Source organism: Roseateles sp. So40a, assembly GCF_048081605.1.
In the GTDB taxonomy this organism is placed as follows: domain Bacteria; phylum Pseudomonadota; class Gammaproteobacteria; order Burkholderiales; family Burkholderiaceae_C; genus Roseateles.
Genome location: NZ_CP182288.1, coordinates 4,854,572 through 4,967,733 on the forward strand (window position 1 = coordinate 4,854,572; position 113,162 = coordinate 4,967,733).

Sequence of the window (113,162 nt, forward strand, 5' to 3'; positions counted from 1 at the left end):
GCTGCACGGCGAGCAGCTGATCGAATGGGGCGGCGCGCAGCGCTGGGTGGTGACGCCGATGGCGGCGGCGCAGCTGCGCGAGCTGGTGACGGCGGCCGGCGGCCATGCGACGCAGTTCTATGCGGGCGACAAGTCGGCGGGCGTGTTCTCGCCGCTCGGGCCGCAGCTGACGAAGATCCACAAGGAACTCAAGCAGCAGTTCGATCCGCGGGGGATCTTCAATCCGGGGCGCTTGTATCCGGACCTTTGATCCGGATGCCTGACCCGTCCCCTTCGCAAGCCGAGCGCCAGCCGATCCGATGCAAACCCACCTCGCCCCCGAGTTCCAAGGCACGCCCGAGGGCGAGACCGCCGAGGCCATCCTGCGCCGCTGCGTGCATTGCGGGTTCTGCACCGCGACCTGCCCCACCTATCAGCTGCTGGGCGACGAGCTCGACGGCCCGCGCGGACGCATCTACCTGATCAAGCAGGTGCTCGAGGGCGAGACCCCCACCGCCACCACCCAGCAGCACCTGGACCGCTGCCTCACCTGCCGCAACTGCGAGAGCACCTGCCCGTCCGGCGTGCAGTACGGCCAGCTCGTGGAGATCGGCCGTCAGATCGTCGATGCCAAGGTCGAACGCCCGCGCGAGGAACGCGTCAAGCGCTGGCTGCTCAAGGAAGGCCTGACCTCGCCGCTGTTCAAGCCCGCGCTGCGCCTGGGCCAGGCGCTCCGCCCGCTGGTCCCCGCCGCGCTCCGCGACAAGGTGCCGCCGGCGCCCGACGCGCGCTCGCAGCAATGGCCGCAACGCACCCACCCGCGACAGGTCCTCATGCTGCTGGGCTGCGTGCAGCCGGCCATGATGCCCAACATCAACGCGGCCACCGCCCGCGTGCTCGACGCCGCCGGCGTGCAGACCCTGGTGGCCGACGAGGCCGGCTGCTGCGGCGCGATCCGCACCCACATGAACGACCACCACGGCGGCCTGGACGATGCCCGCCGCAACATCGACGCCTGGTGGCCGATGGTCGACGGGCACAGCGCCCAGGTCGAGGCCATCGTCATGAACGCGTCCGGCTGCGGCGTCCAGGTCAAGGACTACGGTCGGCTCCTCGCCCACGACCCCGACTACGCCGAGAAGGCCGCGCGCGTCTCGGCGATGACCCGGGACCTCAGCGAGTTCCTGCCCGCGCTCGCCCCGGCCCTGCGCTCACGCCTCGGCGCCCAGCGCCCGGCCGGACCCCGGCTCGCCTACCACCCGCCCTGCACGCTGCAGCACGGCCAGCAACTGCGCGGCGGTGTCGAGGGCCTGATGCGCGAGCTCGGCTTCGACATCGCCACCGCCCCCAGCGAGAGCCACCTGTGCTGCGGCTCTGCCGGCACCTACTCGGTGCTGCAGCCCGTGCTGTCCAAGCAGCTGCGCGAGCGCAAGCTCGCCGCGCTCGCGCCGCTCGAGGCCGGCGCGATCGTGTCGGCCAACATCGGCTGCATCCAGCACCTGCAAGCCGGCAGCGACGTCCCGGTCCGCCACTGGATCGAGGTGCTGGACGACGCGCTCGGCACCTGAGATCACCGACCCGCCTCAATGGGTGGAACACGCCCGCGCTTGATCTTGAGCGTCGCGCGGACGCATCACTCGACGCGCAAACCCTTCCCACTTGAGGAGGAGTTCTCACATCAATCGCCCCACTGCGGGCAAACCCGGGCATGCCCATTGCCTGCGGCCCGCAGAATCGCCTCCCATAACAGGAGGGGAGCGCGTCAAGCGATCCAACCAGAAAGCGAAAGAGGCCGGTACCCGCGTGGGCACCGGCCTTTTTTCCATGGCTCAGGGTTTCCCCGTCACGCAGGACGAGCACATCGGTCGTCATCCGCCCCGCGCGCCGGGTCGGACGCGGATACTCCGCTGTCATATTTGTTGCAGCCGGCGTCGCCCGACGCCCGATCCGCCATGACCCTGACCCGTCGCACCTGGCTCCTCGTGCCCGTCCTGGCCGCGCTGGCCGCCTGCGCCAATTCGCCAAGCAGCCCGCCGAGCAGCACGCCGACCAGCACGCCCGCGGCCTCGACGTCCGCCGCCCCGGCAACACCTGGCCCCTCGGCGTTCGCGGCGAAGAAGCCGCCCAAGCTCGTGGTGTTCATGGTCGTGGACGGCCTGCCCATCCGCCAGGTGCTCGGTTATCGCGACCAGCTGCAGCCCGACGGCTTCCTCCGCTTCCTGGACCGCGGCGCCTGGTTCGCCAACGCGTATTACGGCCACGGCTACACGGTCACGGCGGCGGGGCACTCGATCATGCTCAGCGGCGCCTATCCGCAACGCAGCGGCATCATCGGCAACGAATGGCGCGACCCGATGACCGGCACGCCGCAGTACAACACCGCCGATCCGCGTTACCAGTACATCGGCAACAAGACCGAGCCGCTGGCCGGCACCAGCCCGGAGAACTACAAGGTCGAGACCGTCGGCGACGTGCTGCGCACGCTGCAGCCCGGCTCCAAGGTGATCGGCATCTCGGGCAAGGACCGCGGCGCCATCCTGCCCGCCGGCCACAAGGGCACGGCCTACATGTACATGGGCGGCACCGGTCAATTCGCGTCGTCGACCTATTACATGGCCAGCCACCCGGCCTGGGTCGACGCGTTCAACGCCGCCAAGCCCGCCGACAAGTTCTTCGGCAAGACCTGGGCGCCGATGCTGCCCGAGTCCGCCTATGCCCGCAGCGTGCCCGACGGCCAACCCTGGCAGGCCACCAGCGGCAACGGCAACAAGCTGCCCGCGGTGCTCGGCGCCGGCATGGACGGCCCCGGCCCGCGCTTCTACGGCAACATCCTGCCCTCCCCCTTCGGCGACGAGCTGACGCTGGCCTTCGCCCGCGCCGCCGTCGAGGGCGAGCGCCTGGGCAGCGACGACCAGACCGACATCCTGTCGGTGAGCTTGTCCAGCCACGACTACATCAACCACGCGTTCGGCCCGGAGTCGCGCCTGTCGCACGACCATTTCCTGCACCTGGACGCCTACCTGCAGTCGTGGTTCCAGTACCTGGACGCCAAGGTCGGCCGCGACAACTACATCGCCGTGCTGACCGCCGACCACGGCTTCACCGACACCCCGGAATGGGCGAAGTCGCAGGGCCGCGACGCTGGACGCATCAACCCCGCGCAGGCGGTGGGCTTCGTCAACGCGGGACTGGCCAGACAGTTCGGCGAGGGCCGCTGGGTGATCGGCATGTCGGGCACCGGCTTCATCTTCGATGAGCCCGCCATCAAGGCCAAGGGACTGGACGCCGACGCCGTCTACGCCGCCGCCAAGCAGCTCGTGGAGCAGGTCGACGGCGTGCAGGTCGCGTTCACCCGCGCCCAGCTGGCCGGCACCGACACGACGACACCCTACCTCGCGCAGATGCGCAAGTCCTGGTACCCGGGCATCGCCGCGCCGCTGCAAGTGGTGCCGAAGGCGGGCTGGATGTTCGGATCGCGGCTCGTGGGCACGACCCACGGCAGCCCGTACGAGAACGACACCCACGTGCCGCTGCTGACCTGGGGCCCGAACTGGGTCAGCCAGGGCCGCATCGAGCAGCGCGTGGAGATCGCGGACTTCGCGCCCACGCTGTCGGCCATCCTGCACATCCCGTCGCCGCGCCAAGCCCAGGGCCAGGTGCTGCCCCTGCCGGCGAAGTAAGCCAGCGGGCGGGCAACGCCCCCCATCCGAACGCCCAATCCCCCCATTCACCGCACCCACCCGCCACCGAAGCGGGGGTGGGGTGCGCGGGTCACGTGGGTCCTGTAGGCTCGTCGGTCTCGCAGAAGTAAACAGGGAGACCGCCGTGTTTGGCTGGTTCGAAAAACTCGTCGATCCGTTTCCGCAGAGCCCGGCGCCTCAGCCGCCCAAGGGCTTCTTCGCCTTCGTCTGGGCCGGCTCGCACGGGATGCGCAAGCTGGTGGTGGTGCTCATCGTCCTGACGGCCGCCATCGGCGCGTTCGAGGCGCTGCTGTTCTCGATGCTCGGCTCCGTGGTGGACTGGCTCAGCCAGGTGCCGCCCTCGCAGTGGTGGGCCACGCAGAAGGACAAGCTGCTGATGCTCGCCGGCATCCTGCTGGCCAGCCCGCTGCTGATCGCGCTGCAGTCGCTGAGCAAGTACCAGGGCCTGTCCAGCAACTTCCCGATGCGGCTGCGCTGGAACTACCACCGCCACCTGCTCGCGCAGAGCATGAGCTTCTACCAGGACGAGTTCGCCGGACGCGTCTCGGCCAAGCTGATGCAGACGGCGCTGGCCGTGCGCGAATGCTGGCTGATCGTCACCGACATCCTGGTCTTCATCACGATCTACTTCGTGACGATGCTGGGCGTGGTCGGCAGCTTCGACCTGACGCTGCTGATCCCCTTCCTGGGCTGGCTGGCCTGCTACATCGTCGCGCTGACCTATTTCGTGCCGCGCCTGGGCAAGGCCGCGTCCGCGCAGGCCGACGCGCGCAGCCTGATGACGGGCCGCATCACCGACGCCTACACCAACATCAGCACCGTCAAGCTGTTTTCGCACTCGAACCGCGAGGCCGGTTTCGCGCGCGGCGCGATGCAGGACTTCCTGGCGACGGCCTACCGCCAGATGCGGCTGATCAGCGGCTTCGAGATCGTCAACCACGCGCTGTCGATGGGCCTGATCGCCTCGACGGCCGGCATGACGGTGTGGCTGTGGACGCAGGGCCAGGTGGGCATCGGCGCGGTGGCCGCGGCCACGGCGATGGCGCTGCGGCTGAACGGGATCTCGCACTGGATCATGTGGGAGATGGCCTGCCTGTTCGAGAACATCGGCACCGTGCAGGACGGCATCACGACGCTGTCGCGGCCGATCGCCATCCAGGACGCCGGGGAAGCGAAGGCGCTGGACGTGACGCGCGGCGAGGTCCGTTTCGATCATGTGGACTTCAGCTACGGCGGCCGCAAGACGGTGCTGCACGACCTGACGCTGACGATCCGTCCGGGCGAGAAGATCGGTGTGGTGGGACGCTCCGGCGCGGGCAAGTCCACGCTGGTCAACCTGCTGCTGCGCTTCTACGACGTGGACAAGGGCCGGGTGCTGATCGATGGTCAGGACATCGCCGGCGTCACGCAGGACAGCCTCAGACGCCAGGTCGGCATGGTCACGCAGGACACCAGCCTGCTGCACCGCTCGGTGCGCGACAACCTGATGTATGGCCGGCCCGACGCCACCGAGGACGAGATGCGCACCGCCGCCGAACGGGCGGAAGCGACCGACTTCATCGACGGGCTGACCGACCCCAAGGGTCGGCAGGGCTATGACGCGCATGTCGGCGAGCGCGGCGTGAAGCTGTCCGGCGGCCAGCGCCAGCGGATCGCGATCGCCCGGGTGATGCTCAAGGACGCGCCGATCCTGCTGCTGGACGAGGCGACGAGCGCGTTGGACTCCGAGGTGGAATCCGCGATCCAGCGCAGCCTGTACCGGCTGATGGAGGGCAAGACGGTGGTGGCGATCGCGCACCGGCTCTCGACCATCGCCGCGATGGACCGGCTGATCGTCATGGACCAGGGCCGCATCGTCGAGCAGGGCGACCACGCCTCGCTGCTGGCCCAGGGTGGGCTGTACGCCAAGCTGTGGGCGCACCAAAGCGGGGGCTTCCTGGTCGAGGACGAGTCCCCCGAACAGGGCGTCGATGTGGCCCGTCCGCCTCATGGCAGCGCATCGGCGGCGAGTCATGTGATGAACGTGTCAACAACGGCAGAGGATTCCGCGTAAGCCGGCGCTGACTTATCCGCAGTGTGACGGACGCCGCACGCCACCCGTTCAAGGGGTTCGGCGGGGTTTGCCGGGCGGTGCTTGTATGGAACACTGCGCTGGCAGGTCGGACGGGAGCGCCGATCGGCTTGAGCGTCCGCCCCTGAAGGGCACGGCCCCCATGAAAGCTGAGCATATGGACAACAGCAGCGACAACACCCCGCAGTCTTCGGCCACCCCGACCCCGGTCAAGGGTTCCGTCGTCTCGCAGCGCCGCCGCCGTTTCATCCAGGCCGGCGCGGTGCCGATCGGCCTGACGCTCGCCAGCCGGCCCGCGATGGCCTGGCATTGCAATTCGACGTCGGCCTGGGGCTCGGCCATCCTGCGTGATGGCGGCGCCAGCGTGAAGGCTCGCGCGGCCGCCAAGATCGTCCAGGACAACGAGTGCTGGTACGTGACCGACTGGAAGAACAACACGGGCCGGTCGATCGTCTGCGGCGGCACGCTGCCGTGGCGCTTCGTGAATCCGAAGTTCTTCACGTCCAAGTCGGCGACCGATTACCAGTACGCCAAGGACAACCTGAAGGTCAACCAGCTGTACCCGGGCGGCCTGAATGGGGTTGTCGGCACGACGAAGGTGTTCACGCTGATCAGCGGCAGCCCGAACTCGTACGGCGCGGCGATGTGCGTCGCTCGCCTGAACACGTTGTTCGCTGGTGATGGCGCCGACAAGATCAAGCAGTGCACCTTCACCACCAGCGGCGACATGCTGGACAAGATGTCCAAGCCGAACTTCAAGCCGGCGAACTCCTCGGGCGCGGCCTGGACCACGGCCGAGATCCAGCAGTACCTGAGCGACAACTGGATCGCACGGGTCAGCTGATGCCCGGGCCGGTCTGGCATTGCCGGCAACCGATCCAAGACGTGCTGCTCACCTGGGAGGGTGAGCAGCACGCTGTCTTTTTCGACCTCGAAACCGGGGACACCCACCTGATCGCCGCGCTTGGCGCGCAACTGGCGGAGTGGCTGGCCGTCGAGCCGATGGACCGCGACCAGCTGCTGCACCGCCTGACCCACGACGTGGACTGGGACGAAATGCCCTCGCCCGAGGCCCTGGCCGAGTTGCTGAACTCGCACCTGCATCGGCTGGCCGACATTCACCTGCTCGCTGAATCGCCCGCCACGACGCCGGTGGAGGCCCTGGCGGAGGAGCCGTCCGCTTGAGGCTGCAGGACATCGACACCCCCAGGCTGCGCGCCCGGATGCGCGACGGCGGCGTGACGCTGCGCCTGTCGCCGTTCACCGTGCGCGTGCGCTCGGACATCCCGCACCTGGCCGACGACATCGCCACGATGTACCGCGACTTCGAGCTGGTCGACGAGCGCGAGTTCGTCGACTTCCATGTCGCCGTGCTGCGCAGCCCCCATTGGCTGAGCCGGCTGCAGGGCCGCGCGGAATTCTGGTTCGACGGCCAGCGCTCGTTCACGCCGCTGCCCGCGGCGCAGGCGCTGGCGATGCTCGAGTGGGGCATCAACTGGTGCATCGCCGCGCACGCCCATCAATACCTGCTGATCCATTCGGCAGTGCTGGAGCGCGGCGGCCGCGCGCTGGTGATGCCGGCCCCGCCCGGGTCGGGCAAGAGCACCTTGTGCGCAGCGCTGGCGCATCGCGGCTGGCGGCTGCTGTCGGATGAGCTCGGTCTGCTGGACCTGCGCACCGGGCTGATCCATGGCATGGCGCGGCCGATCAACCTCAAGAACGCGTCCATCCCCGTCATCAAGTCCTTCGCGCCGGAAGCGGTCTTCAGCGCGTCCATGCCCAACACCGCCAAGGGCACGGTCGCGCTGGTGCGCGCGCCGCAGGACGCGATCGATGCGCGGCTCACGCCGGCACTCCCGGCCTGGGTCGTGCTGCCGAGCTGGCGCGCCGACGCCCCCGCCCGCCTGACCCCGATCGAGCGGGCCCGCGCCTTCATGGACCTGGCCGAGCAGTCCTTCAACTACGACATCCACGGCCAGGCCGGCTTCCAGGCGCTGGGAAGGATGATCGACGGCTGCGAGTGCCTGCACTTCGAATACAGCCGGCTGGACGAGGCCGTCGCGCTGTTCGACGCGTTCACGGAGACGGCCTCGTGAGCGTCGATCGCCGCCGTCCGCTGCTGGTGCGGGTGCTGCTGCAGCCCGCCGTGGCGGCCGGGCTCAGCCTGAACGACTGGGACCTGCTGCTGCGCCAGGCGCGACGCGCCAACCTCGCGGGCAAGCTGGCCGAGCAGATGGACGCGGGCGGCTGGCTGGACACGCTGCCCGAGCCCGTGCAGCCGCATCTGCGATCCGCGCTGCTGCTGTCGCGCCGGCAGGTGCAGATGCTGCGTCGCGAGGTGGACCTGCTGCGCCAGACGCTCGCCGAGCTGCCCGGGCCGCTGATCCTGCTCAAGGGCGCGGCCTATGCGCTGGGCGGGCAGGCGGCGGCGCTGGGGCGTCTGTTCAGCGACATCGATCTGCTGATCCCCTCCGAGCAGCTGCCCCGCTGCGAGACGACGCTGCTGGTGCACGGATGGGCTTTCGACGACGAGCTCGACGCCTACGACCAGCGTTATTACCGCGAGTGGATGCACGAGCTGCCGCCGCTGCATCACGAGCGGCGCGGGACCTCGCTGGACGTGCATCACACGCTGCTGCCGCCGACCGCGCGCACGCCGCTGGACACGCGGGCGTTGTTCGAGTCGCCAAGGCCGCTGCCGGGTCTGCCGGGCGTGTTCGTGCTGCCGCCCGAGGACATGCTGCTGCACAGCGCCGCGCATCTGTTCCACGAGGGCGAGTTGCACAACGGCCTGCGCGACCTGTTCGACCTGGACGCCCTGCTGCGGGAGTTCGGCGCGATCGAGGGCTTCTGGCCGCGACTGGCGGCACGGGCTCGCCGCATCGGACTGACGAGACCGCTGTGGCTGGCGTTGCGCTACACCCGGTCCTTCCTGGACACGCCGTATCCGGATTCGCTGCCTGACGAGCTCGGCCCGCCGCCGGGCGCGCTGGCGCTCCGGCTGCTGGACTTCAGCTACGCGCGTGCGTTGCGGCCCGACCACGACAGTTGCCGGCTGCCGGGCCACGACCTGGCCGAGGGCGCGTTGTATGTGCGCTCGCACTGGTTGCGCATGCCGTTCGGGCTGCTGGCTCTGCATCTGGCGCGCAAGAGCTGGTCGCGCATGACCGCCGCGCCGAAGGCGCCTCAGGTGGATGCGCCGGGCAAACCCGCTGGCGATCGCTGACTGCCCACGCCGCTGGCCCTCACCCTTCCCTCTCCCACAAGCGGGAGAGGGCGCCATCGAGACCCGGGTCCGGGCTTTGCCGGGACGGTGGGGGCCTTCGCTTATGCTCCCACCCCATGAACCGACCCAAGCCTTTTTCCATGATCCGCGAGTTCCATCTGGCGGACTGGTTCACCCTGGGCAATGCCTTCTGCGGCGTAGGCGCGCTGTTCTCGGTGATGACCTACCTGCAGACCGGGCTCGCGCTGCACCTGTTCTACGCCTGCGCGCTGATCCCCGCCGCGCTCGTCTTCGACGTGCTCGACGGACGCATCGCCCGCTGGCGCCAGAAAAGCTCCGCGATGGGCCGTGAGCTCGACTCGCTGGCCGACGTGATCTCCTTCGGCGTCGCCCCGGCCGTCATCGCCTACGGCTGCGGCATGCAGGGCCTGTGGGACCGCGTCATCCTGGGCTTCTTCGTCGCCTGCGGCGTCTCGCGCCTGGCCCGCTACAACATCACCGCCGAATCGCTGTCCGCGGGCAGCGACAAGGTCGCGTACTTCGAAGGCACACCCATCCCGACCTCGCTGCTGCTGGTGATCGTGCTCTGGGTCGCCGCCTGGCAAGGCGCGATCGGCGAGGCGCTCTGGTTCGGCTCGGTCAAGCTGGGCGGCTTCACGCTGCATCCGCTGGTGCTGCTGTTCGCGATCTCCGGCTCGCTGATGATCAGCCGGATCCGGATTCCGAAGCTCTGACGAGCTCAGGTCCGGACCTCGCCCCAGCCCCTCAGCGCGGCCCGGTGAGGATCGCGGCCTCCTCGATCGGCGGCTTGCCGCTGCTGACGCGCGCGCGGCCCGCGGCAGCCCCCATCCCTGCGACCAACCCTCGCCCTGCGCTGCGCCTGCTCGGCGGGCACTGGCCGTCAACGCGATACCCCAGCGCGGCGGCCAGCAGGCGCTCCTGGCCATGACCCAGCTCATGGGCGAAGTCCTCCTCCACCTGACAGCCCGTCACGCCATTCGCCGCCGTGCCGCCCGGGACCAAGCCATCGGCATAGTCTGAGACGCCGCGATCGTTGGCGATCTGTCCATCGACCGCGAAATAGTCGTAGCCGCAATTGCTGCGGCCGGAGAAGACGTAGGGCTTGCCGCAGGTGGCCCCCCCGATCAGCACCACCTCGACGCCGATCCCGCGCAAGGCGTTGATCAAGGCCTCGCTGGCCGAGCAGGTCGAGCCCGTCGTGAGCATGAACACTCGCCTCAGGCCCAGCGTCGGCAACGGCCGCGCCGTGGTGCAGGCCGTGTTCTGAAAGTCGCAGCTCGTGGCCAGGAATGGCATGCGCTCGGCCGGATCGGCGCGGTGGGTGCGGAGTTTGGCGAACAGGCGGCCGGCGGTCTGCGTGGGGCCCGCCACCATGTAGGCGAGCTGGTTGGCGAGGTAGATCAGGCCGCCGCTGTTGTAGCGCAGGTCGATGACCAGGTCCCGCACGGATCGATCCCGGAATGTCTTCACCGCCTGGATCAGCGTGGATTCGGCTTTCGGGACATGGCTGTTGAACAGCAGATAACCGACCGCGGCGCCATCCGTGCCCGTCAGCACGGTGTGGGCAGGGACCGGATCCTTGGCCACGAGGGCACTCGTGAGCGTCACCTCGCGCGACACGCCCTCCTGCGAGGTCAGGGTGAATCGGCGACTGTGCCCCGCTTGGGCCGGGAACAAGGCCGCCTGCAGCACTGCCCGCGCGACCAGGTCGATCGCCACGCCGTCCACCTCGGTCACGCGATCGCCGCGCCTCACGCCGGCCAGGACGCCCGGGCCGGCCGACTCGACGAACGCTGCGTGGATGCGCCGCGGTGCGTCCCAGGACGACACGGACCAATCGATGCCGTCCCCTGGCCGGCCCAGGCCATCGACGAACGCTTTCGCCGTTGCCGAGCGCACCATGAAGCTGTAGGCATCCCGCGCCTTGTTGCTGGCGGTGCTCGCCGGCGTCAGCAGGGAACGGAAGTAGCGCACAAGCGCCGGTTCCACCGCGCCATCGCTGAACTCGGGCAGCGCGGGGTCGATCACCGGCACCTCGGTGCGCCAGAGGTAGGCCTCATCGAGGTGGGACCGGATCCAGCGCTTCTCAATCGTGAGGCTGCCCGTGCGCTGCGCGGAATCGGCCTGCGTGTTGACCGGACTGCATTGGCCGGCAAAGGCGCTGCTGGGCGGCAGCGCCTCAGCGCCGGTGGGCGATGCGGTGCCGCCGCTGTTCCCGTCCCCGCCATCGCGACCATCGCGACCATCGCGGCCGTCACGCCCATCCCGCCCGTCGCGGCCGTCCCGTCCATCGCGGCCGTCCCGGCCGTCCCGGCCGTCCCGGCCCCGCGCACCCTCTGGCGGCTTCGACTCCTTCAGCAACGCCCCGCGGACCGATGCCAGGTCCTCGCGCAGTTGCTGCGCCACGAGCGCCGCCGCCTCGGAACTCGGTTTCAGCGCGAACTCCTCGCAGCCCGAGAGCGCCATCGCGCCCACCGCACCCAGGAGCGTCATCGCGACCGCCACAGGGCGGCGCCGCTCGCCGCCGATTCGAACTTCTTGCATGACATCCCGTCGACCGCTCGACGCTTGTGAAAGAGGTTGCGTTGGTCAACATGTCTCATGGGCGGTTCATCCGTCCCTCCACGAAAAAGCCGCCCGAAGGCGGCTTGCTGTCTGTCGCGAGACCGGGGCCGGAACCCCGGGGCAGGTCAGCGCGGGACACCGACGATGCGGTTGCTGCGCGCGGCGAGCTTGCGCAGTCGCAGTTCCACCGCATCCGCGCCGATGGCCCTCGCCGTCGCTCGCGCCATGCCCGAGTCGGACGCGCGCGCCGCCGGGCAGGTGCCGTTGACGCGGAACTGCAGCGCGGCGGCGAGCATCGCCTCGTTGGGATCGCCCAGCGCGTGTTCGAAGTCATCCGAGACCGCGCAACCCTTGACACCGGTCGCGCCCGATCCCGCCGGCACGAAGCCGTCGGCGTAATCACCGAAGCCCTTGTTGTTGGTGCCGACGAACTCGATCGGGAAGTAGCTGTAGCCGCAGTTGTCCTTGGCGGTGAAGCCATACGGCTTGCCGCAGGTCGTGCCGCCGACCAGCACCACGTCGATGTCCACGCCGCGCAGGCCGTTGATCAGCGCCTCGCTGGCCGAGCAGGTGCCCGACTGCGCCAGCACGTACACGCGGCGCAGGTTCAGCGCCGGCAGCGGTTGCTGCGAGCTGCAGTTGTTGCCCACCATCAGGCAGGACGCGCTGTAGAACGGGGTCTTGGCGTCCTCGCTGTTGGTCTCGGCGCTGCGCTTGCTGTTGTAGCGCAGCTGCTCGAAGGTCTTGCCCGAGGTCGCCGTGCTGCCCGCGATCATGTAGGCCAGCTCGCTGGCGATGAACAGGTAGCCGCCGCCGTTGTAGCGCAGGTCGACGACGAGGTCGCTGACGTTGGCCGAGCGGAAGGTCTGCATCGCGCTGATCAGCTGGGCCTCGGCGGTCAGGATGTGGTCGTTGAAGACCATGTAGCCGACCTTGCCGCCATCGGACGCGGTGAGCACCTGGCTGGTGGGCACCGGCGTCTTGGTGACATTGCCCGCCACCAGCGTGACGTCGCGCGACAGCCCGCCGATGGACGTCAGCGCGAAGCGATGGCTCGCGCCGGACGTGCTGGGGAACAGCGCCGCGTTGAGCGTGTCCACGCCGGCCGCGTCGGACGCATCCGCGCTCGCGCCGTCCGCGGTCACCAGCGTGTCGCCGCGGCGTACGCCAGCGCGGTCCGCCGCGCTGCCGGGTTCCACGAAGGCCACGCGCAGGCTGCGCGGCGGCGTGGGGGACTTCATCGTCCATTCGATCCCGTAGCCGACCTCGACGCCGCCTTGCGACAGCGCGTTCCACTCGCGGGTGCTCATCGTGAAGCTGAACTGGTCCTTGCGCTTGCCGCTGCTGGTGATCGCGGGCGACAGCAACGCATCGAAGTAGTTGCTCAGCGAGCGCTCGACATCGCTGCTGCTGTAGGCCGCGGCCGAGGCGTCCACCGCCGGGACGTCCTCGCGCCAGAGATAGGCCTCATCGAAGTAGGCGCGGATCCAGTTCTTCTCGGTGGTCAGCGAACCGCTGCGGGAGCTCGCCTCCGGGTTGCCCGGCGCGCATTGCTGGGCGTAGCTGGCGCTGGGGCCGAGCGCGCCGCCGACACCGCCGCCGCTGCCGCCACCGGAATTGCCGCCGCCCGAGTTGCCGCCGCCGCTGCCGACCACCGGTGTGCCCGCCGAGCCGCCGCCGCCGCCGCAGGCGCTCAGCAGCAGGGCCCCGATCGCGCCGGCCACCGCCAGGCGCGCCACCCGCAAGATCGCGGTTCGCTTCATCTCAACTCCCTCGAAGGACTGCCGTCCATGCTTTTGTGTCTGCGGTGACACCCCCTGGGGGACACCAGCAACCTACCGAAGGGCCGATTTATAGCGGTATTTGTGGAAGAGACGACTGGCCTAAATCAGCAGTTCCGCCTTCAGGGTGACCAGTGATGCGCCTTCGCCACTGGCGACGATCCGCCATCCGAACCAATGGGGCGGGGCCGGCAGGTCCAGGGTCTGACCGGGTTCGAGCCAATGGTCCTCGGGTCGGCCGACGCGGGTGATCCACACGCGCCCTCCGAAAACCCGCAGCCGGACGGCGCGTCGCAGGCGCAACGACACCGGGCGGCCGTCGGTCGGCAGCACGACGGCGTCGGCGCCGGGCCCGGGCGGAACAAAGGTCGGCGCCGGCCAGAGCCGGAGCCGGAACGGCGGGGGGAGCAGGCGGAGCGGTTGCATGCCGTCACGATAAAAAAACGCGGTGTGGCGCTCCATCCACAGCCGTGAGCCGAGGCGAGGCATACAGCCCGCGCACAGCCGAGACCTGTGCTGGCCGGCTTCCCGCTGATCTGTATTGGTCAGCGCCGGGGCGAAACACACAGAATCGACGCATGGACGCGCCGTTGTTACCGCTGTATATGCAACTCGCTGACCGGATGGCCCGGTCGATCCGGGCGGGCACGCTCAAGCGCGGCGAGCGGCTGCCCTCGGTGCGGGAGTTGTCGGGCCAGCATGGCGTGTCGCTGTCCACGGCGGTACAGGCCTACCGATGGCTGGAGGACGCCCGGCTGATCGAGGCCCGGCCGCGATCGGGGTATTTCGTCGCGGCGCGGCCGCCGCGTCTGCCCGAGCCCCGCGTCTCGCGGCCCGACAACGCCTCGCGGATGGTGGAGCTCGACCAGCTCGGCGCCCAGGTGATGGCGCTGTCGCAGGACCCGGCCTTCGTGTCGTTCGGCGCGGCATGTCCGGGGCCGGAGCTGTTCGACCAGGACCGCGTGCGGCGCGCGATGGCGCGCGCGGTGATGCGGCACCGGGACCTGCTGTGCACCTATCCGATCGGCCCCGGCATGGAGGAGACGCGGCGCGCCGTCGCGCGCCATGCGCTGGGCCTGGGCTGCGTGCTCGATCCCGATGAGGTCGTCCTCACCAACAGCTGCCTGGAGGCGATCAGCCTGTGCCTGCGCGCCGTGTGCAAGCCCGGCGACGTGGTGGCGCTGGAGTCGCCGACGTATTACGGCTTCCTGGAGATCCTCCAGAGCCTGCACCTGCGCGCGCTGGAGATCCCCACGCATCCGCGGCACGGCATGTCGCTGGACGCGCTGCAGCTGGCCTTCGACACGCAGCAGGTGAAGGCCGTGCTGATGGTGCCCACGCTGTCCAATCCGCTGGGAGCGAGCATGCCGGTGGCCGAGCGCCGGCGCCTCGCGGGCATGCTCGCGCGGCACGACGTCGCGCTGATCGAGGACGTGCTCTACAACGACCTGTCCGAGCAGGAGGACAAGCGCCGCGCGGTGAAGTCCTTCGACACCACGGGGCACGTGATGATCTGCGGGTCCTTCTCCAAGACGATCGCGCCGGGGCTGCGGATGGGCTGGGTCGAGGCGGGACGCTGGGGCCGGGTGTTGCGTCAGACCAAGGCGGTGCAGTCGGGCGCGCAGACCAGCGTGCTCGAGCTGGCGCTGGCGGACCTGCTCACGCAGGCCGGCGGCGGCGCGGCGCTGCGGCAGTTGCGCGCGTCGATCGCCGCGCGCGTGGACGAGGCGCGGCAGCTGATCGCCGACAGCTTCCCCAAGGGCACGCGGGTGTCGGATCCGGCCGGGGGATTCATCCTGTGGGTGGAGCTGCCCGAGGCGCTGGACGCGGCGCAGCTCTACGAGGCCTGCCTGGCCGAGCACATCGTGATCGCGCCCGGGATGATGTTCTCGGCGAGCCCGCGCGTGCGCAACTGCGTGCGGCTGGGCGTCGGCGGCAAGTGGGGCCCGGAGCATCCGAAGGCGTTGAGCCGCATCGGGGCGATTGCGAGGCAGCTTCTGATGAACCCACCTGAAGAGCTCGCCGCCTGACGCGTCAACGCCTCAAACGCGTCATCCTTGCAGCCATTCGTCGTCGCTGTTGAGCCCCTTGGGCGATTTCAGGCGCGTCATCGCGGCCTCGTCCTCCAGCAGGCGCCAGCGCCACCAGTCCGTCGTGATGGACTTGATGACGGCCTCGTGGTGCGCGGCGAGCTTCTCCGGCACGCCGTCGCGCTGACGGCCCAGCAGCCGCTGGCCGAGACCCGCGCCGCGCTCACCGCCGCCGCCAAAGCTCATGTGATCGGCGCCCTCCAGCCACAGCTGCGCCTTCGCGCCGGCGGGCAGCGTGTCGTAGACCGCGCGGCGATAACGCCCGTCGCGCTCCTGACCGAGCGGATTGCCGTCCAGGCTCCCGGTCAGGCACAGCATCGGCCGCGTGATGCCCTTGATGCCGCCGGCGAAGTGCCCCGCCGACGGGCTGAACGCCGCGAAGGCCTTGAAGTGCCGCTCGTTGAGATCGGGCGCGTTGCGCGCCTGGAAATCGCGTCCGGCCACGGCCAGCGTGGTCTGGGCGCCGAAGGAATGCCCCGACATCCCCAGCGCCTCGGGCCGCACCCGGGCCCATGGTCCCTGCCCGTCCTTCTGCAGCTTGAGCAGCTGCTCGACGGCGAACTGCACGTCGTGGCCGCGTTCGATGAGCTGCTCGGCGCTCGCCGCGGCCTTCACGCCCTGCAGCCCGCCGCGCCAGATCGCGCGGTCACTGCCGGCGTGCTGCAGATGCAGCGTGCCGATGCCGGCCTCGGCCCAGGCCTGCGCCCATTCGGTGCCGCCATCCAGGCTGCCGCCCAGCCCATGCGAGAACACCACCAGCGGCACCGGCCCATTGCCCTCGGGCAAGCGTAGCCGCCAGGGGATGTCGCGCAGCCGGGATTGATCCCGGAAGCTGCCTTGCGTGATGCCAGCCGTGCCCGCCGTGCCAGGCTCCGCGGCGAAGGCCGCGCGCCACGGCGAGAGCGCAAGCGCCGCACCGCCCAGCCCGATCGCCGAGGCACGCAGCAGCGCGCGCCGGGTCGGGGAGAGGTCATTCGCGTCGTTCAGGAAAAGGAGATCCATTCGTCGATTCTGCACAAGCGTCATGCCGCCGGGCGGGGCAGATCCCGTTCCCGCGTCGGGGGCACCGGCTTCAGGCGCAGCGCCCAGCTCACGCCGCCCACGAGCAGCACCACGCCCGCCGCGCCCAGCAGCGGCGGCCACTCGCCGCGATGCAACTGTGCGTAAGCCAGCGCCGCGAGCGTCTCGAAGACGATCAGCTGACCCACCAGTGTCGTGGGCAGACGCTGGCTGGCCTCGTTCCAGCACAGCGTGCCGAGCCAGGAGGCGAAGAGGCCCACGACCACCATGAGCCCAACGTAGGGCCACAGGCGGGGGCCCGTGGGGAAGTCGAAACCGGCCGGCAGCAGCGGCAAGCCCGCGCCGTCGGCGATCCACAGCACCGCGAACGACAGCGCGGCCATCGGCAGCGTCACCAGTCCCTGCGCGGTCGCCCAGGCCCGCGGGCTGCGATCGCCGTGCGCGCGCAACCAGTCGGCATTGCGGATCGGATACCAGGTCCAGCAGGCCAGCGCGATCAGCGCCAGCCCCGCGCCCTGGAGGTAGCGGCTCAGGTCCTGCGGCGCGAGCGCGGCCTGCTCGACCTGGTTCACACAGCCGATGCCCAGCGCGATCAGCACCAGCGCGGGCGCCAGGTCGCGCCAGCGGTAATGCCCGTCGCGCGCCGCGTTGCGGTGGTTGGCGCACAGCGCGATGACCACCGGCAGCGTGCCGATGATCATCGTCGGCAGCGGCCCGCCGGCGCGCTGGATCGCCGCGGCGAGGGTCAGGTAGTAGAGGAAGTTGCCGATCGCGCTGAGCTGGATCGCATCGCGCCAGTCCGCGCGCGTGAGCCGGCGCAGCTCGCGCCAGTCGAACAGCGCCAGCGGCACCGCGAGCAGCCCGAAGGCCAGGTAGCGGCCGGCCATCAGCATGGCGGCGGGGTAGTCCGGCAGCAGCAGCGGCGTGACGAACACCAGGCCCCACATCAGGCCGGCGGCGAGCGCGAAGAGAAATCCGGACAGCATCCGCGCAGTGTCGCGCGCGCTCAGCCCCGGCGTCTTGTACCGAGTTGCTGCTGGTAGCGGGCCGGCGTCACGCCGTAGCGCCGCGAGAAGCTCCGCGTGAGGTGCGCCTGGTCGGTCAGCCCGACCGCGGCGGCCACCTGCGCCGGGGCGTGTCCGGCGGCGAGCTGCCGCTTGGCCTCGTTGAGCCGCAGCGCCATCAGCGCCTGCTGGGGCGTCGCATGGTGCTGCGCCTTGAAGCTGCGCAGGAAGTGGAAGGGGCTGAGGCCCGCGACAGCGGCCAGCCGGCCCGTGTCCAGCGATTCGTCCAGGTGCGCGCGCATGTGGTCGATGACCGCCTCGAAACGCGGCGCCGCGCCGTCCGGACGCACCGATGCGCGATGCGCGTGCCGGCTCAGGCCCTGCACCAGATCGAGCAACGCGCTGTCGAAGGCCAGCGGCTCGCGCGCCTGCCAGAGCGTGGCGATCAGCTCGGCGGCACGCGTGGCCGCCACCGCGTCGTGCGCGACGGCCGCATCGAAACGCCAGGCCGGGCCGCCGTAGAGCTCGGACAGCAGCCCCTCGTCGAGGTAGACCATGCGATAGCCCCAGGCGTCCTCGGTGGCGGCCTCGCCGGTGTGGATGTCCTCGGGGTTCATCAGCATCAGCGTGGCGCGCGGCGCCAGATGCTCGCCGCCGCGCCAGCGGAAGCGACCGACGCCGCCGGTGATCGCGCCCAGGCCGTAGGCCTCGTGCGTGTGCGGCTCGAAGCTGTGGCGCAGGATCCGGGCGTGATAGAGCTCGACGCCCTCGCGATGCGCGGGGCGGCGGTACTGGGCCTGATCCTCGGGATGCTCGAACACCTTGGGCATGGGCGCGAGTCTATGCCCGCGCCCTGGCGAGACCGCATGGCCAGCCTTCGTTGCTGGGGAATGCCGGCTGCGCCCGCGCTCAGAGCAGCCCCGGCGTCATCCCCGTCCAGCGCTTGAACGAGCGCCGGAAGTTGCTCTTGTCGTTGAAGCCCAGCGAGCGCGCCACCGCCTCGCCACGCTGGCCGCGCAGCGTCATCAGGTAGAGCGCCGCGTGCACGCGGACCTGATCGAGCTGCGCCTGGTGATGGGTGCCGAGCTGCGCCAGCTGCCGCTTCAGCGTCGCCGGGCTGACGCCGAAGCGACGCGCGCTGCGCTCCAGCGAGGGATCCCCGCCGATCTCGGCGAGCAGGTGGTCGTACAGCGCCGCGAGCAGGCCGCGGCGGCCCGCGTCCGGGTCGGCGCCCTGCGTGAGCGCGCCCGCGGCCAGCGCGGGCCGTCCGGGCGCGGCGCCGGGCCAGGGCGTCGTCGCGGCCGCGAGCGGCAGGCGCATCGCGTCGACCTGGCAGCCGAAATGCAGCGTGGGTCCCAGGTAGGCCGCGTGCTGCGACAACTCCCGGGGCCGCGTGCGGTTGAAGCTGAAGGTCCATGGCAAGGTCCGTCCGCCGCCCAGCCACTGCGCCATCGCGACGACGGCGCTCATCTGCATGTCCACGAGCAGCGGCTGCAGACTGGCCGGCGCGCCGTTGGCCTCGGTCCACACGAGCACCAGTTCATCGGCGGTCTCGATCAGGCGCGGCGTCAGGAGCGGCGACAGCCGCGCCGGCCACTCGCACAGCACGCGCAGCGCCTGGCGCAGATCCCCGGCCTGCTGCAGCGCCTGGCTGGCCAGCCCGTAATGCCCGGGCAGGCTCAACGGCCCGACGACGAAGCCCACATCGCGGGCCAGCGGCTGCAAGGCCGCCAGCATCGACAGCAGCTGCCGCGGCGACAGCATCTGACCGGGCGTGACGCCGCAGCGGTCCAGCCATTCCGACGGCGCCAGGCCCCGGCTGCGCGCGAACTCCGCGAGCAGCGCGCCCTGGTAGGCCCAGGGCAGCACGGCGTGATCGGCGCCGTAATGCGGCGCGGCGCGCGAGGGCAGTGCGTGACGCAAGGCCGTCAGGGCGTCGCTCGAATCGTGGGGATCCCCGATGTCCAGGCCAGGCGCGCTCATCGCAGCCGCTCCAGCAGCCGCAGCAGCTGCCGCTCGGGATCCTCGACCGGATCCAGCATCGCGCTGGCCATGCGCGCGCCGAGTCGCGCTCGCGTGCGGCCATCGGCGCATGGATGCACATGCGCGCTCAAGGCCGCGAGGAGGTCGCCCGGCAGCGCCGAATCGGCGTCGGGCAGCAGGGCCACGAAACGATCGGCGGCGTAGCGGCACAGCAGGTCGCCGTCGCGCAACTGCAGCAGCAGCAGCGGACCCGTGGCCTGCAGCAGCCGGTCGGCCTCCGCGAGGCCATGCTGGCGCGCCAACGCGGGCAGGTCCTGCCAGCCGAGCATCACGAGGGTCGCGCCCGATGAGCTCGACGATCCCGGAGCGCCCGGACTCCTCGCCTGCTCGGCACGGATCTGATCCAGCAGATACGCCGCATCGCCCAGCTGCGTCAGGCCATCGATCTGCGTGTGCTCGCGATAGCCGCGCTCGCGGCCGGCGCGCAGCGCGTTCAGCGCGAGCTGCTCCTGGCGCCACAGGTGCAGCCCGAAGGTCAGCGCGCCCATGCCGACGACGTGGAAGCCCGATTCCATGCCCATCAGCAGCGTGAACGCGCGCGGCAGCTTCCAGAATTCGTCCATCAGATCGGCCCAGCCGCCGAGCAGCATGCCCGCCAGGCCCAGGCACAACCAGGTGGTGACGCGGCCCGCGGGCCGGCTCGCGCGCAGCTGCACCAGCCACAGCGCCAGCATCGCCACGATCAGCGACTCGCCCAGGATGTCGATCCAGCGCCAGATCGCCAGCGGCTTGGCCACGGCCCAGTAACCGAAGGCCCAGGTCATGGCGGCCATCGCCAGCAGCAGCACGTGGCCGAAATGGCGCGATCCCGCCACCGGCGCGAGCACCAGCGCCGGTCGGGGCAGCACGAGTTTCATGGCGCGCGATGCTAGGTGGCTTGTGTGACGGTGCTGTCACACGCGGCCGCCCGGGGTCGGATCGGCTCACGAACGCCCCGCGCCCCCCACTCATTGCGCCCCGTGGCTCGCCACACTCCCCGGAGCGCCTCATGCGTCGACCTTCCTTCCGACCCCGCCTGTTGCCTGCCCTCTCCGTCCTGCTGGTGCCGCTGTGCGCAACGGCGACGAGCGACCCCTTCGTCAACCGCACCGCCCCCCCCATCGCCCCTCCCACGCCGACGATGTGCGGCAACGAGCCGATGCCCGCCATCGAGCCCATCTACACGCTGGTATGCGCGCTGGACAAGGGCGTGTCGCCCGACACGGGACGGGACCAGGGCGACGCGATCCGCGCGGCGCTCGAGTCGCTGATCAGCAGCGAATCCGGCCTGTATTTCCCGCAAGGCCAGTACGTCGTGCGCGGGAGCCTTGAGCTGCGCACGGGCAACGTGCTGGTGGGCAGCCGTTCGGGCGTGGCCCACTTCATCAATGACCAGCCGGCCACGACCGCCATCACGCACACGCTTCACAGCGCCAAGACGATCCTCGTGGAGGGCCTGGTGCTGGACAACATCGCGATCCAGTTCCTGCATGCAGGCACCAGCGTGGCCCGCTACAACGGCCTGCTCGGCACGCGCTCCGCGAATCCGCAGATCTCCACCATCGGCGCGGATCAGATCCTGGGCAACGTGCTGTGGCGCGAAGCCGCGTTTCCCGGCGAGGGCATCAGCGCCCCGCTCGGGACCGGCGCACGGATCGAGGGCAACCTGCTGGGCATCGACGACCCCCGTGCGACGCTCAGCGGGCCGATCGGCGGCCTCAAGAAGGACGTCCAGGCCCGCACGCGGCGGCTCATCAAGCAGATGTCCCTGCTGACCGCGCCGATCGGTGCGGGCGCCGTGGCCTCGCAGGGCCGCGGTCATTTCACCGAGGCGTTGCGGGTTGGGCGGACCACCGACACGAGGATCCTTAGCAACGACATCGCGGTGAACAGCGTCAGCACGTCCCTCAGCGGCCCCCAATGGGCGGCCCGGGTGCGAGACAGCCAGGGTCTCACGCTGGCGGCTAACCGCTTCACGACCGTGGGCGCGGCCGGCACGGCGGATGCGGTCCTCGAGCTCGTGGCGCCTCAGAACAGCCGCGTCGCCTGGAACCGGATGGATCGCGTGCCCTTGCTGCTGAGTCCCGACTCGAGCAGTCAGCGGCCGACCAAGCAGACGGTCGTCAACAAGAACGAGCTGACCAACGCCGTGATCCACGTCACCCAGCCCGTCACCGGCGACGATGCGGCCAGCACGACGATCAACGACCTTCGTTTCGTCTACAACGACTTCAACACCGCGGACCCGACCCAGTGCCTGATCGACGCGCCAATCCCCAGTCAGCCCGGCAGGACCTTCGGTGAGGCGGGCAACACGCGCAACCCGGGCGGTGAACCGGCCAAGACCTGCAACCTGCGCCCGTGGGTACCACCCAGCGACAGTGTCCGGCCCCTGCCGATCGACCCGCCGCCGGCCCCTCCCCCGCTCGTCCCGGGTGGGGAGGTCTCGCCGGATCTTTCCAACCGCACCGGCGTGGAGGAACCGGAGCGCATCAGCCACCGCGATCCGCCAGCGACCACGCCGGACGAGCCCCGCAAGCCCTGGCACAAGCGCATGGGTGAGCGCCTGAAGAAGGCGTGGAAGAAGGTGTTCTGACTCGCGCGCTGACGCGCCGGTGAGCCGGTGCCGAGGGGGTCATATCGGCTCATGGGACCCCGGGGCGCGGAGCCGTCCGCGCCCGGGTGTGTCGACAGTGCCGCACTGTCACGGACCCGCCATGCGCGGTTCCTAACGTGCGCCGCATTCCTGACTCACCGGCCCTCACCATGCGCACGCCGCCCCGCCCCCCCCTGCTCGCCCTGTGCCTGTCCGCCCTCTTCACCGCCGCGCCGGCGCTGGCCCAGCAGGCCGCCGAGGCGAAGCGCGACGACAAATCCGACGCGAAAGCCGACGCCAGATCCGACTCCAAGACCAAGCCCGATGACAAGGACGCCGCGGCCACCCGCAAGCTCGACACCGTCGTCACCGTGGGCCAGGCCGCGGCGCTGCGCTCGGCGCTGGACAAGCAGACGGCCGCGACCGGCGTGGTCAACGTCGTGCATGCCGACGGCATCGGCCAGCTCCCCGACAACAACGCCGCCGAGGCGCTCGCGCGCATGCCGGGCGTCTCCGTCGAGCGCGATCAGGGCGAAGGCCGCTTCATCCGCGTGCGCGGCCTGGGTCCGGACTACAACGCCGTCAACATCAACGGCGCGCTGACACCGGCCTCCGAATCCGATCGCCGCGCGCCCGGGCTGGACCTGGTGCCCGCGGGCCTGATCCGCTCGCTGGAAGTCCAGAAGACGCTGACCCCGGATCAGGACGCCAACTCGCTGGGCGGCACGGTGACGGTGCGCACGCTCAGCGCCTTCGACCAACCGGGGCGGCTGTTCACGCTGGAAGTCGGCGCCAATCACGACGTCAACGCGGGCAAGACCCGCCCGCGCGGCTCGGTGGCCTTCGCCGACCGCTTCGCCGGTGGCACGCTGGGCGTGGCGCTGGCGGTCTCGAGCGACCAGCGCCGCTTCGCCAGCGACAACGTCGAGACCGGCGGCGACTGGGACGGCGCCAAGCTCAACAGCCTCGAGCTGCGCCGCTACACGATCACCCGCGAGCGCACCGGCGCCGCGCTCAACCTCGACTTCAAGCCCGACGAGAGCTCGCTGGTCTACCTGCGCAGCTTCACCAGCCGCTTCACGGACCAGGAGGTGCGCCAGTCGCTGGCCATCGAGTTCGACGAGGCACAGGCGCCCGGCGAGACCGGCGACGGCACCGTCAGCCGCGGCTTGAAGGCGCGCAAGGAGATCAACACCTCCAGCGCCGCGGTGCTCGGCACCGAGCTCACGCGCGGCGACTGGAAGCTCTGGGCCGAGGCCGGCGCCGGACGCGCCGGCGAGCGCAAGCCCGACACTCTCGCGTCGTCCTCGTTCACCGCGGACTTCTCCGGGCTGGGCTACACCGACACCGTCAAGCCGATGCCGCTGGCCACGACGGGATTGGGCGACGCCGCGCTCTACAGCTTCAACAAGGCCAAGATCGAACGCAGCGAGGCCTCGGACCGCGTGCGTCACCTCAAGGCCGACGTGCAGCGCAGCTTCGACATCTCGGGGTGGGATGTCGACGTGAAGACGGGTCTCAAGGCCACGCGCCGCGACAAGGACAACGAGCAGGAGACCTACGCGCCCAGCGCCAAGGTGCTCAAGAAGGCGCCCTACAACGTGCCGTCCTCGCAGCTGGGTCTGGGCAACTACCTGGGCGGCGGCTCGGTGGACTACCCGTGGACCTCGTTCGGCCCCGGCATCGATGCGGGCAAGCTGAACGGCCTGTACGGCGCCTACGACCTGACCGCGTTCCGCGACGCGGTCGATTCGGCGGTCAACGACACGACGATGCGCGAGCGCACCGAGGCCGGCTACCTGCAGGCGACGCTGGAAAGCGGCGGCACGCAATGGCTGCTGGGCGTGCGCCACGAGCGCGTGCGCTTCACCGCCGACGGCACGGCGTGGAAGGACGGCACGCTGAGCCCGACCCACGCGCAGACGAGCTCTCGCCACTGGCTCCCGGCGGTGCTGCTGCGCCAATCGCTGAGCGAGGGACTGGTGCTGCGCGCGGCGCTGACGAACTCGGTGGTGCGGCCGGCCTTCGGCCAGCTGAGCCCCGGCGTGACCGTCGACGGCGACGAGGCCACCGTCGGCAACCCGCTGCTCAAGCCGCTGCGCGCGCGCAACCTGGATCTCGGCCTGGAGCAGCGCCTGGGTCGCGATGGCGCCGTGTCGGCCTACGTGTTCCACAAGAAGATCCGCGACTTCGCCTTCCAGACAGACCTGGCGGGATCGCCGGGCTGGCAGGACTTCAGCCACGTGGAGGCGTTCGCCAACGGCGGCGGGGCGACGGTGCGCGGGCTGGAGCTGTCCTGGAGCCAGGCGCTGAGCACGCTGCCGGCGCCCTGGAACGGGCTGGTGATCGGGGCCAACGGCAGCTTCGTGAAGTCGAGGGCCACGATCGGCGGCTACGACGAGGGTCGATTCGTCAGCCGCCGCATCGCGCTGCCCAGCCAGTCCGATCGCAGCGTCAACCTGAGCGTGGGCTGGGAGTCGCCCGCCTTCGGCGCGCGCGTCGCGTTGAACCACAAGTCGCCGTATCTGCTGGAGGTCGGCAACGTGCTGGACGCGGCCCAGGACCGCAAGGTCGACACCCAGAACCAGATCGACGCATCGATGCGCGTCCAGCTGACGAAGCAGCTGCAGCTGCAGTTCGAGGCGCTGAACCTCGGCAACGAGCGCTACTACGTCTATCAAGGCAGCAAGGCCTTCAACACGCAGTACGAGCAGTACGGCCGCGCCTACAAGCTCAGCCTGAAGCTGGCGATGTTCTGAGGCGGACGCGATGCGCAAGACGATGCAGACGATGACGATGACGATGAAGACGGCCGCGCTCTGCGTGGCCGTGATGCTGGCGCTCGGCCTGGGCGGCCCGGCGCGGGCGGCGGAGGACGCCGCGTCACCTGCCACCGTCCTCGAGCTCGGCAAGAGCGGCTTGCGGCTGCTCGACGGCGCCGGCAGGCCGCTGGACGACTTCGCCGTGCGCGCCAAGCGCTGGGATCGCCGGGTGCTGGCCGATGGCCGCGCGGTGGCGTTGCTGCAGGACGCCGACAGCGGCGCGCTGCGCCTGATCGAGGTCCGCGGCCAGCAGCTGCGCGAGCGCGCGCGGTGGACCGGCCCGGCATTCGACGTGGAGGCGCTGTGCCTGCACCTGGAGCCGCGCCAGCAGACCCTGCAGGTCTTCCTGCTGGGCAGCGACGGCCTGGCCGAGCAATGGCTGCTGGAGGGGGCGTCGGGCGTGGTGGCGTCGAAGGCCGGAGCGGGAGCCAAGGTCTCTTCCCCTGTGGAGCGGCCGGGTCAGGTGTTGCGTCAACTCGCGACGGTGCCCGACGCCAAGGGCTGCGTCGTGCGTGACGACGAGGCCACGCTCTACGTCGCGGAGTCCGGCGTGGGGCTGTGGGCCTTCAACGCTGATCCCGAACGCGCGAGTCGCGCGCTGGTCGCGCCGGGCCTGGCGCCGCAGGACATGGCCCTGTGGCTGTCCGCCAGCGCGGCGAAGTCGCCGGCGGTGATTCCGGTGGCGACACCGTCGGCCCAGACCGAGCCGGTGCATGGCGGCGGAGACGCGGCGGACGATCCGGCGATCTGGGTCCACCCTACGCAGCCGGCGCGCAGCCGCATCCTGGGCACCGACAAGAAGCGCGGGCTGGCGGTGTATGACCTGCAGGGACGCGAGACGCAGTTCCTGCCGGTGGGACGCGTGAACAACGTGGACCTGCGCCAGCGTGTACGCGTGGACAGCGCAGGCCGCGCCTGGGATCTGGCCGTGGCGACGCAGCGCGATCGCCGCAGCGTGGTGCTGTTCGGCATCGACGGTCAGGGCCGCGTGTCGACGCTCGCGGAGCTCCCCACCGGGCTGGACGAGGTCTACGGCATCTGCAGCGCGCGCGCGCCGACGGGCGGGCTGGATGTGTTCGTCAATGACAAGGATGGGCGGCTCGTGCAGTTGCGCGTGTCGCGCCGCGGTGGCGCGTGGATCGGCCAGACGGTCGCGTCGATGAAGCTGGACTCTCAGCCCGAGGGCTGTGTCGCGGACGAAGCCGGCAAGCAGCTCTTTGTCGGCGAGGAGAAGCGCGGCCTGTGGCGCGTGGCGCTGGACGCGGAGGGCCGGCTCGGCGAGTCGACGCTGATCCTGCCGGTGGGCGAGCTGCTGCACGCGGACGTCGAGGGCATGGCGGTGCATCGCGGGCCGCGCGGCGCGTGGCTGGTGGTGTCCGCGCAGGGCAATGACAGCTACGTCGTGCTGGACGCCGATGCGCCGCATGCGGTGAAGGGTCGATTCCGGGTCGGGCTGAATGCGGCGCGCGGCATCGACGCGGCATCGGAGACGGACGGGCTGGACGTGACGTCGGCGTCGCTGGGCGGCGAGTACGGCGAGGGACTGCTCGTGGTGCAGGACGGCCACAAGCGCTGGCCCATGGGCCGCCAGAACTTCAAGCTCGTGCCGTGGAGCGAGGTGGTGCGGGTGATGGAGCGGCCCTGAGCGTACCGGGCGTGATCAACATCTTGAGCATTTGCGGCAAAAAGCTAAAGATGTTGAGCTTTTGACCTTCAAGGCTCAACCACCGAATGTCTGCTGAGATCCTCGTCCGCCCCATCGCCCCGTCCGACCTCGCCGCCTGGCGCCCGCTCTGGGACGGCTACAACGCGTTCTACGGACGCGAGGGCGAGACCGCCCTGCCCGAGGCGGTCACCGCCTCGACCTGGTCACGGTTCTTCGATGAGCGCGAACCGGTGCACGCCTTCGTCGCGGAACTCGACGGACGACTGGTCGGCCTGACGCATTACCTCTTCCACCGCAGCACGACACGCATCGAGGACACCTGCTACCTGCAGGACCTCTTCACCGCGCCGGACGTGCGGGGCCGCGGCGTCGGACGCGCGCTGATCGCCGCGGTCACCGCCGCCGTGCAGGCGCGCGGCGGGCATCGCCTCTATTGGCAGACCCACACGACCAATGCCGCGGGCCGGGCCCTCTACGACCGCGTCGCGGAACACAAGGGATTCCTGATCTACGGTCAGGACTTCTGATCAACCCACGCGTCGACGCAGGTCCTGCCGGGCGCTCTCGGCGAGATCGGCGCCACGCACGCCGCCTTCCGGAAACGCGGCCACGCCCATCTGCAGGCGCGCGTGCAGCATGCGCGACGCCACCCCGTAGGGTCCGTTCAGCGCCACCGACAGGCGGTGCTGGACCAGCAGCGCCTCCGGATGGCCCGCGTCCAGCAGCAGCACCGCGAAGCTGGTCTCGCCGACCTGCAGGACCATGTCGGTCCCGCGCACGCGGCTGCGCAGCCGGCGGGCCAGCGCGAGCATCAGCTCCGACCGGGTCTCCGCCGCGGACAGCGCGGTGGCATCGGGGGAGGTGTCGTGGTCGGCGAACGCGGTGGCATCGGCGCGGACGGCGCTGGCTTCCAGGTCGGCCTCGATCCACAGCACCGACAGATGACCGCCATAGCGGCGGCATTGCGTGAGCTGGCGCGAGATCATCAGGCCGAACTCGGCCAGCGAGTCCACGCGAGGCACCCACAGGGCTGGCGTCTGGCGCGGCGGCTTGCCGCGCTCGGCGCGCATCTCCTCCACGGCGGCAGTCGCAACGGTGGCGGTGGATGGGCTCATGCGCGACTGCTCCTGACTGGGACGTGCTCACGCCCGCGCGCCGCCTTGGGCCGCCCGCGAGGGTGCGAATGATGGGGTGAGGACACGACTTGCTGAAGCAGCCCGATCCATGCCGGCCTCCCTTGCCACATTGACCAGCCGTGTCCTCATCTATCTAAAACGGATTCCCGACGTGGCTCCCGACATCCGCTAACAAAAATCTTCTAGGTGCAAACCCTTGGATTGACGTCCGGACGACGTCGTACGGGTCATCGCTCGCCCCGTCCCCTGTAACAAGGTCATACGACGCCGCTAGAGTCCGAGCCATGAAGGACATCACCCAATTGCTGCACGACGCGGGTCAGGGAGACCGCGCGGCCGCCGATCAGGTGGTGGCGCAGCTGTATGGCGACCTTCAGCGCCTGGCCCGCCAACGCATCCGGCAAGCGGGTGAGCTGACGCTGCTCGACACCACCGCCCTCGTGCACGAGGCCTGGCTGCGCCTGGCCGGCGCGCAGGGCCAGAACTTCCCGGACCGCCGCCATTTCCTGGCCTACGCGGCGCGCACGATGCGTCACGTCGTCATCGACCTGGTGCGCGCGCGCCAGGCCGAGCGCCGCGGCGGCGACACGCCAGACCTGACCCTCAACACCGCGGTGGTGGAAGGCACGCCGCAGTCGGACGAGCAGATCCTGCGCGTGCACGAGGCGCTGCAGGAGCTGGCCGTGATCGATGCCCGGCTGGCGCAGGTCGTGGAGATGCGCTACTTCGGCGGGCTGCTTGAGCAGGAAATCGCGGAAGCCCTCGGCGTCACCGAGCGCACTGTCCAACGGGACTGGCAGAAGGCGAGAATCCTGCTTTCGATGAGCCTCAAGGACTGACCCCGCGGGTGCGCCCGCGCGTGGCGCGTCCTCGAGGCCGCCCCAAGACGCCTGGACGCACAAGACGCAGAAGCCGCCCCACGATGGACGCACTCGACAAACAGCGCTGGATCGCGCTGAGCCCGCTGCTCGACGAGCTGCTGGACCTGGCGGTCCCCGATCGCGCACGCCGCCTCGCGGAGATCCGTGCCGACGACCAGGCCATGGCCGAGCACCTGGAAGCGCTGCTCGCGCGCGACGCGGCGCTGGACGAGGACAAGTTCCTCGAGCAGCCCGCGGCGGTGGCGTTGCAGGGGCCGGTGCCGGCGGCCTCGCCGATGTTCGATCTCCAGGGCGAGTCGCTCGGTCCGTACGAACTTGAGCGCGAGCTCGGTCAGGGCGGCATGGGCGCGGTGTGGCTGGCGCATCGCGCCGACGGCCGCTTCGAGGGGTCGGTGGCGGTCAAGTTCCTGAAGTCCGGGCTGTTCGGCAAGGGAGACAGCGGCCGCTTCGAGCGCGAGGGGCAGATCCTGGCGCGGCTCTCGCATCCGCACATCGCGCGGCTGCTGGACGCGGGCGTGCACAACGGGCATCAGCCCTATCTGGTGCTGGAGTACGTCGACGGCTTGCCGATCGACCGGTACTGCCAGATCAACGCGCTGGACGTGGAGGCGCGGATCGCGCTGTTCCTGGACGTGCTGGCGGCGGTGGCGCACGCGCATTCGCGGCTGATCCTGCATCGGGACCTGAAGCCCAGCAACATCCTGGTGACGCATGACGGGCAGGTGAAGCTGCTGGACTTCGGCATCGCCAAGCTGCTGGACGACGCGACGCACGCGGGCGTGGCGACGGAGCTGACGCAGCGCGCGGGCAGCGCGTTCACGCCGCAGTACGCGGCGCCGGAGCAGGTGCAGCAGGCCGACGTGACGACGGCCACGGACGTGTATGCGCTGGGCGTGCTGCTGTTCCAGCTGCTGGGCGGCCGGCATCCGACGGCGGACGACACGCAGACGCATCTGGATCGCTTGCGCGCGGTGGTGGAGCTGGTGCCGAAGCGGCTGTCGGACGTGGCCAAGGATCAGCTGGATCCGGTGATCGCGAGGCAGGCGAAGTTGCTGAGAGGCGACCTGGACACGATCGTGGCCAAGGCGCTGAAGAAGAAGCCGTCGGAGCGGTATGCGAATGCCGAGTCGATGGCGGTGGACCTGCGGCATTGGCTGGCGCATGAGCCGATCACGGCACGGCCGGACACGCGCTTGTATGTGCTGAGCCGCTTCGTGCGGCGGCACCGTTGGAGCGTGGCGGCCAGCAGCGCGGCGGTGCTGGCGCTGGTCGGGCTGACGGGGGTCAGCGTGCTGCAGGCGCATCGGGCGGAACGGGCGGAGCAGCAGGCGGAACAGCGTCGCCAGCGCGCGGACGACCTGCTGGGCTACATGCTGGGCGAGTTCGCTGACAAGCTGCGGCCCATCGGGCGGCTGGAGTTGCTCGACAGCGTGGGCAGCAAGGCCCTGAGCTACCTGGCCGAGGAAGAGCGCGCCACACCCGCGGAGCGGATCAAGCGCGCCAAGGCGCTGATCGTCATCGGCGAGGTGCGCGTCTTCAAGCGCGACGTGGCCGATGCGCTGGCGCCGCTGGAAGCGGCGCGCAAGCTGGTGGCGGGACCACCGCCCGATCCGGCGTTGACGGGGGAATGGCTCAAGACACAAGGCGCGGCTGCGTTCTGGGTCGGGCATGCGCATTACAACCTGCGTCAGATGGATCAGGCGACGGTGGCCTGGCTCGCCTATCGCGACAGCGAGCAGGCCTGGGTCGACGCCGAGCCCCAGAACCGTGAGGCGCGACTCGAGCTGGCCTACGCGTACAACAACCTGGGCACCGCGCGGCTGCTGGGCATCGACCTGCCGGGCGCGGCGGGCTACTTCGAGCGCTCGATCGAGCTCAAGCGCGAGAACATCGCCAGCGACCCCAAGGCGGACGTCAACGCGCGCATGGATCTGGCCGACAGCCTGAGCTGGCTGGGGTCGACGTACCTCGGCCAAGGCCTGGATGTCGCGGCGGCGCGCATGTTCACCGACGGCGCGCAGATGATTGCGGCCGTGCGCCGCGACGCGCCGTCCGACAACAAGTGGGCGTATCGGGAGGCGGTAATGCATCGCTGGCAGGCCGACGCCTTGTTGCGCCAAGGAAAGGTCTCGGAAGCCGCGCGGGAGTCACGCGTTTCCGTGGACATGCTGCGCACTCTCCAGGCCTCCGATCCCGCCAACAATCAATGGCACTTCAACCTGATGGTGCATGAACTCCTGGACCTGGATATCCGTTCCCGCCTCGGCATGCCGCCGGAGCAGTTGATCGCCGAGGGCCGCGAGCTGGCGCAGCGGGTCGACCAGTTCCTGTCGACGGCGAAGAACAGCCCCAAGGTCGACAACTGGGCTCGACTGGCCTGGATGCGAGCCCGCGCGCTGGCGGAACTCAAGCGATATGACGAGGCCTTGGCCCTGCTGCAGGAGATGCGCGACAAGCAGACCGCGGCTCGCGAGGGCCGGACCTCAGACCTCGGCTACGTGACCGCCTACGTCGAGCTGCGTCGGCAAACCCTGACCCTGATCCCCGCATCGCGGCTGCCGCAGCGCACCGCGTTGTGCGAGGAGATCCGTGACATCCTGGTGAAGATGGCGCCCGCGATCGGGGTTCATCAGCAGATCACCGAGGGCTGGGTTGAGGCCCAATCCTGCCTGGGGCAGGGAGAAAGAGAAGATGTCCAGCGCGCGGCCAAGTGGCTGCGGCGCGATCGAGGCGCGGATGTTCCTTCCTGACCCGACTTCCAATCAGTCCACAGTCAAGTCAAGGAGAGGAACATCATGGGAATCCCGACCACCATCTACGTCGAAGCGCAGATCAGCGAGGACGGCAACTTCGCCGCCTGCAGGTACTTCAAGAACCAGGACGGTACCGACGAGTACCCGACGTCCGACATCAGCATCTGGAGCGGCTCCAACGAGTGCATCTTTGCCCAGGCTGACACGACGCAGCTGATGCTCATCGGCGCGACGTTCAAGACGATCGGCTCGCCCGCCGGCATGAACGCGAGCAACTTCGCTCCGGCGGACGACGAGAACACCATCAGCTTCTCGATGCCGTTGACGCAGACCATCACCAAGGGCGTCGTGCTGCTCTTCTCGAACGCGGGCATCGTGGAGAACCTCTACCCGAGCACCGATCCGCAGGTCACCAACGACGCCACGCAACCGCCGAGCTGCGAGAACTGAGGCGAGGCGCCCAGGCCGCTAACCTTCACGGGCGCGCGGTCGGCGGAGCGAGCGCCCCCAACGCCTCCTCCGCCATCCCCCGTCCCAGCCGGGACGGGTTGACCCGATCCATCACACGCGCGTCGAGCGCGAATTCCTTCTGCTGCGTGTAGGCGATCGCGCCGATGCGCGGCTGATTCCCGGTCATCTGCGGCCCGAGCAGCCCCAGCACCGGATACACCCGCAGCCGCGCCACCAGCAGGCCCTGCGCGGTATCGGCGAACACCGCCGTTTCCAGCACCCGCGTGCATCCGCGTCGTTGCACCTCCGCGAGCAGCCCCTGCAGGTTGCGCGGCAGGTCCGTCGCCGACACCGGCAACACCACGTTCACCACCGGCAGCCCCGCGGCCACGAGCGGCTCGCGCGCGGCCAGGTTGAAGGCGCCGTTGATCTCGTCCCAGCGGCGGTTGGCCGCGGGCTGCTCCGGGTCGAAGTTGCGGCCCTGGCCGAAGATCAGCACGCAGGGCGCGCCCGTGGGCGCAGGCGCTGAGGCCACCGCCGATGGGGCCGTCGCCGATTGCGCCATCGCGCTTGGGCTGACCGCGGCCAACGACGCGATGGCGGCGCAGGCCGCGAGAGCGGCGATCGGAAGTACCTGTCGGTTGTGCGGTCTCGGCATGGGGCGGATTGTGCGCTGGCGGGCTCGCCGCACAATGGCCGTTCCGACTGGCTGGAGACAACGATGCGCGAGTGGACGACCCTGGGTCCGGCGATGACGGCGATCGTGGCGGTGGTGACGACGGTGGGACTGGCGGGCTGCGCCACGCCGCTCAAGGACGAGCGGATGAAGCCCGGCGTGACCTCGGGCGCCGAGGTGCAGCAGTACTACGGCGCGCCCACGCGCGAGTGGCCCGAGGCCGACGGCGGCCGCACGCTGGAGTACGCGACGCAGCCCTTCGGGCGCACCTGCTACATGGTGCGGCTCGATGCGCAGGACCGCTACGTGGGCACGGTGGACGGTCTGTCCGCGGCGAGCCGCGCGCGGATCGTGCCGGGGCTGACGACGGAGCAGGTCAATCGGATCCTCGGGCGCGAGCGCACGCGGGTCTTCTTCAAGCTCAGCGGCGAGGACGTCTGGGACTGGAACATCGAGCCCGAGATGAACGGCTACCTGCTGCGATTCAACGTCCACTTCAAGAAGGGCATCGTGGTCCGGACCTCGCAGAGCGTGGTCTACCCGGATCGGCGATTCCTGTGGGACGACTGATCGCGCATCCAGGGCTCCTCCCAAAGGGGGATCCCCACCCGCTGTGCTGTGACGGATTCAATACAGGTCAGCAACCTGCACTTCACATCGCGATGCATTGACGTACACGCTCCTTACACTCCCCGCCCGAGAGGGAGAGAAGAGGATGTCGAATCAATCCGTCGGCCTGGCGCCCCGCGCCATGGCCATGGCCATCGACGGCGTGCTGATGATCGCCGCGAGTGCCTTGCTGATGTGGGCCGTCTACGGCAGCCCCGTGTCCAAATGGGACGACCTGCGCCCCGCCACGCTCGCCATCAACTGGCTGCTGCCGCTCGTCGTGTGCGTCGTGTTCTGGTCCTGGCAAGGCGCCACCCCCGGCAAGCTCGTCGCCGGCATCAAGGTCGTCGACGCCCAGAGCGGTAAACGCCCGTCACCCGTCCAGTCGCTGCTGCGCTGGCTCGGCTACTTCATCTCGGCCGTCCCGCTCTTCGCCGGCTTCTGGTGGGCCCGCCTCGATGCCGAAGGCCGCGCCTGGCATGACCGCCTCTCGCGCACCGCCGTCGAGCGCAGCCGCCCGGCCCCCGCCAATGGCGAAGGCCTGCTGATCGGCTACATCGCCAGCCACTGGCGCGGCGAGCAGAGCCTCGCGCAAAGCTTCTGGATCAACCACGTCCTGCTGACCTGGCCCGTCGCCGCCGGCGTGCAAGGCCTCGTCGCCTGGCTCGCCACGAAGAGCGACGGCCTGCAAGGCGTCGCGATCGCCCTGCTGATCGCCTGGCCGCTGCTGATCCTCGTGGAAATCTGGAGCGCCGTCGGCACCTGGCGCGCCGTGCGCGGCTACGTCGAGGCCGGCGGTTCCCATCTGATCTCGGGCCTCGCTCGCCTGTCGCTGCTGCTCTCGTTCCTGCAGATCGCGTTCTCGCTCTTCCTGGGCGTCTTCAGCGAGTTCCCCGAGCTGTGGAAGCTCGCCCGCGGCATCGACCCGATCGGCAACGTCAAGCTCAGCGTCAGCGCCGACGGCCGCACGCTGCAGTTCAACGGCCCCATCGGTGCCGGCGATGCGCGCCGCCTCGGAACGCTGCTGGAATCGTCTCCGGCCGTGAAGCTGATGGAAGTCGCCTCGCCCGGTGGCCGCGTCACCGAGGCCGAACGCATGGTCGAGCTGATCCGCAAGCGCGGCGTCGGCATGCGCGCGGTCGGCAACTGCGAAAGCGCCTGCACGCTGGTGTTCCTGGCCGGCAGCAAGCGCCAGCTGATGCCGGGCGCGCAGCTCGGTTTCCATCGCGCCAGCAGCGGCACGATGAACCCGGCCTTCGACGAGATCGCCAATCAGGAGCTCGCCCGGACCTACCGCCGCATGCAGCTGCCCGAGGACTTCATCGAGAAGACGCTCAGCACGCCGGCCCGCCGCATGTGGTACCCGTCGCCCGAGGACCTGGTACGGCACTCGCTGATCCAGCCAGCGCCGCGCACGCTGGACGTCGCGCTGCCTGAAGGCGACAAGCCCGGCCAGTACGCACCGCAGAGCGAATATGTGAACTCGCTGCGCGCGAGTGACGCCTGGTTCAAGCTGGACCAGCGCTTCCCCGGCCTGATCGAGGAAGCCGCGGGCCGCATGCGCGCCGCGCACATGGCGCTGGGCGACTCCGAGCACGCCGCCGCCGGCGCGCAGATCGCCGCGCAGAGCGTGCTGTCGCCGTATGTGCGCGACATGCTGTTGAGCGGCTCCGCGCATCTGCGCCGCCGTTACCTGCAGGTGCTGCGCGGCCAGTTGACCGCCGCGCAGGCGCTGGGCACGGACACCTGCCAGTCGTGGCTGTCGGGGTCGCCGGTGCCGCGTCGCCTGCTGCCCGAGGAAGCCATGGCGTGGGAAGCGCAATGGCTGATCGACGCCGCCGACGAGCCGCCGCCGTCGCGCACGCGCGCGCCGGAACCGACTGCGCTGGAACTCGAGGTCGTGACACGCACCGTGGGCGCGGTCACCGTGGGTGCGTTCTCGAAGATGTGGACCGACGGCAAGGCCGGCAACGCGCCGATCAGCTGCGAGCGCGCCGGTCAGGTGCTGGACCAGATCCAGCGCACCGTGGCGATCCGTCCGCGCGAGCTGGCGGAACGGGTGGTGTTCCAGAACCCGCGCTGAAGACACAGGGCGGGGTCAGGGTCGGCGGGAGGCGCCTCAGTCCTCGTCGCCTAGGCCGGCCGCCGCCTTCGCGCGCAGCCGCGTGTGCACATACGCGCCCTGCGGGATGTGCAGCAGATCGGCGATGCGCCACATCGTGTGGCGCTCGATGTCGCCGAGCTTGCCGTCGGCGTAGGCCACGCTCCACATCAGCTCGACCAGGCGCAGCTTCTCGGGCATCGCCCAGCGCTCGTCGATCGGGGAGGTGAAGGCGAACAGGTCCGAGGCCGTGCGGGCAGTGCACTCCGCCTGCGCGGTGAGCGCGTCGGCTTCGTCGTCGGACAAGGCGAAGAGCGCGGTCAGCGCGCGACGCACCGCGCCGCGCTCGAGGTCGGAGAAATCCGTGTCCGCGCGCATCACCTCGACCAGCAGCACCGCCGCCGACAAGGGCAGTGACGGCGTGCCGCCCCGCGAGCGCCCGAACGCGTCGTCCGGCGCCAGCGTGTCGAAAAGGTCCATCAGCGACTTGAACATGCCCGCATGGTGGCATGCGGCAGGGCCCGGGGCTTATGTCCTGCTTAAGCCGCTGGCCCTCACCCCGGCCCTCTCCCGCAAGCGGGAGAGGGAGTTCAAGCTCAACGCACCTTGCCTTCCTTCCATGCGCCCAGCAGCTTCTCGTATGCGATAGTCTCGCCCTTGGGCTTCTCGTTGGCCAGCTTGGCCCACGGCGCGCCCTTGTCGCTCAGCCACTTCTTCGGGTCTTCCTTCTTGTTGAGCTTGGGCGCGCACTTGGCCATCCCCGCACGCTCCAGACGCGCCATCACCGCGTCCATCTCGTCCGCCAGCGTGTCCATCGCGGCCTGCGGCGTCTTCTCGCCCGTCACCGCCTGCGCCACGTTCTTCCACCACAGCTGCGCCAGCTTCGGATAGTCCGGCACGTTCGTGCCCGTGGGCGTCCACGCCACCCGCGCCGGCGACCGGTAGAACTCGACCAGCCCGCCGTACTTGTTGGCGTTCTTGGTGAAGTACTCGCTGCGGATGTCGCTGTCGCGGATGAAGGTCAGCCCCTGGATGCTCTTCTTCAGGCTCACCGTCTTGGCCGTCACGAACTGCGCGTACAGCCACGCCGCCGCCGTCCGGTTCGCGTCATGCCCGCTGAAGAAGGTCCAGCTGCCCACGTCCTGGTAGCCGTTCTGCATGCCCGCCTTCCAGTACGGACCATTCGGTCCCGGCGCCATCCGCCACTTCGGCGTGCCGTCGGCATTCACCACCGGCAGGCCCGGCTTGGTCATGTCCGCCGTGAACGCCGTGTACCAGAAGATCTGCTGCGCGATCTGCCCCTGCGCGGGCACCGGACCGGCCTCGCCGAACGTCATCCCGGTCGCCTCCTTGGGCGCGTACTTCTTCATCCAGTCGACGTACTTCGTCAGCGCGTAGACCGCCGCCGGCGAGTTCGTCGCGCCGCCGCGCGCCACCGACGCGCCCACCGGCGTGCACTTGTCGTCGGCCACGCGGATGCCCCACTCGTCCACCGGCATGCCGTTGGGGATGCCCTTGTCCGCCGCGCCCGCCATCGACAGCCACGCGTCGGTGAAACGCCAGCCCAGCGACGGGTCCTTCTTGCCGTAGTCCATGTGACCGTAGATCGGCTTGCCGTCGATGGTCTTCACGTCATTGGAGAAGAACTCGGCGATGTCCTCGTACGCGCTCCAGTTCAGCGGCACGCCCAGGTCATAGCCGTACTTGGCCTTGAACTTGTCCTGCAGGTCCTTGCGCGCGAAGAGATCGGCCCGGAACCAGTACAGGTTGGCGAACTGCTGGTCCGGCAGCTGATACAGCTTGCCGTCTGGCGCCGTCGTGAAGCTGGTGCCGATGAAGTCCTTCAGGTCCAGACCCGGATTGGTCCACTCCTTGCCCGCACCGCCCATGTAGTCGGTGAGGTTCATGATCTTCCCGTAGCGGAAGTGCGTGCCGATCAGGTCCGAATCGGAGATCCAGCCGTCATAGATGCTCTTGCCCGACTGCATCGAGGTCTGCAGCTTCTCGACGACGTCACCCTCCTGGATCAGGTCGTGCTTGACCGTGATGCCGGTGATCTCGGTGAAGGCCTTGGCCAGCACCTTGGACTCGTACTCGTGCGTCGTGATCGTCTCCGACACCACCGAGATCTCCTTCACCCCCTTGGCCTGGAGCTTCTTGGCCGCCTCGATGAACCACTTCATCTCCGCCGTCTGCTTGTCCTTGGACAGCGTCGAGGGCTGGAATTCACTGTCGATCCACTTCTTGGCCTCGGCCTCGCCGGCCCAGGCGCCGGTCGCTCCCAGCGCCAGCAGTGCGGCCACGGCCAGCGCGGAATACTTGCTCTTGTTCACGCTTGTCTCCTGTGTCTGTCGAATCTCCCCCTGCATGAGGACGAATCGCGGCTCCGGGGGAACGGGAAGCCGAATTCCTTGAAGCTTCAATGACCTGCCCGGCGGCCTCATCCCTTGCGCAGGATCAGGCCCAGCACCAGCATCGATGCGACGAAGCTGATCCACACGCTGGGTTCGGCCTCGAGCTTGAACCACTCGGCCATCCTCGCGCCCAGCCCGACGAAGGCCAGGTTGATGTACGCGGCCGTCAGGAGGCCGATGAACAGGCGGTCGCCGCGCGTCGTGCGCATCGGCAGCCAGCCCTTGCGCAGCGTCGTCGGCGACTTGATCTCCCAGACCGTCATCCCGATCAGCATCAGCACCACGCAGGTGAAGAAGACCGCCACGGGCGTGGTCCACACCATCCAATCGAACATCGTCGACTCCTTGAACCCGTTGAACGCTCAGACGCGGCCCATCGCGAAACCCTTCGCGATGTAGTGCCGGACGAACCAGATCACGATGGCGCCCGGCACGATGGTCAGCGTGCCGGCCGCGGCCAGCGTGGACCAGTCCATGCCGGAGGCGCTCACCGTGCGCGTCATCGTCGCGACGATGGGCTTGGCGTTGACGCTGGTGAGCGTGCGCGCCAGCAGCAGCTCCACCCACGAGAACATGAAGCAGAAGAACGCCGCCACGCCCACGCCCGCCTTGATCAGCGGCAGGAACACCGTGAGGAAGAAACGCGGGAAGCTGTAGCCGTCGATGTACGCGGTCTCGTCGATCTCGCGCGGGATGCCGCTCATGAAGCCCTCGAGGATCCACACCGCCAGCGGCACGTTGAACAGCAGGTGCGCCAGCGCCACCGCGATGTGCGTGTCCATCAGGCCCAGCGTCGTGTAGAGCTGGAAGAACGGCAGCAGGAACACCGCCGGCGGCGTCATGCGGTTGGTCAGCAGCCAGAAGAAGACGTGCTTGTCGCCGAGGAACGAGTAGCGGCTGAACGCGTACGCCGCCGGCAGCGCCACGGTGATCGAGATCACCGTGTTGATCGCCACGTAGATCAGGCTGTTGATGTAGCCGCTGTACCAGGACGGGTCGGTGAAGATGGTCTGGTAGCTGGCCAGCGAGAAGTGCTTCGGCCACAGGCTGAAGCTGGACAGGATCTCGTCGTTGGTCTTGAAGCTCATGTTGACCATCCAGTAGATGGGCAACAGCGCGAAGAGCAGATACGCGATCAGGAAGATCGTGCGCTTGCGGAAACGGCGTTCATCCATGAGCGCTCTCCGTCTTGTCTTGGGTGCCCAGCGCCTGCATCCAGTTGTAGAGGATGAAGCACAGCAGCAGGATGATCAGGAAGTAGATCAGCGAGAACGCCGCCGCCGGGCCGAGGTCGAACTGGCCGACCGCCTTCTGCGTCAGGTACTGGCTGAGGAAGGTCGTCGCGTTGCCCGGCCCGCCACCGGTCAGCACGAAGGGCTCGGTGTAGATCATGAAGCTGTCCATGAAGCGCAGCAGCACCGCGATCATCAGCACGCCGCGCATCTTGGGCAGCTGGATGTAGCGGAAGACGGCGAACTTGCTCGCGCCGTCGATGCGCGCGGCCTGGTAGTAGGCATCGGGGATGGAGCGCAGGCCGGCGAAGCACAGCAGCGCCACCAGCGGCGTCCAGTGCCACACGTCCATCACCAGCACGGTGAGCCACGCATCGGTGGCGTCGCCGGTGTAGTTGTAGTCCACACCCAGCGCCTGCAGCGTGGCGCCCAGCAACCCGATGTCGGCACGGCCGTAGATCTGCCAGATCGTGCCGACGACGTTCCAGGGAATCAGCAGCGACAGCGCGACGATGACCAGCACCGCCGACGCCTTCCAGCCCGTCGCGGGCATGGACAGCGCCAGGCAGATGCCCAGCGGGATCTCCACCAGCAGCACCGCCAGCGAGAAGCCCAGCTGGCGCAGCAGCGCGCCGTGCAGTTCCTCGTCGCGCATGACCGCGGCGAACCACTCCACGCCGACGAAGACGCGCCGCTCGGGCGAGATGATGTCCTGCACCGAGTAGTTCACCACCGTCATCAGCGGCAGGATGGCCGAGAAGGCCACGCAGATGAACACGGGCAGGACGAGGAACCAGGCCTTCTGGTTGATCGGTTTCATGCGCGGCCCTCCGGGGCACCGAGGGCCGCGTCGGCCATCGTCGGCGCGGCGGCGGCGATCAGCCGCTCATCAGCGCCATAGAAGCAGGTGTGGGCGCTCATCACGCGCAGCGCCACGGTGGCGCCGGCCGCGGGCGGTCGCGCGTTGGCGTGGAGCCGCGCCTTGATCGTGTACGGGCCGATGCGCGCGGTCAGCAGCCAGTAGGTGCCGATGTCCTGCACCTGGCTGACCACGCCGGTCACCGTGCCGGGCAGCGCCGGCACGCCGTCGCCGACATCGTCCACGTCGACGTACTCCGGCCGGATGCCCAGCATGAAGGGCTCCGCGCGCGACAGCGCCGCGCCCGACGCGGGATCGACCCGCCCGGCCACCGGCTGTCCGGCCACGCTCAGGCCGCCGCCGTCCTCCAGCGCCGCGGGCAGGAAGTTCATGCCCGGCGAGCCGATGAAGTGGCCCACGAAACGGTGACTGGGCCGCTCGAACAGCTCGCCCGCGGTGCCGACCTGCACCGCGCGGCCGCGCGTCATGACGACGATGCGGTCGGCGAAGGTCAGCGCCTCGACCTGGTCGTGCGTGACGTAGATCAGCGTGAGCTTGAGCTCGTTGTGGATCTGCTTGAGCTTGCGCCGCAGCTGCCATTTCAGATGCGGGTCGATGACGGTCAGCGGCTCGTCGAAGAGCACGGCCGACACGTCCTCGCGGACCAGGCCGCGACCCAGCGAGATCTTCTGCTTGGCGTCCGCCGACAGGCCCGAGGCCCGCTGGTTCAACTGCCCGTTGAGCTCCAGCATCTCGGCGATCTTCCCCACGCGCGCCTTGATGCGGTCGGCCGGCACGCCGCGGTTGCGCAGCGGGAACGCGAGGTTCTCGGCCACCGTCATCGTGTCGTAGATGACGGGGAACTGGAACACCTGCGCGATGTTGCGCTGCTGCGGCGTGAGCGCGGTCACGTCGCGGCCGTCGAACTTCACCGTGCCGTGCGAGGGCTTGAGCAGGCCCGACACGATATTCAGCATCGTCGTCTTGCCGCAGCCCGAGGGCCCGAGCAGCGCGTACGCGCCGCCGTCCTCGAAGGTCATCGTCAGCGGCAGCAGCGCGTAGTCGTTGTCGTCCTTCGGGTCGGGCCGATAGGCGTGGGCGAGGTCCAGGTCGATGCGGGCCATCAGCGGGCTCCCAGGCGCTCGGGCGCGCGCGTCAGCAGGCCGGCCGCGTCGAAGACGTGCACATGCGCCGCGTTGAGATGAAGCGTCAGCGGCGCGCCGAGCTCGAAGTCGTGCACGCCGGTCAGCTGCGCGACCAGCTCGCCGATCTCGGTGCGCGCGTGGACGAAGGTGTCGGAGCCGGAGATCTCCGCGAGCTCGACCTCGCCGCGGATCGCGATGTCGCCAGGCCGCGCCGACACGCGCAGCGCGCTGGCGCGCACGCCGACGGTGACGCCGCCCTGCCCCGGCAGCGCGAGTTCCAGGCCCGGGCGCAGCTGCAGCCGGTCGCCCACGCCCTGCGCGATGACGAGGTTCATCGGCGGATCGCTGAATGCGCGCGCCACGCGCAGCGACGCGGGACGATGGAAGACCTCGGCGGTGGGCCCGTACTGCAGCAGCTCGCCGGCATCCATGACCGCGGTGTAGCCGCCGAGTTGCAGCGCCTCGGCCGGCTCGGTGGTCGCATAGACGACGGTGGACTCGCCGGCGGCGAAGAGCGCGCCGAGTTCCTCGCGCAGTTCCTCGCGCAGCTTGTAGTCGAGGTTCACCAGCGGCTCGTCGAGCAGCATCAGCGGCGCCTGCTTGGCCAGCGCGCGCGCGAGCGCCACGCGCTGCTGCTGACCGCCGGAGAGCTGCGCGGGCAGCTTGTCCAGGTGCATCTCGATGTGCAGCTTGGCGGCGAGCTCATCGACCCGCGCGCGGATCGCGGCGCGGTCCAGCTTGCCGCGCAGCTTCAGCGGCGAGGCGATGTTGTCGCGCACCGTCATCGACGGGTAGTTGATGAACTGCTGATAGACCATGGCCACGTCGCGCTTGCGCACGGGCCAGCCGGTCACATCGGTGCCGTCGACCAGCACCTGGCCGTCGGTGGGCCGGTCCAGGCCCGCCATCAGGCGCATCAGCGTGGTCTTGCCGGCCTGCGTCGCGCCCAGCAGCACGGTGACCGCGTTGGGCGCCAGGCGCAGGTCCATGGGATACAGGTGCTGCTGCGCGCCGACCTTGTGGCTCACGCCGCGCAAGCTCAGTTCCATGAGGTCGGCTCCATCGCGGGGTCGCATCGCCGGCCTGGTCGCATGCCTTGCATGTCTTGCATGGCTCGGATGTCTCGGATGTCTCGCATGTCCCTTCGATCCTTCTTGTCGGTCACTTCGGTCGTTCTTCTTCTCGGGGGGCTCAGGCCGCGGCGGGCCGGCTCCAGAGGTGTTCGCGCTCGGCGAACCACTGGACCACCGCCATGCGTTGCACCTCGGTGTAATGCAGTCCCAGCTTGGAGCGACGCCACAGCACGTCGTCCGCGGCGCGCGCCCATTCCTCGCGCACCAGGTATTCGAGTTCCGCCTGGTGCAGGCCGGGGGCAATCTCCGGGCCAAGGTCCTCGAGCCGTTCCGCGCCGCCGAGCACCCGGCCGATGCGCGCGCCGTAGGCCCGCGCCATCCGGCGTGCCAGCGAGGGCGGCAACCAGGGATGGCGCTGGCCGATGGTCGCGAGCAGCCGCTGGAAATCGGTGTCGGGCCGTTGCGGCGCGCCGATCCAGTCGCGCAGGTCGCCGCCGGGCAGGTGCGAATGTTCGGTCCAGGCGCGGCGCCGGTCGCCCAGCAGGGTGCCGACGAGATCGGCCGCATCCTCGGCCAGCTTGCGGAAGGTGGTGATCTTGCCGCCCCACACGCTGAGCAGCGGCGCGCCGTCCGTGGCGTGGGTCTCCAGCAGGTAGTCGCGCGTGACCGCCGACGGATCGCCCGAGGCGTCATCCAGCAGCGGCCGCACGCCGGCGTAGGTCCACACCACGTCCTCGGGCCGCACCGGCTCGCGGAAGTAGCGGCTGGCCTGCTCGCACAGGTAGGCGATCTCGCGCTCGTCGATGCGCGCCTTGCCGAAACCGGCCAGCGATTCCTGGGGCAGCTCCACGTCGGTCGTGCCGATCAGGGTGAAGTCGTCCTCGTAGGGGATCGCGAAGATGATCCGCTTGTCGGGGTTCTGGAAGATGTAGGCGTGGTCGTGCTGGAAGCGCTTGCGCACGATGATGTGGCTGCCCTTGACCAGCCGCAGGCTCTTGGTCGCCAGCGCCTCGCCGCGCGCGGGCGACGCCACCTCGCGCAGGAAGCCCTCCGCCCACGGGCCCGCCGCGTTGACCAGCGCGCGGGCACGCAGGGTGCGCTCGCCGTCGGCGCAGCGCAGCGTGGCGGTCCAGTGGTCGGCATGGCGGCGCGCGCCGGTGACCGTGGTGCGCGTGTGCAGCGCCGCGCCGCGATCACGCGCGTCCAGCGCGTTGAGCACCACCAGCCGCGCGTCGTCCACCCAGCCGTCGGAGTAGACGAAGCCGCGCGTGTAGTCCGACTTCAGCGGCTCGCCATAGGGCGAGCGGCGCAGGTCCACGCCCTCCGAGCCGGGCAGCACCTCGCGCCGGGCGAGATGGTCGTAGAGGAACAGGCCGATGCGGATCATCCAGGCCGGGCGCATGGCCGCGTCGTGCGGCATCACGAAGCGCAGCGGCCACATGATGTGCGGCGCGCTGCGCAGCAGCACCTCGCGTTCCTGCAGCGCCTTGCGCACGAGCGAGAACTCGTAGTACTCCAGGTAGCGCAGCCCGCCGTGGATCAGCTTGGTCGAGGACGAGGAGGTGTGGGCCGCGAAGTCCGAGGCTTCCGCCAGCACCACCTTCCACCCCCGCCCGGCGAGGTCACGGGCGATGCCGGCCCCATTGATGCCGCCGCCCACGACGAGCACGTCGCAGTCGCCGTGAGGCGCAGCGGCGGCAGCGTTGTCGGCAGTGGCATCGGCGCTGGCGCCGGCGAGAGGGGTGGACGGGACGGAATTCAAGGTCGAGTCTCCTTGGGCGCGAATCGGCGCGGCACCGCCTCGGCGGGACCGCGAAGTTCGCAATTCTGTTCTTCTTTTTTCTTTTTAGCGCGAATGCGCGCGTTTCACCCGAGGGTTAACCCGATCAGATGTTCGTTTTGGTTCCTTTAGCCTGCGCGCCATGAATCCCAATCCCCGCCAGAACGATCTGCTGCAGGAGGTGCGCGCGCGTGGATCGGTCAGCGTCGAGGCGCTGGCCGAGCAGTTCGGCGTGACGCTGCAGACGGTGCGCCGGGACGTGCAGCGCCTGGCCGAGGCCGGCCTGGTGCAGCGCTTCCACGGCGGCGTGCGAGTGCCCTCCTCCACCACCGAGAACATCGCCTACCGCCAGCGCCAGGCCATGCAGGCCGACGGCAAGGCGCGCATCGCCCGCGCGATCGCGGCGCGCATTCCCGCGGGCTGCTCGCTGATCCTGAACCTGGGCACGACCACCGAGGCCGTCGCCCATGCGCTGCTGCATCACAAGGGCCTGCGCGTGATCACGAACAACCTCAACGTCGCGATGATCCTGAGCGACAACCCCGATTGCGAGCTGGTGATGGTGGGCGGGTCGGTGCGTCATCGCGACCGCGGCATCGTCGGCGAGGCGGCCGTGGACTTCATCCGCCAGTTCAAGGTGGACATTGGGCTGATCGGCATCTCGGGCATCGAGTCCGACGGCAGCCTGCGCGACTTCGATTACCGCGAGGTGATGGTGGCGCGGGCCATCGTCGAGCACTCGCGCGAGGTGTGGGTGGCCGCGGACGCGACCAAATTCAACCGGCCGGCGATGGCCGAGGTCGCTCGCTTGCCCCAGATCGACGCGCTGTTCACCGACGAGGCGCCGCCCGCGCCCTTCCCCGCGCTGATGGCCGACGCGGGCGTGGAACTCGTCGTCGCGCCGTAGCATGGGCGAGGCGCCCGGCCTTCCAGAACAACTCCATCGAGACAAGTCGAGACAAGCCATGACCTATCTGCTGGCCCTGGACCAGGGCACCTCCAGTTCACGCGCGATCGTGTTCGACGCGCAGGGGCGCATCGTCGCGATGGCGCAGCGCGAGTTCCGCCAGATCTACCCGCAGCCGGGCTGGGTCGAGCATGACGGCGACGAGATCTGGGACACGCAACTGGCCGTCGCGCGCGAGGTGCTGGCCAAGGCCGCGCTGAAGGCCGACGACGTGAAGGCCGTGGGCATCACGAACCAGCGCGAGACGACGCTGGTATGGAACCGCAGGACCGGGCGGCCGATCCATCACGCGATCGTGTGGCAGGACCGTCGCGCCGAGCCGCGCTGCGCGGAGCTGCGCGAGCAGGGGCACGGCGCCACCATCCTGCGCAAGACCGGGCTGGTGGTCGATGCGTACTTCTCAGGCACGAAGCTGCAGTGGATCCTCGATCACGTCGCGGGCGCGCGCGATCAGGCCGAGCGCGGCGAGCTCGCCTTCGGCACGATCGACAGCTGGCTGATCTGGAAGCTCACCAACGGCGAGGTGCATGTCACCGACGTGAGCAACGCGTCGCGCACGATGCTGTTCAACGTGCGCGAGAACCGGTGGGACGAGGAGCTGCTCGCGCTGCTGCGCATCCCGGCGGCGATGCTGCCCGAGGTGAAGCCGTCGGCGAGCGAGTTCGGCCGCGCGGCGCCGGAGCATCTCGGCGCGGCGCTGACGATCGGCGGCATCGGCGGCGATCAGCAGAGCGCGCTGTTCGGCCAGGCCTGCTTCGAGGCGGGCATGGCCAAGAACACCTACGGCACGGGCTGTTTCATGCTGATGCACACGGGGCCGCGCTTCCAGACCAGCGACAACGGGCTGATCACGACGAGCGCGGCGCAGATCGACGCGACGCCGCAGTACGCGCTGGAGGGCAGCGTCTTCATCGGCGGCGCGGTGGTGCAGTGGCTGCGTGACGGGCTCAATGCGATCAAGGCCAGCGGCGAGGTGCAGGGCCTGGCGGAGAGCGTGCCCGACGCGGGCGGAGTGATGTTCGTGCCGGCCTTCACGGGGCTGGGCGCGCCGTACTGGGACGCCGAGGCGCGCGGTGCGATCGTGGGGCTGACGCGGGGGTCGACGGTGGCGCACATCGCGCGCGCGGCGCTGGAGAGCATCGCGTTCCAGAGCGCGGCGCTGCTGCAGGCGATGAGCCGTGACGCGGTGGCCGCGGGGGGCGCGCCGGTGAGCGAGCTGCGCGTGGACGGTGGGGCATGCGTGAACGACCTGCTGATGCAGTTCCAGGCGGACCTGCTGGGCATTCCTGTGGTGCGGCCGAAGGTGATCGAGACGACGGCGCTGGGCGCGGCGTACCTGGCGGGCCTGACGGCGGGGGTGTACGGCAACCTCGAGGACATCGGGCGCAACTGGCAGGCGGAACGGGTGTTCCGCCCGACGATGTCGCGCGATCGCGCCGAGGCGCTGATGGCGCAGTGGGAGCGCGCGGTGAGGCAGGCGTCGGCGCGTTGAGGTCGTTGACGTCCCTCGTCGGAGGTCCCTCATCGGAGGGTGGGCTCATCCCCCATCGATGACTGATTTGAGGAAGTGCGGGACGAGATCGGTGTGCCTAGAGTTGCGGGCTTCTTCTTTTCAGAACCAGGCCCCCAATGCCAGATTTCGACTTCCGTGAGATCGGTCCATTTGCCACCATCGACGAATGCAACCGCGTCACGATCCCTGACTCGGTGCTCAAGGAGTTTCACCTCGAGCCCGGAGACCAGGTGGAGTTCTCGTCGCTCAGCGACGACGAGTTCCTCTTCCATATCAGACGCAAGTCCGCACCCATCGACGGCCCGCTTGTCAGTCCATTGGGGCGCCCGCTGACCATCAAGGAGATGAACGACGGAATCGGCGAGGCTGTGGTCGAGAGTTATCTCCGATCTGTCGGCGAGCTCCCTCGGGTGCGTGCGCGATACCGCTGACGCCCGGTCTTCAGAACCCGAAGGATTCCCCGGCACCGACCAGCGTCAAGATGCCCAGCACCGCGAAGATCACCGCGGCGATGCCGTGAACCAGCCGCACCGGGAGCTTGTGGGCGAGCTTGTCGCCCACCAGCACCGCCGGCACATTGGCGATCATCATCCCGAAGGTCGTGCCCGCCACCACCGGCCACAGGTCGTTGAACCGCGCCGCCAGCGCCACCGTCGCGATCTGCGTCTTGTCGCCCATCTCGGCCAGGAAGAACGCCACGATCGTCGTGCCCAGCACGCCCATGCGGAACTTGCCGCCCGTCTCCTCTTCCTCGATCTTGTCGGGGATCAGCGTCCACACCGCCATCGCGATGAAGCCCACCCCCAGCACCCAGCGCAGGATCTGCGGCGACACCTGCGTCGTGATCCAGCTGCCCACCGCGCCCGCGCAGGCGTGATTGACCAGCGTCGCGATCAGGATGCCCAGCACGATGGGCCCCGGCTTGCGGAAACGCGCCGCCAGGATGAAGGCCAGCAATTGGGTCTTGTCGCCGATTTCGGCGAGGGCCACGAGGCCGGTGGAGATGAGGAAGGCTTCCATGAAAGACTCAGCGGCCGAGACGAACCATTGACCATGCCGCCGCCGGCCGCAATACCGGGGGCATGGTCAAAGGTCTCGCCAGGCTGGGAACCCGCAGGTTCCTGGCTACCTCACGCCATGAGCCGAGGCTCAAGTCTGTTGACGCGGGTCTGCTGAATGGGCCCGTCGGGCGACGGGCGGGGTGCAGCGGCTACTCCCCAATGACAGCGCGCATTGTAGCCACGGCCAATCCCGGCCAGGCGCGCTGCACGGTTTCCACCGGTCCCACATCGCCCAGCAGCAGCAGATGCGTGCGGTTGTCACGCCAGCTGGCCGCCATCAGCAACTGCAGCACCGGCGCGCTGACCGCGCGCACCCGCTGCGGCCACGCGGCCAGATCATCCAGTTCCGCGCTCGACACGGCCTGGGCCACGGCCACATCCGGCGCCTCGGCCAGCCGCGCCATTCCCTCGCCCACCGCCAGCGCCTGCGCCATCGCGAGGTCCTCCGGCGTCACGAGCTCCGCAGCGATCTGCGGAAGCTGCTCGCGCAACGCGGTCAGCAGCTCCGGCACCGCCGACACCGGCAAGGTCGTGCCCAGGCGCCAGCTGAACGCGCCGCCCAGCGACTCCAGTTCGGCATCCCACGCCCACGGCCAGCGCGCGGACAGGCGTTGTTGCATCAGCACCCGGGCGAGCTCGCGCACCGCCGGCGGCGTGCCGCGCGGCACCGGCGTCTGCAGCACCAGCCGGCAGCCCTGCCCTTGCGGCAACGGCAGGATCTGCGCCACCACCGCGGCGGGCGCGGTGGTCGACAGCGTCAGGGCCGGCGTCGGCGGGGCCGCGGGACCCTTGGCCACCCGCCAGTCACCGAGCACGTCCTCGGCCAGCGCTCTTGCCGCCGACAGCGTCAGGTCACCGGCGAACACCAGCACCGCGCGTTCCGGCCGCCAGTACTGGCGATGGAACCCGAGCACGTCCTCGCGGCGCAGCCGCTTGAGGCTGCCCGAGGTCGACACCGGCGCGGCGCGACCCCAGAACTGCCGGCGCGCCGCCCACGGCGCGAGCTGCAGCGCGTCGGCTCGACGAAGGACCACCGCATCCAGCGCCCGGCTGCGGATGTGCTCCAACGCCTCGAAGGCCAGCGCCGGCCGCTGCGTCAGATCAGCGATGAGGTTGAGCGCGTCGTCGCATTGATCGGGCACGGCTTCCAGCGCGATCTCGGCCGTGCTCGGCGTGAGCTCCAGGCGCAGCGGCAGGCCCAGCAGGTCGGCGGCATAGGCGATGTCGGCCGATTCCATCTCCTCGCCGGCACGTCTGGCGCCTTGCGCGAGCATCGCCAGCGCGACCTCCGACAAACCTTCCTTGCCGGCCGGATCCCGCAGCCATCCGCCCTCGCTGATCAACCGGATCGCGGTGCGCGGCGCGCCAGGACGCGGCAGCACGATCACACGCAGCCCGTTGGCGAGCCTGGCCTGCTCGATGGCCAACGGCCCGAACGACGGCGCGGGCGGCGCCTCCGGCGGGCGGTCGAAACCATCCTGTGCCAGTGCCGGCCAGGCCGCCGCGCCCGAGGCCACCGCCGCGCCGAGCATCAGGCCGCGGCGTCGGTGATCGACGATCACGTGGCCATCCAAGTTGCCATTCGCGTGGCCATTCGAGTGGCCATTCCAGAGGCGATTCAAGCGGGCGTTCATGCGGCCACTCCCGCCGCGGCGCCGATGTCCGCCAGCAAGGTGAGCACCGGTGCCTGCACGATCTGCTTGCGCCAGAACTGCTGGACGTCCGCGCCGCTGAGCTTGCTCCAGGCGGCCATGTCCTTGGCCGGGGCGCCCGCGTCGCCGCGCACCGCCCAGGCCGTGCCGAGCGCGGTGGCGAGCCGATCGGCCGTCCATTCGGCGGCGAGCGTCTGGCGCCGCAGCAGCGCCTTGGCCTTGTCGAGCTCCTCATCCGTCACCGGTTCATCGGCCAGCCGCAGCGTTTCCTGCAGCAGTGCCTGCGCCAGCGGGGCGGCGGTCTGACCGTGCGCGGCCAGCGCCTGCGCGACCAGCAGGCCAGCGTCGCGATGCTGGTCCAGGCTCAGGCTGAGCTGATGCGCCAGCGCCTTCTCGTCGACCAGCGTGTCGATCAGCCGACCCGAGCGACCCAATCCCAGCAGCGCATGCGCGAGCAGCCAGGTCGGCGTCGACGGGTCGTCGGCGCGCGGCACCTGCCAGACCAGCGCGGCCGCGGGCAGCGGCGCCCGGACCAGGGACAGCTTCAAGGTCTGGCTCTGCGGGCGGCGCGACTCGCGCAGCTCGCTCACGGCGTCCGCTGGCGCCGTGGATACGTTGGCCGAAGTCGACGCCGGCGTCGAGGGCGCTGACGACGTCATCATCGGCATCGGCGTACGGATCGACCCGAAGTAGTGCTGCACCCAGCGCGCCAGCGCGCCCTCGTCGAAGGCGCCCGTCACCACGAGCAGCGCGCGGTCGCAGCCGAAACGCGCCGCGTGGAAAGCACGGACGGTGTCGACGTCCACGTCCTTGAGCTGGTCCGGGTCGCCCAGCGCGCCGCGCTGATACGGATGCGTGAGGTAGCCGTGGCGCTGGACCGCGAGGTCCAGCCGCGCATACGGATGCAGCAGCGGCTCCTGGACCGCCTGGCGCAGCTGCTGTCGCGCGAAGGTCAGGGCCGTCGCATCGAAGCGCGGATTGCTCATGCGCTCGGCCTCGGCCCACAACACGCGTTCGAGCTGGTGCGCCGGCACCACCGTCTGCAGGGCGGCGAAGTCCTCATCGATCTCGACTCGGCTGCGGCCACCGGCACTCGCGATGAGGCGCTGGAACTGTCCGGGCTCGAGGTTGCGGCTGGCCGCGGCGAGCGTGCGCAGCGTCAGGTGGGACAGGCCGCTCAGGCCCGTCGGATCGTCGCGGCCACCGCAGCGATAGACGATCCGCACCGCGGCCTGCGTGCCCGGCACGGGGCGGGCCAGCCACAGCAGGCCGTTGGGCAGACGCTGTGGCTCAAGGGTCGGGGCGGGCGTGGACGCGCTCATGGCCGGCATCCTAGCTGCCAATCCGCTGTCAGCAGCGGGTCCGCATCATCGGCGCGACATCGTCCTACAGGCCGACCCGCCGTTCCGCCCATTCAGGGGGGACGGCCTGTCCCCTCTTCGGCTGTCCCTCTTCATCACCCATCGGAAGGAATGTCATGAGCGCCCTGCACTTCGCCTACACGATCGTCTACGTCGAGGACGTCGGCGCGTCCCTGGACTTCTTCGAGCGCGCCTTCGGTCTCACGCGGCGTTTCCTGCACGAGTCCGGCGCCTATGGCGAGCTCGAGACCGGCGCCACCACCCTGTCCTTCGCGCGGCACGACATCGCCCGCGGCAACCTGGGCCAGGACTACCGCAAGGCCGGCGACGGCGCGCCGCTGGGCATGGAGATCGGGCTGTCGACCCAGGACGTGCCCGCCGCCTACGCGCGGGCGCTGGCGGCCGGCGCGCAGGGCCTCACGCCCCCGATCACCAAGCCCTGGGGCCAGGTCGTGGCCTACGTGCGTTGCCCGGATGGCGCGCTGGTGGAGCTGTGCACGCCGATCTGATCGCGCGGCGGCCGGGTCTCGATCGGGCCCCGGTCAGGCCTCCATCAGGCCTCGTCTCGCCCGCCGGCCTGCGGCTCCACGACGATGCGCGCGTGGCGCTGGAAGGTGAAGTAGGCCCAGGCCCAGTCCGCGAAGACGCGCACCCGGTTGCGGAACCCGATGAGGAAGTAGACGTGCACGAACAGCCAGAACAGCCAGGCGGCGAAGCCGCTGAACTGGATCGAGCCCAGGTCCGCGACCGCCGCCTTGCGGCCGATCGTGGCGAGATTGCCGTAGTCGCGGTATCGGAACGGCGGCTCCGAGCGCCCCTGCAGCCGCGCCAGGATCTGGCGCGCCGCGTGACGGCCGGCCTGCTTGGCACCGGGGCTGACGCCGGGCACCGGCTTGCGCGTGCCGTCCTTCTCGAGGCTGGTCGCCGCGGCCATGTCGCCGACGACGAAGACCTCGGGATGGCCGGGAATGTTCATGTGCTCGTCGACGACGACGCGTCCGGCGCGGTCCAGCGGCACGTCCAGCGTGCGCGCCAGCGGCGACGCCGCCACGCCCGCCGCCCAGACTTTCGTGCGCGAGGCCAGGCGCTCGGTGCGACCGTCGGCGGTCAGCACGTCCACGCCCGCTTCGTCGATGCCCACGACGCGGCAGCCCGTGCGCACCTGCACGCCGATGCGCTCCAGCTGCGCCTTCGCCTGCGCCGACTGCTCGGGCTTGAACGCCGCGAGCACCCGGTCCGAGCCCTCCACCAGCAGCACCTGGGCGCGACTGGGATCGATGCGGCGGAACTCGTCGCGCAGCGTGTGGCGCGCGATCTCCGCGAGCGTGCCGGCCATCTCCACGCCGGTCGGCCCGCCGCCGATCACGACGAAGTTGAGCCACGGCGCGCGGCTCGCGTCGTCGGGCAGGGTCTCGGCGCGCTCGAAGGCGCTCAGCAGGCGGGCGCGCAGCTGGAAGGCGTCGGCCAGCGTCTTCAGGCCGGGCGCGTGCGCCTGCCACTGGTCGTTGCCGAAGTAGCTGTGCGTGGCGCCGGCGGCGACGATCAGGTGGTCGTAGCGCAGATGCTGGCCGTCGGCCAGGACGACCTCGCGGACGGTCTTGTCGATGGCGGTGACGTCGGCCATCAGCACGGTGAGATTGCGCTGGTGACGCCGCATGTGGCGGATCGGCGAGGCGATCGACGGCGCGGAGAGCCCCGCCGTGGCGACCTGGTACAGCAGCGGCTGGAACAGGTGGTGGTTGCTGCGGTCGATCAGCGTGACGCGGACCGGGGCACCGTCGAGGACCTTGGTGGCTTCGAGGCCACCGAATCCGCATCCGACGATCACGACATGGGGAAGCGCATGAGGGTCATCCATGCGGGACATCGTAGCGGGGATGACGACCTGGATAGGCTGCCCGCTTGGCTGACAATCGCCCGATGCGCCGCGCCGACCGCCTGTTCCAGATCGTCCAACTCATCCGGGGACGACGTCTCACGACCGCCGAGTTCCTGTCCCAGCGGCTGGAGGTCTCGATCCGCACCGTCTATCGCGATGTCGCGGCGCTGCAGCAGCAGGGCGTGCCCATCGACGGCGAGGCCGGCGTCGGATACCGCATGCGGGTGGGTTTCGAGTTGCCGCCGCTGATGTTCAGCGCGGAGGAAGCGCAGTCGCTGGTGGCCGCGGTGCGGCTCGCGCAGCCGCAACTCGACGCGGTGCTCGGCCAGCGCGCCGAGGAGGCGCTGGGCAAGATCTTCGCGGTGTTGCCCGGCACGGCGCGCGCCGCGGCGGAAAGCCTCACCGTCTACGCGCCGCAGCGCGGCCTGGACGACGCCACCCGCGAGCGGCTCTCGCAGCTGCGCCAGGCCACCGAGTCGAGAACGAAGCTGCGGCTGCATTACCTGGACCTGAGCGATCAGACCAGTTCCCGGGTGGTGCGTCCGCTGGCGTGTTTCTTCTGGGGTCCGGTGTGGACCTTCTCGGCGTGGTGCGAGCTGCGTGGGGACTTCCGCAGCTTCCGCGTGGACCGCATGCAGCAGCTGGAGGTGCTCGAGGAGCGCTTCCGCGACGAGCCCGGCAAGACGCTCGCGGACCTGCAGCGACGCGAGAACGCGCGCGAGAACTGGGCCTGAGGCCGCGCCTCAGCGCACCGCGACGCCTTGCGGCAGCGCCGTGGCGCGCGGGCGCCAGCGCAGCAGCGGCGCCTCGATCCAGCGGTGGAAGGGCACGGCCGCCACGTTGCTCAGCACCCAGGCCGCGACCAGCGCGAGCGGCGCCAGCGCGTCCAGCATCGGCGCGGGGCTCTCGGCGCGGTGCTCGTAGATCGCGTTGACCAGCAGGCACACCGGGAAGTGGACGAGGAACAGCGCGTAGGCGTGACGCGCCAGCGTCTGTACCGGCGCCTGCCCGTGCCGCTGGAACCACGCCGGCAGCGTGCCGCGGCGCCACAGCACGATGACAACGGCGGTCAGGGCGGCGACGACGAGGCGCTCGCGGAACTGCAGCGCGAGCGCCGCCAGCATCAGCGCACCGAGCGCCAGCAGTCCGGCACGGCGCGCGGCCGGGGCCCAGCCCTGGCACCAGCACAGCAGCACGCCCAGGCCGTAGGCGCCGAAGAAGTAGATCGCGTAGGCGTCCAGGTCGGCCATGCGGTTGAACTTGAGCAGCGAGGCCGCGCAGAGCGCGCCCACCACCACCGGCGCGAGCCATTGGCGCGCGGCACGGCGCACGGGCAGGCAGCTCAGGCCCCACATCACGAGCAGCAGCAGCGCGAAGAGCTGGAAGTCGATCGCCACGTACCAGGCGCCGACGGTCAGCGATTCGACGGCCATCAGGTCGTGCAGCAGCAGCGCATGCGCCAGGACCTGCGTCAGGTGGACCTGCTGGGGCACGAGTTCCGGCAGCAGCGGCGCCACCAGCCACGACGCGGCGAGCGTCAGGCCGACCGCGGCCATGAACGGGGGCACCAGGCGCCAGTAGCGCTGCGCGAGCAGCGCGGGGGCGGATCGGTGCAGCTGGCTCTCTTGCGCTGACAGCGCGCGCGCGCTGAGGTAACCGCCCAGCACGAGGAACACCTGCACGGCCATGCGGCCGTAGTCGTACAGCCAACCGGTGAGCAGCGGGAACAACGCATGCATCGCCTCGGCGATCGGTCCGTAGACGGACAGGTGATGCAGCACGATCAATTGCGCGGCGGCCGCGCGCAGCGCGTCCAGCGGGAAGAGGCGAGAAGCCATCGGAAATCGGCGGAAATCCGCGAAGAGCAGCGGTCGCCGAGGGCGGATTCGAAGGGATCCCGCGTTCGGCGAAAAGCGAAGCGGCCACCGCGAGGTGGCCGTTGAATGCGCCGATTCTATAAGTAAATCAACAAGTTACATCTTCGAACACATTTGAGGAGCCCGCTTTTCGCCCGGCAAGTGGACCGATCGATCCGGAATTGACTGGGGATTGATCAAATTTCTATCAATTGATATCCATGTATATTGACTTGCGCTTATACGGGCTTATACATTGCTACAAGTCCCTAGCATCGGAGCTTTCATGGATCCAGTCCGCAACCCATTCGCCCCTGGCGCCGGCAGCCGGCCGCCGGAACTCGCGGGTCGCGAGTCCATCCTGGAGGATGCCCGTGTGGCCATCCAACGCGCCTTGCTGGGCAAGCAAAGTCGATCCCAGATGCTGCTGGGCCTGCGTGGTGTCGGCAAGACGGTGCTGCTCAGCAAGATCGAGGAGATGGCGGAGCAGGAAGGGCATCTGACGTCGTTCATCGAGGCCCCGGAAGGCCGGCCTTTGGGCGAGCTGCTGATCCCGAGGCTCAACCAGGTGTTGCGCAAGCTCTCCCTGGCCGAGACCGCCAGGACGCAGGCTCATGCGGCGATGCGCGCGCTTCGCTCCTTCGCGTCAGCCTTCAAGTTTTCCTACGGCGATGCCAGCGTGTCGGTGGATCCCGAGGTTGGCGTGGCGGACAGCGGCGATCTGGAAAACGACTTGCCCGAACTCTTCGTCCGAGTCGGCGAGGCCGCCAAGGCGGCGGGCAAGGCATGGACGCTGTTGATCGACGAGGTGCAATACCTGCGCGAGGCCGACCTGTCGGCGCTGATCGTTGCCCTGCACAAGATCCGCCAGAAGGAGTTGCCAGTCCTGTTCTTCGGCGCAGGACTGCCACAGGTGGCGGCGCTGTCAGGAGATGCGAAGTCCTACGCCGAGCGACTGTTCCATTACCCCGCGGTGGGGCCTTTGAATGAGGCCGACGCCAGGACAGCGATCCGGCAGCCCGTCGAAGGCGAAGGGCAAGGCATCACCGACGAGGCCTTGAGCGAGATCCTCAAGACGACGAAGGGCTACCCCTACTTTCTCCAGGAATGGGGTTACCAGTGCTGGAACATCGCGCTGGGCGACACCATCGAGGCCGCTGATGCCAACCAGGCGGCACGCGACGCGACGCGCCGTCTCGACCAGGGCTTCTTCAAGGTGCGTTTTGATCGCCTGACGCCCAAGGAGCGCGAGTACGTGATCGCCATGGCCAGGCTGGGGCCCGGCCCCTATCGTTCATCGGACATCGCCGTGGCGCTCGGGGAGAAGGTGCAGAGCTTGGGACCGCGCCGCTCGCAGATCATCAGCAAGGGAATGATCTACAGCCCGTCGCATGGCGATATCGCCTTCACGGTGCCGATGTTCGATGAGTACCTCATGCGGAACTTCGCCGACAAGGCAGTCTCCTGACGCCCAGACCTTCAGGGTTTCCGCCGGGGCCCGCGCTGACGCGGTTTCGGCGGGGGGAACAAGGTGCCGTTGAAGATCGCCGCGAACCAGCCGAGGTACCAGTCCACGAGGCGTTGGAACCACGGCTTGGGCGGCGGCTTGACCGGCAGCGGGCGCGTGGACGGGTGTCGGCGCTCGACTGCCGCGGCGAAGGCGGCGAGGCGCTCGCGCAGCAGCATCAGGCCGGCGACCTTCGACGGCGTCGCGCCCTCGGCCTGGATGACCAGCGCGACGTGCAGCAGCACGCGGTCGTCGCCCAGCGTCTCCAGGCGGAGTTGCGCCTGACCGCTGACGGCGCCGGTGCGCGGACCGCGGCCTTCGAAGCTCAGCCGCAGGCGGCTGGGCGCTTCGATGTCGAGCTGCAGCAGCTGACCCTCGAAGCCGGTGAGGGCCAGCGCGAAGGAGCGCGGCGCGGGTCCGGCCTGCAGCCGGGCGTCGGCGGGCAGGCTGTCGGCGAGCAGGGCCAGATCGTGCAGCGTCTGCCAGGCCAGCGACTGGGGCACGGGCAGGACGAGGTCGTCGTTGAGGGCGAGCGTGGGCATGGGCGGGATTGTGGGGCCCGGCGCGTTCGGACGAATTTCGCTATGGTGCGCGCATGGACAACATGGACCTGCAGGTGCTGCGTCAGGTGCAGCAATGGATGGCGGCGGATCAGCGCGCCGTGCTGGGCACGATCACGCGGACCTGGGGCTCGGCGCCGCGGCCGGTCGGGTCCATCGTCGCGGTGCGATCGGACGGGCTGATCGCCGGGTCGGTGTCGGGCGGCTGCATCGAGGATGACCTGGTGGCCAAGATCCGCGAGGGCGCGCTGACGCTGCGAGTGCCGGAGCTGATCCGTTATGGCGTGGGGGCCGAGGCTGCCCAGCAGTTCGGACTGCCGTGCGGCGGCACGCTCGAGCTGATGCTGGAGCCGTTGGGCTCGCAGTCGGCGATCGAGCCTTTGCTGGAGCGGCTCTCGCGCGGCGAGCGGGTGCTGCGCACGCTGGAGCTGGCGACGGGCGAGGTGACGCTGTCGGAGCCGCCGGCGCATTCGCGTGACGGGGCGGATCGGCTGGTGTTGAGCGCGGACCGGCTGGTGACGCACCACGGGCCGCAGTGGCGGCTGCTGATCATCGGGGCCGGACAGATGAGCCAGTACCTGGCGCAGATGGCCTTGGCGCTGGATTACCAGGTGCAGGTCTGCGATCCGCGGGACGACTATCCGTGGACCTTGATCGCCGCGCCGCTGACGCGGGAGATGCCCGACGACGTGGTGATGCGGCTCAAGCCCGACGGACACACGGCGATCGTGGCGCTGACGCACGACCCGAAGCTGGACGATCTGGCGCTGATGGAGGCGTTGCGCAGTCCGGCGTTCTACGTCGGCGCGATCGGCTCACGCGTGAACCAGGCCAAGCGGCGGGCGCGGTTGAAGGAGCACTTCGATCTGACGGATGCGCAGCTGGACCGGCTGCATGGACCGGTCGGGCTGCACATCGGCGCGCGTACGCCGCCGGAGATCGCGCTGGCCATCCTCGCGCACATGACCGCGGAGCGTTACGGGGTGCAGCTCACCAGCAGCGCCGCGCCGGGGGATGGGAGCGAGGCGGGCTGCGTGGTGTAGCGACAGGACGTTCAGGACGCCCTGACCGCCATCGGGCCGCGCGAGGGGTCGCGCCGGCGCAGATCCGCGCACACGCCCCAGCACACGAAGGCCCAACCGCCGGCGACGTACAGCAGCAGCGCGGGCGGCAGTTGCTGCAGCATCCACGTGCGCTCGAGCAGGCGCAGGAATCGATCGTCGGCGATGCGGGATTCCAGCGTGATGCGGGGTTCGCGTGTCAGGCGCAGCTCGCAATGCAGCTGCCACCAGCCGTCGCGCCAGAAGGAGGCGTCATGGCGCAGGTAGGGATGGCAGTCCGGCAGGCGCTGCGCGAAATCACGCAACTCGTGCTGGCCAGCGAGCGACAGGCGATCAAGCTTGCACGATCAACTCGCTGTATTGGGGAAGCTGTCCATCTGCAGTGACCAGATGCGCGGTCTCGCTGATCGCCTGAGCGATCAGCATGCGATCGAACGGATCTCGGTGATGAAGCGCAAGCACCATCACGATAGCCGCGTGATCAGCGCTGATCGGCAACTCCACGAAGCCGCATTCCCCGATGGCTTGAACCAAGCGATCGGGGTCGACGTCGATTCGTCCGAGGCTCGCCTTGATCGCCACCTCCCAGATCGATACCGCTGAGACGAAGACCGCATCGGCGTTGTCGATGAGCTGACGAGTCGATGACTTCAGGCGATCCGAGTCCTCGACCACCCACAGAAAGATGTGCGTGTCGAGGAGCAGGGTCATTGCGTGCCTTCGAATCCCGCGAGCACCGCGGCGGGCAGCGGCGCATCGAAGTCCTCGGCCACGCGGATGTGGCCCTTCAGGACGCCATAACGCACACGCCGCTTCGGCGGCGGCGCGTGGTCACCGGGCGGCATCTGCGCACCGAGCGGTGGACATGAGGAAACGGGAAACGGAAAGCCCGGCTGCGCGGGCATGGGCATCGGGTTCATGAGGGCTTCAAGGAGAGAAGGTGGACGGGCCAGTCTAGGCCTGGCCCCTCCTTGTCATCCTTGCCCCGCAGCCCAATCCGAATCCAGCTTGTCCTGCGTCATGAATCGATGGCGTCGCTCGCGCGGAGCGTGGCATTCCTGCCCGCCATCGGCTGATTTCGGATTCACGCGATCGGATCTGTGGCAAGCACGCTCACCGCATGCTGTACCCCCGCCCGTCCATGCAGGCTTCCACCGCGCGGTTGAAGATGCCCGCGTCGTTCATCGCGGACGGCTGCGTCGTCGCCCAGCGGTTGCAGTCCTGGCGGTCCGCTTCCGTCTGCGACGCCGATTGGCCGTTGCGCGGATAGATGATCGGATCGGGCCGAGGCGGCGCCACCGGTGCCGGTGTCGCGGCATCGGCGCCCGGAGGCGGTGCCACCACCACGTACCCCGGCCCCGGCGCGGCCACCGCGTAATACGCGCCATTGGCGTAGTAGTACGGCAGGCCGCCGATGCGCAGCGTCACATACGCGCTCGGCAGGATCGGCACCACGAAGCCGATCGGCGGCGCGATCACCCGGAAGCTCGGACCCCACGGCTGGTACCAGACCCCGCCGTGATACCAGTACCGGTTGCCCACGAACACCGCCCCGCCCGGCAGGCCGCGCGAGACATAGCCCGGCGCCGGGTAGTAATGGTCATGGTGATAACGGCTGTCGAAACGCAGGCCGATGTCGACCCGCGTGTTGCCGTGGTGCTGCGCGGACGCCAGCCCCGCGGTCAGGGCCAGCGCGACGGGAATCAACCAACGAAGCTTGCTCATGATCGGCTCGCGCCGCGGACGCGGCGCCCAGGAAGTCCAGATGGACCTATTCAACGCCGCCTCCCGCGACCCCGTCTACGGAGGGGCGTTTCGCCGGGGTAAAGTTCCTTTGCTTCCCCCTCCCCCGCCATGATCGAGCTCTACTACTACCCCAGCAACGCCAGCTTCGCCCCCCACGTGCTCCTGCATGAACTGGGCGTTCCGTTCCAGCTCCGCCTCGTGGACCGCGACAAGGACGAGCACAAGTCGCCCGAGTTCCTCCGCATCAATCCCAACGGCCTGCTGCCCGCGCTGCGCGACACGCGCCACGGCGAGCTCGTCATGTTCGAGACCGCCGCGATCCTGCTGCACCTCGCCGACACGCACCCCGACGCCAAACTCCTCCCGCCGCTGGGCACACCCGAGCGCGCCCAGGCCTACAAGTGGCTGATGTGGCTGACCAACACCCTGCAGCCCACCGTCATCACCTACTACTACCCCGACCGTTTCGTCGCGCCGGGCAACACCGCCGGCAGCGCCGAGGTCAAGGCCCAGGCGCAGATCCGCGCCGCGGCGCAGCTGGACCTGCTCGCCGCCGAGTTCGAGCGCCACGGCGGCCCCTTCCTGCTCGGCGAGCAGTTCTCCGCGCTCGATCCCTTCGCGTTCATGCTCTGCCGCTGGACCCGCAACTTCAGCGATCCGGCCCGCAGCCGCCCGGCGCTGGCCGCCTTCCTCGAGCGCATGGCGCAGCGTCCCGCGCTGCTGCGCGCCATCGAGACGGAAAAGCTGCCGCAGCCCTGGTATTGACCAGCTTCAGGGCTTGAGCACGAGCAGGCCTCGCGAGTGCGCCTGCACGTCGGCTTCGTTGAGCCACTCGCGCCGGTACTGGCCCTTGGCCAGCAGCGGGGCCTGATCGCCGTAATGCGCGTCGGGCCAGACGCCGCTCTGGCCGACCGGATTCACGCCCAGCGCTTCCTGCGGCTTGGCGAAATCGATCAGCCGCCGCGTCGACGGTCCGTAGACCACGGGCCAGGGCCCGCTGCCGTTGCGCTGCGCGAAGTTGTTGGGCACCTCATGCCCGCCCGCCACTGGGAACGGGCCGACGTTGAACAGCTTGTCCAGCGGCTTCTGCTTGCCCAGCGGATGCTCATGCGTCAGCGTGTGCACCGCGTCCCAGCGCCACTTCGCGCTGTCGGCGCCGAGCGTCGCCTGCAGATGCGCGATCGTCGCCTTCCAGGCGCGGCGCACCATGTCCGCCTGCGTCTCGCGCTGCGGCGTGCTGCGGTCGTCCCACCACGGCGAATCGCTGTCCGCGATCAGGCGCGGCAACGCGTGATCGAGCGCCCGCGTGCGGCGCAGGTTCTCGAACTGCGCCTCGCCGAGCTCGTCCTTCATCGTCGCGCGCAGCAGCTCCGCGACGAACTGCTGGAACAGCACCGGCGCCACCGCGTCCGCCTTGTACGCGCCGTTCCAGCGCACCAGCGCCTCCACCAGCGGCTGCTCCTCGGCCGAGGCCGCGCCGCGCAGCAGCGGGATGATCGGTTGCAGCACGCGCGGGCCGTAGTCGGTCTGCACGTCCAGCTGCAGCGCCTGGCTGTTCTGGATGTCCCAGCGTTTGCCCTGATTCAGCAGGCCGTCCAGGCGGCGTCCGCGCTCGGCCAGGTTGTAGTAGCCCGGCACCGGCACCTCGCCCGGCGGCTGGAAGTTGGCCGACACGATGTAGCCCCGCGCCGGGTTCTCCTCGTGCGGATTGGCCGAGAACGGCAGGAAACCGAGCTTGTCGGCCTCGCCCGTTGAGCCGTCCAGCACGAAGCTCGGATTGACGCCCTCGGGGCGCTGCGGCAGGCGGGCCGCGGCCCACCAGGCAATGTCGCCCGACGCATTGGCCCAGACCACGTTCAGGCCCGGCGCGTGGATCTTGCTGGCGGCGTCTCGGGCCTGGTCCAGCGTGCTCGCGCGACCCAGCTGGTAGAAGCCGTCCATCACCGGGTTCTCGGTCTCCAGGAAGGCCCACCACATCGCGACCGGCCGCTCGCCGCGATCGCCCGGCACCGCGTCGTTGACGATGGGCCCGTGCGGCGAGCGCCGCAAGGTCAGCACCTGATCGGGCTCGCCCTTGACCTTGAGGACCTCCTGGCGCGCGGTCATCGGCACCCAGCGGTCCTTGATCCAGACCTCGTTCGGATTGGCCGGATTCACCTTCTCGGCGATCAGGTCCACGTCGTCGTTCTGGAACATCGTCAGGCTCCATCCGGCGCGCTGGTTGTGTCCCAGCAGCGCCATCGGATTGAGCGCGAGGTGATGTCCGTAGAGCTCGAACTGCGGCGTGCGCAGATGCGCTTCCCACCACACGGCCGGCGCCGAGTAGGCGATGTGCGGATCGCCAGCGAGCAGCGGCTTGCCGCTGGCGGTGCGGCTGCCCGACACGACCCACGCATTGCTGCCCTCGAATTGCGGCACACCCGCCAGCGACGCGGCGCGCTCGCTGAGCGCGGCCACGCGTGCCAGCACGGGCGCCACGTCGGCGAAGCGGTTCGCGCCCGCCGACCGGGCCGGCGATCCCCGCGGTGACGGGTCCGATGACGCATTCATCGCCTGCATGGACAGCGCGCCCGAGGGGCGCCAGTCGAGGTCGAAGATGCGCAGGTACTCGGGGCCGAGCTGGTCGCGCACGGCGGTCAGCGCGGGCTCGGTGCGGAAGGCCGCGGCGAAGCTGTAGGCCAGGTAGCCGGCGATGCTGTACGTGTCCGTGGCGGTGAACGGCCGCTTGGGGATGCCGAGGATCTCGAACTCGAGCGGCGCGGGCCGCGTGGCCTGGTACTGGTTCACGCCGTCGAGGTAGGCGTACAGCGCGCGGACCGCGCCGGGCTGGGCCGTGATGGCGGCGGAGGCTTGCGCCAGTTCGTCGGCGCGCTGGCGGATGCCCAGCGTGCGGAACAGCCGGTCGGTGTCCACGAGCTTGGGGCCGAGCACTTCCGCGAGCTCACCGCGCGCGAGCCGGCGCAGCATTTCCATCTGGAACAGGCGGTCCTGGGCGTGGAGGTAGCCCAGGGCGCGATAGAGGTCATCCTCGTTGCGCGCGTCGATGTGGGGCACGCCCCACTCGTCGTAGCGCACCGTCACGGGAGCGACGAGGCCGGACAACCGGATCTCGCCGTCGCGCTGCGGGAGTTTCTGGTGGAGGTGCCAGGCCGCGGCGGCGCCGCCCAGCACCGCCAGCACGGCGACCGTGAGGGCGCCGCGCTTGAGCCATCGACCGGCGCTCATGGGCGGACGGCTGGCTGGCGCAGGTGGGACAGCGCCTCGACGCGCTTGAGCAGCTCGCGGTCGTTCCACGGCTTGTGGAACATGCCATACAGGCCTTGGATCTGATGCAGCCGGGCGTGGAGTTCCTCGTGGCCGCTGATGGCGATGATAGGCAGATCCTCGGTGGCGAGGGCGCCCTGCACGGCGCGGATCAGCTCGAAGCCGTCCATGTTGGGCATCTCGAGGTCGGTCACCAGGACGCCGAAGCGGGTCTGGCCGAGGAGCTCGAGGGCTTCGACGCCGTCGCGGGCGGCGACGACTTCATGGCCGGCTTCGCTGAAGAGCTTGAGCAGCTTGGCGCGCACCACGGCGGAGTCGTCGACGACCAGCAGCGGCAGGCGTTCGGCGGGTGTGGCCGGGCCGGCGGCGGGCACGGCGGGCGGGGTGACCGGGGTGGTCTGGCGGGGTGCCGGGCCGGGCGGGAGGGGGCGGGGAGAGGGCGGGGGTGCGCCGACGTCGTGGTAGTCGCCACGGCGGACGGTGATGATGATGATCAGGATCGCGAGCGGGACGACGATCAGCAATGGCAGCAGGAATGGCTGCAGGGTTTCTGGCAAATCAAACGGCATGCGGCTCTCCGACTCCTCCCCAAACCGTTCACGGTACACCGGCTGGGCGGGAGACTGTAGAGGAAAAGCCCTCTTGGTCCGTGACGGCTGGATGGCCGGTCACGGCGAGCCGACGGGCCGTGCGGCCGTCCCAGTAAAGAGGGTCATGGCGAGTGCGCTACGCGCCTCTGAACCGCCGCATGCAACTTCCCTTGGCCCTCACCCCTGCCCTCTCCCGCAAGCGGGAGAGGGTGTGACGGGAGAGTCCCGGACCGGGTGCCCCCTGGAGCGACCTGCGGGCATCGGGCGCGGAGGGGGGCACCCGGTCCGGGACTCGGGCGCTCGGTAGGTGGGGGATCAGTTCCAGCTCAACGCGGAGAGATCGTTGGCGAAGAGTGGGGTGCGGGTCCAGAGCCCTTGGAGGCCGGCGCGGGCGACGGTGATCCATTGGGGTTGGTAGAGGAAGGCGGCGACGGCGTCGTTGGCGACGAGTTGCTGGGCTTCCCCGAAGAGTTTGAGGCGCTGCGCCGGATCCGCGGCGTTCTGCATGCGTTCGTAGAGCGCGTTGAAGGTGGGGTTGCGATAGCCCCAGTAGTAGTCGGCGCGGGCGAAGTTGCCGAAGTCGTGGGGTTCGACGTGGGAGATGACGGTGAGGTCGAAGGCTTTGGAGCCGTAGACGCTGGAGAGCCACTGGGCCCATTCGATCTGTTCGATGCGGGCGTTGATGCCGATGGCGGCGAGCTGGGCGGCGATGAGTTCGCCGCCTTGCCGGGCGTAGGGCACGGGCGGGAGCTTGAGGGACAGGGAGAGCCCGGTGGCCTTGGCCTCGGTGAGGAGGGCCTTGGCGGCGGCCGGGTTGTAGGCGTTGATCGCGGTGCAGTCGACGTAGCCGGGGGTGTCGGGGGTGACGAAGCTGCCGATGGGCACGCCGTAGCCGTCGGCGCTGGCCTGGATGAGGGCTTTGCGGTCGATGGCCATGGCGATGGCGCGCCGCACGCGGACGTCGCCCAGCGGGGCGCGTTGGTGGTTGATGGCGAGGATGGTCTTGGCGCGCGAGGAGGCCGAGATCACCTGGAAGCGTTTGGATTGCGCCTTGAACTGGGACAGCGCGCGGGCGGCGGCGACGCGGGGGAACAGGTCGACGTCGCCGGCGAGCAGCGCGGCGACCTGCGCGGCGGGTTCACCGATGAATCGGAACTGGACGCGCGGGATGCGGATCGAGGCGGCGTCGCGGTAGCCGGGCCAGGCCACGACGGTCAGGCTGGCGCCGCGCTGCCATTGCGCCACGCGGTAGGGCCCGGTGCCCACCGGGGTCTGCGCGTTGGTCGCAGCGCTCTTGGGTTCGACGATCACCGCGGTGGACTGGGCCAGCATGGCGGGCAGGTCGGGTTCGGGGTGCTTGAGCGTCAGCACGACCGTCAGCGGATCGGGGGTGGCGACGGCGGCGATGTTCTCGAAGATGCGCCGGTCCTTGTTCAGGCTGCCGGCCGCGGCGGCGCGCTCGAAGCTGAACTTCACGGCCTTCGCGTCGAAGGCTTCGCCGTTGTGGAAACGCACGTTGGGGCGCAGCGCGAAGGTCCAGGTCTTCTGGTCGGCCGACACGTTCCAGCGCAGCGCCAGCAGCGGCGTGGCCGAGCCGTCCTGGGCGACCTTGGTCAGCGGCTCCAGCACGTTGTAGAGCACGATCTCCCCGATCGCCGCGGCCGCGCCGGCGGTCGGGTCCAGGCCCGGCGGCTCGAGCGTCATGCCCAGCACCAGCGGGCGCGAGGCGTTGCCCTGGGCCCACGCGGGCAGCGTGGCCCCGAGGGTCGCACCCGCGGCGCCCAGCGAGAGCAGGTGGAAACGGCGGCGGTCCAGGGAGGTGTCCATGGCCGCGGATCATGCCAAAGCGGCCAGCAGGTCCCGCGTGTAGGGGTGCCGAGGTTCGCCCAGCACGCGCTCGACCGCGCCCTGCTCCACCACCTCGCCGCCGCGCAGCACCAGCGCCTCGTCGCACAGGACCTCCACCGCCGCGAGGTCGTGGCTGACGATGACGAGACTGATGCCCTCGCGATGTTGCAGCTCGCGCAGCAGTGCCAGGATCTGCGCCTGCACCGACACGTCCAGCGCGGACAGCGGCTCATCCGCGACGATCAGACGAGGGCGCGTCGCCAGCGCTCGCGCGATCGCCAGGCGCTGGCGCTGTCCGCCCGAGAACTGGTGCGGGAAGCGCGTGGCCGCATCGGCCTCCAGGCCCACCGCCTCGAGCACCTCGGCCAGCCGCGCCAGGCGTTGCGACTCCGTCATCGGCAACGCCGACAGCGGCTCCACGATGCTGCGCCCGACGCGCCAGCGCGGATCCAGCGATCCGTAGGGGTCCTGGAAGACCATCTGCACGTGCGGACGCAGCGCGCGCCGCTCGCGCGCCGGCATCGCGTTCACGTCCCGGCCCGACCATCGGACCTGGCCGTGGCTGGGGCGCTCCAGCGCCATCACCAGCCGCGCCAGCGTGCTCTTGCCCGCGCCCGACTCGCCGATGACGCCCAGCGAGCGCCCCGCCGGCAGGCGGAAGTGGACGTCGCGCAGCACGGTGCGTCCGCCGTATCGCTGCCCCAACCCGCTGACCTCGAGCAGCGGCGGGGTGGCGGTCGATGCATCGCTCATGGCGACACCTCCCAGCAGGCGATCCGTCCGTCGAATAGCGGCGGCTGATCGACGCAGCGCGCCGTCGCCAGCGGGCAGCGCGGCGCGAACGGGCAGCCCTCGCCCAGTTGCGTCAGCGCCGGCACATTGCCCTTGAGCGGATGCAGCGGCTGATCACGGCCCGCGCCCAGCCGCGGACGCGCGGCCCACAGCGCCTGCGTGTACGGATGACGCGGCTGCGCCAGCAGCGTCGGGGCGTCGCCCTGCTCCATCACGCGGCCGCCGTACAGGATCTGCAGCCGATCGACGCGACGCGCCGTCAGCGCCAGGTCGTGCGAGATCAGCAGCAGCCCCATGCCGCGCTCTGCCACCAGTTCCCCCAGCAGATCCAGCACCTGTACACGCAGCCGCGCATCGAGCGCGGTGGTGGGTTCGTCGGCGATCAGCAGGTCGGGCTCGCCGGCCAGCGCCATCGCGATCAGGGCCCGCTGCCGCTGACCGCCGGACAGCTGATGCGGATATGCCCGCGCCTGACGGTCGTCGAGCCCCACGCGGGCCAGCAGCGCCATCGCGCGGTCGCGGGCCTGCGACCGGTCGGCCGCCAGCCGATGCAGCCGGATCGGCTCCATCACTTGCGCCAGCACGCGCTGCAAGGGATTGAGCGCCGTCAGCGGCTCCTGGAACACCATCGCCACCCGCCGGCCGCGCAGACCGCACCAGGCGTCCTCGTCCAGCGTGAGGAGATCGCGTCCATCGAGCGCCACATGACCGGTGGTCGTCGCGCCGTCCGGCAACAGCCCCATGATCGCCAGCGCGGTCAGCGTCTTGCCGCTGCCCGACTCGCCGATCAGGGCCAGCCGCTCGCCCCGCGCCACGCTCAGATCGATGCCGCGCAGCGCGTGCAGCCGCGCGCCGCCGACACCGGGCAAGTGCACATGCAGGTCGCGGACTTCCAGCAGCGGGGCGCTCATCGCGGCAGCTCCTTCGGATCGAGACGATCACGCAGCCCGTCGCCCAGGAGATTCAGGCCGAGCACCGCCAGCGTGATCGCCACGCCGGGCGCGACGGCCAGCTGGGGCGCCTCGAACATCAGCGTCTGCGCCTCGGCCAGCAACCGGCCCCAGCTCGCTTGCGGCGGCTGGGTGCCCAGCCCGAGGTAGGACAGTCCCGCCTCGGCCAGGATCGCCAGCGCGAAGCTCGTGGTGCCCTGCACGATCAGCAGCGGCATCAGTTGCGGCAGGACATGGCGCAGCGTGATCGACACCGGCCCCTGCCCCGCGACGCGCGCGGCCAGCACGAAGTCGCGCGCCCACCAGCTCTTGGCGCTGCCGTTGACCAGCCGCGCGAAAGACGGCACCGCGTGCAGCCCGATGGCCGCCATCGCCACCGTCATTCCGGGCCCGAGCGCGGCCGCCAGCAGGATCGCCAGCAGCAGCGCGGGGAAGGCATAGCCGAGGTCGGACGCGCGCAGGATGAGCGCCTCGACCCAGCCCCGTCGCGCCGCGGCGATCAGCCCCAGCGCGGTGCCGGCGATCAGGCCGATGCCCACGGCCACCACGCCCACCAGCCAGGCGCTGCGCGCGCCGGCCATCAGGCGGCTGAGGACGTCCCGGCCCAGCTGGTCGCAGCCCAGCCAGTGCGCGGCGCCTGGCGCGGCGAGCCGGCGCGCCATGTCGATCTGGTCCGGCGGCCACGGCGTCCAGACCAGCGACACCAGCGCCGCCAGCAGCATCAGCGCGGTCAGGATCGCGCCAGCGAGGAATCCGGCGCGTCTCATGCGGCGTCTTTCATGCGGCGTCCATCTCGGCATCCATGTCCGCCACCGCGCGCGTGCGCAGACGGGGATCGATCCAGCCATGCAGCAGGTCGATCGCGAAATTCAGCACCAGCACCAGCGCCGCGAGTCCCATCACGCCGTTGCGCACGACGATCAGGTCGCGATTGGCGATCGCCTGCGCCATCAGCCGGCCCAGGCCGGGCAGCGTGAAGACGTTCTCGATGACGATGGTGCCGGCCAGCAGATTGGCGAATTGCAAGCCGCCCAGCGTCAGCAAGGGAATGGCCGCGTGGCGCAGGCCGTGGCGCCACAGGGCGGCGCGGCGCGACAGCCCCTTGGCCCGGGCGCTGCGCATGAAGTCTTCCCGGGCGATGTCCAGCAGGGCGGAGCGCGCGATGCGCGCCAGGATGGCCGCCTGGACCAGCGCCAGCGACAGCGCCGGCAGCAGCAGCGCGCGCAGTCCGGGCCAGGCGCCACCGCCGAGATCCTCGCGCCAGCCGGGGAACCCGCCCGCGTCGACCCACTGCAGCTTCACCGCGAAGAACAGCACCAGCAGCATGCCCAGCCAGAAGCTCGGCACCGCCAGGCCCAGCTGCGTGAGGCCCATGACCAGGTGGTCGCCCGCGCGGCCCTGCTGGCTCGCGGCCCACCAGCCCGCGGCGAGCGCCAGCACGACGGTGAACACCATCGCCAGCAGCGCCAGCGGCACGGTCACGGCCAGCCGCTCCACGATCAGGTCGGCCACCGGCGCGCCATACGCGTAAGACAAGCCCAGATCGCCGCGGACCAGTCCGGCGAGCCAGTCGACGTAGCGGTGCCAGGCGGGCTGGTCCAGGCCGAGCTGGCGGGTCAGCGCCGCCACGGCCTCGGGCGGCGCCTCGGGGCCCATGATCAGTTGGGCGGCGTTGCCGGGCAGCCATTCCAGCGCGCCGAAGATCAGCGCCGAGGCCGCCAGCAGCGTCAGGGCCAGCACGGCCAGCCGCTTGAGCAGGTAGTTCATCGCGGGCGGGATCATAGGGGCCGGATCCGGTGTCAGCGGGGATGTGGCGGGGATCAAGCGGGGATCAGGCGGGTGTCGACGTTTTTTACAGATTGACGATCAGTTTTATCGTCTTTCTGAAAACTGATCGGCGAATCAGGCACTTGCCGCGTTGGCCCGCGTTATGCATGGCATCAGGCGCAGGGATGAACAACAAGCCACGTGCATCGCACCCGGAAAGGGGACGGTCATGAAGCCAACCAAGATTCGTTGGGCCGCCGCGGCTGCGGTGATGGTGCTCTGCGGCCAGGCCCACGGCGCCGCGGTGACCTTCGACTCGCTGAGCGACTCGGAGACCCTCCTGTTCAGCACGGTGCAGGACGGGGCCACCCTGAACGTCACGGTGAAGTTCACCTTGAGTTCCTGGACGGCCACGAGCGCCACCTTCGCGATGGTCCTGACCAACAACTCGTTCGGTCCGGGCCAGAACCGGTTCACGGCGTTCGGCATCACCGCGGTGTCGCCCACGCTGACCGGCGCGAGCACCAGCGCCAACTCGGGCTGGGGTGCCACCATCGACACCAACCTGCCGTCGTTCCAGAACATCGACCTGTGCATCTGGGGCGGCAACAACTGCGCGGGCGGTGCCAACGGCGGCCTGGGCGAGAACGAGATCTCGAACTTCAACCTGACGCTGACCACCGGCGCGGGCAACAACTTCATGACCTCGGGCATCACGTTCACCAGCCCGTACGGCTCGAAGTTCCAGAGCGTGGGCACGCGCGGCCAGTCCTATGAGTTTGAAGGCTGCATCCAGGGCACGTCCGGATGCGGTGGTGGGGGGGGCGGGGGTGCCGGCGGTGGCGGCAACGTGCCGGAGCCCGATGCGCTCGCGCTGATCGCGATCGCCTCGCTGGCCGCGGGCCTGTCGCGCCGCGTGCTGCCGCGGTTCACGCGCGCCGCGCGCTGAGACGTCCAGATCCCGCAAGACCCAAGCCCGCTTCGGCGGGCTTTTCCCGTTGCATGAAAGAAGGCTGGGAATCGAGCGGCGCGGGGCGGGGCGACGGACCGTCGCCAGGTCCGCGCCGCCCCTCGTTCGATCACTTCGTGACGCTGGTGGTGGCCTGCGAGGTGTTGCCCGCCGCGTCGCGCGCGACGACCTGGAAGGTGTGCGCGCCGTCGGACGCCTTCTTGAAGTTCCACGTGTAGCTCAGCGTCGCGCCAGTGGTCGTGGCGACCTGGGCGCCGTCGATGTAGAGCGTCTGACGGATGCCTGCCGTGCCGGCGTTGTCGCTCGCGCTGGTGGTGATGCTCACCGTGTTGCCGCTGAGCCGCGTGTTGTTCGCCGGCTTGGAGAAGGCGACGACCGGGGCCTGCGTGTCGGACGCGGCCACGTTGGACACCGACAGCGTCACCGACGCGCTGCTGCCGACATTGCCGGCGGCATCGACCGCGGTGGCCGAGATCGTCACCGGCCCGTTGGCCACGCGTGTGGAATCCCAGCTGAAGCCGTAGGGCGCCGAGGTGTCGGAAGCCACGACGGTGCCGTTGACGCGCAGGTCCACGCGCGCCACGCCCTGGTTGTCGCTGGCGCCGACGTCGATCGCCACCAGGCCGCTGATCAGCGCCCCGCCCAGCGGCGCGCTGACCGTCACGCTGGGCGATTGCGTGTCGGGCGCCGGCGCGGCGAGCACCGACTGGACGGCGGCCGCGGCGTTGATGCGGCCCCAGCCGTAATACGGATCGCGTCCGGCGGCGCCGAGGTCCACGGCCGTGCTGAACAGCGCGTTCTGGATCGTCGTGTTGCTGAGCGTGGGCCGGGCGGACATCAGCAGCGCGACGGTGCCGGCGACGACGGGGCTCGCGAGCGACGTGCCCCACCACGCGCCGTAGCTGCCGCCGCGCTGCGTGGTCCAGATGTTCTGACCGGGCGCGGCCACCGCGACGAAGCTGCCGTAGCTGGACCAGCTGGTGCGGTTGTCGGTCTCATCGGTGGCGGACACCGGGATCATGCTGGCGGTCGGGGTGATGCCCTCGTCGATGCCGTTGTTGCCGGCGGAGACGACGACCAGCCCGCCCTTGCTCCGCATGTAGTCCGCGGCGCTCTGCACGGCCGAGCTGCCGGCCACGCCGCCGTAGCTGATGTTGGCCACGCGCGCGCCCTGGTCGGCGGCCCAGGTCAGGCCCTGCGCGACGGTGCTCCAGTAGGCATACGCGTTGGGATCGGCGATGCGCACGGGCATCAGCTGCGCCTGCCCGGCCACCGAGGCGACGCCGACGTTGTTGTTCATCGCCGCGGCGGCCGCGCCCGCGACCGCGGTGCCGTGGCCGTGGACGTCGCTCGCATCGGCGTTGCCGTCATAGAAATTCCATCCGGCGATGACGCGGCCCGCCAGGTCGGGATGGGTGGCGTCGATGCCGGTGTCGAGGATGGCGATCTTGATCCCGGCGCCTTGGGCCGTGTCCCAGGCCTGCGGCGCGTTGATGCGGGCGAGGTGCCACTCGCTGCCCATGTAGGGATCGTTGGGCGTCATGGCCGGGGCGATGCGCATGTCGAGCTCCGCCGACTTCAGCTGCGGGTGACGCGCCAGCAGCATCGCGATGGCGGTCTCCGACGCGTTGGGCGGCAGGTCCACGATGCTGAGCTGCGATCGGCCGATGCGCCGGCCCTTGCCACCGTGCGGCGCGAGGATCTTCGCGAGCTCCTTGTCATCGAGTCCCGCGCGGGCCTGCACGATGAGCCGTTGCCGCGCCCAGCCATTGGCGGTGCCCGCGGCGGGCGGCGGGAGATCGAGCTCCGCCTGCGGTCCACCGGGCCGCACGCGCAGCGCCTGCGCGAGCGCGTCGAAGGCATCGGGCTTGCGGCGGATGAGTCGCGCGAGCATGCGGCCCTCGACGGTCATCGCAACGCAGGTGTCGCCCTCGCAGAACACGAGGGCGCTGGCCTCCTCGGTGGGCTTCCAGGCGGAGAGATCGAGCCGGTCGCAGAGCTGACCGCCGACGAGCGCATGGCGGATCTCGTCGTCGTAGCGGAACTGGCCGCGCACGCCGGTGCGGCTGAGCATCACGAGGTCGTCCACGCGCAGCTGGGCGATGCGTCGGGCCAGTGCGTCGCGCACGGCGGGGCTGAGGTCGGTGTAGCGCTCCAGGCCTTGCGCGGGCGCGAGGTCCGCGCGCAGCAGCGACGGGCGCGCTGGAGCGCAAGGGGGCTTGGCGATGGGGGTGGGCGAAGCCGCGGCGGCGGCCAGGACGAACGAGGCAAGCACGGACATGGCGATCCCCTTGCCGCGCGCGACGACGCGGCACGACAGGCCGCGTTCGCGGGCGGATGGTCACCCCCCTGCGAGCTGACGGCATGTGCTTCGCACGCCGCTCATGAACACGCAGCAAGGCCCGGGCCAACACGGCAAGTGGCGATGGCGATTGAGCTTTTTCGCGGGGCTCGCGAGACGCTGTTCAGGAGTGTCAATTTCGTCGACATCGCGGGAGGTCGAGTCAAGCGTCGGTGGCGGCGATGCCACGCAAGAGGAGCACCTTGAAGAGCCTTGCGATCGATCAACGCGCACCATGAAACGAGCCTCGATGCTGCCGCCTCGCTCGAGCTCGGACCGTCGTTGGCGGTCGCGATCGATGCGCCCGATGTCTACTGATTTGTGCGATTCCGAAGTCCTGGAGGCTCGCTATGATTCATGCCAATAGTTCCCCCACCTCTGTGCCCGGCGAAAGCGCGGGATCTCAAGTGGGGGACTTCTCTTTCCACTCGCCGCGCAAGACGCCGCGTCCCCCCAAACCATTCACCAGCGTGAGCCAGCAAATCGCTCTGCTCAAAGCTCGTGGGTTGACCGTTCAGGACGAAGCCGAAGCTCACAACGTCCTTCGGCTCATCGGCTACTTCCGCTTCTCGGGATACGCGCATTCCCTGAAAGCAATTCGCCGATCCGTTCCTTCTTTCGATTCGGGGTATCGCGCCAACGCGTCGTTCAAGCAGATCGTTCACCTCGGAGACTTCGACCGGTCCTTGCGGGCGCTCATGCTCGATGGCTTGGAGACGATAGAGATCGCGGTCCGCGCCGCGGTCGTGAGGCGCCTCGGGCCACTGGACGTCGAGGCTCACCGTCGTCCCGACCTCTTCGATCGACGCTTCACCAACCGACTGCCTGGTGAGTCCTGTTCCCTGCATGACGAATGGCTGCGTCGCTTCGACGATCTGGTGTCCAAGTCCAAGGAGGAATTCGTCGAGCACCATCGCCGTCGTTACGCAGGCCGATTGCCGATCTGGGCAGCCATGGAAGTGCTCGAGTTCGGACTTCTCTCAAAGCTCATTCGCGGCTTGCAGTTCCGCGACGCGAAGGCGTTGTCAGAGGGCTTCGGCCTCGACCATCCGGTGGTGCTTCAATCATGGATGCACATGTTCAACATCGCTCGCAACCGTGCTGCTCACCACGTGCGCGTCTGGAATAGGACAACGACCAAGATCCCGCTGCTTCCACCCGGGAGCGTGTGCCCTGATCTCGCCTTCCTCCATCGAGACGAACATGCCAAGACGCGACTGTTCGGCACCCTGAGCTGCATGCGCTGGATGATCCGGACCATTGCCCCGGACTGTCATTGGCATAGGGAGATCCGACGGCTGGCAGCGACCTTCCCTCAGGCGTCGGGACTGTCGCTGCGCGCCGCCGGCTTCCCTGACGATTGGTCGTCCCTGCCGCTCTGGCGCGACTGAAAGCGCCGCGGGCGGCGCCCTAGCCCTGCGGCGCCACCCTCAACTTCCGATGCACCGCCCTCGCCTGCGGCACCCAGCCCAGGCGGGCCCAGCGGCGCCACATCAGCAGACCGCGGATCCACTCGTCGGCGGCATACGCGATCCACAGCCCCACCAGCCCCAACCCGCACACCTCCCCCAGCAGCCAGCTCCCGCCGGCGAGCACCACCAGCATCGACCCCGCGCCCACCATCACCGGGTACTTCGCGTCCCCCGCCGCGCGCAGCGCGTTGATCACCACCAAGTTGAAGGTCCGCCCCGGCTCCAACACCACCGTGATCCACATCAGCACCACGGCGCTCGCCAGGATCGCCTCGTCGTGCGTGAACATCCGCAGCAGCCACGGCGACGCCGCCGCCGCCGCGCCCGCCACCACCACGCTGATCGCCAGCCCGCGCGCCAGCGCGCGTCGCACCAGCCGGTGCGCCTGATGCAACTGCCCCGCGCCGATCAGGTGACCCACGACGATCTCCGCCGCGAAGCCCGTCGCCAGCCCCGGCAGCAGCACGAAATACATCAGCTGCGACGTGTAGCTGTGCGCCGCCAGTGCCGACGCCCCCAGGTGCCCCGCCACCGCGATGCTCACCATGTAGGCCAGCCGATAGGCGATGTTCTCCGCCGCGCCAGGCAGCCCGATGTGCAGCACCGCCGCCAGCTCGACACGCGGCAGCCGCCACCAGTCCGACGCCTTCGGGCGCAGCCTCAGCCGCTCGCGCCACAGCCACACATGCAATCCGAGCCCGAATGCCCGGCTCACCGCCAGCGCCAGCGCGAACCCCGGCAGGCCCAGGTGCGGCATCAGCCAGATCGCCAGCAGCAGCTGCGCCACCTGCATCGCCACCAGCACCATCAGCGTGTCGCGGCTGCGCAGATGCGCGCGCATCACGCCGGCCATCGAGGCATTCCAGGCGTCGATCATCATCGCGGGCGCCAGCGCCATCAGGAACGGCAGGGACAGCGGCAGCACCTCCGCCGGCGCATTCATCAGGCGCAGCAGGGGACCTGCGAACACCAGCGCCATCAGCGCCGTGACGCCGCCCAGCCAGGTGCTCGCGCCGAGCGCCGCGCGGGCCGTCGCGTCCGCCACGGCCCGCCGGCCGCCGCCCAGCGCCTGCGTGATGACCACGCTGATGCCGGCACCGATGATGCGGAACAGAATGAACAGGGTCGCCGCGATCTGATTGGCCAGCGCGAACGCCGCGCCGGCCGGATCCGAGATCCGGGCCGCCAGCATCGTGCCGATCACGCCGATGGCGATGCCCAGGCAGAGCTCCAGGAACAACGGCCAGGCCAGCGAGAACAGGCGAGGAGCAGGCAAGGCGGACGGTGCGGACGGTGCGGACGACATGGCGGCGGCGGAGGAAGGCGGGCGCCGCGGCGCACCGCGGGGAAGCGCCGGATTCTCTCGTGAGGCTTGTTCCCGCGGGGGCCGTAACCGCGATGAAACCAGGGCCCGATCGCGAGGCCGCCCCGCGCTGTCGTTTTGCCGCCACCGCGGCGAGGATCAGTCCGGTGTGCCGTCCGGCGGCACATCCACCGGGCACATCGGCAGGCCGCCCGCGAGCAAGGCGCCGCGTTCGGACTCGGCGGCCTGGCGCAACGACACGAGTTCCGCGCGCGCGCCATAGAGCTCGTCGAGCTCCTCCAGCAGCAGCGCGCGCACGGCCGCCTCCGCCGACGGCGGCAGCGCGCGGACCCATTGGCGGTCAAGCCCGTCCAGGCGGTATCCCACCACCCAGATGACGCAGGTGTCGATGAAAGCGGACATCCGCGCAGCCTATGCGAGTCGGCCCGCGCTGACGATGGGGGCGGCCCGCGCGAGGTGCGCCATATTCATCGAAACGCCGGCCCGCGAGGGGGGATCTCGCCGAACCCGTGACGGAAGTCCGCGCTCCCGGCCGCCCGCCGCCGCCAGCCGCGCCTCAGCGCCACTCGATGACCGAGACCCCCAGCCCCACGCGCGACTCGCGGAAGTTGTAGTCGATCAGGCTCTCCCCATAGCCGCTGAACAGCTGGAGATAGCCATGCAGGCCCGCTCCGATCGGGAAGGCCCATTCCAGCTGCGCCGAGCCCCGCGAGCGGTCCCCGGAACGCAGGCTGTGCCGCGCCGTCACCGCCAGCACGTGACGTCCGAGCTTCTGCGTCACGAGCAGCTCGCCGCGCCCGACGTAATCGGAGATGCGCGGGTTGTCGTCGCTGCCCGTGTTGAGGATGCGCCACCACGGCCGCAGGCTCACGGTGGTCTCGCCGCGCTCCAGGCTGAGCTCGCCGATCACCCGGTTCCAGCTGCGCGACAGCGGCTCCGCCCGCCCGTTGGACTGGTGATTGAACGACAGCCCCACCATGCTGGCCTTCCACCCGAAAGGCAGCGCCACGTCGGTCCCGTGCGTCAGGATCAGCTCGGGTTCGTAGTTGGTCTCGCGGAAGGGCCGCGACTCGCGCCCGTTGTAGACCTGCCAGCGCGAGCTCTGCGTGTACGCGCCCCACACCGACAGCGTGCCGTGGTCATCGAGCGACCAGATCTTGGACTTCAGGCTGATCTGGAACTTGGCCTCGTTCTTGTCCAGGTCCAGCGCCTGGACCACGCCGTTGTCCGGGCTTTCCGACGACGGCCCCGGCCGGCCGTTGGAACGCGAGGTCCACGAGACCGGCAGCAGGTAGACCGGTCGGTAAGGACGCGGGAGGAATCGCGGCATCTGGTCGCGGCAGGACAGCTCCCAACGCTCAGACAGCGTGGATCCGAGGTAGTTGCGCGCGCTGCCGGCCGCTTCCGGCAGTCGCGAGCACGGATCATCCACGCGCGGAGCGCTCGCCGCGGCGGCCACCGGCAAGGCCGCGGGCACCGGCTGCAGGCGGACCTGCGCCGCCGCGGACGGCGGCGCCGCATCCGGCACGCGGCCGTTGAGCCGGTCGTAGCAGCCCAGCCGGGCGTCGTTGTCGGCGATCGCCGCGCAATCCGCCGCGGTCCTGGCCGACGCGGCCGCCACCATCGCCGGGTTCTGCGCGGGCAAGGCCGCCACCTGCGCCGCGGCCTCCTCGGGCAACGCGGCGATCAACGCCGCCAGCACGGCCGTCGCCAAGGTCATCGCCATCGCCAGCCGTCGCCGCCACTCCCTGATCGCCATCATCTTGAACACGCCCCCTGATTCCATCGGACGGATTCGTCGGCAAACGGCGTTCCCTAGAATCCGCCGCCATGCAGACGCCGACCTTGCACGTTCCGCCGGTCCCGACCGCCCGCCCCCGCCGCGCCGCCGGCCCGGGCAAGCCCTGGCCCCGCTGGGCCCAGGTCATCGCGATGGCGGCGCCGCTGCTGCTCGCGGCCTGCGCGCAACTGCCCCAGCCCGGGACGACACCCCCTCCGCCCACCGGCAATCCGTTCAGCCCGGCCGCGTTGCAGGCGTTGCGCCCGGCGCAGTTCCAGTCGACGGTGGGCAGCGCCGCCGCCGCGCAGGATCGGCTGGCGACCGACCGCCAGCGCATCCGGGCCGCGACGACGCAGGCGCTGGCCGCGCCCCAGGACGCCGCGGCGCTGCGCGAGCTGGCCCAGGCGCTGCGGCTGGTCGCGCATTACCGGACCGACATCGACCTCGCCCGCCCCGCCCTGCTGGCCGCGCTGCCGGGGCTGGATCGGCAGCCCACCGACATCCAGCGTCCGCTGCTGACCGCCGCGTACACGCTTTACGCCGTCGACGCCGCGCCGCTGCTGCGGCCGCTGCTGCCCACGCTGAGCTCGCCGCGCGAGTTCTCGATCGCGGCCTACACGCTGATGCAGACGCGCCAGCCGTCGGACTTCGCGCTGATCCAGGCCCAGCTCGCCCAGCGAGACCGGGACGAACCCCGGCTGCAGGCGCTCGCGCTGGCCGTGACGACAGCGCAAGGCGGCGCCTCGCCGACGCGGCCGCCGCTGGCTGACCTGCTCGGCGTGCGGCCGGATTTCCCGGTCGTCTTCAGCTTCCAGCGGCCGGGCCGCCAGCAGATGGGCCTGGCCCTGGTGCGGCAGGCCGACGGCCGATTCGTCCGCCGCGCCGACGGCGGCCTGTTCAACATCGGCCAGCTGGCGCTGTCCAGCAGCGGGCTGCCCGGCACGATCACGCTGGGCAACACCCCGCAGGGCCTGTTCACCATCCAGGGCGCGGGCCGCGCGGCCTCCAACATCTGGATCGGCCCGACCCCCTATCTGCACACGAAGGTCCCCGGCGAGGCGAGCGTCGCCGAATACGAACAGCGCGCCGCCGGCCCGAACGACCCGGCCTGGACGCTGGACCGCTACCGGGCGCTGCTGCCGGTGTCCTGGCGCGACTTCGCGCCGATCCAGGAAGCCTGGCTGGCCGGCCGCGCCGGGCGCGACGAGATGTTGATGCACGGCAGCACCATCGACCCGCGCTACTACGCCGGCAGCCGCTACTACCCGGGCACGCCTTCCGATGGCTGCCTGGTGGCCATGGAGTACTGGGCGCCGGACGGCACGATGGCGCACAGCGACCAGATCGCGCTGCTGCAGGCCTTCACCGCGCAGGGCCGGGACCGCGGCTACATGGTGCTGGTCGAGCTGGACGCCGGCCCGACGCCGGTGGCGCTGGCCGAGGTGATCGACGCGGTCCTGGCGGCCGAGGCCCGCTTGCGCTGAGACGCCGGGGTCCCTCAAGGGGCCCTCCCGATTACCGAAGGTTATGGCGCCGACGCGGCGATTCATTGGCAGCGGGTCGCCGGTCCCACTAGAGTAGGCCGCACCTGGCGGGCCTCTTCTCGCCATGATCCAGCCGCGATCGAGTCATGCCCCCGCCTCTGAACACCGAAACCCCCAGCACCGAGCATCAAGACCTGGACCTGTATGACAGCGCCCGGCTGATGGAGGTGCTCATCGACGACCAGCACCAGGCCGTGGCCGCGGCCCGCGCGGCCGCGCCGGCACTGGCCGCGGCGGTCGACGCCGCGTTGCCGCGCATCGCCTCGGGCGGGCGTCTGTTGTATGCCGGCGCCGGAACCTCCGGTCGGCTGGGCGTGCTGGACAGCGTCGAGCTGGTGCCGACCTTCTCCTGGCCGCGCGAACGCGCGGTGGCCGTGCTGGCCGGTGGAGAAGGCGCGATGTTCGTGGCCGTCGAGGGCGCCGAGGACGACGAGCCGCAAGGCCGTCGCGACGTCGAGGCGCTGTCGCCCACCGCGGCCGACGTGCTGATCGGCATCGCCGCGTCGGGGCACACGCCCTACGTGCTGGGCGCGCTGGCGGCCGCGCGCGCGGCGGGCTGCCTGACGATCGCGCTGGCCAACAACCCGGGCGCCGCGGTGCTCGCCGCCAGCGACCATCCGATCCTGCTCGACACCGGCGCCGAGGTGATCTCCGGCAGCACGCGGCTCAAGGCCGGCACCGCGCAGAAGATCGCGCTGAACAGCTTCTCCAGCGCGCTGATGGTCAAGCTGCACAAGGTCTACGGCAACCTCATGGTCGACATGAAGGCCACCAACGCCAAGCTCGTGCGGCGCGCCGTGGCCTTGACGATGCGCGCAGCCGAGGTCGACGATGCCGCCGCGCGCGAGGCGCTCGACCACTGCGGTTTCCATGTGAAGACGGCCACGGTGATGTTGCGCCGCGGCCTGTCCGCCGACGCCGCGCAGGCGCTGCTCGCCCGCCACGACGGCGATGTGCGGCGCGCGCTGGCCGAGGACTGACGAGCGGACCGCGCATCGACGTTTGCACCGACGCCCGGTCCGGCGTTTCCAACGACACTGCGCGCCATGTCCTCTTCCGTCTCCTCCCCCGCCGCAGGCGCGCGCGGCCCCTGGGCCTGGGTCCCCTCGCTGTACTTCGCGCAAGGCATGCCCTACGTCGTCGTGATGACGCTGTCGGTCATCATGTACAAGAACCTGGGGATCTCGAACACCGACATCGCGCTCTACACCAGCTGGCTCTATCTGCCCTGGGTGATCAAGCCGCTGTGGGCCCCGCTGATCGAGATGGTCGGCACGAAGCGGCTGTGGATCGTGGCGCTGCAGTTCGTCGTCGGCGCGGCGCTGGCGATGGTCGCGCTCACGCTGCCGATGGAACGCGCTTTCCAGATGTCTCTGGCAGTGTTCTGGCTGATGGCGTTCGCGTCCGCCTCGCATGACATCGCCGCGGACGGCTTCTATCTCCTCGCGCTCGAGCAGCACGAACAGGCCGCTTTCGTCGGTGTCCGCTCGACCTTCTACCGCGTGGCCAACATCGGCGGTCAAGGCGGGCTGGTCTGGCTGGCCGGCGAACTGCACGACCGCGGCGGCGACTGGACGCTCGCCTGGCAAGGCGTGATGGCGGTGCTGGCGGGCAGCTTCCTGCTGCTGGCCGCGTATCACCTGTGGCGCCTGCCGCGGCCGGCGATCGACCGCGCGGTGCCGCCGGATCAGCGCGGCGGATCCGCCTTCCTGTCGATCTTCATCGCGTTCTTCCGCAAGCCGGGGATCCTCGTGACGCTCGGCTTCCTGCTGCTGTACCGCTTCCCTGAGGCGCAGCTGCTGAAGCTCGCCACGCCCTTCCTGCTCGATGGCGTCGACCAGGGCGGCCTGGCGCTGAGCAACCAGGAAGTCGGCCTGGCCTACGGCACCATCGGCCTCGTGGCGCTGACGCTGGGCGGGCTGCTCGGCGGCTGGATCATCTCCCGCGTGGGGCTGCGGCGCGCGTTGTGGCCGCTGGTGCTGGCGATGCACGTGCCCAACGTGGTGTTCCTCGCGATGGCGTGGTCGCATCCGGGCAGCCTCGCCGTCATCAGCGCAGCGCTCGCCGTCGAGCAGTTCGGCTACGGCCTGGGCTTCACCGCCTACCTGATGTACATGGTCCTGGTGGCCGACGGCCCTCACAAGACCGCGCATTACGCGATGTGCACCGGCTTCATGGCGCTGGGCATGATGATCCCCGGCATGTGGAGCGGGTGGCTGCAGGACCAGCTCGGCTACCTGCACTTCTTCGGCTGGGTGCTGATCGCGACGATCCCCTCGCTGGCGATGACCGCGCTGATCCGCGTCCCCGAGGGCTTCGGCCGCAAGGAGTCCGACGCATGAGCACCGCGCGCCCCGGCGCGGATCGCCTGTTGTCGCTCGATGCGTTCCGCGGCTTCGCGATCGCCTCGATGCTGCTGGTCAACAACCCGGGCGACTGGTCTGCGCTGTACGGACCGCTCGAGCACGCGGCATGGCACGGCTGGACCTTCACCGACTGGATCTTCCCGTTCTTCGTGTTCATCAGCGGGATCTCGATGAGCTTCAGCCTGGCGCGCCGAGCCCAGAGCGTCGAGGGCCCCACCGATCGGCTCGCGCTGCTGCGCCACACCTGGCGGCGCGGCGCCACGATCATCCTGATCGGCGTGCTGCTGAACCTGTTCCCGTTCTTCCACTTCGAGACCGTGCGCCTGCCCGGCGTGCTGCAGCGCCTGGGGCTGATCACCCTCCTGGCCGCGCCGATCGCGCTGTGGTGTGGCTGGCGCGCGCAGCTGGCGTGGTTCGTCGCGCTGCTCGCGGGTTATGGGCTGGTGCAGACCCTGGTGGCCGTGCCCGACGCGCAGGGCGTGTGGCATCGCGGCTCGCTGGCGCCCGGCGAGGACGTCGGCGCCTGGCTGGACCGAACGCTGCTGTCCGGCCACCTCTGGGCCAAGAGCAAGACCTGGGACCCCGAGGGCCTGCTGAGCACGCTGCCCGCGGTGGCCAGCCAGATCGCCGGCTTGCTCGCTGGACGGTGGCTGGCGTTGCGCGGCCGCGATCCGGCGGAGAAGGCGATGTGGTTCATGGTCGCAGGGCTGCTCGCGCTGTGGGCCGCGCAGGTGCTGGACGCCTGGACGCTGCCGATCAACAAGAATCTGTGGACCCCGGCCTTCGTTTTCCTCACGACGGGCTGGGGATGCCTGGTGTTCGGCGTGTTCTACTGGCTGCTCGCTGCCGCCCCGCTCCCGAGGTTGCGCGCTGCGATGGCGCGGCGCTTCCAGCCGCTGGTCGTGTTCGGCATGAACGCGCTGTTCCTCTTCGCGCTGTCGGGCCTGGTGGCCCGGTTGCTCGGTCTGATCCACGTGGCCGAAGGCGTCTCGCTCAAGGCCTGGCTCGTCGCGCCGCTGCGCGCGCTGCCGGTGGATCCCCGCTTCGCGTCGCTGCTGTTCGCCGCCGGTTTCGTCGCGGTGTTCTACGGCATCGCGTGGGCGATGTGGCGGCGCGGCTGGATCGTGAAAGTGTGAGCGGCCCGCCACGCGGCGCCGCCGGGTGAGCCTTCGATGCGACGACGACAGTGGATGACAGCGGCCCTGGCCGCTCCGGTGCTGGGCCCCTTGACCGCGGCGCTGCCGGGATGCTCGACGGGGGGGCCGCAGGCGCTGCCCGAGGCGCCCGCGGGCAGCGGCGGTTCCGGCGGCCTCACGCCGCCGCCGGTGCCGCGCGAGTTCCGCGCCGCCTGGGTCGCCACGGTCGCCAACATCGATTGGCCGAGCCGGCGCGGTCTCAGCGACGCGGCCCAGATCGCCGAGATCCACGCGATCCTGGACAACGCCCGCGCGCTGCGCCTGAACGCGATCGTGCTGCAGGTGCGCACCAGCGCCGATGCGCTGTACCGCTCCGAGCTGGAGCCCTGGAGCGAGTACCTGTCCGGCGTGCAGGGCCAGGGGCCGGGTTATGACCCGCTCGCGCTGTGGATCGCGCAGGCCCACGCGCGCGGGATCGAGCTGCACGCGTGGCTGAATCCCTACCGCGCGAAGCAGAGCGGCGCGAAGTCGGTCGCCTCCGCGACGCACCTGAGCCGCACCCGCCCGGAGTGGGTGAGGAAGTACGGGGATCAGCTCTGGATCGATCCCGGAGAAGCCGGCGCTGCCGAGCACACGCTGGCCGTGTGCCGCGATCTGCTCACGCGTTATGAGCTCGACGGCCTGCACATCGACGACTACTTCTATCCCTACCCCGTGCAGGACGCGGCCAAGCAGGACATCGACTTCCCCGACGATCCGAGCTGGCTGCGTTACGTGCGAGGCGGCGGTGCGCTGTCGCGCGCGGACTGGCGGCGGGACAACGTCGATCAGCTGGTCCGCCGGATGTACGACCTCGTCCGCGAGCTGCGGCCGACCGCGCGCGTCGGCATCAGCCCCTTCGGCCTGCCGCGGCCGGACCTGCGGCCGGCAGGCATCACGGGGTTCTCGCAGTACGACAAGCTCTATGCCCATGTCGAGCATTGGATGGCGATGGGCTGGCTGGACTACCTCGCCCCGCAGCTCTACTGGCCGCGCGCCCAGAAGCCACAAGCCTTCGAGCCGCTGCTGCGGGCCTGGCAGAGCGTCAATCCGCTGGGACGCCCGATCTGGCCCGGCCTGTTCACGAGCCGCGCCGGCACCGAGGCCGACGGCTGGCCGCTCGACGAGATCCCGGCCCAGGTCGAGATCATGCGCAGCGCGCCATCCACCGGCGGGCACCTGCACTTCAGCATGGTGGCGTTGCTCAAGAATCGCCGCGGCATTGCGGATGCCTTGCGAGCCGGCGCTTACGTCGAATCCGCGCTTCCGCCGGAAACACCGTGGCTCAGCGCGCCGGCCTGCGGCCCGGTGATGCTGGAACGGCTGGCCGACGGCCGCTTGCGACTGGTCGCCCGGGAAGGCGCGCCCGCGCGCGTTTTCGCGGTCTGGCACCGCGAGGCGCGAAGCGCGGACGCGCCATGGCGATTCGAACTCATCGGGCCGTCCGGCGACCTCGATGGCTTGCCCGCGGGGAGCCTCGTGAGCGCGTCGGCGGTCAACGCGATCAATCAGGAAGGTTCGCGCAAGACGTTCGTAATTTGAACGAAACCCGCTGAAATCTGTCGATTCCGCGCAACGTGGCCGCCTCGACCGGGCGCGCCCGACCCCCGTGTAAACCCTGAGCCGCTTTGGTGCGCCGATGGCCCGTTCGGGCCCCGATTTCGGGCGCCTTCCGCCCGTTGCGTGGTTGTGAAGGAACACCGCCGGGAGCGCGTTCGCCCCTGTCATTCCTTGTCACAAACCCACAACATCCCGCAAAGAGACTGCGGTCCGTGCATCGAAAAGGGCGGATCCGGGACCTCCGGAATCTGCCCAGCAACAGGGCCCACCCGCGCGGAAAGCCCCCTGGATGGCGGATTTCGCCGCATTGCTGGGGGCTGTCTCGACTGGTAGGCTTTTTGCTTGAGATGAAGGAGGAGCCGCGTTCGAACGGCTCCCCGAACAGGCGGGCTGGTTCGAGCAGGTCACGGCCGGGAGATCTTCCTGGGCCGGAAAAATCGTCGTAAAACGTTTGCGGATTCCGAGAAGCACGAGCTTTGGTGAGCGAAAACGGTTGCGCGAGACATCTGCCGGCGGAAGGGCGGGAAGCTTTCCCCAGCGCGTCGCGTGGTCACGGTTTTGTTGAGTTAGGTCTCGTCGCACAGGAGCGCAGGAATGAATCAGAAGAAGTGGATCGGTTTCAGCAAGACGGCCTTGGCCGCTGCCGCCGCCCTCGTGGCCGTCATGCCGGCCATGGCCCAGGAAGCCAAGAAGGATGCGGACACGTCCGCCGATGACGGCGCGCCGCGCGCCAAGGAAGACAAGGTCCGTCTGGGCACGATCACGATCGTGGGCAGCGGCGGCAAGCTGGGCGCTGGCCAGATGCTGAACGAAGACGGCGCCAAGTCGCGCAGCACGGTCACCCGTGAAGCGATCGACAAGGACCGCGCGTCGGGCAACCCGTTCCAGGCCCTGGCCCTGCTGCCGGGCGTGAACACGTTCAACTACGACGCCACCGGCCTGTTCGGCGGCGGCCTGACGGTCCGCGGCTTCGGCGCCGACCAGATGGGCATGATCATCAACGGCGTGCCGGTCAACGACTCGGGCAACTTCGCGGTCTACCCGCAGGAATACGCCGACCAGGAAAACCTGTGCACGCAGTCGCTGGCCCAGGGCACCCCGGACGTGGACTCGCCCAACGGCGGCGCCACCGGCGGCAACATCACCGTCACCAGCTGTGATCCGGAAGACAAGAAGCGCATCCGCGTGAGCCAGGGCTTCGGCGAACTGAGCTACACCCGCACCTTCCTGCGCTACGACACTGGCCGCTTCTTCAACAACGCCGCCAAGGTGTTCGTGAGCTACTCGCACACGGAAGCTGACAAGTGGAAGGGCGAGGGCCAGGCCAAGAAGGACCACATCGACGCGGCCTTCCGCTGGGACATCGACCAGGACAACGTGATCCTGGGCTCGGTGCTCTACAACCGCGCGATCAACAACAACATCAACAGCATCAGCCTGGCGCAGCTCCGGGCCAACGGCTACAACTTCGACTTCTCGACCTCCTTCCCCGGCCACCTGACCCCGGTCGGCGGCACGGCGCAGAACGAAGGCGCGACCGGCTACCTGCCCTCGCCCGCGTACTACAAGCTGGCCAACAACCCGTTCGAGAACGCGGTCGTGTCGATGTCCGGCTCGTTCAAGCTGGCCCAGGACACCTACCTGAAGGTCCAGCCCTACCTGTGGTACGGCTTCGGCAACGGTGGCGTGCAGCAGACGACGCTGCGTGAATCGGGCGGCTTCCTGAACCCGGCCACCAGCACCGTGACGGCCAGCAAGGACCTGAACGGCGACGGCGACACGCTGGACACGATCATCGTGGCCCGCGGCAGCGTCACCCGCACCTCGCGTCCGGGCGTGACCACCGAAGTCAACTCGCAGCTGGGCAGCCACTTCGTGAAGGTCGGCCTCTGGTACGAGCGCGCCGATCATCGCCAGACCCAACCCGCCGTGACCGTCGACAACGCCGGCAACCCCGCCAGCGTCTGGCTGAACACCAGCTACATCACCCGTCCGGACGGCACGCGCTACGAAGGCCGCGACTGGGAATCCATCAGCACCTCGGGCCAGTTCTACGCGAGCGATGCCTGGTCGTTCATGGACGACAAGGGCCTGCTGACCCTGGGCTTCCGCGCACCGTGGGTGAAGCGTGACGTCAAGAACACCGCCAACGAAGGCGTGCCGGTCGACTACCAGTTCAAGAAGACCTACAACGACATCCTGCCCCAGGTCGGTGTCCGTTATCAGCTGACCACCAGCCAGCAGGTCTTCCTGAACGTCGCGAAGAACTTCCGCGCGCCGCCGAACTTCGCGTTCACCGGCTCCAACGTGAACGTGGTCAACAACCAGGCCGCGCTGGCGCGTGAAGCCAAGGCCGAGACCTCGATCAACACGGACCTGGGCTATCGCTTCCAGAGCCGCGAGCTGTCGCTGTCGGCCACGCTGTTCAACGTGAACTTCAAGGACCGTCAGGCCAACGCCTTCGACTGGGAACAGCAGAAGTCCACCTACATGAACGTGGGCAAGGTCAAGACGCGCGGTCTTGAGCTGGAAGCCGGCACGGGCACGTTCAAGGGCTTCTCGGCCTACGGCTCGCTGACGGTCCAGAAGAGCGAAGTCCAGAACGACATGTCCATCGGCCGCGTCAACGTCGGCACGACGGCCGCGCCGGTCTACCAGCAGGTCTACCTGCCCACCAAGGGCAACAAGATGACGCTGACGCCGGACATGATCCTGGGCGGCTCGGTGCAGTACACCTACGGCCCGTTCTACGCCCGCGTGAAGGTCAAGCGCACCGGCAAGCAGCAAGCCACGCTGATGAACGACGAGGAAGTGCCGGCGTACTGGGTCGGCGACGTCGACGCCGGCTACAACTTCGGCAACATCAACGAGTGGGTCAAGAACGTCCAGCTGCGTCTGAACGTGAGCAACATCGGCAACGCGTCCTACCGCAACCCGAGCTCGGGCACGGTGACCAACGCCCTGCCGTACACCACCACGGTGGGTGGCAAGCCGTTCACGCAGAACGCCAGCACGGTCTTCTACTACCTGGGCGCCCCGCGCTTCGTGTCGATGAACCTGAGCGCCGACTTCTAAGTCCTCGCTCCCCTGGCGGCTCCCGCCGCCAGAACCAAGAACCGCGCCGCTCACCCGGCGCGGTTTTTTTTCGTCCGCGCACGCCCGGCGACGCCAAGCGGTCAACGCCGCCCATGAGCCGAACTCATACCCGCCCCGCGCATTGACAATGGCGGGCGCGCAACGCCCCTCGTAAGCTCCGCGCGCCACGCCTCCCCGTCATGAGCCTCTCGCCCTCCGGCTTCTCGCCCGCCGCCCTCGCCGATCCCCGCGCGCCCGCCCGTCCCGGCAGCGCGCGCGCCGGCATCGCGCTGGGCCTGGGGCTGGACGCCGGCGGCACGCAGACGCGCTGGGCGCTCGCGGACCGCGATGGCGCGCTCGTCGCTCGCGGTGAGGTCGGCGGATTCAGCGCGCTGCTGCTGGACACCAGCGCCGGCCGTGTCGCGCTCGCGCAGACCTTGCAATCACTCGCCGCCGCGGTGCTCGCGCATGCCGCACCGGGCACGCTGCGGGGGCTGCAGGCCGGCATCACCGGACTGGGCGAACCCGACGGCCCCGCCGGCCGCGCGCTGCGCTCGCTGCTGGCGCAACACCTGGGCCTTTCACCGGCCCAGATCCATTGCGACAGCGACATCGCCCAGGCCTGGCACGCGCTCTATCGTCCGGGCGAGGGCTACCTCGTCTACGCCGGCACCGGCGCGATCGCCGCGTTCATCGATGACTCCGGCGCGATGCACCGCGCCGGCGGCCGCGGTCCGCTGCTCGGCGACGAGGGCGGCGGCCAGTGGATCGCCCGCGAGGCGCTCGCGCTGGTCTGGCGCCGCGAGGACGACGACCCCGGCGCCTGGGCGCGATCGACGCTCGCCCGCCACCTCTTCGACGAACTCGGCGGCCCGGACTGGCCGACGACCCGCGCCTTCATGTACGGCGGCGACAGCGCCACGCGACGCGGCGCCATCGGCCGCCTCGCGCTCGCCGTCGGCCGCGCCGCCCACGAGGGCGACGCCGACGCGCTCGCGCTGCTGCGCCGGGCCGGCGCGGAACTTGCGCGACTCCCGCTGGCGCTGCTGCGCCGGCTGGGGGTGCGTCCCGTCACGGCCGCCGGGCGTGTGCTGCAATTGCATCCCGCGATCGAGACGGGACTGCGCGCGGCGCTGCCCCCCGACCTGCCCTTCTCCGTCCAACAACCCGACACCGCCGGGGCCGCCGCCAGGCGCGCCGCGCACGCCTCATGAAGACCAAGCTCCTGACCCTCGCCGCCGCCGCGCTGCTCGCGGCTTGCGCCTCGCCCACGCTGCAGATCGACAAGACCCATGTCTCGCAGAACCAGGACAGCCGCGCGCAGTTCCTGATCCTGCATTACACGGTGCTGGACTTCGACAAGTCGATGAAGGTGCTGACCACCGGCGGCAAGGTCTCCGCGCATTACCTGGTGCAGGACAACCCGTCCAAGGTCTTCCAACTGGTCGACGAGAACCGCCGCGCCTGGCATGCCGGCGTCAGCTTCTGGGCCGGCGCCACCAACCTGAACTCGGCCTCGATCGGCATCGAGATCGTGAACCCCGGCTTCACCGACACGCCGCTGGGCCGCGTCTACGCGCCCTACCCCAAGGCGCAGATGGACGACGTCATCCAGCTCAGCCAGGAGATCGTCGCGCGCAACGGCATCCGCTCGGACCGCATCCTCGGCCACAACGACATCGCCCCGGGCCGCAAGCAGGACCCGGGTCCGGAGTTCCCGTGGAAGCGCTTCGCCGAGGCCGGCCTGATCGCCTGGCCCGATGCCGTGCAGGTCGACGTCAAGCGCGCCATCTACGAGCTGGGCCCGGTGCCCGACATCAATTGGTTCCAGGACCGCCTGGCCAAGGTCGGTTATCAGACGCCGCGCACCGGTGTCTTCGACGTCGCCACGCGCGAGGTCATCAGCACCTTCCAGATGAAATACCGCCCGGCCAACTACGCGGGCGACATGGATGCCGAGACCGCCGCGCTGCTCGAGGTCGTGACCACGCCCGGCGGCATGCTCATGAAGCAGCCGCGCGCGGCCGATTCGCAACCCCGTTCGGACTTCTGATCCGCCTTGCTGAACTTCCTGCTCCGCCGCCTGGCCACGTTGCTGCCGACGCTCGTCGGCGTGACGCTGGTGGCCTTCGGCCTGATCCGGCTGGTGCCCGGCGACCCCATCGCGATCATGATGGGCGAGCGCGCGCTGGACGAGGCCACCCATGCGCGGCTGATGCATGAGCTCGGCCTGGACCAGCCGCTGTGGCGCCAGTACGCGGACTACGTCGGCGGCCTGCTGCACGGCGACCTGGGGCGCTCGCTGGTCTCGCACGAGCCGGTCTCGCACGAGTTCCTCGCGCTGTTCCCGGCCACGGCGGAACTCGCGCTCTTCGCGCTGCTGCTGGCCATCGTGCTGGGCATGGCGCTGGGCACCGGCGCGGCGCTGCGGCGCGGCTCGCTGCTCGACCAGGGCGTGATGGGCGTGGCCACGGTGGGCTACTCGATGCCGGTCTTCTGGTGGGGACTGATCCTCATCATGTTCTTCTCGGTCGGACTGGGCTGGACGCCGGTGTCGGGCCGCATCGCGGTGGAGTACGACGTGCAGCGCGTCACCGGCTTCATGCTGATCGACGCCGCGCTGCACGACGAGCCCGGCGCCTGGCGCTCGGCGCTGCGTCACCTGCTGCTGCCGGCGCTGGTGCTGGGCACGAGCACGACAGCGGTGATCGCGCGCATGACGCGCTCCAGCCTGCTCGAGGTCCTGCGCGAGGACTACATGCGCAGCGCCCGCGCGCGCGGCCTGTCGCCGTCGCGCGTGGTGCTGGTGCACGGCCTGCGCAACGCGCTGATCCCGGTGATCACGGTGATCGGCCTGAAGGTCGGCAGCCTGCTGGCCGGTGCCGTGCTCACCGAGACCATCTTCAGCTGGCCGGGCATCGGCAAGTGGCTGATCGATGCGATCGCGCGGCGCGATTATCCCGTCGTGCAGGCGGGCATCCTGATCTCGGCCTGCACCTTCATCGCGGTCAACCTGCTGGTGGACCTGCTGTATGGCGTCGTGAACCCGCGCATCCGCAAGCAGGGATGACATCGACATGAGCGCCCTGCCCTCCACCCCCAAGCCCACGCCCACGCCCGCCGCGACCCGGCCCACCGCGCCCCCGGGGCCGCTGGCCGAGTTCTGGCACGGCTTCTCGGCCAACCGCGGCGCGCTCGTCGCGCTGGTGGTGTTCACGCTGCTGGCGCTGGCGGCGCTGTTCGCGCCATGGATCGCGCCGCACGACCCGGTGCGGCAGTACCGCGAGGCGATGCTGACGCCGCCGCTCTGGATGGACGGCGGTCAGGCGCGGTTCCTGCTCGGCACCGACGAACTGGGCCGCGACCTGCTGTCGCGCCTGCTGCACGGCGCGCGCGTGTCGCTGGGGATCGGACTGGCCTCGGTCGTGCTGTCGCTGATCCCCGGCGTCCTGCTGGGGCTGCTGGCGGCCTTCCATCAACGGCTGCTCGCGCCGGTGGTGATGCGGGTGACGGACGTGATGCTCGCGCTGCCCGGCCTGCTGCTGGCGATCTGCGTGATCACGGTGCTCGGCCCCGGGCTGATGAACACGGTGATCGCCATCGCGGTCGGCAGCCTGCCGGAATACGTCCGGCTCACGCGCGCCGCGGCGCTGTCGGAACTCGGCAAGGACTACGTCACCGCGAGCCGCGTGGCGGGCGCGTCGACGTGGCGGCTGATGTTCTCGACCGTGCTGCCCAACTGCCTGGCGCCGCTGATCGTCAACGCGTCGCTGAGCTTCTCGGCTGCGATCCTGGAAGCGGCCGGGCTCGGTTTCCTCGGCCTGGGCGTGCAGGCGCCGATGGCGGAGTGGGGCACGATGCTGTCCTCCGCGCGCGACTACATCGTGCGCGCGCCCTGGGTCGTCACGCTGCCGGGGCTGGCCATCCTCGTGTCGGTGCTGAGCGTCAACCTGATGGGCGACGGGTTGCGCGACGCGCTCGATCCGCGCCTGAAGAGGGTCTCGTGATGCTGGAGATCCGCGATCTGCGCGTGCGTTTCGGCGCCTTCCCGGCGGTGGAGGGCGTGGACCTGGATGTCGCGCCCGGCGAGGTGCTGGGCATCGTCGGCGAGTCGGGCTCGGGCAAGTCGGTCAGCATGATGGCGCTGATGGGACTGATCGACCCGCCGGGCCAGGTGAGCGCCTCGGCGATGCGCTTCCAGGGGCAGGACCTGCTGGGCATGCCCGCGTCGCGCCGGCGGCGGCTGGTCGGCAAGGACATCGCGATGGTGTTCCAGGACGCGCTCGCGTCGCTCAATCCGAGCTACACCGTCGGCCACCAGATCGAGGAGGTGCTGCGCGCCCACCTGGGCCTGCGCGGCGCTGAGGCGCGGCAGCGCGCGCTGGACCTGCTCAGGCAGGTCGAGATCCCCGACGCGGCCAATCGTCTGAAGGCCTATCCGCACGAGCTGTCCGGCGGCATGAACCAGCGCGTGATGATCGCGCTGGCGATCGCGTGCTCGCCCAAGTTGCTGATCGCCGACGAGCCGACGACCGCGCTCGACGTGACGATCCAGGCCCAGATCATGGATCTGCTGCTGAGGCTGCAGCGCGAGCAGGGCATGGCGCTGGTGATGATCACGCACGACCTCGCGGTGGTGGCCGAGATGGCGCAGCGCGTGGCCGTGATGTACGCGGGACAGGTGGTGGAGACGGGCACGCTGCCCGAGGTCTTCGCCTCGCCGCGGCATCCGTACACGGCCGCGCTGATGGCGGCGATCCCCGAGCACAACCGCGGCGCGCGACGCCTGCAGGCGCTGCCGGGCATCGTGCCGGGCGCGCTGGACCGGCCGGCCGGATGCCTGTTCTCGCCGCGATGCCCGCGGGTGCAGGATCGCTGCCGAGTGGAGCGGCCCGCGGTCGACGCCGGCGTGCGCTGCTTCTTCCCGCTGGCCGAGCCCGCATCGATGGAGGCCTCGCCATGAGCGCACCGCTGCTGCAGGCGCGCGACCTGGCGCGCCATTACCGCGTGAGCCGCGGCTGGTTCGCGCCGAAGGCGACGGTGCGCGCGCTCGATGGCGTGAGCTTCGAGCTCGCGCCGGGCCGGACCCTGGCGGTCGTGGGCGAGTCGGGCTGCGGGAAGTCGACGCTGGCACGGGCGCTCACGCTGATCGAGACACCGACGGCCGGCGAGCTGCGCATCCAGGGCCGGGACGCGGCCGATCCGGCCGCGCGCCAGGAGCTGCGGCGCGACGTGCAGATGGTGTTCCAGAACCCGTACGCGGCGCTGAACCCGCGCAAGACGATCGCGTCGACGCTGGCGGAGCCGCTGGTGATCAACACGCGGCTGGACCGCGCGGAGCGCCGGGAGCGCATCGAGGCGCTGGCGGCGAAGGTGGGCTTGCGCCAGGAGCATCTGCAGCGCTACCCGCACATGTTCTCGGGCGGCCAGCGCCAGCGCATCGCGATCGCGCGGGCGATGGTGATGCAGCCGGGCATCGTGGTCGCCGACGAGCCGACCTCGGCGCTGGACCTGTCGATCCAGGCGCAGATCCTGAACCTGTTCATGGACCTGCAGGAGGAGTTCGGCACGGGCTACGTGTTCATCTCTCACAACCTGTCGGTGGTGGAGCATGTGGCGGACGAGGTGATGGTGATGTACCTCGGCCGGGTGGTGGAGCACGGCGACAAACGCCAGGTGTTCGCGCGGCCGCTGCATCCGTACACGCAGGCGCTGATCAGCGCGACGCCGGCGCTGCGTCCGGCGGATCGCCGCGCGCGCATCCGCATCCATGGCGAGCTGCCCAGCCCGCTGTCGCCGCCGACGGGTTGCGCCTTCCACCAGCGCTGCCCGATGGCCATTCCCCGCTGCGCCGAGGTCCGCCCCGAACTCCGCGAGATCGACGGACGGCGGGTGGCGTGTGATGTGATTTGAACTGTGCGTCGGCTCAGCGACCAAAGAGCTCCGCGTGCGTGCCAGCGCGCACGAAGACGATCATGTTCTCTCGCAGGTGGTAGATCAGGAGAAAGTCGCCCCCGACGTGGCACTCGCGATGATCCTGCATGTCCCCTGCCAACGCGTGATCCTTGTATTCAGGCGGCAAAGGCCCATCGTTGGCGATGAGCAAGAGCATGACCTCCTTCAAGCGGCGAAGGTCGTAGCGGCCTGAATGCGAGAGGCGCTCCCAGTCGCGAAGGAACTTCGGCGCGTAGTCGGTGAGACGCGGAGGCTCAGCGCGCTTTTCGCGGGCGGACCTTTTTTTCAAGTTCATCGATCAGTTCCTTGCCGGAACCGAAGCGAGCGCGCGTGATCGAACGAGCCTCTTCCATCGCGGCCCGAGTCTCCGCGTTGGGCACCTTGACCTCAAACGGCAAGCCGTTGTGCAGGACCACCTGGGTCAGGAAGAGTCGGATGGCATCGCTCAAGGTGAGGCCGCATTGGGCCAGCACCTCGGCGGCGGAATCCTTCAGCTCGGGCTCGACGCGCGATCGCAGTTCAGTGGATTTGATGGCCAGGCTCATGTGCGTTCTCCTGCGCAAACGTAGCTACGTTGTAGCCACAAATGTGGAGTCTACGCCTTTGTGAGCTCGTGGGACGAAGCTCGGATGGTGCGCGTCGGCCTGCATTGATCGACCGCGAGATATCCGAGCGATTGACGCATTCGACGTTGACACGCGAGGCACATCGCTTCCCGGCATTCGCGGCCCCCGCATAACCCGGTGTTATGGTCCAGCCCGCCCATTTCAGTTGTGACCGTGGAGCCCGCGTTTCGACAATGCGCCGGCTAGCCCTCCCCCGATGCGCCCTGCCCTTTCCCTCTCGCTGGCCGCGTGCCTGCTCGCGGCATTCCCGGTCGCGAACGCTGCCGATGCCGCCGCGCCCAAGCCGCTCGTCTATTGCACCGACGCCAGCCCCGAGGGCTTCGACCCTGGCCTATGGGACTCCGCCAGCACCAACAACGTCAACAACCAGATGTTCCAGGGGCTGGTGCGCTTCGAGCGCGGCGGCACCGCGCTCCAGCCCGCCCTCGCCGCCGCCTGGACCATCAGCCCCGACGCGCGCGTCTTCACCTTCACGCTGCGCGACAACGTCCGCTTCCACGCCCGGCCCTGGTTCACCCCGACCCGGCCGATGAACGCCGACGACGTGCTCTTCACCTTCGGCCGATTCCTGGACCGCGAGCACCCGTTCAACAAGGCCTTCCCCGCCAACTTCATCTACCCGCAGAACCTCGGCCTGGCCAAGGCAATCACGAAGCTCGAGAAGCTCGACGACCGCACCGTCCGCTTCACGCTCTCGCAGCCCAATGTCACCTTCGTCACCTGGTTCGCAATGGCCTTCGCCGGCATCCAGTCCGCCGAGTACGGCGCCCAGCTGCTGCGCGAGAACAAGGCCGCGCAGATCAACCGCCTGCCCATCGGCACCGGCCCCTTCCGCTTCCGCAGCTACGCCAAGGACGACGTCGTGCGCATGGAGGCCAACCCCGATTACTGGGGCGAGCCGCAGAAGACGCGCAAGCTGATCTTCACCATCAGCCGCGAGGCCCCGGTCCGCGTGCAGAAGCTGCTCGCCGGCGAATGCCAGATCACCTCGCCGCTGCGCGACATCGACGTCGCCGCCATCGACCGCCATCCCGAGCGCATCCGGCTCGAGAAGATCCAGGCGCTCAACATCTCCTACCTGTCCTTCAACCTGCGCAAGGCGCCGACCAACAACCGCCTCGTGCGCGAGGCGCTGGACATCGCCGTCGACCGCGACGCCATCTTCCGCGCGCTGTTCCCGCGCGGCGACGCGATGCAGGCGGTCAACCCCTTCCCGCCCGCGATCCCCGGCTACAACAAGGCGCTCAGGAACGAGTACAACCCCGAGCGCGCCAAGGCGCTGCTCGCGCAGGCCGGTTATCCGAACGGGTTGGACATCGACCTCTGGGCGCTACCCGTCACGCGTCCGACCAATCCCAACGGCCAGCTGATGGCCCAGCTGATCCAGCAGGACTGGGCCCGCATCGGCGTGCGCGCGCAGATCCGCACCTATGAATGGGGCGAGTACCTCAAGCGCGCCAACGCCGGCGAGCACGCGGTCTACATGAGCGGCTGGGCCGGCGAGAGCGGCGACGCCGACGACTTCCTGACGCCCAACCTCAGCTGCGCCACCAACAAGTCGGGCGTGAAGTTCTGCAATCAGGACTTCGAACGGCTCATCGACGCGGCCCGCGCCACGCCCGACCAGGCCAAACGCATCGAGTTCTACGAAAAGGCCCAGGAGATCTTCAAGCGCGAGCGCCCGTGGATCACGATGGCACACTCGACGGTCTACATCCCCACCAGCAAGGACCTGCGCGGCTTCAAGATGCAGCCCAACGGGGGGGTGGTGTTCGAGAACGTCTACCGCGAGTGACCATGCGTCTCCGTCACATTGAAGTCTTCCACGCGATCATGCAGGCGGGCACGATCAGCGGCGCCGCCCAGCTGCTGCACATCTCCCAGCCCGCCGTGACGAAGGTGCTGCAGCACTGCGAGCTGCAGCTCGGCATGCCGCTCTTCGACCGCGTCCGCGGCAAGCTCTATCCGACGCCCGAGGCCCAGCGTCTGTTCGTCGAGATCGACAAGCTCAACCGCGACCTCGTCGCGATCCGGCGCCTGGCGGCCAACCTGCGCAGCGGCGAATCCGAGTCACTGCGCCTGATGGCCACGCCCACGCTGGGCGCCGCGGTGATCCCGGCGGCGATGACGCACTGGGCGCAAGCCTTCCCGCGCAGCCGATGCCAGCTCAGCACCAACCACACGCGCGAGATCGTCTCCGCGCTGCTGCTGGGCGAGGCCGACCTGGCGCTCAGCCTGCAGGACCCGCGCCATCCCGGCATCAAGGCCGAGGTGCTGGCCAGCGGCACGCTGATGGCGTTGTGCCCGATGCACAGCCCCGAGGCGCAGGGCTCGGGCCCGCTGCCGCTGGAGGAGATCCAGTCCGAGCTGATCGCCATGGCCGAGGACGATCCGCTGGGCCACATGCTGCACAACGCCAGCGAGGCCGAGGGCCGGCACCTGGACAGCCGCATCACCGTGCAGACCTACCAGCTCGCCCGCGCGCTCGTGGAAGCGGGCGTGGGCATGACCGTCGTCGACCCGTTCACCGCGGCGTCGGCGGACCGCTCGCGGGTGAAGGTGCGTCCGCTGGCGCCGCCGATGGGCATCCATCTGTACCTGCTGACCTCGGCCAGCGCGCCGCTCGCGCAGGCGGCGCGGCGCCTGGTCGGCTATCTGCGGGATGCCGCCCGCGCCAACCTCGAAAGCCTGGAGTGACGCCTGCCCCTGCCCCGATCCCCTGCGAGGAGATCGCCGCGCATCCCGAGTTCCGCTCGCTGCTGACGATCCCCGGCATCGCCGTGGACCTGCGCTACGCCACGCCCGACAACTTCGTCGGCCGTGCCGTCTACGGCGGCCTGGACTGCGCGTTCCTGCGCCGGGAAAGCGCCGGAGCCATCGCCGAGGCCGCCGCGTGGCTCACCCGCCATTGCCCGGGCGTGACGCTGGTCGTGCTCGACGCGCTGCGCCCGCAACGCGTGCAGGAGGCGCTCTGGAAGGAACTCGAGGGCACGCCGCTGACCAAGTATCTGGCGCATCCGGCACGGCGCTCGATCCATTCCTTCGGCATGGCCGTCGATGTGACGCTGCTCGACGCCGACGGCCGCGAGCTCGACATGGGCACCGGCTTTGACGAGATGACCCCGGCCTCGCACCCCGAGTTCGAGGCCGAGCAGCTCGCCGCCGGCGGCCTCACCGCCGACCAGTTGCGCCATCGCGGCTGGCTGCGCGCGGCGATGCGCCACGCCGGTTTCCAGACCATCAGCACCGAGTGGTGGCACTTCGACTTCGGCGATCGCGACCGCGTCCGAAGCGAGCTGCCGCTGGTGCTCTGACCCGCAGACATGACATGACCGCTTCCCGCCGCCAGATCCTCGCCAGCGCCGCCACCGCGGCTGCCTCCGCGCTCGCGGTCGGTGCCGGCAGCGCGCAGGCGCAGACCGCCGTTGGCGGTCCCGGACGATCGGGCCGGCCCGCGGGCCCCGACGCCGCCCCGCCCGCGCAGCGCGCGCGCCGGCTGCGTCCGGGCGACACGATCGGCCTGGTCAGCCCGGCCAACGCGACCTATGAACGCGAGCCGCTGGAGATCGCCGTCGAGTCGCTCGAGGCGCTGGGCTTCAAGGTCAAGCTGGGCGCCAACGTGCGGGGACGCTACGGCCAGTTCGGCGGCACCGACGTGCAACGCGCCGCCGACATCAACGACTTCTTCGCCGATGACGAGGTCGCCGGCATCCTGGCGCTGACCGGCGGCTCGGGCTGCAACCGCATCGTCGACAAGCTGAACTACGCACTGATCCGGCGCAAGCCCAAGTTCTTCGGCGGCTTCTCGGACCTGACCAGCCTGGTCAACGCGATCCATCAGCAGACGGGGCTGATCACCTTCCACTGCCCGGTGGCGGGATCGGAGTGGAACGAGTTCTCGCTGCAGCACTTCCGCGCCGTGGCGATGGACGCGCAACCCGCGCTGATGCAGAACCCGCAGGGCGAGCGCGGCGCCCACGTCATCCAGCGCGAGGACCGCATCAGCACGCTGCGCCCCGGCGTCGCGCGCGGGCCGCTGATCGGGGGCAACCTCGCGGTGCTGAGCTCGCTGGCCGGGTCGCCGTACTTCCCGGACACGCGCGGCGCGATCCTCTTCCTGGAAGAGATCAACGAGTACATCTACCGCGTCGACCGCATGCTCTCGACGCTGCGGCTGTGCGGCGCGCTGGATGGGCTGGCCGGCGTGGTGCTGGGCAAGTTCACCCAGTGCGGCCCGGGCGACGGAAACTTCGGCACGCTCACGCTGGACGAGGTGTTCGACGACTACTTCCTGCCGCTGAACGTGCCCGTCTATCGCGGCGCGATGATCGGCCACATCAAGCGCAAGTTCACCGTCCCGGTCGGCCAGCCCGCCGAGATGGACGCCCGCGCCGGCACGGTGCGGCTGCTGACGCCGGCGGTGGTCTGAGGATCGCCGCGCTGATGGACTTCCGTCAGGTCGCGCTGGCCGCCATCCGCGGCTACCAGCGCTGGATCTCGCCGTACAAGGGGTTCCACTGCGCCTATCGCGTGCACACCGGCTGCGCGGGCTGCTCGGCGCTCGGCCACCGCGTGATCCGGCGCTTCGGCGTGTGGGAAGGCCTGCCGTTGCTGCGCGAGCGCATGGCACGCTGCGGCGCGGTCCATGACGCGTACCGACGACGGCAGGCGGACCTCGCGACGAACGCGGCGGCCGGCTCGGCATATCGACGCCCGCCTGCCGCGCAACGCGGCGACTGCGACCTCGGCTGCGCGCCGGACCTGCCCTGCGATGGCCATCACGGTTGTGCAGCCTGCGACGGTCCGTCCGGCCCGCGGGGCGACGGCTGCGGCATCGGTCCGCGCGCCGTGTGCGCACTCGCGGACTGCGGGGACTGCTGCAGCTGCGACTGGCCGTCGCGCAAGAAGAAGGGCGCGAATCGCTACGAGGATCGCGACGGACTGCGCGGCCGCCGACGCCGGCGCTGAGCTGACCCTAGGTCGGGCGATCCTCGCGCGGACCCCGGGCAAGCGCGCTCGGCTGGACGCGATCGCGCCCGCGGACTTCAGCCGCGCCCTCGTGCTGTCGCCCGACACCACCGAACTCGCGTCGATGGACGTCGGTCCGGCGGCGCAGCACCGCCGGCAGATCAATGTCCTCTTCGACCTCAGCCAGGGCCCGGGCCACCGGGCCGGCTTCGAGGTCACGACGCGCTACGAGGGACGCGCCGCCGAGGACATGCGCAACGGCAACTTCTCGGAGGACCTGACGCGATACGGCAATGACGCGCTCAAGTACTACGCGGGCTTCAAGCGGCTGGCGGGCATTCGCAGCACGGCGCCGATGGAGTGGGACGACGACGAGGCCGCCAACGTCGTCACCACCCGCGAGCGTTATGACTACGACGACCCGTGGGAGCGCGACAAGGGAGGCCGTCCGACGATGGCCGGACTGCCGTCGCCGGAGATGCACGACGTGCTGCGCAAGCCCGACGTGACGATGCGCAAGCAGCCGCTGAGCCTCGCGCGGCGCGAGGAACTGCTGATGCTGGTCGAGGAACGCGTGCCGTCCGACTGGACGCCGCTGGCCAAGGAGAGCGAAGAAAAGCGTTTCGACACGCCCACCTTCTCTTACCGGCGCGAGTACCGCGCGGAGGGCCATCGCGTGTTCCTGACGCAGCGCTACGCCGCCAAGGCGGACCATGTGCCGGTCAAGGAACTGGCGTCCCACGCCAAGAAGATGGACGACGCCGGCGACTGGGTCGGCCACGACCTCTACTGGAGCCAGGGCCAGGGAACCGTCGAGTCGGCGAACTGGGGACGGTTCCTGAGCGGCGTCGCTGGTGCGCTCGCGATGTGGCTGCTCGTGCGGTGGGCCGGTCCCCGGATCGCGCGCCGCAGGCTCAGCGTCCCGCCACCCACGCCACCAGCGCATCAATCGCCGGACGCGCCTTCATCGCCTGATCGTCATTGACGATCGCCACGACGATCCAGGTCCGCCCGGTCGAATCGGGCACGTAGCCCGCCAGCGCGACCACGTCGCGCAAGGTGCCGGTCTTCATGCGGGCGCGGCCCTCGGCCGGCGTGCCCTTCATGCGGCGCGACAGCGTCCCGTCGACGCCCGCCACCGGCAACGTGGCCAGCAGCTCCGGACCATGCGCGCCGCGGGCCGAGGCCCGCAACATCGCCGCCATCTGCGCGGCCGAGGCGCGCTCGTTGCGCGACAGGCCGGAGCCGTTCTCCAGCGTCAGGCCGGCCGTGTCGATCTTCTGTGCGGCGAACCACTCGCGCACCACGCGCGCGGCGGCGTCGCGCGTGTCCTCGCCGGGTTGCGCCGCCCACGCGCCCAGGCGCAGGTAGAGCATCCGCGCCAACGCGTTGTCCGAGGCCTTCATGATCGGCCGCAGCAGTTCCGCCAGCGGCCGGTCGCGGTGCTGGACGAGCAGCGTCGCCCCCTCGGGCGTCGCGCCTTCGCGGATCTCGCCCGACAACGTGCCGCCGAGCGCCATCCAGAGCTGTCGCAGCGCCTGGGCCGTCTCCCACTGCCGGTCCAGCACGTTCAGCGACTGCGTCACGCGGCAGTCCCGGGGGAACTCGCCGGCCAGCGTCAGCCGCGCGCCGCCGCCGGGCAGGGCCTCGAAGCGCGAGGGCATCCAGCCGTCATCCCAGTCCTTGCACGGCTTGTCGTTGAGCGTGACCGCGCTCGTGTCGATGGCCAGCCCGCCGAACTGCGGGAACGGGCGCACCGTCAGGCTCCGTGCGTCGGCCGCCAGGTCGTACTGCAGGAGGCTGCCGTTGAGATGCAGCGCATCCGGAATGACGTTGTAGGGGAACTCGGCCTGCTCGTCGAAGCGCGGCGCGCCGATGTCCAGCCGCGCCGGATTGAACAGGCCGCGGTCCACGACGATGCCGCCGGCCAGGTCGCGCAGGCCGTGACGCTCGCGCAACTCGCGCAGCATCGACCACAAGGACGCCCAGTCCAGGTCGGCGTCCCCGCCGCCCTTGAGCACCAGCGGCGCGTCGAGCCGGCCGTCGCGGATCTCGCCCGCGGCCAGCAGCTGCGTCTGGCCGCGGCTGTTGGGTCCGAGCCGGTCCAGCGCGACGACCGCGGTGATCGTCTTCATCGTCGAGGCCGGCGCCATCGGGCGGTCGGCGTTGATCCGCAGGCCGGTCCCCGGCGCGTCCATCGGATAGGCCACGACCGACATCGACGCCATCGGCACGCCCGCCTCACGCAAGGCGGCATCGACGGGCGCGGGCGGGGTGTCGACGAGGGTGGCGCATCCGCTCGTGACGAGCGCGACGGCCAGGACGGCGGAGGCGGTGATCGATCGCATGTGTCGCGACTGTATAGTCCCGGCCCCGTTGCATTCCCACAGGTTATACGCGCGAGACAAGCATTCATCGGGACGGATGCAACAAATGGGTGACGTTCCTATGACGGTGCAAGGGTCTCGTGCTTGAAGATCCTTCACAGCTCGCAACACGTCGGCCATGCATCGGTCGCATCAAGGTCGTTGGCGGCGTTCCAGGACGCCGGTCCGGTTAACAAGGAGAAGGTCGTGAAACTGAATCAACTCGCCCGCTGCCTCGTCGTCGTGGGCCTGGGCGCCCACGCGGCGGCCTGGTCGCAGGAAGTCCAGAAGATCGAGCGGGTGGAGATCACCGGCTCGAGCATCAAGCGCATCCAGGACGAGGGCGCGCTGCCGGTGCAGACGATCTCCCGCAAGGACCTGGACCGCCAGGGCATCGTGTCGGCCGAGCAGCTGATCGCCACGCTGACCTCCAACGGCAACGGCCTGGACAACCTGGCCTCCAACGCGGACGTGGTCTCGGGCCAGTCCCGCGGCAACAACGGCGCGACCTCCGCCAACCTGCGCCTGCAGGGCGCCAACGCCACGCTGATCCTGCTGAACGGCCGCCGCATCGCCGCGCACGGCCTCAACGGCGGCGTCGTCGACCTGAACCAGATCCCGATGGCCGCCATCGAGCGCGTCGAGGTCCTCAAGGACGGCGCCTCGTCGACCTACGGCACCGACGCCGTCGGCGGCGTCATCAACTTCATCCTGCGCAAGGACTACACCGGCCTGACCGTCAGCGGCTTCACCGACGTGACCCAGCACGGCGGCGGCAACATCTATCGCGGCTCGGTGACCGGCGGCGTCGGCAACCTCGACAAGGACGGCTTCAACGTCATGGCCGTCCTGTCCATGACCGACAACAAGCGCCTGGACGGCTCGCAACGCGACTTCGTCAACAGCTTCCAGCCCGAGCGCGGCCTGTCCCCCGACACCCGCGGCACGCCGTTCGCGACCGTCTTCTTCTCGCCCACGATCACCGCGCCGACCTACAACGGCACCACGATCACCAGCGCCAACATCCTGGACCTGCCGGGCGGCGCGGGCTGCGCCTCGCAGCCGGGCATGGCCCCGTATGCCGAGAAGCTGTGGAACTCCGCCGCCGCCTCGCCGGCCAACCAGTTCGGTTGCGCCTGGGACTCGGGCAAGGCCGCGGTCATCCAGCAGCCGGTCAAGAACACCAACCTGGTGACGCGCGGCATGCTCAAGCTGGGCGAGCACACCCTCACCGGTGAAGTCCTGCTGGGCAAGTCCGAGTCGCAGAAGATCTTCTCGGCCAACCAGATCAGCAGCGGCAGCGCCACGGCGACGATCACGCTGCCCAACGGCACGGCCGTGCCCAGCCCCTTCCGCAGCCTGGCCTATCCGTCCACCGGCGCCAGTTACCAGACGGTGTGGAACGCGCTCGTGGGCACATTCCCGGGCCTGGCCTCGCAGGCCGGCAAGCCGCTGGCCTTCCGCTGGCGCTGCATGGAATGCGGCTCGCGCGAGTTCGAGACCACCACCGACACCGGCCGCTACCTGCTCAGCATGGACGGCCCGCTGCCCTTCCTCAAGGACTGGGACTACAAGGTCGGCGCCTCGCAGGCCTTCAGCAAGAGCAACTCGGTGCTGGGCTCCGGTTATCAGAACTGGGTCGGCCTGGCCAACCTGATCAACACCGGCGTGCTCAACCCGTTCCTGCTGGCCGGCCAGTCGCAGACCCCGGCCGCGCTGGCGGCGCTGGACGCGATCTCCGCGGAGGGCACCAAGCTCTACGGCGGCAAGTACACGACCGACGAGTACGACGCGACCGCCTCGGGCCCGCTGTTCAAGCTGCCCGCCGGTGACGTGATGGGCGCGGTGGGCGTGGACTACCGGATCGAGAAGTACCGCTTCGACGGCAACCAGACGGTCAACACCAACGACATCAACACCTGGATCTTCAACGCGCCGTTCGACAACGTGAACGCGCTGAGCGGCGTGAAGCGCAAGGTCGGCGCGATCTTCGGCGAGACGATCATCCCGATCGTCAAGAACCTGGACCTGAACCTCTCGGTGCGCTACGACAAGTACACCGGTTTCGGCAGCACGACCAACCCGAAGGCCTCGATCCGCTACCAGCCGCTGGACAGCCTGGTGTTCCGGGCGTCCTACAGCACCGGCTTCCGCGTGCCGACCTTCAACCAGCTGTTCAACGGCGTGACCGAGTCGCCGTACACCGGTGCCGGCGTGCCCGATCCGGCGACCTGCCCGTCCAACGTGGTCAGCAACACGGCGGGTTGCCAGGCGGTGACCTTCAACACGCTGTTCGGCGGCCGCTCGGACCTGAAGCCCGAAGAGTCCAAGATGGCCAACATCGGCTTCGTGTGGCAGCCGACCAAGGACTTCAGCGGGTCGGTCGACCTGTGGGACATCCGTCGTGACGGCCAGATCCAGAGCCTGACGCTGACGCAGATCCTCAACAACTACCAGCTGTTCCCGCAAGCCTTCATCCGCGACGCCAACGGCGTGCTGCAGACCGTGGACACGCGCTGGGTCAACACCGGCGAGACGCAGACGCGCGGGCTGGAACTGTCGATGCGCGGCAGCACGCCGATGAACGGCGGCCGCCTGGCCGCCGGCCTGGACGGCACCTACCTGCTGAAGAAGCGTTCCAAGCTGCTGGACAACGTCGCCTTCGGCCCGAGCGAGATCGGCCAGTTCACGCGCTCGAGCGAGCTGGGCATCCGCTGGAAGCACAGCGCTTACGTCACCTACACGTATGGCGACTGGGCGTACTCGCTGCGCCAGCAGTACAGCAGCGGCTATTACGGTTACGTCCCGCCGGGCGTGGCGAACGGCAACGCGTCGGCGCCGCTGTTCGATCCGTGGGTCAAGCCTTATTACCTGCACCACGTCAGCGTCGCCTACAGCGGCATCAAGAACCTGACGATCACCGCGGGCGTGAAGAACATCTTCGACCAGGACCCGCCGTTCGCGAACAGCTACGACACGAACACCGGCTCGGGCAGCTCGTGGGAACCGCGCGTCGCGGACCCCCGCGGCCGTTCGTTCACGCTGGGCATCGACTACAAGTTCTTCTGATCGCGGCGGGCCGGACCGGCCTGACCGAGCAGAACGAGCAAAGCCCGCCGGCCTTCCGGCGGGCTTTTTTCATTCCTCGTTCACTCGGAGTCGGGGAAGAGTCTCTCGATCACGACATCGATGCCCATCCCGCACAGCGAATAGATCAGCGAGCCGATCAGCGCCGCGCTGAAGCCGTTCACGGTGAATCCGTCCAGCACCGTGGCGGTCGCCCAGAACAGCAGCGCGTTGATGACGAACAGGAACAGGCCCAGCGTCAGCAGCGTCACCGGCAGCGTGAGCAGCACCAGCACCGGTCGCAGGATCGTGTTGAACAAGCCCAGCACGAAGGCCGCGATCAACGCGGTGACGAAGCCCTTCACCTGGACGCCAGGATAGAGGTGGGCCACCAGCAGCAACGCGGCAGCCAGCAGCAGCCAACGGGTCAGCGTTTTCATGCCTCCAGCATAGCGGCACGTTTCATCAGTTTTTTCCGAACTTGAAATGCCGAACCAAACAAGATAATCCGAACCTTCCGAAAGGGGAGTAGCCGCGCGGCCCAGGCCGCGGCAGGCGCCCGTCAAGACGTTGCCGTGAAGGCAGCCGGGCCCTGCACCTGACACCGGACTCGCGAGATCGCCTGATCGAGCGGCCCGTCAGCCTTGCAAGACCTTTCGGCCGCGTCGTTCCCCGAGGAACGACGCGTTGTCGTAGAACCCGGGACACGGCATGCTGCCGGTCCGTCTCTTGCAAGGAGCGCAAATGAGCACCATCGTGCCCACCTGGCTGTGGGTGGTTTTCGTCGGCATCGTCGTGGTGTCGCTCTTCCTGGACTTCGTCGTCCTGCGCAAGCAGGGCGCGCACGAAGTGGGCGTCAAGGAGGCGATCAACTGGTCGCTGGTCTGGGTGGCGCTGAGCGTGGCGTTCATGGGCTTGCTGTGGTGGGCCGTCAAGGACGGCACCGGCGACACACCCCTCGCCAACACGAAGGCTTTGGAGTTCATCACCGGCTATCTCATCGAGAAATCGCTGGCGGTGGACAACATCTTCGTCTTCCTGATGATCTTCACCTACTTCTCCGTCCCGGCGGCGTACCAGAAGCGGGTGCTCATGATGGGCATCATCGGCGCCATCGTGCTGCGCACGGTGATGATCCTGGTGGGCGGTTGGCTGATCGCGCAGTTCCACTGGATCCTGTACCTCTTCGGCGCCTTCCTGCTGATCACCGGCATCAAGATGTGGTGGGCGGCCGGCAAGGAACCGGACCTCGAGGACAACCCCGCGCTGAAGCTGCTGCGCCGCGTGCTGCCGGTGAGCAAGAACTTCGACGGCGAACGCTTCTTCACGCTGGAGAACGGCAAGCGCATCGCCACGCCGATGCTGCTGGTGATCGCGCTGGTGGGCATGACCGACGTGATCTTCGCGGTGGATTCGATCCCGGCGATCTTCGCGATCACCAACGATCCGTTCATCGTGCTGAGCTCCAACATCTTCGCCATCCTGGGCCTGCGCGCGATGTACTTCCTGCTGGCGGCGATGGCGTCCAAGTTCCACCTGCTGAGCTACGGCCTGGCCGTGGTGCTGGTGTTCATTGGCGCCAAGATGATGCTGATCGACGTCATCAAGATCCCGGTGCTGCTCTCGCTGGGTGTGGTGATCGCGATCCTGGCCATCACGATGATCTGGAGCCTGCGCACCGCGCCCAAGCTGCCGGAGCACCGCCAGGACGAACCGGCCGCGCATTGATTCCTGCGCTGACGGCCCGCTGAGCGGGCCCGTTCCTCCCAAGACCCGTGTGACGTGACAGCGTCCGCGGGTCTTCTGCTTTACAGAGCAGCAACTTGAGCGTCGCGCGTTCGCCACGCGGAAAAGCCTGCGGAACAGCAAATCTTTGACACACACAAATGAGAATGCTTAGCATTTGCGGCCTTTGAGTCCCCTCCGGCCTCAATCACCCGCCACTGCCAGCCACGCGCGACCAGGGAGGAGGCCCGCCACCGTGCGCCGTGATGCGTCGGGACGACGCCGCCGACGCGCCAGCCAGCCGAGCCAGAACCCACAAGAATCTCTCCCTCGGAGCTCGAATCCATGTCCCGCTACATCAAGAGCCGCAAACATGCGGTGGCCCCGCTGGCTGCGCTGGCCGCGTCCCTGACCTTCCCCGTGGCGCACGCCGCCGACGCCCCCGCCACGGCGGATGCCGGCTCGACGACGGCCGCCGCGGCCGCTTCCCCCTACCTCCCCCAGGTGAAGATCGAGGGCAGCGCCCAGTCCGATTACAAGGCCGACAAGAGCGCCTCGTCCAAGCTGACCCAGCCGCTGCTGGAAACGCCCAAGACGATCTCGGTGATCAAGAAGGAAGTGCTGCGCGAGCAGGGCGCGGTCTCGCTGATCGAGGCGCTGCAGAACACCCCGGGCATCACGATGCAGCTGGGCGAGAACGGCAACACCTCCGCCGGCGACACCTTCCAGATGCGCGGTTTCAGCGCCAGCACCTCGACCTTCGTCGACGGCATCCGCGACCTGGGCGCCGTCACGCGCGACGTGTTCAACCTCGAGCAGATCGAAGTGGTGAAGGGCCCGGCGGGCGCCGACACCGGCCGCGGCGCGTCCGCCGGCTACATCAACCTGATCACCAAGCTGCCGCAGATCGACAACTCGATCGACGGCACGATCAGCGTCGGCGACGCGAGCCGCAAGCGCGCCTCGGTCGACGTCAACCAGAAGGTCGCCGACAACACCGCCGTGCGCCTGAATGCCGTGTGGCAGGACAACGGCGTGCCGGGACGCTCGGCCATCGAGCGCAAGACCTACGGCGTCGCCCCGTCGATCGGTTTCGGCCTGAACACCGCGACGCGCTTCTTCCTGTACTCGCAGCACGTGCGCCAGGACGGCCGTCCGGACGGCGGCCTGCCCGCCATCGGCTGGCCGGCGTACTCGGTCGCGGCCCCCGCGGCCACCGCGTCGCAGCTGGACAAGGACCGCGCCGCCGCGCTGGCCGTCGCGCCCAAGGTCGATCGCGACAACTTCTACGGCAGCTACGGTGACAAGGAAAAGGTCAAGGCCGACATGGTCACGGCCAAGCTGGAGATGGACCTGGGCGGCGACACCACCGTGCGCAACATCTCGCGCTACGGCCGCACGCACATGGACCGCATCCTGACCGGCATCATCGGCATCACCGCCGTCGACCCGACCAACCGCGACACGTGGACCATCGCGCGCTCGCGTCAGGGCGTGGACCAGACCAACGAGATCCTGGCCAACCAGACCAGCCTGAACACGAGTTTCCGCACGGCCGGCCTGAAGCATGACCTGAGCACCGGCGTCGAGCTGATGTACGAGCGCCAGGAAACGCTGAACTTCACGACCACCGGCACCATCCCGGCGGCCAACCTCTACAACCCGAACCCGAACGACGCGCTGCCGATGCCGGTGCGCAACGGCTCCGGCAACGAGGGCAGCACCACCACCACCGCCATCTACGCGCTGGACACGCTGTCGGTGACCGACGCGCTCAAGCTCACGCTGGGCCTGCGCACCGAGCATTACAACGTCCGCACGACGACGACCGCCGTGGCCACCACGGGCGGCCTGACGGCCACGAAGTTCTCCGCCGGCAAGTGGATCACCAGCTGGAACGCCGCCGCGCTGTACAAGCTGGCCGAGAACGGCACCGCCTACGTCGCCGCCGCCAACTCGCTGACGCCTCCGGGCAGCGGCAACTTCGTGCTGTCGGCCACCGGCCAGCAAGCCGGCACCGCCGACGCGCAGGAGACGAAGAACTACGAGCTCGGCACGAAGTGGGACCTGCTGAACAAGCGCCTGAACCTGACGGCCGCGCTGTACCGCAGCGAGAACGACGGCGTGGTCAGCGTCGACCCCATCACCAACCTGTCGACGCAAGGCGGCAAGGTGCGCGTGCAGGGCATCGAACTGGCCGCCGTCGGTCAGCTGACCAACTTCTGGCAAGTCACCGCCGGCGTGCAGACCATGGATGCCAAGGCGCTGAACCAGCGCGCGGCCTCCACGGCGACCAACCCCAACCAGGTGGTCACGGACGGCATCCGCTGGACGCCGAAGTGGTCGGCCACCGTCTGGACCTCCTACCAGTGGAACGACATCACCGTCGCCGGCGGCGTGCGCCACGTCGCGGAGCAGAAGCGTGTCGTGACCGTCGGCCAGCCGGCCGCCACGGGCCTGGGCACGCTGCCTGACTACACCGTCGTCGACCTGATGGGCGCGTACCGCGTGAACAAGAACGTCTCGCTGCAGCTGAACGTCACCAACCTGTTCGACAAGGACTACATGTCCTCGCTGAACAACGGCGGTGGCCGACTGGTGCTGGGCGCTCCGCGCGCGGTCACGCTGATGGCCAACATCGGCTTCTGAACGGATCCACGCCGGTTTGAGGTAGCGTACGGACCGTCGTGCGCATGGCCCGTCCCCGTCCTAGCGGGGGCGGGCCTTCGTCCGTCCTGGCCTCTTGAATTGAATCGTTCCGGACATGCTTCTTCACATTCCCGAAGTGCTCTCCAAGCAGGACGTGCGCGAGATGCGCCGGCTGCTCGACGCCGCCGACTGGACCGATGGCCGCGCCACCGTCGGCGAGCAGGGCGCGAAGGTCAAGCACAACCGCCAGCTGCCGGTGGACCACCCGGCCGCGCTCGAGATCGGCGCGCACATCCGGCAGGTGCTGGCGCGCCATCCGCAGTTCATCTCCGCGGCGCTGCCGCTGCGCACGCTGTCGCCGCTGTTCAACCGCTATGAGGGCGGCGAGCAGTACGGCTTCCACATCGACGGCGCGATCATGCGCCAGCAGGGCTCGGACCAGCCGCTGCGCAGCGACGTCTCCTCGACGCTGTTCCTGAGCGAGCCCGACGAGTACGACGGCGGCGAGCTCGAGGTCATCGACACCTACGGCACGCACGAGGTCAAGCTGCCCGCGGGCGACCTGATCGTCTACGCGAGCACCAGCCTGCACCGCGTGACGCCGGTGACCCGAGGCGCGCGCGTGTGCTCGTTCTTCTGGACGCAGAGCCTGATCCGCGATGACGCGCGTCGCGCGATGCTGTTCGAGCTCGACCAGACGGTGCAGAAGCTGCGCGGCCGGCTCGGTGACGACGCCGAGACCACCGCCCTCACCGGCCACTATCACAACCTCCTGCGACTCTGGGCCGAGACATGAGCGGCGAGAAGAAACCCGCCGCGCGCGCCGCGTGGCTCAAGCAGCTGCATCAATGGCACTGGATCAGCTCGGCGATGTGCCTGATCGGCATGATCCTGTTCGCGGTCACCGGCATCACGCTGAACCACGCCGCCGACATCGAATCCAAGCCGGCGATCGTCAGCAAGACCGCGCAATTGCCCACCGAGCTGGCCGCGCCGCTCAAACCCCGCTCGGCCAATGAGGCCGACAGCAAGGCCGCCGTGCCCGCGCCGGTGCGCGAGTGGCTGACCAAGGAACTGGGCCGCGCGATCGACGGCCGCGAGGCCGAATGGAACCGCGACGAGATCTACCTCGCGATGCCCCGTCCCGGCGGCGACGCCTGGGTCCGCATCGCGCGCGACAGCGGCGAGATCGAATTCGAGGACACCGACCGCGGCTGGATCTCCTACCTCAACGACCTGCACAAGGGCCGCCATGCCGGCGTGGCCTGGAGCTGGTTCATCGACATCTTCGCCGTCGCCTGCCTGATCTTCTCCATCACCGGTCTGCTGATCCTGAAGTTCCACGCGGTCAGCCGGCCCAGCACCTGGCCGCTGGTCGGCCTGGGACTGGTGATCCCGGCGCTGCTGGCGCTGCTGCTGATCCATTGACCGACCCGACGCGAGCTCGTCGCCTCTTGCGACGGGCCGCGTCGCCTTGTTTCCTTACCGTGTTGTTTTCCGTTCCGAGCCGCCGCCAGGATCCTCCCGACCTCCAACCCGAGACTCGACCATGAATCGCTCCGCAAGTCGTTCCCTTCTCCAGATCGGTGCCCTGGCCACCTTGGCCACCGGCTCGTCCGCCTGGGCCGCCACCGTGCAGCTCAAGCTGGAGGTGCCCCGCCTGAACGTCGCCGAGTACCACCGCCCCTACATCGCCGTCTGGGTGGAGAAGGCCGGCGAGTCCGGTCCCGCCGTGGCGCAACTGGCCGTCTGGTACGACACCAAGAAGCAGAACAACGCCGGCACCAAGTGGCTCAAGGACATGCGCCAGTGGTGGCGCCAGGGCGGCCGCAACCTGACCGTGCCCGCCGACGGCGTCAGCGCCGCCACGCGCGCGCCGGGCGAGCACGCGATCTCGCTGGACACGCATCCCGCGCTGGCCGCCCTGCCCCCGGGCAAGTACGAGCTGGTGGTCGAGTCCAGCCGCGAGGCGGGCGGCCGCGAGGTGCAGCGCCTGCCGCTGAACTGGCCGGTGAAGGCCGCCGCGACAGAGAAGGCGCAGGGCGAGCATGAGCTCGGCGCGCTGGAACTGACCGTCAAGCCCTGATCCCGATCAGCTCCCGCGAACAAGACCCGGAGGAACTCACCATGAAGAACACTTCGATCGCTGCCCGCTTCTCGACCCGCGTCGCCCCGGTGGCCCTGGCCATCGCCGCGCTGCTGCCCATGGCCGCGCACGCGCACATGACCTGGCTGCTGCCCAACAAGGCGGCCTTCGACGGCAAGGAGCCGGTGGCGTCGTTTGACGCCGCGGTCTCCGAGGACCTCTTCAACTTCGAGCGCGCGCTCAAGCTGGAGACGGTCCGCATCACCGCGCCCGACGGCAAGACCGTCGAGGCCGAGAACCGCAGCGCCGCGCGCCATCGCGAGAGCTTCGACGTCAAGCTCACGCAGGACGGCACCTGGCGCGTGAGCAACGTCAGCCAGTCGCTGATGGGCTCGTACAAGCAGGGCGGCGAGACCAAGCGCTTCCGCGGCACCAAGGAGACCTTCGCCAAGGACGTGCCGGCCGATGCGGAAATCACCGCGCTGACCGTCATGACCAACCGCCAGCAGACCTTCGTCAGCAAGGAGGACGCCGGCAAGGTCGACTTCAAGCCCGAAGGCGACGGCCTGGAGCTGCTGCCGCTGGGCCCGGTCACCGACCTGAGCCACGGCGACAAGACGAAGTTCCGCCTGGTGCTGGACGGCAAGCCGGCGGCCGACGTGCAGCTCAAGCTGATCCGCGAAGGCAACCGCTACCGCTACAAGTTCGGCGAGGTCGAGCTCAAGACCGATGCCAAGGGCGAGTTCACCGTCCAGTGGACCGAAGCGGGACGCTACTTCCTCGGCGCGAGCGCGGGCCCGGCCCGTGGCCCCAACGCGCCGGCCGGCACGCGTGAAGCGCCGGTGCAGCGCGCCAGCGTGAGCGCCACCTTCGAGGTGCTGCCCAAGTGATGGCGGCCGGCGGGACCCGCCTGCGCGAGACGGCCCCGGGCGCGAGCCCGGTGCTGGAGCCGCGCGTGCTGGTGCCGCTGCGCATCGACGGCGAGCCGCCCGCGCTCGGCCAGGTCGTGCATGCGCTGGCCGGCGAGACCATGGGCACGACCTGGTCGGTGCGCGCGGTCGGTCCGGCCGGATTGCGCCGGGCCGCGATCGAGGCGGCCATCACGCACGCCTGCGACGAGGTCATCGCCGAGATGAGCCACTGGGCGTCCGACTCCACGCTGAGCCGATTCAATCGCGCACCGGCGGGCTCGCCCCATCCGCTGCCCGAGGGTTTCGCGACGGTCGTCGACGCGGCCTTGCATGTCGCGGCCGAGAGCGGCGGCGCCTACGACCCCACCGCCGGCGCGCTCGTCGCGTTGTGGGGATTCGGCGCGTCGGGCGACGCCGCGCTGTCGCCACGGCATGACGCGCCGGACTTCCGCGCGCCTTCCGACGAGGCCTGCGCGCGGGTGCATCTGGGCTGGAACGCCCTGCCCTGGGACAGCGCGCGACGCGTGCTGACGCAACCGGGCGGCGCGACGCTGGACCTGTCGGCGATCGCCAAGGGCCATGCGGTGGATCGCGTGTCGGCGGTGCTGCGCGCGATCGGCCTGCCCGATCACCTGGTGGAGATCGGCGGCGAGTTGCGCGGTGCCGGGCTCAAGCCGGAAGGTCAGCCGTGGTGGGTCGACCTGGAACCGCCCGCGCCGGATTGCGGCCTCGCGCCGGTGCGGATCGCGCTGCACGGTCTGTCGGTGGCGACCTCGGGTGACTACCGGAAATTCTTCGCCGGGGCCGATGGCCGCCGGATGTCCCACACGATCGATCCGCGCTCGCGGCGACCGGTGGCCCACGGCCTCGCGTCGGTGACCGTCGTGCATGACAGCGCGATGTGGGCCGATGGCTGGTCGACCGCGCTGATGGTGCTGGGCCCCGACGAGGGCCTCGCGCTCGCGGATCGCCTCGGCCTGGCCGCGATGCTGGTGCGCCGCCGCGCGCCCGAGGAAGGCGGCGGCTTCGAGGAGCGCTTCTCCGCCGCGATGCGCGCGCTGATGCTTTGATGACTGCGATCCTGTCCCGACCCGCCGCGGCGCTGCTGCTGCTCGCGCTTTATGCCCTGATGTGCGTCGCCGTGTGGTGGCGCCATCGCCGCCGTCAGCAACTGGCCGCCGCGGAATCCGCCGCGCTGCTGCCCGCGGCGGATTCCGGTCCTCCGGTGCTGGTGCTGCACGCCAGCCAGACCGGTCAGGCGGAGGAACTCGCCTGGCAGACCGCCAAGGCGCTGCACCTCGCGGGCATGCCGGTGCGCGTGGCCGCGCTCGGCGAGATCGATGCGCAGGCATTGAAGGACGCGCGCCATGCGCTGTTCATCGCCTCGACCTACGGCGAGGGCGACGCGCCCGACAGCGCCGCGCCGTTCGCGCGCGACCTGATGGCGGCCGGCGACGGTGACGATGCCACCGCGTTGATCGACCTGTCGGCGCTGCAGGTCGGCGTGCTCGCGCTCGGCGACGCGACCTACACCCACTTCTGCGGTTTCGGCCGCGCGCTCGACACGTGGCTGCGCGAGCGCGGCGCGCAGTCGATGTTCGATCGCATCGAGGCCGACCGTTCCGATCCGGCTGCGCTCGCGACCTGGCGACAGCACCTGAGCCACTTCGCGGGCACCGCCGACCTGGCCGAATGGGAGGCGCCGGTCTTCTCGCCGTGGCGATTGCGCGTGCGGCGTCATCTCAATCCAGGCAGTCAGGGCGGACCGGTGTTCCACCTCGCGCTGACGCCGGCGGATGGATCGCCGCTTCCGGATTGGGAAGCGGGCGATCTCGTCCAGGTGCTGCCCGCGGCGAACGCCAATGCCGATGCGGATGCCAGTGGTGATGGCGACGCCGACGCATCACGGCCGCGCGAGTACACGATCTGTTCACTGCCGGCCGATGGCGCGGTGGAGTTGATGGTGCGACGGACCTCGCGTGAGGACGGTGCGCCGGGGCGCGCGTCGGGGCTGCTCACCGAGCAGCTGGCACTGGAAGGCACGGTCGCGCTGCGGCTGCGCGCCCATGCGAGCTTCCGTATCGGCGCCAACGCGGCGCGGCCGCTGATCCTCATCGGCAACGGCACCGGACTCGCCGGTCTGCGCGCGCACTTGAAGTCCCGCGCGCAAACCCGCATGAACACGGCGCATGCGGACAACGTGTCGCCGGCCCCGGCCTGGTTGCTCTTCGGCGAACGCCAGTCCGCGCACGACGCGCATTACCGCGACGAGATCGACACCTGGCAGCGCGACGGTCTGATCGCCCATGCCGACTGGGCGTTCTCCCGCGATCAGGACGAGCGCATCCACGTGCAGCACCTGCTCGCGCGACATGCGCAGCGCCTGCGCGAATGGGTCGCGGACGGTGCCGCGCTGTACGTCTGCGGCAGCCTGCAAGGCATGGCCGGCGCGGTCGACGCGGTGCTGCGCGAGACGCTCGGCGAGGCCGAGGTCGATGCGCTCATTCGTGACGGCCGGTATCGACGCGACGTCTACTGAGCCGTCCGGCCACCCCACTGCCCTGCCCCGACGAACCACGGGGAACCCCGTAGGCGGCGATGCCATAGGCGTGTCGGACATGCGGCGATTGATGCGCGAGCGCGACAAACACGGGCCGCGGCGTTGACTCGAGGGGCTTTTCTCCCCTGGTAAAGCCTTCTCAATGGCAGAGGTGCGCAGTACCATTGCCCGCGCAGGGTGCCAACGAGTACCGAAGGCGTCAGACCTTCACCAGGGCCCGGCACATCAACAACCCTTGATGGAGAGAATCGAAATGGCAACTGCGAAGAAGGCCGCGCCCGCCAAGAAGGCGGCTCCGGCGAAGAAGGCGGCTCCGGCGAAGAAGGCCGCCGCTCCGGCGAAGAAGGCGGCCCCGGCGAAGAAGGCAGCGGCTCCGGCGAAGAAGGCGGCCCCGGCCAAGAAGGCCGCCGCTCCCGCCAAGAAGCGCACCCCGAACGCCGCCTTCATGAAGGCCCTGACCCCCAGCCCCGCGCTGGCCGCGATCGTCGGCGACAAGCCGCTGCCGCGCACCGACGTGGTGAAGAAGGTCTGGGAATACATCAAGAAGCACAACCTGCAAGACGCTGCGCAGAAGCGCGTCATCAATGCCGACGCGA

The 113,162-nt window shown here is 69.7% G+C and carries 100 protein-coding genes and 1 riboswitch (2 of these 101 running past the window's edge); of the genes, 57 read left to right on the forward strand and 43 right to left on the reverse strand.

The window, feature by feature from the left end; translation table 11 throughout:
- The 9 genes from glcE to pssA form a co-directional block, all read left to right on the forward strand.
- Positions 1-250: the 3' end of a glycolate oxidase subunit GlcE gene (gene glcE, locus ACNI65_RS22120; protein ID WP_416759421.1), read on the forward strand. The gene continues 869 nt to the left of window position 1, outside the view; only the last 250 of its 1,119 coding nucleotides appear in the window; its start codon lies beyond the left edge, outside the window; the stop codon is at positions 248-250.
- 49 nt (positions 251-299) lie between these two features.
- A complete protein-coding gene (gene glcF / locus ACNI65_RS22125) occupies positions 300-1,547 on the forward strand; it encodes a glycolate oxidase subunit GlcF (RefSeq protein ID WP_416759423.1) in 1,248 nt (415 codons plus the stop codon).
- Positions 1,548-1,931: 384 nt separating this feature from the next.
- Positions 1,932-3,659 (forward strand): alkaline phosphatase family protein, encoded by a 1,728-nt coding sequence (locus tag ACNI65_RS22130; RefSeq protein WP_416759424.1) that lies wholly within the window; start codon positions 1,932-1,934, stop codon positions 3,657-3,659.
- Between the two features lie 145 nt (positions 3,660-3,804).
- Entirely contained in the window at positions 3,805-5,733 is a 1,929-nt protein-coding gene (locus ACNI65_RS22135) for an ABC transporter ATP-binding protein (protein ID WP_416759425.1), read from the forward strand.
- 160 nt (positions 5,734-5,893) lie between these two features.
- Complete coding sequence (locus ACNI65_RS22140; RefSeq protein ID WP_416759426.1) at positions 5,894-6,595, forward strand: hypothetical protein; 702 nt, start codon at positions 5,894-5,896, stop codon at positions 6,593-6,595.
- A 41-nt stretch (positions 6,596-6,636) separates the two neighbouring features.
- Positions 6,637-6,936, forward strand: coding sequence for an HPr-rel-A system PqqD family peptide chaperone (locus ACNI65_RS22145; protein ID WP_416759427.1), 300 nt, complete (start codon positions 6,637-6,639; stop codon positions 6,934-6,936).
- The gene (locus ACNI65_RS22150; RefSeq protein WP_416759428.1) at positions 6,933-7,847 is read left to right on the forward strand and encodes an HprK-related kinase A; all 915 of its coding nucleotides are present in this window, start codon (positions 6,933-6,935) and stop codon (positions 7,845-7,847) included. The genes ACNI65_RS22145 and ACNI65_RS22150 overlap by 4 nt, the downstream gene beginning before the upstream one ends.
- The gene (locus ACNI65_RS22155) at positions 7,844-8,977 is read left to right on the forward strand and encodes a nucleotidyltransferase family protein (RefSeq protein ID WP_416759429.1); all 1,134 of its coding nucleotides are present in this window, start codon (positions 7,844-7,846) and stop codon (positions 8,975-8,977) included. The genes ACNI65_RS22150 and ACNI65_RS22155 overlap by 4 nt, the downstream gene beginning before the upstream one ends.
- Positions 8,978-9,093: 116 nt before the next feature.
- Positions 9,094-9,711, forward strand: coding sequence for a CDP-diacylglycerol--serine O-phosphatidyltransferase (gene pssA / locus ACNI65_RS22160; RefSeq protein ID WP_416759430.1), 618 nt, complete (start codon positions 9,094-9,096; stop codon positions 9,709-9,711).
- Positions 9,712-9,742: 31 nt separating this feature from the next.
- Here the strand turns inward: pssA and ACNI65_RS22165 are convergent, their stop codons facing one another.
- The 3 genes from ACNI65_RS22165 to ACNI65_RS22175 form a co-directional block, all read right to left on the reverse strand.
- Positions 9,743-11,542, reverse strand: a complete 1,800-nt coding sequence (locus ACNI65_RS22165; protein ID WP_416759431.1) for a S41 family peptidase — start codon at positions 11,540-11,542, stop codon at positions 9,743-9,745.
- A gap of 146 nt (positions 11,543-11,688) precedes the next feature.
- On the reverse strand, positions 11,689-13,326 hold the full coding sequence (locus ACNI65_RS22170; RefSeq protein WP_416759432.1) for a S41 family peptidase: 1,638 nt from the start codon (positions 13,324-13,326) through the stop codon (positions 11,689-11,691).
- A gap of 120 nt (positions 13,327-13,446) precedes the next feature.
- Entirely contained in the window at positions 13,447-13,806 is a 360-nt protein-coding gene (locus ACNI65_RS22175) for a DUF2917 domain-containing protein (RefSeq protein ID WP_416759434.1), read from the reverse strand.
- Between the two features lie 116 nt (positions 13,807-13,922).
- Here ACNI65_RS22175 and ACNI65_RS22180 point away from each other — a divergent pair, with 116 nt between their 5' ends.
- Positions 13,923-15,374: a PLP-dependent aminotransferase family protein gene (locus ACNI65_RS22180; RefSeq protein ID WP_416759435.1), complete on the forward strand. Its 1,452-nt coding sequence runs from the start codon at positions 13,923-13,925 to the stop codon at positions 15,372-15,374.
- Between the two features lie 21 nt (positions 15,375-15,395).
- Here the strand turns inward: ACNI65_RS22180 and ACNI65_RS22185 are convergent, their stop codons facing one another.
- The 5 genes from ACNI65_RS22185 to ACNI65_RS22205 form a co-directional block, all read right to left on the reverse strand.
- On the reverse strand, positions 15,396-16,436 hold the full coding sequence (locus ACNI65_RS22185) for an alpha/beta hydrolase family protein (protein WP_416759436.1): 1,041 nt from the start codon (positions 16,434-16,436) through the stop codon (positions 15,396-15,398).
- Positions 16,437-16,456: 20 nt separating this feature from the next.
- The gene (locus tag ACNI65_RS22190) at positions 16,457-17,440 is read right to left on the reverse strand and encodes a DMT family transporter (protein ID WP_416759438.1); all 984 of its coding nucleotides are present in this window, start codon (positions 17,438-17,440) and stop codon (positions 16,457-16,459) included.
- A 20-nt stretch (positions 17,441-17,460) separates the two neighbouring features.
- The gene (locus tag ACNI65_RS22195; protein WP_416759440.1) at positions 17,461-18,288 is read right to left on the reverse strand and encodes an AraC family ligand binding domain-containing protein; all 828 of its coding nucleotides are present in this window, start codon (positions 18,286-18,288) and stop codon (positions 17,461-17,463) included.
- Between the two features lie 79 nt (positions 18,289-18,367).
- On the reverse strand, positions 18,368-19,441 hold the full coding sequence (locus ACNI65_RS22200) for an AraC family transcriptional regulator ligand-binding domain-containing protein (protein WP_416759441.1): 1,074 nt from the start codon (positions 19,439-19,441) through the stop codon (positions 18,368-18,370).
- Positions 19,438-20,358, reverse strand: a complete 921-nt coding sequence (locus ACNI65_RS22205) for a GGDEF domain-containing protein (protein WP_416759443.1) — start codon at positions 20,356-20,358, stop codon at positions 19,438-19,440. The genes ACNI65_RS22200 and ACNI65_RS22205 overlap by 4 nt, the downstream gene beginning before the upstream one ends.
- A 131-nt stretch (positions 20,359-20,489) precedes the next feature.
- On the opposite strand from ACNI65_RS22205, the gene ACNI65_RS22210 reads away from it, so the two are divergent.
- The 4 genes from ACNI65_RS22210 to ACNI65_RS22225 all read left to right on the forward strand — a co-directional run bounded on the left by ACNI65_RS22210 (position 20,490) and on the right by ACNI65_RS22225 (position 27,091).
- Positions 20,490-22,076 carry a hypothetical protein gene (locus ACNI65_RS22210; RefSeq protein ID WP_416759444.1) on the forward strand — a complete coding sequence of 529 codons (1,587 nt, stop codon included), beginning with the start codon at positions 20,490-20,492 and terminating at the stop codon, positions 22,074-22,076.
- A gap of 170 nt (positions 22,077-22,246) precedes the next feature.
- A complete protein-coding gene (locus ACNI65_RS22215; protein ID WP_416759446.1) occupies positions 22,247-24,835 on the forward strand; it encodes a TonB-dependent receptor in 2,589 nt (862 codons plus the stop codon).
- A 10-nt stretch (positions 24,836-24,845) separates the two neighbouring features.
- Positions 24,846-26,543: a phytase gene (locus ACNI65_RS22220; protein WP_416759447.1), complete on the forward strand. Its 1,698-nt coding sequence runs from the start codon at positions 24,846-24,848 to the stop codon at positions 26,541-26,543.
- An 86-nt stretch (positions 26,544-26,629) separates the two neighbouring features.
- Positions 26,630-27,091: a GNAT family N-acetyltransferase gene (locus tag ACNI65_RS22225; RefSeq protein WP_416759449.1), complete on the forward strand. Its 462-nt coding sequence runs from the start codon at positions 26,630-26,632 to the stop codon at positions 27,089-27,091.
- Here the strand turns inward: ACNI65_RS22225 and ACNI65_RS22230 are convergent, their stop codons facing one another.
- Complete coding sequence (locus tag ACNI65_RS22230) at positions 27,092-27,679, reverse strand: diguanylate cyclase domain-containing protein (protein WP_416759451.1); 588 nt, start codon at positions 27,677-27,679, stop codon at positions 27,092-27,094.
- A 305-nt stretch (positions 27,680-27,984) separates the two neighbouring features.
- Here ACNI65_RS22230 and ACNI65_RS22235 point away from each other — a divergent pair, with 305 nt between their 5' ends.
- From ACNI65_RS22235 to ACNI65_RS22245, 3 genes are all read left to right on the forward strand, one after another.
- Positions 27,985-28,539, forward strand: coding sequence for an ECF-type sigma factor (locus ACNI65_RS22235; RefSeq protein ID WP_416759453.1), 555 nt, complete (start codon positions 27,985-27,987; stop codon positions 28,537-28,539).
- 83 nt (positions 28,540-28,622) lie between these two features.
- On the forward strand, positions 28,623-31,331 hold the full coding sequence (locus tag ACNI65_RS22240) for a serine/threonine-protein kinase (RefSeq protein ID WP_416759455.1): 2,709 nt from the start codon (positions 28,623-28,625) through the stop codon (positions 31,329-31,331).
- 45 nt (positions 31,332-31,376) lie between these two features.
- The gene (locus ACNI65_RS22245) at positions 31,377-31,784 is read left to right on the forward strand and encodes a hypothetical protein (protein WP_416759457.1); all 408 of its coding nucleotides are present in this window, start codon (positions 31,377-31,379) and stop codon (positions 31,782-31,784) included.
- Between the two features lie 25 nt (positions 31,785-31,809).
- Here the strand turns inward: ACNI65_RS22245 and ACNI65_RS22250 are convergent, their stop codons facing one another.
- Positions 31,810-32,442, reverse strand: a complete 633-nt coding sequence (locus ACNI65_RS22250; RefSeq protein ID WP_416759458.1) for a hypothetical protein — start codon at positions 32,440-32,442, stop codon at positions 31,810-31,812.
- Between the two features lie 63 nt (positions 32,443-32,505).
- On the opposite strand from ACNI65_RS22250, the gene ACNI65_RS22255 reads away from it, so the two are divergent.
- On the forward strand, positions 32,506-33,030 hold the full coding sequence (locus ACNI65_RS22255; RefSeq protein WP_416759459.1) for a hypothetical protein: 525 nt from the start codon (positions 32,506-32,508) through the stop codon (positions 33,028-33,030).
- Between the two features lie 145 nt (positions 33,031-33,175).
- Positions 33,176-35,152, forward strand: a complete 1,977-nt coding sequence (locus ACNI65_RS22260) for an RDD family protein (protein WP_416759460.1) — start codon at positions 33,176-33,178, stop codon at positions 35,150-35,152.
- A gap of 36 nt (positions 35,153-35,188) precedes the next feature.
- Here the strand turns inward: ACNI65_RS22260 and ACNI65_RS22265 are convergent, their stop codons facing one another.
- The 8 genes from ACNI65_RS22265 to glpD form a co-directional block, all read right to left on the reverse strand.
- Positions 35,189-35,665 (reverse strand): TerB family tellurite resistance protein, encoded by a 477-nt coding sequence (locus ACNI65_RS22265; protein WP_416759462.1) that lies wholly within the window; start codon positions 35,663-35,665, stop codon positions 35,189-35,191.
- A 101-nt stretch (positions 35,666-35,766) separates the two neighbouring features.
- The gene (locus ACNI65_RS22270) at positions 35,767-37,479 is read right to left on the reverse strand and encodes an ABC transporter substrate-binding protein (RefSeq protein ID WP_416763682.1); all 1,713 of its coding nucleotides are present in this window, start codon (positions 37,477-37,479) and stop codon (positions 35,767-35,769) included.
- 131 nt (positions 37,480-37,610) lie between these two features.
- Positions 37,611-37,919: a DUF2160 domain-containing protein gene (locus ACNI65_RS22275; RefSeq protein WP_416759464.1), complete on the reverse strand. Its 309-nt coding sequence runs from the start codon at positions 37,917-37,919 to the stop codon at positions 37,611-37,613.
- 27 nt (positions 37,920-37,946) lie between these two features.
- Positions 37,947-38,759: a carbohydrate ABC transporter permease gene (locus ACNI65_RS22280; protein ID WP_416759465.1), complete on the reverse strand. Its 813-nt coding sequence runs from the start codon at positions 38,757-38,759 to the stop codon at positions 37,947-37,949.
- Positions 38,752-39,636 carry a carbohydrate ABC transporter permease gene (locus tag ACNI65_RS22285; protein ID WP_416759467.1) on the reverse strand — a complete coding sequence of 295 codons (885 nt, stop codon included), beginning with the start codon at positions 39,634-39,636 and terminating at the stop codon, positions 38,752-38,754. Before ACNI65_RS22285 ends, ACNI65_RS22280 begins: the two co-directional genes overlap by 8 nt.
- Positions 39,633-40,799: an ABC transporter ATP-binding protein gene (locus ACNI65_RS22290; RefSeq protein WP_416759468.1), complete on the reverse strand. Its 1,167-nt coding sequence runs from the start codon at positions 40,797-40,799 to the stop codon at positions 39,633-39,635. Before ACNI65_RS22290 ends, ACNI65_RS22285 begins: the two co-directional genes overlap by 4 nt.
- Positions 40,799-41,869, reverse strand: a complete 1,071-nt coding sequence (locus ACNI65_RS22295) for an ABC transporter ATP-binding protein (protein WP_416759469.1) — start codon at positions 41,867-41,869, stop codon at positions 40,799-40,801. Before ACNI65_RS22295 ends, ACNI65_RS22290 begins: the two co-directional genes overlap by 1 nt.
- Positions 41,870-42,011: 142 nt before the next feature.
- Positions 42,012-43,655, reverse strand: coding sequence for a glycerol-3-phosphate dehydrogenase (gene glpD, locus ACNI65_RS22300; RefSeq protein WP_416759470.1), 1,644 nt, complete (start codon positions 43,653-43,655; stop codon positions 42,012-42,014).
- Between the two features lie 160 nt (positions 43,656-43,815).
- Here glpD and ACNI65_RS22305 point away from each other — a divergent pair, with 160 nt between their 5' ends.
- From ACNI65_RS22305 to ACNI65_RS22315, 3 genes are all read left to right on the forward strand, one after another.
- The gene (locus ACNI65_RS22305; RefSeq protein WP_416759471.1) at positions 43,816-44,580 is read left to right on the forward strand and encodes a DeoR/GlpR family DNA-binding transcription regulator; all 765 of its coding nucleotides are present in this window, start codon (positions 43,816-43,818) and stop codon (positions 44,578-44,580) included.
- Between the two features lie 58 nt (positions 44,581-44,638).
- Positions 44,639-46,132, forward strand: a complete 1,494-nt coding sequence (gene glpK, locus ACNI65_RS22310) for a glycerol kinase GlpK (RefSeq protein ID WP_416759472.1) — start codon at positions 44,639-44,641, stop codon at positions 46,130-46,132.
- A gap of 137 nt (positions 46,133-46,269) precedes the next feature.
- Positions 46,270-46,584 carry an AbrB/MazE/SpoVT family DNA-binding domain-containing protein gene (locus ACNI65_RS22315; protein WP_416759474.1) on the forward strand — a complete coding sequence of 105 codons (315 nt, stop codon included), beginning with the start codon at positions 46,270-46,272 and terminating at the stop codon, positions 46,582-46,584.
- Positions 46,585-46,594: 10 nt separating this feature from the next.
- Here the strand turns inward: ACNI65_RS22315 and ACNI65_RS22320 are convergent, their stop codons facing one another.
- From ACNI65_RS22320 to ACNI65_RS22330, 3 genes are all read right to left on the reverse strand, one after another.
- Entirely contained in the window at positions 46,595-47,173 is a 579-nt protein-coding gene (locus ACNI65_RS22320) for a TMEM165/GDT1 family protein (protein ID WP_416759475.1), read from the reverse strand.
- Positions 47,174-47,250: 77 nt separating this feature from the next.
- A riboswitch (yybP-ykoY riboswitch) is annotated at positions 47,251-47,384 on the reverse strand.
- Positions 47,364-48,848: a M16 family metallopeptidase gene (locus tag ACNI65_RS22325; RefSeq protein ID WP_416759476.1), complete on the reverse strand. Its 1,485-nt coding sequence runs from the start codon at positions 48,846-48,848 to the stop codon at positions 47,364-47,366. (Overlaps the previous riboswitch by 21 nt.)
- Positions 48,845-50,188, reverse strand: coding sequence for a M16 family metallopeptidase (locus ACNI65_RS22330; RefSeq protein WP_416759477.1), 1,344 nt, complete (start codon positions 50,186-50,188; stop codon positions 48,845-48,847). Before ACNI65_RS22330 ends, ACNI65_RS22325 begins: the two co-directional genes overlap by 4 nt.
- A gap of 164 nt (positions 50,189-50,352) precedes the next feature.
- On the opposite strand from ACNI65_RS22330, the gene ACNI65_RS22335 reads away from it, so the two are divergent.
- Positions 50,353-50,736 carry a VOC family protein gene (locus tag ACNI65_RS22335; protein WP_416763683.1) on the forward strand — a complete coding sequence of 128 codons (384 nt, stop codon included), beginning with the start codon at positions 50,353-50,355 and terminating at the stop codon, positions 50,734-50,736.
- A gap of 44 nt (positions 50,737-50,780) precedes the next feature.
- On the opposite strand, the gene ACNI65_RS22340 is transcribed toward ACNI65_RS22335, so the two are convergent.
- A complete protein-coding gene (locus ACNI65_RS22340) occupies positions 50,781-52,094 on the reverse strand; it encodes an NAD(P)/FAD-dependent oxidoreductase (protein WP_416759478.1) in 1,314 nt (437 codons plus the stop codon).
- A gap of 53 nt (positions 52,095-52,147) precedes the next feature.
- On the opposite strand from ACNI65_RS22340, the gene ACNI65_RS22345 reads away from it, so the two are divergent.
- A complete protein-coding gene (locus tag ACNI65_RS22345; protein ID WP_416763684.1) occupies positions 52,148-52,840 on the forward strand; it encodes a helix-turn-helix transcriptional regulator in 693 nt (230 codons plus the stop codon).
- 9 nt (positions 52,841-52,849) lie between these two features.
- Here ACNI65_RS22345 and ACNI65_RS22350 read toward each other — a convergent pair whose 3' ends face one another.
- Positions 52,850-53,944, reverse strand: a complete 1,095-nt coding sequence (locus tag ACNI65_RS22350) for an acyltransferase family protein (protein ID WP_416759480.1) — start codon at positions 53,942-53,944, stop codon at positions 52,850-52,852.
- 304 nt (positions 53,945-54,248) lie between these two features.
- Here ACNI65_RS22350 and ACNI65_RS22355 point away from each other — a divergent pair, with 304 nt between their 5' ends.
- Positions 54,249-55,430: an ATP-binding protein gene (locus ACNI65_RS22355; protein ID WP_416759481.1), complete on the forward strand. Its 1,182-nt coding sequence runs from the start codon at positions 54,249-54,251 to the stop codon at positions 55,428-55,430.
- Positions 55,431-55,441: 11 nt separating this feature from the next.
- Here the strand turns inward: ACNI65_RS22355 and ACNI65_RS22360 are convergent, their stop codons facing one another.
- The gene (locus ACNI65_RS22360; protein WP_416759482.1) at positions 55,442-56,011 is read right to left on the reverse strand and encodes a CoxG family protein; all 570 of its coding nucleotides are present in this window, start codon (positions 56,009-56,011) and stop codon (positions 55,442-55,444) included.
- Between the two features lie 53 nt (positions 56,012-56,064).
- Here ACNI65_RS22360 and ACNI65_RS22365 point away from each other — a divergent pair, with 53 nt between their 5' ends.
- A complete protein-coding gene (locus ACNI65_RS22365) occupies positions 56,065-57,072 on the forward strand; it encodes an XdhC family protein (protein ID WP_416759484.1) in 1,008 nt (335 codons plus the stop codon).
- Between the two features lie 11 nt (positions 57,073-57,083).
- Here the strand turns inward: ACNI65_RS22365 and ACNI65_RS22370 are convergent, their stop codons facing one another.
- The 4 genes from ACNI65_RS22370 to ACNI65_RS22385 form a co-directional block, all read right to left on the reverse strand.
- A complete protein-coding gene (locus ACNI65_RS22370) occupies positions 57,084-57,395 on the reverse strand; it encodes a hypothetical protein (RefSeq protein WP_416759486.1) in 312 nt (103 codons plus the stop codon).
- Between the two features lie 28 nt (positions 57,396-57,423).
- A complete protein-coding gene (locus tag ACNI65_RS22375; protein ID WP_416759487.1) occupies positions 57,424-57,801 on the reverse strand; it encodes a type II toxin-antitoxin system VapC family toxin in 378 nt (125 codons plus the stop codon).
- The gene (locus ACNI65_RS22380; RefSeq protein ID WP_416759488.1) at positions 57,798-58,010 is read right to left on the reverse strand and encodes a hypothetical protein; all 213 of its coding nucleotides are present in this window, start codon (positions 58,008-58,010) and stop codon (positions 57,798-57,800) included. The genes ACNI65_RS22375 and ACNI65_RS22380 overlap by 4 nt, the downstream gene beginning before the upstream one ends.
- 193 nt (positions 58,011-58,203) lie before the next feature.
- The gene (locus ACNI65_RS22385) at positions 58,204-58,815 is read right to left on the reverse strand and encodes a DUF6515 family protein (RefSeq protein WP_416759489.1); all 612 of its coding nucleotides are present in this window, start codon (positions 58,813-58,815) and stop codon (positions 58,204-58,206) included.
- A 129-nt stretch (positions 58,816-58,944) separates the two neighbouring features.
- On the opposite strand from ACNI65_RS22385, the gene ACNI65_RS22390 reads away from it, so the two are divergent.
- The gene (locus ACNI65_RS22390) at positions 58,945-59,601 is read left to right on the forward strand and encodes a glutathione S-transferase family protein (protein ID WP_416759490.1); all 657 of its coding nucleotides are present in this window, start codon (positions 58,945-58,947) and stop codon (positions 59,599-59,601) included.
- 6 nt (positions 59,602-59,607) lie between these two features.
- On the opposite strand, the gene ACNI65_RS22395 is transcribed toward ACNI65_RS22390, so the two are convergent.
- The 7 genes from ACNI65_RS22395 to ACNI65_RS22425 all read right to left on the reverse strand — a co-directional run bounded on the left by ACNI65_RS22395 (position 59,608) and on the right by ACNI65_RS22425 (position 68,062).
- The gene (locus ACNI65_RS22395) at positions 59,608-62,061 is read right to left on the reverse strand and encodes a penicillin acylase family protein (RefSeq protein WP_416759491.1); all 2,454 of its coding nucleotides are present in this window, start codon (positions 62,059-62,061) and stop codon (positions 59,608-59,610) included.
- A complete protein-coding gene (locus ACNI65_RS22400) occupies positions 62,058-62,669 on the reverse strand; it encodes a response regulator (RefSeq protein WP_416759492.1) in 612 nt (203 codons plus the stop codon). Before ACNI65_RS22400 ends, ACNI65_RS22395 begins: the two co-directional genes overlap by 4 nt.
- A gap of 336 nt (positions 62,670-63,005) precedes the next feature.
- Positions 63,006-64,517 (reverse strand): ABC transporter substrate-binding protein, encoded by a 1,512-nt coding sequence (locus tag ACNI65_RS22405; RefSeq protein WP_416759493.1) that lies wholly within the window; start codon positions 64,515-64,517, stop codon positions 63,006-63,008.
- Positions 64,518-64,526: 9 nt separating this feature from the next.
- The gene (locus ACNI65_RS22410) at positions 64,527-65,291 is read right to left on the reverse strand and encodes an ABC transporter ATP-binding protein (protein WP_416759494.1); all 765 of its coding nucleotides are present in this window, start codon (positions 65,289-65,291) and stop codon (positions 64,527-64,529) included.
- Complete coding sequence (locus ACNI65_RS22415; RefSeq protein WP_416759495.1) at positions 65,288-66,241, reverse strand: ABC transporter ATP-binding protein; 954 nt, start codon at positions 66,239-66,241, stop codon at positions 65,288-65,290. Before ACNI65_RS22415 ends, ACNI65_RS22410 begins: the two co-directional genes overlap by 4 nt.
- Positions 66,238-67,080: an ABC transporter permease gene (locus ACNI65_RS22420; RefSeq protein ID WP_416759496.1), complete on the reverse strand. Its 843-nt coding sequence runs from the start codon at positions 67,078-67,080 to the stop codon at positions 66,238-66,240. The genes ACNI65_RS22415 and ACNI65_RS22420 overlap by 4 nt, the downstream gene beginning before the upstream one ends.
- A complete protein-coding gene (locus ACNI65_RS22425) occupies positions 67,058-68,062 on the reverse strand; it encodes an ABC transporter permease (protein WP_416759497.1) in 1,005 nt (334 codons plus the stop codon). Before ACNI65_RS22425 ends, ACNI65_RS22420 begins: the two co-directional genes overlap by 23 nt.
- A 214-nt stretch (positions 68,063-68,276) precedes the next feature.
- On the opposite strand from ACNI65_RS22425, the gene ACNI65_RS22430 reads away from it, so the two are divergent.
- Entirely contained in the window at positions 68,277-68,996 is a 720-nt protein-coding gene (locus ACNI65_RS22430) for a cistern family PEP-CTERM protein (protein WP_416759499.1), read from the forward strand.
- 130 nt (positions 68,997-69,126) lie between these two features.
- On the opposite strand, the gene ACNI65_RS22435 is transcribed toward ACNI65_RS22430, so the two are convergent.
- Positions 69,127-71,298 (reverse strand): S8 family serine peptidase, encoded by a 2,172-nt coding sequence (locus tag ACNI65_RS22435; RefSeq protein WP_416759501.1) that lies wholly within the window; start codon positions 71,296-71,298, stop codon positions 69,127-69,129.
- A gap of 410 nt (positions 71,299-71,708) precedes the next feature.
- Between ACNI65_RS22435 and ACNI65_RS22440 the strand changes: the two genes are divergently transcribed.
- A complete protein-coding gene (locus tag ACNI65_RS22440; protein WP_416759502.1) occupies positions 71,709-72,749 on the forward strand; it encodes an Abi family protein in 1,041 nt (346 codons plus the stop codon).
- 19 nt (positions 72,750-72,768) lie between these two features.
- Here the strand turns inward: ACNI65_RS22440 and ACNI65_RS22445 are convergent, their stop codons facing one another.
- The 3 genes from ACNI65_RS22445 to ACNI65_RS22455 all read right to left on the reverse strand — a co-directional run bounded on the left by ACNI65_RS22445 (position 72,769) and on the right by ACNI65_RS22455 (position 75,940).
- Positions 72,769-74,136: an MATE family efflux transporter gene (locus ACNI65_RS22445; protein WP_416759504.1), complete on the reverse strand. Its 1,368-nt coding sequence runs from the start codon at positions 74,134-74,136 to the stop codon at positions 72,769-72,771.
- Between the two features lie 156 nt (positions 74,137-74,292).
- Complete coding sequence (locus ACNI65_RS22450; RefSeq protein WP_416759505.1) at positions 74,293-74,556, reverse strand: hypothetical protein; 264 nt, start codon at positions 74,554-74,556, stop codon at positions 74,293-74,295.
- A gap of 154 nt (positions 74,557-74,710) precedes the next feature.
- Entirely contained in the window at positions 74,711-75,940 is a 1,230-nt protein-coding gene (locus tag ACNI65_RS22455) for a phospholipase A (RefSeq protein ID WP_416759506.1), read from the reverse strand.
- Between the two features lie 44 nt (positions 75,941-75,984).
- Here ACNI65_RS22455 and ACNI65_RS22460 point away from each other — a divergent pair, with 44 nt between their 5' ends.
- From ACNI65_RS22460 to ACNI65_RS22515, 12 genes are all read left to right on the forward strand, one after another.
- Entirely contained in the window at positions 75,985-77,418 is a 1,434-nt protein-coding gene (locus ACNI65_RS22460; protein ID WP_416759507.1) for a hypothetical protein, read from the forward strand.
- 146 nt (positions 77,419-77,564) lie between these two features.
- Positions 77,565-78,458 carry an N-acetylmuramic acid 6-phosphate etherase gene (murQ, locus tag ACNI65_RS22465; RefSeq protein WP_416759508.1) on the forward strand — a complete coding sequence of 298 codons (894 nt, stop codon included), beginning with the start codon at positions 77,565-77,567 and terminating at the stop codon, positions 78,456-78,458.
- Between the two features lie 66 nt (positions 78,459-78,524).
- Positions 78,525-79,820, forward strand: coding sequence for an MFS transporter (locus tag ACNI65_RS22470; protein ID WP_416759509.1), 1,296 nt, complete (start codon positions 78,525-78,527; stop codon positions 79,818-79,820).
- Entirely contained in the window at positions 79,817-80,980 is a 1,164-nt protein-coding gene (locus ACNI65_RS22475) for an acyltransferase family protein (RefSeq protein WP_416759510.1), read from the forward strand. The genes ACNI65_RS22470 and ACNI65_RS22475 overlap by 4 nt, the downstream gene beginning before the upstream one ends.
- Positions 80,981-81,016: 36 nt before the next feature.
- Positions 81,017-82,561: a glycoside hydrolase family 10 protein gene (locus ACNI65_RS22480; RefSeq protein WP_416759511.1), complete on the forward strand. Its 1,545-nt coding sequence runs from the start codon at positions 81,017-81,019 to the stop codon at positions 82,559-82,561.
- Between the two features lie 612 nt (positions 82,562-83,173).
- Positions 83,174-85,654 carry a TonB-dependent receptor gene (locus ACNI65_RS22485; protein ID WP_416759513.1) on the forward strand — a complete coding sequence of 827 codons (2,481 nt, stop codon included), beginning with the start codon at positions 83,174-83,176 and terminating at the stop codon, positions 85,652-85,654.
- Between the two features lie 200 nt (positions 85,655-85,854).
- On the forward strand, positions 85,855-86,868 hold the full coding sequence (locus ACNI65_RS22490) for an N-acetylglucosamine kinase (RefSeq protein ID WP_416759514.1): 1,014 nt from the start codon (positions 85,855-85,857) through the stop codon (positions 86,866-86,868).
- A complete protein-coding gene (locus tag ACNI65_RS22495; protein ID WP_416759515.1) occupies positions 86,865-87,707 on the forward strand; it encodes an N-acetylmuramoyl-L-alanine amidase in 843 nt (280 codons plus the stop codon). The genes ACNI65_RS22490 and ACNI65_RS22495 overlap by 4 nt, the downstream gene beginning before the upstream one ends.
- A 6-nt stretch (positions 87,708-87,713) precedes the next feature.
- Positions 87,714-88,724, forward strand: a complete 1,011-nt coding sequence (locus ACNI65_RS22500; protein WP_416759516.1) for an ABC transporter permease — start codon at positions 87,714-87,716, stop codon at positions 88,722-88,724.
- Positions 88,725-88,731: 7 nt separating this feature from the next.
- Complete coding sequence (locus tag ACNI65_RS22505) at positions 88,732-89,661, forward strand: ABC transporter permease subunit (RefSeq protein ID WP_416759517.1); 930 nt, start codon at positions 88,732-88,734, stop codon at positions 89,659-89,661.
- Positions 89,661-90,617: an ABC transporter ATP-binding protein gene (locus tag ACNI65_RS22510; RefSeq protein ID WP_416759518.1), complete on the forward strand. Its 957-nt coding sequence runs from the start codon at positions 89,661-89,663 to the stop codon at positions 90,615-90,617. Before ACNI65_RS22505 ends, ACNI65_RS22510 begins: the two co-directional genes overlap by 1 nt.
- Positions 90,614-91,567 (forward strand): peptide ABC transporter ATP-binding protein, encoded by a 954-nt coding sequence (locus ACNI65_RS22515; RefSeq protein WP_416759519.1) that lies wholly within the window; start codon positions 90,614-90,616, stop codon positions 91,565-91,567. The genes ACNI65_RS22510 and ACNI65_RS22515 overlap by 4 nt, the downstream gene beginning before the upstream one ends.
- 13 nt (positions 91,568-91,580) lie before the next feature.
- Here ACNI65_RS22515 and ACNI65_RS22520 read toward each other — a convergent pair whose 3' ends face one another.
- Both ACNI65_RS22520 and ACNI65_RS22525 read right to left on the reverse strand, forming a co-directional pair.
- Positions 91,581-91,904 carry a type II toxin-antitoxin system YafQ family toxin gene (locus ACNI65_RS22520; RefSeq protein WP_416759521.1) on the reverse strand — a complete coding sequence of 108 codons (324 nt, stop codon included), beginning with the start codon at positions 91,902-91,904 and terminating at the stop codon, positions 91,581-91,583.
- Positions 91,864-92,154: a type II toxin-antitoxin system RelB/DinJ family antitoxin gene (locus ACNI65_RS22525; protein ID WP_416759523.1), complete on the reverse strand. Its 291-nt coding sequence runs from the start codon at positions 92,152-92,154 to the stop codon at positions 91,864-91,866. Before ACNI65_RS22525 ends, ACNI65_RS22520 begins: the two co-directional genes overlap by 41 nt.
- Before the next feature lie 277 nt (positions 92,155-92,431).
- Here ACNI65_RS22525 and ACNI65_RS22530 point away from each other — a divergent pair, with 277 nt between their 5' ends.
- The 6 genes from ACNI65_RS22530 (at position 92,432) to ACNI65_RS22555 (ending at position 98,188) form a co-directional block, all read left to right on the forward strand.
- A complete protein-coding gene (locus ACNI65_RS22530) occupies positions 92,432-94,030 on the forward strand; it encodes an ABC transporter substrate-binding protein (RefSeq protein ID WP_416759525.1) in 1,599 nt (532 codons plus the stop codon).
- A gap of 2 nt (positions 94,031-94,032) precedes the next feature.
- The gene (locus tag ACNI65_RS22535) at positions 94,033-94,932 is read left to right on the forward strand and encodes a LysR family transcriptional regulator (RefSeq protein WP_416759527.1); all 900 of its coding nucleotides are present in this window, start codon (positions 94,033-94,035) and stop codon (positions 94,930-94,932) included.
- Complete coding sequence (locus ACNI65_RS22540) at positions 94,929-95,549, forward strand: M15 family metallopeptidase (protein ID WP_416759528.1); 621 nt, start codon at positions 94,929-94,931, stop codon at positions 95,547-95,549. The genes ACNI65_RS22535 and ACNI65_RS22540 overlap by 4 nt, the downstream gene beginning before the upstream one ends.
- Positions 95,550-95,563: 14 nt before the next feature.
- Positions 95,564-96,664: a S66 peptidase family protein gene (locus tag ACNI65_RS22545; protein ID WP_416759529.1), complete on the forward strand. Its 1,101-nt coding sequence runs from the start codon at positions 95,564-95,566 to the stop codon at positions 96,662-96,664.
- Positions 96,665-96,678: 14 nt separating this feature from the next.
- Positions 96,679-97,203 (forward strand): membrane protein insertion efficiency factor YidD, encoded by a 525-nt coding sequence (yidD, locus tag ACNI65_RS22550; RefSeq protein WP_416759531.1) that lies wholly within the window; start codon positions 96,679-96,681, stop codon positions 97,201-97,203.
- 91 nt (positions 97,204-97,294) lie between these two features.
- Positions 97,295-98,188 (forward strand): hypothetical protein, encoded by an 894-nt coding sequence (locus ACNI65_RS22555; protein ID WP_416759532.1) that lies wholly within the window; start codon positions 97,295-97,297, stop codon positions 98,186-98,188.
- Here ACNI65_RS22555 and dacB read toward each other — a convergent pair.
- A complete protein-coding gene (gene dacB, locus ACNI65_RS22560) occupies positions 98,118-99,551 on the reverse strand; it encodes a D-alanyl-D-alanine carboxypeptidase/D-alanyl-D-alanine-endopeptidase (RefSeq protein ID WP_416759534.1) in 1,434 nt (477 codons plus the stop codon). The genes ACNI65_RS22555 and dacB overlap by 71 nt on opposite strands.
- A gap of 225 nt (positions 99,552-99,776) precedes the next feature.
- Between dacB and ACNI65_RS22565 the strand changes: the two genes are divergently transcribed.
- Positions 99,777-102,638, forward strand: a complete 2,862-nt coding sequence (locus ACNI65_RS22565; RefSeq protein WP_416759536.1) for a TonB-dependent receptor domain-containing protein — start codon at positions 99,777-99,779, stop codon at positions 102,636-102,638.
- 80 nt (positions 102,639-102,718) lie between these two features.
- Here the strand turns inward: ACNI65_RS22565 and ACNI65_RS22570 are convergent, their stop codons facing one another.
- Positions 102,719-103,075 (reverse strand): phage holin family protein, encoded by a 357-nt coding sequence (locus ACNI65_RS22570; RefSeq protein ID WP_416759537.1) that lies wholly within the window; start codon positions 103,073-103,075, stop codon positions 102,719-102,721.
- Between the two features lie 304 nt (positions 103,076-103,379).
- Here ACNI65_RS22570 and ACNI65_RS22575 point away from each other — a divergent pair, with 304 nt between their 5' ends.
- The 9 genes from ACNI65_RS22575 to ACNI65_RS22615 form a co-directional block, all read left to right on the forward strand.
- Entirely contained in the window at positions 103,380-104,363 is a 984-nt protein-coding gene (locus ACNI65_RS22575; RefSeq protein ID WP_416759539.1) for a TerC family protein, read from the forward strand.
- A gap of 342 nt (positions 104,364-104,705) precedes the next feature.
- Positions 104,706-107,009, forward strand: coding sequence for a catecholate siderophore receptor Fiu (locus tag ACNI65_RS22580; protein WP_416759540.1), 2,304 nt, complete (start codon positions 104,706-104,708; stop codon positions 107,007-107,009).
- 115 nt (positions 107,010-107,124) lie between these two features.
- Complete coding sequence (locus ACNI65_RS22585; protein ID WP_416759541.1) at positions 107,125-107,805, forward strand: Fe2+-dependent dioxygenase; 681 nt, start codon at positions 107,125-107,127, stop codon at positions 107,803-107,805.
- A complete protein-coding gene (locus ACNI65_RS22590) occupies positions 107,802-108,437 on the forward strand; it encodes a PepSY-associated TM helix domain-containing protein (RefSeq protein WP_416759542.1) in 636 nt (211 codons plus the stop codon). The genes ACNI65_RS22585 and ACNI65_RS22590 overlap by 4 nt, the downstream gene beginning before the upstream one ends.
- 121 nt (positions 108,438-108,558) lie before the next feature.
- A complete protein-coding gene (locus ACNI65_RS22595) occupies positions 108,559-109,095 on the forward strand; it encodes a DUF2271 domain-containing protein (RefSeq protein ID WP_416759543.1) in 537 nt (178 codons plus the stop codon).
- A gap of 41 nt (positions 109,096-109,136) precedes the next feature.
- Positions 109,137-109,985: a DUF4198 domain-containing protein gene (locus ACNI65_RS22600; RefSeq protein WP_416759545.1), complete on the forward strand. Its 849-nt coding sequence runs from the start codon at positions 109,137-109,139 to the stop codon at positions 109,983-109,985.
- On the forward strand, positions 109,985-111,076 hold the full coding sequence (locus tag ACNI65_RS22605) for an FAD:protein FMN transferase (protein ID WP_416759546.1): 1,092 nt from the start codon (positions 109,985-109,987) through the stop codon (positions 111,074-111,076). Before ACNI65_RS22600 ends, ACNI65_RS22605 begins: the two co-directional genes overlap by 1 nt.
- Positions 111,076-112,545: a sulfite reductase subunit alpha gene (locus ACNI65_RS22610; protein WP_416759547.1), complete on the forward strand. Its 1,470-nt coding sequence runs from the start codon at positions 111,076-111,078 to the stop codon at positions 112,543-112,545. Before ACNI65_RS22605 ends, ACNI65_RS22610 begins: the two co-directional genes overlap by 1 nt.
- Before the next feature lie 274 nt (positions 112,546-112,819).
- Positions 112,820-113,162 carry the 5' portion of an SWIB/MDM2 domain-containing protein gene (locus ACNI65_RS22615; protein ID WP_416763685.1) on the forward strand. 80 nt of this gene lie beyond the right edge of the window, so 343 of the gene's 423 nt are visible here — the first part of the coding sequence; the start codon lies at positions 112,820-112,822; its stop codon lies off the right edge, out of view.

Coding starts and splice junctions, on each gene's coding strand:
- glcF (WP_416759423.1), top strand. CDS start 300: ATGCAAACCCACCTCGCCCCCGAGTTCCAAGGCACGCCCGAGGGCGAG.
- ACNI65_RS22130 (WP_416759424.1), top strand. CDS start 1,932: ATGACCCTGACCCGTCGCACCTGGCTCCTCGTGCCCGTCCTGGCCGCG.
- ACNI65_RS22140 (WP_416759426.1), top strand. CDS start 5,894: ATGAAAGCTGAGCATATGGACAACAGCAGCGACAACACCCCGCAGTCT.
- pssA (WP_416759430.1), top strand. CDS start 9,094: ATGAACCGACCCAAGCCTTTTTCCATGATCCGCGAGTTCCATCTGGCG.
- ACNI65_RS22165 (WP_416759431.1), bottom strand. CDS start 11,542: ATGCAAGAAGTTCGAATCGGCGGCGAGCGGCGCCGCCCTGTGGCGGTC.
- ACNI65_RS22170 (WP_416759432.1), bottom strand. CDS start 13,326: ATGAAGCGAACCGCGATCTTGCGGGTGGCGCGCCTGGCGGTGGCCGGC.
- ACNI65_RS22175 (WP_416759434.1), bottom strand. CDS start 13,806: ATGGAGCGCCACACCGCGTTTTTTTATCGTGACGGCATGCAACCGCTC.
- ACNI65_RS22180 (WP_416759435.1), top strand. CDS start 13,923: ATGGACGCGCCGTTGTTACCGCTGTATATGCAACTCGCTGACCGGATG.
- ACNI65_RS22185 (WP_416759436.1), bottom strand. CDS start 16,436: ATGGATCTCCTTTTCCTGAACGACGCGAATGACCTCTCCCCGACCCGG.
- ACNI65_RS22190 (WP_416759438.1), bottom strand. CDS start 17,440: ATGCTGTCCGGATTTCTCTTCGCGCTCGCCGCCGGCCTGATGTGGGGC.
- ACNI65_RS22195 (WP_416759440.1), bottom strand. CDS start 18,288: ATGCCCAAGGTGTTCGAGCATCCCGAGGATCAGGCCCAGTACCGCCGC.
- ACNI65_RS22200 (WP_416759441.1), bottom strand. CDS start 19,441: ATGAGCGCGCCTGGCCTGGACATCGGGGATCCCCACGATTCGAGCGAC.
- ACNI65_RS22205 (WP_416759443.1), bottom strand. CDS start 20,358: ATGAAACTCGTGCTGCCCCGACCGGCGCTGGTGCTCGCGCCGGTGGCG.
- ACNI65_RS22210 (WP_416759444.1), top strand. CDS start 20,490: ATGCGTCGACCTTCCTTCCGACCCCGCCTGTTGCCTGCCCTCTCCGTC.
- ACNI65_RS22215 (WP_416759446.1), top strand. CDS start 22,247: ATGCGCACGCCGCCCCGCCCCCCCCTGCTCGCCCTGTGCCTGTCCGCC.
- ACNI65_RS22220 (WP_416759447.1), top strand. CDS start 24,846: ATGCGCAAGACGATGCAGACGATGACGATGACGATGAAGACGGCCGCG.
- ACNI65_RS22225 (WP_416759449.1), top strand. CDS start 26,630: ATGTCTGCTGAGATCCTCGTCCGCCCCATCGCCCCGTCCGACCTCGCC.
- ACNI65_RS22230 (WP_416759451.1), bottom strand. CDS start 27,679: ATGAGCCCATCCACCGCCACCGTTGCGACTGCCGCCGTGGAGGAGATG.
- ACNI65_RS22235 (WP_416759453.1), top strand. CDS start 27,985: ATGAAGGACATCACCCAATTGCTGCACGACGCGGGTCAGGGAGACCGC.
- ACNI65_RS22240 (WP_416759455.1), top strand. CDS start 28,623: ATGGACGCACTCGACAAACAGCGCTGGATCGCGCTGAGCCCGCTGCTC.
- ACNI65_RS22245 (WP_416759457.1), top strand. CDS start 31,377: ATGGGAATCCCGACCACCATCTACGTCGAAGCGCAGATCAGCGAGGAC.
- ACNI65_RS22250 (WP_416759458.1), bottom strand. CDS start 32,442: ATGCCGAGACCGCACAACCGACAGGTACTTCCGATCGCCGCTCTCGCG.
- ACNI65_RS22255 (WP_416759459.1), top strand. CDS start 32,506: ATGCGCGAGTGGACGACCCTGGGTCCGGCGATGACGGCGATCGTGGCG.
- ACNI65_RS22260 (WP_416759460.1), top strand. CDS start 33,176: ATGTCGAATCAATCCGTCGGCCTGGCGCCCCGCGCCATGGCCATGGCC.
- ACNI65_RS22265 (WP_416759462.1), bottom strand. CDS start 35,665: ATGTTCAAGTCGCTGATGGACCTTTTCGACACGCTGGCGCCGGACGAC.
- ACNI65_RS22275 (WP_416759464.1), bottom strand. CDS start 37,919: ATGTTCGATTGGATGGTGTGGACCACGCCCGTGGCGGTCTTCTTCACC.
- ACNI65_RS22280 (WP_416759465.1), bottom strand. CDS start 38,759: ATGGATGAACGCCGTTTCCGCAAGCGCACGATCTTCCTGATCGCGTAT.
- ACNI65_RS22285 (WP_416759467.1), bottom strand. CDS start 39,636: ATGAAACCGATCAACCAGAAGGCCTGGTTCCTCGTCCTGCCCGTGTTC.
- ACNI65_RS22290 (WP_416759468.1), bottom strand. CDS start 40,799: ATGGCCCGCATCGACCTGGACCTCGCCCACGCCTATCGGCCCGACCCG.
- ACNI65_RS22295 (WP_416759469.1), bottom strand. CDS start 41,869: ATGGAACTGAGCTTGCGCGGCGTGAGCCACAAGGTCGGCGCGCAGCAG.
- ACNI65_RS22305 (WP_416759471.1), top strand. CDS start 43,816: ATGAATCCCAATCCCCGCCAGAACGATCTGCTGCAGGAGGTGCGCGCG.
- glpK (WP_416759472.1), top strand. CDS start 44,639: ATGACCTATCTGCTGGCCCTGGACCAGGGCACCTCCAGTTCACGCGCG.
- ACNI65_RS22315 (WP_416759474.1), top strand. CDS start 46,270: ATGCCAGATTTCGACTTCCGTGAGATCGGTCCATTTGCCACCATCGAC.
- ACNI65_RS22320 (WP_416759475.1), bottom strand. CDS start 47,173: ATGGAAGCCTTCCTCATCTCCACCGGCCTCGTGGCCCTCGCCGAAATC.
- ACNI65_RS22325 (WP_416759476.1), bottom strand. CDS start 48,848: ATGAACGCCCGCTTGAATCGCCTCTGGAATGGCCACTCGAATGGCCAC.
- ACNI65_RS22330 (WP_416759477.1), bottom strand. CDS start 50,188: ATGAGCGCGTCCACGCCCGCCCCGACCCTTGAGCCACAGCGTCTGCCC.
- ACNI65_RS22340 (WP_416759478.1), bottom strand. CDS start 52,094: ATGTCCCGCATGGATGACCCTCATGCGCTTCCCCATGTCGTGATCGTC.
- ACNI65_RS22345 (WP_416763684.1), top strand. CDS start 52,148: ATGCGCCGCGCCGACCGCCTGTTCCAGATCGTCCAACTCATCCGGGGA.
- ACNI65_RS22350 (WP_416759480.1), bottom strand. CDS start 53,944: ATGGCTTCTCGCCTCTTCCCGCTGGACGCGCTGCGCGCGGCCGCCGCG.
- ACNI65_RS22355 (WP_416759481.1), top strand. CDS start 54,249: ATGGATCCAGTCCGCAACCCATTCGCCCCTGGCGCCGGCAGCCGGCCG.
- ACNI65_RS22360 (WP_416759482.1), bottom strand. CDS start 56,011: ATGCCCACGCTCGCCCTCAACGACGACCTCGTCCTGCCCGTGCCCCAG.
- ACNI65_RS22365 (WP_416759484.1), top strand. CDS start 56,065: ATGGACAACATGGACCTGCAGGTGCTGCGTCAGGTGCAGCAATGGATG.
- ACNI65_RS22375 (WP_416759487.1), bottom strand. CDS start 57,801: ATGACCCTGCTCCTCGACACGCACATCTTTCTGTGGGTGGTCGAGGAC.
- ACNI65_RS22380 (WP_416759488.1), bottom strand. CDS start 58,010: ATGAACCCGATGCCCATGCCCGCGCAGCCGGGCTTTCCGTTTCCCGTT.
- ACNI65_RS22385 (WP_416759489.1), bottom strand. CDS start 58,815: ATGAGCAAGCTTCGTTGGTTGATTCCCGTCGCGCTGGCCCTGACCGCG.
- ACNI65_RS22390 (WP_416759490.1), top strand. CDS start 58,945: ATGATCGAGCTCTACTACTACCCCAGCAACGCCAGCTTCGCCCCCCAC.
- ACNI65_RS22395 (WP_416759491.1), bottom strand. CDS start 62,061: ATGAGCGCCGGTCGATGGCTCAAGCGCGGCGCCCTCACGGTCGCCGTG.
- ACNI65_RS22400 (WP_416759492.1), bottom strand. CDS start 62,669: ATGCCGTTTGATTTGCCAGAAACCCTGCAGCCATTCCTGCTGCCATTG.
- ACNI65_RS22405 (WP_416759493.1), bottom strand. CDS start 64,517: ATGGACACCTCCCTGGACCGCCGCCGTTTCCACCTGCTCTCGCTGGGC.
- ACNI65_RS22410 (WP_416759494.1), bottom strand. CDS start 65,291: ATGAGCGATGCATCGACCGCCACCCCGCCGCTGCTCGAGGTCAGCGGG.
- ACNI65_RS22415 (WP_416759495.1), bottom strand. CDS start 66,241: ATGAGCGCCCCGCTGCTGGAAGTCCGCGACCTGCATGTGCACTTGCCC.
- ACNI65_RS22420 (WP_416759496.1), bottom strand. CDS start 67,080: ATGCCGAGATGGACGCCGCATGAAAGACGCCGCATGAGACGCGCCGGA.
- ACNI65_RS22425 (WP_416759497.1), bottom strand. CDS start 68,062: ATGATCCCGCCCGCGATGAACTACCTGCTCAAGCGGCTGGCCGTGCTG.
- ACNI65_RS22430 (WP_416759499.1), top strand. CDS start 68,277: ATGAAGCCAACCAAGATTCGTTGGGCCGCCGCGGCTGCGGTGATGGTG.
- ACNI65_RS22435 (WP_416759501.1), bottom strand. CDS start 71,298: ATGTCCGTGCTTGCCTCGTTCGTCCTGGCCGCCGCCGCGGCTTCGCCC.
- ACNI65_RS22440 (WP_416759502.1), top strand. CDS start 71,709: ATGATTCATGCCAATAGTTCCCCCACCTCTGTGCCCGGCGAAAGCGCG.
- ACNI65_RS22445 (WP_416759504.1), bottom strand. CDS start 74,136: ATGTCGTCCGCACCGTCCGCACCGTCCGCCTTGCCTGCTCCTCGCCTG.
- ACNI65_RS22450 (WP_416759505.1), bottom strand. CDS start 74,556: ATGTCCGCTTTCATCGACACCTGCGTCATCTGGGTGGTGGGATACCGC.
- ACNI65_RS22455 (WP_416759506.1), bottom strand. CDS start 75,940: ATGGAATCAGGGGGCGTGTTCAAGATGATGGCGATCAGGGAGTGGCGG.
- ACNI65_RS22460 (WP_416759507.1), top strand. CDS start 75,985: ATGCAGACGCCGACCTTGCACGTTCCGCCGGTCCCGACCGCCCGCCCC.
- murQ (WP_416759508.1), top strand. CDS start 77,565: ATGCCCCCGCCTCTGAACACCGAAACCCCCAGCACCGAGCATCAAGAC.
- ACNI65_RS22470 (WP_416759509.1), top strand. CDS start 78,525: ATGTCCTCTTCCGTCTCCTCCCCCGCCGCAGGCGCGCGCGGCCCCTGG.
- ACNI65_RS22475 (WP_416759510.1), top strand. CDS start 79,817: ATGAGCACCGCGCGCCCCGGCGCGGATCGCCTGTTGTCGCTCGATGCG.
- ACNI65_RS22480 (WP_416759511.1), top strand. CDS start 81,017: ATGCGACGACGACAGTGGATGACAGCGGCCCTGGCCGCTCCGGTGCTG.
- ACNI65_RS22485 (WP_416759513.1), top strand. CDS start 83,174: ATGAATCAGAAGAAGTGGATCGGTTTCAGCAAGACGGCCTTGGCCGCT.
- ACNI65_RS22490 (WP_416759514.1), top strand. CDS start 85,855: ATGAGCCTCTCGCCCTCCGGCTTCTCGCCCGCCGCCCTCGCCGATCCC.
- ACNI65_RS22495 (WP_416759515.1), top strand. CDS start 86,865: ATGAAGACCAAGCTCCTGACCCTCGCCGCCGCCGCGCTGCTCGCGGCT.
- ACNI65_RS22505 (WP_416759517.1), top strand. CDS start 88,732: ATGAGCGCCCTGCCCTCCACCCCCAAGCCCACGCCCACGCCCGCCGCG.
- ACNI65_RS22510 (WP_416759518.1), top strand. CDS start 89,661: ATGCTGGAGATCCGCGATCTGCGCGTGCGTTTCGGCGCCTTCCCGGCG.
- ACNI65_RS22515 (WP_416759519.1), top strand. CDS start 90,614: ATGAGCGCACCGCTGCTGCAGGCGCGCGACCTGGCGCGCCATTACCGC.
- ACNI65_RS22520 (WP_416759521.1), bottom strand. CDS start 91,904: ATGAACTTGAAAAAAAGGTCCGCCCGCGAAAAGCGCGCTGAGCCTCCG.
- ACNI65_RS22525 (WP_416759523.1), bottom strand. CDS start 92,154: ATGAGCCTGGCCATCAAATCCACTGAACTGCGATCGCGCGTCGAGCCC.
- ACNI65_RS22530 (WP_416759525.1), top strand. CDS start 92,432: ATGCGCCCTGCCCTTTCCCTCTCGCTGGCCGCGTGCCTGCTCGCGGCA.
- ACNI65_RS22535 (WP_416759527.1), top strand. CDS start 94,033: ATGCGTCTCCGTCACATTGAAGTCTTCCACGCGATCATGCAGGCGGGC.
- ACNI65_RS22545 (WP_416759529.1), top strand. CDS start 95,564: ATGACCGCTTCCCGCCGCCAGATCCTCGCCAGCGCCGCCACCGCGGCT.
- yidD (WP_416759531.1), top strand. CDS start 96,679: ATGGACTTCCGTCAGGTCGCGCTGGCCGCCATCCGCGGCTACCAGCGC.
- dacB (WP_416759534.1), bottom strand. CDS start 99,551: ATGCGATCGATCACCGCCTCCGCCGTCCTGGCCGTCGCGCTCGTCACG.
- ACNI65_RS22570 (WP_416759537.1), bottom strand. CDS start 103,075: ATGAAAACGCTGACCCGTTGGCTGCTGCTGGCTGCCGCGTTGCTGCTG.
- ACNI65_RS22575 (WP_416759539.1), top strand. CDS start 103,380: ATGAGCACCATCGTGCCCACCTGGCTGTGGGTGGTTTTCGTCGGCATC.
- ACNI65_RS22580 (WP_416759540.1), top strand. CDS start 104,706: ATGTCCCGCTACATCAAGAGCCGCAAACATGCGGTGGCCCCGCTGGCT.
- ACNI65_RS22585 (WP_416759541.1), top strand. CDS start 107,125: ATGCTTCTTCACATTCCCGAAGTGCTCTCCAAGCAGGACGTGCGCGAG.
- ACNI65_RS22590 (WP_416759542.1), top strand. CDS start 107,802: ATGAGCGGCGAGAAGAAACCCGCCGCGCGCGCCGCGTGGCTCAAGCAG.
- ACNI65_RS22595 (WP_416759543.1), top strand. CDS start 108,559: ATGAATCGCTCCGCAAGTCGTTCCCTTCTCCAGATCGGTGCCCTGGCC.
- ACNI65_RS22600 (WP_416759545.1), top strand. CDS start 109,137: ATGAAGAACACTTCGATCGCTGCCCGCTTCTCGACCCGCGTCGCCCCG.
- ACNI65_RS22605 (WP_416759546.1), top strand. CDS start 109,985: ATGGCGGCCGGCGGGACCCGCCTGCGCGAGACGGCCCCGGGCGCGAGC.
- ACNI65_RS22610 (WP_416759547.1), top strand. CDS start 111,076: ATGACTGCGATCCTGTCCCGACCCGCCGCGGCGCTGCTGCTGCTCGCG.